Annotated in this window: 98 protein-coding genes (2 of these 98 only partly in view); 66 read left to right on the top strand and 32 right to left on the bottom strand. The window is 44.7% G+C overall.

What is annotated here, in order from left to right:
* Positions 1–1032 carry the 3' portion of an ATP-binding cassette domain-containing protein gene (locus FLAVO9R_RS18865; protein ID WP_159533828.1) on the top strand. Its footprint begins 726 nt before the window's first position, so 1032 of the gene's 1758 nt are visible here — the last part of the coding sequence; the start codon falls outside the window, past its left edge; it ends in the stop codon at positions 1030–1032.
* 108 nt (positions 1033–1140) lie between these two features.
* Here the strand turns inward: FLAVO9R_RS18865 and FLAVO9R_RS18860 are convergent, their stop codons facing one another.
* On the bottom strand, positions 1141–3531 hold the full coding sequence (locus tag FLAVO9R_RS18860) for a TonB-dependent receptor (RefSeq protein ID WP_159533826.1): 2391 nt from the start codon (positions 3529–3531) through the stop codon (positions 1141–1143).
* Positions 3532–4046: 515 nt separating this feature from the next.
* Here FLAVO9R_RS18860 and FLAVO9R_RS18855 point away from each other — a divergent pair.
* Positions 4047–5366, top strand: a complete 1320-nt coding sequence (locus tag FLAVO9R_RS18855) for an alpha/beta hydrolase family protein (protein ID WP_201299317.1) — start codon at positions 4047–4049, stop codon at positions 5364–5366.
* A 149-nt stretch (positions 5367–5515) separates the two neighbouring features.
* On the opposite strand, the gene FLAVO9R_RS18850 is transcribed toward FLAVO9R_RS18855, so the two are convergent.
* From FLAVO9R_RS18850 to FLAVO9R_RS18830, 5 genes are all read right to left on the bottom strand, one after another.
* Entirely contained in the window at positions 5516–8497 is a 2982-nt protein-coding gene (locus tag FLAVO9R_RS18850) for a TonB-dependent receptor (RefSeq protein ID WP_159533824.1), read from the bottom strand.
* Between the two features lie 66 nt (positions 8498–8563).
* Positions 8564–11236: a glycoside hydrolase family 16 protein gene (locus FLAVO9R_RS18845; RefSeq protein WP_159533822.1), complete on the bottom strand. Its 2673-nt coding sequence runs from the start codon at positions 11234–11236 to the stop codon at positions 8564–8566.
* A gap of 510 nt (positions 11237–11746) precedes the next feature.
* Positions 11747–14893 (bottom strand): carboxypeptidase-like regulatory domain-containing protein, encoded by a 3147-nt coding sequence (locus tag FLAVO9R_RS18840; protein WP_159533820.1) that lies wholly within the window; start codon positions 14891–14893, stop codon positions 11747–11749.
* Between the two features lie 104 nt (positions 14894–14997).
* Positions 14998–15774 (bottom strand): fimbrial biogenesis chaperone, encoded by a 777-nt coding sequence (locus FLAVO9R_RS18835; RefSeq protein ID WP_159533818.1) that lies wholly within the window; start codon positions 15772–15774, stop codon positions 14998–15000.
* 63 nt (positions 15775–15837) lie between these two features.
* Positions 15838–16347, bottom strand: coding sequence for a hypothetical protein (locus FLAVO9R_RS18830; protein ID WP_159533816.1), 510 nt, complete (start codon positions 16345–16347; stop codon positions 15838–15840).
* Positions 16348–16813: 466 nt separating this feature from the next.
* Between FLAVO9R_RS18830 and FLAVO9R_RS18825 the strand changes: the two genes are divergently transcribed.
* Positions 16814–17758 (top strand): cation diffusion facilitator family transporter, encoded by a 945-nt coding sequence (locus FLAVO9R_RS18825; protein WP_159533814.1) that lies wholly within the window; start codon positions 16814–16816, stop codon positions 17756–17758.
* Between the two features lie 25 nt (positions 17759–17783).
* Here FLAVO9R_RS18825 and FLAVO9R_RS18820 read toward each other — a convergent pair whose 3' ends face one another.
* The 3 genes from FLAVO9R_RS18820 to FLAVO9R_RS18810 form a co-directional block, all read right to left on the bottom strand.
* Positions 17784–19508: a solute:sodium symporter family transporter gene (locus FLAVO9R_RS18820; protein WP_159533812.1), complete on the bottom strand. Its 1725-nt coding sequence runs from the start codon at positions 19506–19508 to the stop codon at positions 17784–17786.
* A gap of 16 nt (positions 19509–19524) precedes the next feature.
* Positions 19525–21627 (bottom strand): glycoside hydrolase family 31 protein, encoded by a 2103-nt coding sequence (locus FLAVO9R_RS18815; protein ID WP_159533810.1) that lies wholly within the window; start codon positions 21625–21627, stop codon positions 19525–19527.
* A 162-nt stretch (positions 21628–21789) separates the two neighbouring features.
* A complete protein-coding gene (locus FLAVO9R_RS18810) occupies positions 21790–22551 on the bottom strand; it encodes a sulfite exporter TauE/SafE family protein (RefSeq protein ID WP_159533808.1) in 762 nt (253 codons plus the stop codon).
* 101 nt (positions 22552–22652) lie between these two features.
* Here FLAVO9R_RS18810 and FLAVO9R_RS18805 point away from each other — a divergent pair, with 101 nt between their 5' ends.
* The 6 genes from FLAVO9R_RS18805 (at position 22653) to FLAVO9R_RS18780 (ending at position 28478) form a co-directional block, all read left to right on the top strand.
* Positions 22653–23402: a GntR family transcriptional regulator gene (locus FLAVO9R_RS18805; RefSeq protein ID WP_159533806.1), complete on the top strand. Its 750-nt coding sequence runs from the start codon at positions 22653–22655 to the stop codon at positions 23400–23402.
* Between the two features lie 304 nt (positions 23403–23706).
* The gene (locus FLAVO9R_RS18800) at positions 23707–24669 is read left to right on the top strand and encodes an aldo/keto reductase (RefSeq protein ID WP_159533804.1); all 963 of its coding nucleotides are present in this window, start codon (positions 23707–23709) and stop codon (positions 24667–24669) included.
* Positions 24670–24678: 9 nt separating this feature from the next.
* A complete protein-coding gene (locus FLAVO9R_RS18795; protein ID WP_159533803.1) occupies positions 24679–25671 on the top strand; it encodes a TauD/TfdA family dioxygenase in 993 nt (330 codons plus the stop codon).
* Positions 25672–25676: 5 nt separating this feature from the next.
* Positions 25677–26678 (top strand): YeiH family protein, encoded by a 1002-nt coding sequence (locus FLAVO9R_RS18790; protein ID WP_159533801.1) that lies wholly within the window; start codon positions 25677–25679, stop codon positions 26676–26678.
* 63 nt (positions 26679–26741) lie between these two features.
* On the top strand, positions 26742–28121 hold the full coding sequence (locus FLAVO9R_RS18785; RefSeq protein ID WP_159533799.1) for a sulfite oxidase: 1380 nt from the start codon (positions 26742–26744) through the stop codon (positions 28119–28121).
* Between the two features lie 3 nt (positions 28122–28124).
* Positions 28125–28478: a hypothetical protein gene (locus tag FLAVO9R_RS18780; protein WP_159533797.1), complete on the top strand. Its 354-nt coding sequence runs from the start codon at positions 28125–28127 to the stop codon at positions 28476–28478.
* 149 nt (positions 28479–28627) lie between these two features.
* On the opposite strand, the gene FLAVO9R_RS18775 is transcribed toward FLAVO9R_RS18780, so the two are convergent.
* Positions 28628–31201, bottom strand: a complete 2574-nt coding sequence (locus FLAVO9R_RS18775; RefSeq protein WP_159533795.1) for a glycoside hydrolase family 3 protein — start codon at positions 31199–31201, stop codon at positions 28628–28630.
* Between the two features lie 14 nt (positions 31202–31215).
* Positions 31216–32460: a sugar MFS transporter gene (locus FLAVO9R_RS18770; protein WP_159533793.1), complete on the bottom strand. Its 1245-nt coding sequence runs from the start codon at positions 32458–32460 to the stop codon at positions 31216–31218.
* A 338-nt stretch (positions 32461–32798) separates the two neighbouring features.
* Between FLAVO9R_RS18770 and FLAVO9R_RS18765 the strand changes: the two genes are divergently transcribed.
* From FLAVO9R_RS18765 to FLAVO9R_RS18710, 12 genes are all read left to right on the top strand, one after another.
* Positions 32799–34742 carry a TonB-dependent receptor plug domain-containing protein gene (locus tag FLAVO9R_RS18765; protein WP_159533791.1) on the top strand — a complete coding sequence of 648 codons (1944 nt, stop codon included), beginning with the start codon at positions 32799–32801 and terminating at the stop codon, positions 34740–34742.
* Between the two features lie 176 nt (positions 34743–34918).
* Positions 34919–36073, top strand: a complete 1155-nt coding sequence (locus FLAVO9R_RS18760) for an HmuY family protein (protein WP_159533789.1) — start codon at positions 34919–34921, stop codon at positions 36071–36073.
* 3 nt (positions 36074–36076) lie between these two features.
* On the top strand, positions 36077–37183 hold the full coding sequence (locus tag FLAVO9R_RS18755; RefSeq protein ID WP_159533787.1) for a heme/hemin ABC transporter substrate-binding protein: 1107 nt from the start codon (positions 36077–36079) through the stop codon (positions 37181–37183).
* Positions 37184–37281: 98 nt separating this feature from the next.
* Positions 37282–38433, top strand: a complete 1152-nt coding sequence (locus FLAVO9R_RS18750) for a FecCD family ABC transporter permease (protein WP_159534738.1) — start codon at positions 37282–37284, stop codon at positions 38431–38433.
* Positions 38420–39238: an ATP-binding cassette domain-containing protein gene (locus FLAVO9R_RS18745; RefSeq protein ID WP_159533785.1), complete on the top strand. Its 819-nt coding sequence runs from the start codon at positions 38420–38422 to the stop codon at positions 39236–39238. The genes FLAVO9R_RS18750 and FLAVO9R_RS18745 overlap by 14 nt, the downstream gene beginning before the upstream one ends.
* A 21-nt stretch (positions 39239–39259) precedes the next feature.
* Entirely contained in the window at positions 39260–39988 is a 729-nt protein-coding gene (locus tag FLAVO9R_RS18740; RefSeq protein ID WP_159533783.1) for a HugZ family pyridoxamine 5'-phosphate oxidase, read from the top strand.
* Between the two features lie 347 nt (positions 39989–40335).
* Positions 40336–41691 (top strand): GH1 family beta-glucosidase, encoded by a 1356-nt coding sequence (locus FLAVO9R_RS18735; protein WP_159533781.1) that lies wholly within the window; start codon positions 40336–40338, stop codon positions 41689–41691.
* Positions 41692–41743: 52 nt separating this feature from the next.
* A complete protein-coding gene (locus FLAVO9R_RS18730) occupies positions 41744–43090 on the top strand; it encodes a glycoside-pentoside-hexuronide (GPH):cation symporter (RefSeq protein WP_159533779.1) in 1347 nt (448 codons plus the stop codon).
* 56 nt (positions 43091–43146) lie between these two features.
* On the top strand, positions 43147–44148 hold the full coding sequence (locus FLAVO9R_RS18725) for a LacI family DNA-binding transcriptional regulator (RefSeq protein WP_159533777.1): 1002 nt from the start codon (positions 43147–43149) through the stop codon (positions 44146–44148).
* A gap of 79 nt (positions 44149–44227) precedes the next feature.
* On the top strand, positions 44228–45310 hold the full coding sequence (locus FLAVO9R_RS18720; RefSeq protein ID WP_159533775.1) for a methyl-accepting chemotaxis protein: 1083 nt from the start codon (positions 44228–44230) through the stop codon (positions 45308–45310).
* A 59-nt stretch (positions 45311–45369) separates the two neighbouring features.
* Positions 45370–46875: a sensor histidine kinase gene (locus FLAVO9R_RS18715; protein WP_159533773.1), complete on the top strand. Its 1506-nt coding sequence runs from the start codon at positions 45370–45372 to the stop codon at positions 46873–46875.
* A gap of 150 nt (positions 46876–47025) precedes the next feature.
* Positions 47026–48606 (top strand): methyl-accepting chemotaxis protein, encoded by a 1581-nt coding sequence (locus tag FLAVO9R_RS18710; protein WP_159533771.1) that lies wholly within the window; start codon positions 47026–47028, stop codon positions 48604–48606.
* Between the two features lie 88 nt (positions 48607–48694).
* Here FLAVO9R_RS18710 and FLAVO9R_RS18705 read toward each other — a convergent pair whose 3' ends face one another.
* Positions 48695–48982: a YebG family protein gene (locus FLAVO9R_RS18705; RefSeq protein ID WP_129740309.1), complete on the bottom strand. Its 288-nt coding sequence runs from the start codon at positions 48980–48982 to the stop codon at positions 48695–48697.
* A 327-nt stretch (positions 48983–49309) separates the two neighbouring features.
* On the opposite strand from FLAVO9R_RS18705, the gene FLAVO9R_RS18700 reads away from it, so the two are divergent.
* The 6 genes from FLAVO9R_RS18700 (at position 49310) to FLAVO9R_RS18675 (ending at position 56562) form a co-directional block, all read left to right on the top strand.
* Entirely contained in the window at positions 49310–50482 is a 1173-nt protein-coding gene (locus tag FLAVO9R_RS18700) for a GAF domain-containing sensor histidine kinase (protein ID WP_159533769.1), read from the top strand.
* Positions 50483–50821: 339 nt separating this feature from the next.
* Positions 50822–51220 carry a 30S ribosomal protein S6 gene (gene rpsF / locus FLAVO9R_RS18695; protein WP_013786398.1) on the top strand — a complete coding sequence of 133 codons (399 nt, stop codon included), beginning with the start codon at positions 50822–50824 and terminating at the stop codon, positions 51218–51220.
* Positions 51221–51231: 11 nt separating this feature from the next.
* Positions 51232–51459, top strand: a complete 228-nt coding sequence (gene rpsR / locus FLAVO9R_RS18690) for a 30S ribosomal protein S18 (protein WP_013786397.1) — start codon at positions 51232–51234, stop codon at positions 51457–51459.
* A gap of 26 nt (positions 51460–51485) precedes the next feature.
* Positions 51486–51938: a 50S ribosomal protein L9 gene (gene rplI, locus FLAVO9R_RS18685; RefSeq protein WP_159533767.1), complete on the top strand. Its 453-nt coding sequence runs from the start codon at positions 51486–51488 to the stop codon at positions 51936–51938.
* 392 nt (positions 51939–52330) lie between these two features.
* A complete protein-coding gene (locus FLAVO9R_RS18680) occupies positions 52331–55471 on the top strand; it encodes an efflux RND transporter permease subunit (RefSeq protein WP_159533765.1) in 3141 nt (1046 codons plus the stop codon).
* A 14-nt stretch (positions 55472–55485) separates the two neighbouring features.
* On the top strand, positions 55486–56562 hold the full coding sequence (locus FLAVO9R_RS18675; protein WP_159533763.1) for an efflux RND transporter periplasmic adaptor subunit: 1077 nt from the start codon (positions 55486–55488) through the stop codon (positions 56560–56562).
* On the opposite strand, the gene FLAVO9R_RS18670 is transcribed toward FLAVO9R_RS18675, so the two are convergent.
* Positions 56559–57200 (bottom strand): MOSC domain-containing protein, encoded by a 642-nt coding sequence (locus FLAVO9R_RS18670; RefSeq protein WP_159533761.1) that lies wholly within the window; start codon positions 57198–57200, stop codon positions 56559–56561. The genes FLAVO9R_RS18675 and FLAVO9R_RS18670 overlap by 4 nt on opposite strands.
* A 131-nt stretch (positions 57201–57331) precedes the next feature.
* Here FLAVO9R_RS18670 and FLAVO9R_RS18665 point away from each other — a divergent pair, with 131 nt between their 5' ends.
* From FLAVO9R_RS18665 to dnaB, 5 genes are all read left to right on the top strand, one after another.
* Positions 57332–57907 (top strand): RNA polymerase sigma factor, encoded by a 576-nt coding sequence (locus tag FLAVO9R_RS18665; protein ID WP_159533759.1) that lies wholly within the window; start codon positions 57332–57334, stop codon positions 57905–57907.
* Positions 57900–58460, top strand: a complete 561-nt coding sequence (locus tag FLAVO9R_RS18660; RefSeq protein WP_159533757.1) for a hypothetical protein — start codon at positions 57900–57902, stop codon at positions 58458–58460. Before FLAVO9R_RS18665 ends, FLAVO9R_RS18660 begins: the two co-directional genes overlap by 8 nt.
* An 11-nt stretch (positions 58461–58471) precedes the next feature.
* On the top strand, positions 58472–59452 hold the full coding sequence (locus tag FLAVO9R_RS18655) for a DUF4097 family beta strand repeat-containing protein (protein ID WP_232370702.1): 981 nt from the start codon (positions 58472–58474) through the stop codon (positions 59450–59452).
* A 270-nt stretch (positions 59453–59722) separates the two neighbouring features.
* Complete coding sequence (locus FLAVO9R_RS18650; RefSeq protein ID WP_159533753.1) at positions 59723–60193, top strand: hypothetical protein; 471 nt, start codon at positions 59723–59725, stop codon at positions 60191–60193.
* 189 nt (positions 60194–60382) lie between these two features.
* The gene (dnaB, locus tag FLAVO9R_RS18645) at positions 60383–61768 is read left to right on the top strand and encodes a replicative DNA helicase (protein ID WP_013786388.1); all 1386 of its coding nucleotides are present in this window, start codon (positions 60383–60385) and stop codon (positions 61766–61768) included.
* A gap of 134 nt (positions 61769–61902) precedes the next feature.
* Here the strand turns inward: dnaB and FLAVO9R_RS18640 are convergent, their stop codons facing one another.
* From FLAVO9R_RS18640 to rsd, 5 genes are all read right to left on the bottom strand, one after another.
* The gene (locus FLAVO9R_RS18640; protein WP_159533751.1) at positions 61903–63084 is read right to left on the bottom strand and encodes an OmpA family protein; all 1182 of its coding nucleotides are present in this window, start codon (positions 63082–63084) and stop codon (positions 61903–61905) included.
* 90 nt (positions 63085–63174) lie between these two features.
* Positions 63175–63621, bottom strand: coding sequence for a secondary thiamine-phosphate synthase enzyme YjbQ (locus FLAVO9R_RS18635; protein ID WP_159533749.1), 447 nt, complete (start codon positions 63619–63621; stop codon positions 63175–63177).
* Positions 63611–64075, bottom strand: coding sequence for a chemotaxis protein CheX (locus FLAVO9R_RS18630; protein ID WP_159533747.1), 465 nt, complete (start codon positions 64073–64075; stop codon positions 63611–63613). The genes FLAVO9R_RS18635 and FLAVO9R_RS18630 overlap by 11 nt, the downstream gene beginning before the upstream one ends.
* Entirely contained in the window at positions 64065–64538 is a 474-nt protein-coding gene (locus tag FLAVO9R_RS18625; protein ID WP_159533745.1) for a transcriptional repressor, read from the bottom strand. Before FLAVO9R_RS18625 ends, FLAVO9R_RS18630 begins: the two co-directional genes overlap by 11 nt.
* A 74-nt stretch (positions 64539–64612) precedes the next feature.
* The gene (rsd, locus tag FLAVO9R_RS18620; protein ID WP_159533743.1) at positions 64613–65059 is read right to left on the bottom strand and encodes a sigma D regulator; all 447 of its coding nucleotides are present in this window, start codon (positions 65057–65059) and stop codon (positions 64613–64615) included.
* Positions 65060–65229: 170 nt separating this feature from the next.
* Here rsd and nudC point away from each other — a divergent pair, with 170 nt between their 5' ends.
* The 3 genes from nudC to FLAVO9R_RS18605 all read left to right on the top strand — a co-directional run bounded on the left by nudC (position 65230) and on the right by FLAVO9R_RS18605 (position 67985).
* Positions 65230–66063, top strand: a complete 834-nt coding sequence (nudC, locus tag FLAVO9R_RS18615) for an NAD(+) diphosphatase (RefSeq protein WP_159533741.1) — start codon at positions 65230–65232, stop codon at positions 66061–66063.
* A 243-nt stretch (positions 66064–66306) separates the two neighbouring features.
* The gene (hemE, locus tag FLAVO9R_RS18610; RefSeq protein ID WP_013786381.1) at positions 66307–67398 is read left to right on the top strand and encodes a uroporphyrinogen decarboxylase; all 1092 of its coding nucleotides are present in this window, start codon (positions 66307–66309) and stop codon (positions 67396–67398) included.
* A gap of 56 nt (positions 67399–67454) precedes the next feature.
* Entirely contained in the window at positions 67455–67985 is a 531-nt protein-coding gene (locus FLAVO9R_RS18605; RefSeq protein WP_159533739.1) for a hypothetical protein, read from the top strand.
* A 44-nt stretch (positions 67986–68029) separates the two neighbouring features.
* Here the strand turns inward: FLAVO9R_RS18605 and queG are convergent, their stop codons facing one another.
* Entirely contained in the window at positions 68030–69181 is a 1152-nt protein-coding gene (queG, locus tag FLAVO9R_RS18600; RefSeq protein ID WP_159533737.1) for a tRNA epoxyqueuosine(34) reductase QueG, read from the bottom strand.
* A 6-nt stretch (positions 69182–69187) separates the two neighbouring features.
* On the opposite strand from queG, the gene FLAVO9R_RS18595 reads away from it, so the two are divergent.
* From FLAVO9R_RS18595 to FLAVO9R_RS18525, 15 genes are all read left to right on the top strand, one after another.
* Complete coding sequence (locus tag FLAVO9R_RS18595; protein WP_159533735.1) at positions 69188–70687, top strand: NAD(P)H-hydrate dehydratase; 1500 nt, start codon at positions 69188–69190, stop codon at positions 70685–70687.
* Positions 70688–70762: 75 nt separating this feature from the next.
* Positions 70763–71245: a tRNA (adenosine(37)-N6)-threonylcarbamoyltransferase complex ATPase subunit type 1 TsaE gene (gene tsaE, locus FLAVO9R_RS18590; RefSeq protein ID WP_159533733.1), complete on the top strand. Its 483-nt coding sequence runs from the start codon at positions 70763–70765 to the stop codon at positions 71243–71245.
* A 65-nt stretch (positions 71246–71310) separates the two neighbouring features.
* Positions 71311–72690, top strand: a complete 1380-nt coding sequence (locus FLAVO9R_RS18585) for an N-acetylmuramoyl-L-alanine amidase (protein ID WP_159533731.1) — start codon at positions 71311–71313, stop codon at positions 72688–72690.
* Between the two features lie 35 nt (positions 72691–72725).
* Positions 72726–74486 (top strand): DNA mismatch repair endonuclease MutL, encoded by a 1761-nt coding sequence (gene mutL, locus FLAVO9R_RS18580; RefSeq protein WP_159533729.1) that lies wholly within the window; start codon positions 72726–72728, stop codon positions 74484–74486.
* The gene (gene miaA, locus FLAVO9R_RS18575) at positions 74479–75435 is read left to right on the top strand and encodes a tRNA (adenosine(37)-N6)-dimethylallyltransferase MiaA (RefSeq protein ID WP_159533727.1); all 957 of its coding nucleotides are present in this window, start codon (positions 74479–74481) and stop codon (positions 75433–75435) included. Before mutL ends, miaA begins: the two co-directional genes overlap by 8 nt.
* A gap of 77 nt (positions 75436–75512) precedes the next feature.
* Positions 75513–75764: an RNA chaperone Hfq gene (hfq, locus tag FLAVO9R_RS18570; protein ID WP_013786373.1), complete on the top strand. Its 252-nt coding sequence runs from the start codon at positions 75513–75515 to the stop codon at positions 75762–75764.
* Positions 75765–75781: 17 nt separating this feature from the next.
* Entirely contained in the window at positions 75782–77071 is a 1290-nt protein-coding gene (gene hflX / locus FLAVO9R_RS18565; protein WP_057795589.1) for a ribosome rescue GTPase HflX, read from the top strand.
* Between the two features lie 71 nt (positions 77072–77142).
* Positions 77143–78294, top strand: a complete 1152-nt coding sequence (gene hflK, locus FLAVO9R_RS18560) for an FtsH protease activity modulator HflK (protein WP_159533725.1) — start codon at positions 77143–77145, stop codon at positions 78292–78294.
* Positions 78295–78299: 5 nt separating this feature from the next.
* Positions 78300–79181: a protease modulator HflC gene (gene hflC / locus FLAVO9R_RS18555; protein ID WP_013786370.1), complete on the top strand. Its 882-nt coding sequence runs from the start codon at positions 78300–78302 to the stop codon at positions 79179–79181.
* A gap of 287 nt (positions 79182–79468) precedes the next feature.
* On the top strand, positions 79469–81070 hold the full coding sequence (locus FLAVO9R_RS18550; RefSeq protein WP_220099906.1) for an AbgT family transporter: 1602 nt from the start codon (positions 79469–79471) through the stop codon (positions 81068–81070).
* Positions 81071–81227: 157 nt separating this feature from the next.
* A complete protein-coding gene (gene hemH, locus FLAVO9R_RS18545) occupies positions 81228–82307 on the top strand; it encodes a ferrochelatase (RefSeq protein WP_159533723.1) in 1080 nt (359 codons plus the stop codon).
* Positions 82308–82343: 36 nt separating this feature from the next.
* Positions 82344–82757, top strand: coding sequence for a DUF4112 domain-containing protein (locus tag FLAVO9R_RS18540; protein WP_159533721.1), 414 nt, complete (start codon positions 82344–82346; stop codon positions 82755–82757).
* Positions 82758–82852: 95 nt separating this feature from the next.
* Positions 82853–83731, top strand: a complete 879-nt coding sequence (locus FLAVO9R_RS18535; protein ID WP_159533719.1) for a dioxygenase family protein — start codon at positions 82853–82855, stop codon at positions 83729–83731.
* A 179-nt stretch (positions 83732–83910) separates the two neighbouring features.
* On the top strand, positions 83911–85551 hold the full coding sequence (locus FLAVO9R_RS18530) for an acetolactate synthase large subunit (RefSeq protein WP_159533717.1): 1641 nt from the start codon (positions 83911–83913) through the stop codon (positions 85549–85551).
* A gap of 9 nt (positions 85552–85560) precedes the next feature.
* On the top strand, positions 85561–86991 hold the full coding sequence (locus tag FLAVO9R_RS18525; RefSeq protein WP_159533715.1) for an aldehyde dehydrogenase family protein: 1431 nt from the start codon (positions 85561–85563) through the stop codon (positions 86989–86991).
* Between the two features lie 57 nt (positions 86992–87048).
* Here the strand turns inward: FLAVO9R_RS18525 and FLAVO9R_RS18520 are convergent, their stop codons facing one another.
* Positions 87049–87408 carry a DUF2237 family protein gene (locus FLAVO9R_RS18520; RefSeq protein WP_159533713.1) on the bottom strand — a complete coding sequence of 120 codons (360 nt, stop codon included), beginning with the start codon at positions 87406–87408 and terminating at the stop codon, positions 87049–87051.
* 167 nt (positions 87409–87575) lie between these two features.
* Here FLAVO9R_RS18520 and ubiG point away from each other — a divergent pair, with 167 nt between their 5' ends.
* The 5 genes from ubiG (at position 87576) to FLAVO9R_RS18495 (ending at position 92076) form a co-directional block, all read left to right on the top strand.
* Positions 87576–88388, top strand: a complete 813-nt coding sequence (gene ubiG / locus FLAVO9R_RS18515; RefSeq protein ID WP_159533711.1) for a bifunctional 2-polyprenyl-6-hydroxyphenol methylase/3-demethylubiquinol 3-O-methyltransferase UbiG — start codon at positions 87576–87578, stop codon at positions 88386–88388.
* 346 nt (positions 88389–88734) lie between these two features.
* Entirely contained in the window at positions 88735–89676 is a 942-nt protein-coding gene (locus tag FLAVO9R_RS18510; protein ID WP_420838758.1) for an esterase/lipase family protein, read from the top strand.
* On the top strand, positions 89676–90686 hold the full coding sequence (locus FLAVO9R_RS18505; protein WP_159533709.1) for a lipase chaperone family protein: 1011 nt from the start codon (positions 89676–89678) through the stop codon (positions 90684–90686). Before FLAVO9R_RS18510 ends, FLAVO9R_RS18505 begins: the two co-directional genes overlap by 1 nt.
* A 113-nt stretch (positions 90687–90799) precedes the next feature.
* Entirely contained in the window at positions 90800–91417 is a 618-nt protein-coding gene (locus tag FLAVO9R_RS18500; RefSeq protein ID WP_159533707.1) for a glutathione S-transferase family protein, read from the top strand.
* Positions 91417–92076 (top strand): glutathione S-transferase family protein, encoded by a 660-nt coding sequence (locus tag FLAVO9R_RS18495; RefSeq protein ID WP_159533705.1) that lies wholly within the window; start codon positions 91417–91419, stop codon positions 92074–92076. Before FLAVO9R_RS18500 ends, FLAVO9R_RS18495 begins: the two co-directional genes overlap by 1 nt.
* 4 nt (positions 92077–92080) lie before the next feature.
* On the opposite strand, the gene FLAVO9R_RS18490 is transcribed toward FLAVO9R_RS18495, so the two are convergent.
* A complete protein-coding gene (locus FLAVO9R_RS18490; protein WP_159533703.1) occupies positions 92081–93022 on the bottom strand; it encodes a homocysteine S-methyltransferase family protein in 942 nt (313 codons plus the stop codon).
* Positions 93023–93053: 31 nt separating this feature from the next.
* Positions 93054–94277: an ROK family transcriptional regulator gene (locus tag FLAVO9R_RS18485; protein ID WP_232370701.1), complete on the bottom strand. Its 1224-nt coding sequence runs from the start codon at positions 94275–94277 to the stop codon at positions 93054–93056.
* 340 nt (positions 94278–94617) lie between these two features.
* Between FLAVO9R_RS18485 and FLAVO9R_RS18480 the strand changes: the two genes are divergently transcribed.
* Positions 94618–95583, top strand: a complete 966-nt coding sequence (locus FLAVO9R_RS18480) for a carbohydrate kinase family protein (protein ID WP_159533701.1) — start codon at positions 94618–94620, stop codon at positions 95581–95583.
* A 107-nt stretch (positions 95584–95690) separates the two neighbouring features.
* Here FLAVO9R_RS18480 and FLAVO9R_RS18475 read toward each other — a convergent pair whose 3' ends face one another.
* The 3 genes from FLAVO9R_RS18475 to FLAVO9R_RS18465 form a co-directional block, all read right to left on the bottom strand.
* Entirely contained in the window at positions 95691–96485 is a 795-nt protein-coding gene (locus FLAVO9R_RS18475) for a PEP-CTERM sorting domain-containing protein (RefSeq protein WP_159533699.1), read from the bottom strand.
* A gap of 157 nt (positions 96486–96642) precedes the next feature.
* Positions 96643–98256 (bottom strand): cisplatin damage response ATP-dependent DNA ligase, encoded by a 1614-nt coding sequence (locus FLAVO9R_RS18470; protein ID WP_159533697.1) that lies wholly within the window; start codon positions 98254–98256, stop codon positions 96643–96645.
* A 2-nt stretch (positions 98257–98258) separates the two neighbouring features.
* Positions 98259–99341 (bottom strand): ligase-associated DNA damage response exonuclease, encoded by a 1083-nt coding sequence (locus FLAVO9R_RS18465; protein WP_232370700.1) that lies wholly within the window; start codon positions 99339–99341, stop codon positions 98259–98261.
* Positions 99342–99563: 222 nt separating this feature from the next.
* On the opposite strand from FLAVO9R_RS18465, the gene FLAVO9R_RS18460 reads away from it, so the two are divergent.
* Positions 99564–102047, top strand: coding sequence for a ligase-associated DNA damage response DEXH box helicase (locus FLAVO9R_RS18460; RefSeq protein ID WP_159534729.1), 2484 nt, complete (start codon positions 99564–99566; stop codon positions 102045–102047).
* A gap of 173 nt (positions 102048–102220) precedes the next feature.
* Here the strand turns inward: FLAVO9R_RS18460 and FLAVO9R_RS18455 are convergent, their stop codons facing one another.
* Positions 102221–102427 (bottom strand): hypothetical protein, encoded by a 207-nt coding sequence (locus FLAVO9R_RS18455; protein WP_159533695.1) that lies wholly within the window; start codon positions 102425–102427, stop codon positions 102221–102223.
* Positions 102428–102643: 216 nt separating this feature from the next.
* Between FLAVO9R_RS18455 and pdeM the strand changes: the two genes are divergently transcribed.
* Positions 102644–103378 carry a ligase-associated DNA damage response endonuclease PdeM gene (gene pdeM / locus FLAVO9R_RS18450; RefSeq protein WP_159533693.1) on the top strand — a complete coding sequence of 245 codons (735 nt, stop codon included), beginning with the start codon at positions 102644–102646 and terminating at the stop codon, positions 103376–103378.
* A 102-nt stretch (positions 103379–103480) separates the two neighbouring features.
* Here the strand turns inward: pdeM and FLAVO9R_RS18445 are convergent, their stop codons facing one another.
* Positions 103481–104374, bottom strand: a complete 894-nt coding sequence (locus tag FLAVO9R_RS18445; protein WP_159533691.1) for a carbon-nitrogen hydrolase — start codon at positions 104372–104374, stop codon at positions 103481–103483.
* On the bottom strand, positions 104361–105425 hold the full coding sequence (locus FLAVO9R_RS18440) for an agmatine deiminase family protein (RefSeq protein WP_159533689.1): 1065 nt from the start codon (positions 105423–105425) through the stop codon (positions 104361–104363). The genes FLAVO9R_RS18445 and FLAVO9R_RS18440 overlap by 14 nt, the downstream gene beginning before the upstream one ends.
* Positions 105426–105818: 393 nt before the next feature.
* Between FLAVO9R_RS18440 and FLAVO9R_RS18435 the strand changes: the two genes are divergently transcribed.
* The 4 genes from FLAVO9R_RS18435 (at position 105819) to folE (ending at position 108644) form a co-directional block, all read left to right on the top strand.
* A complete protein-coding gene (locus FLAVO9R_RS18435) occupies positions 105819–106481 on the top strand; it encodes a CsgG/HfaB family protein (protein WP_159534727.1) in 663 nt (220 codons plus the stop codon).
* A 28-nt stretch (positions 106482–106509) separates the two neighbouring features.
* Positions 106510–106860 carry a DUF4810 domain-containing protein gene (locus FLAVO9R_RS18430; protein WP_159533687.1) on the top strand — a complete coding sequence of 117 codons (351 nt, stop codon included), beginning with the start codon at positions 106510–106512 and terminating at the stop codon, positions 106858–106860.
* 4 nt (positions 106861–106864) lie between these two features.
* Positions 106865–107542 carry a DUF799 domain-containing protein gene (locus tag FLAVO9R_RS18425; RefSeq protein ID WP_159533685.1) on the top strand — a complete coding sequence of 226 codons (678 nt, stop codon included), beginning with the start codon at positions 106865–106867 and terminating at the stop codon, positions 107540–107542.
* Between the two features lie 418 nt (positions 107543–107960).
* Positions 107961–108644 carry a GTP cyclohydrolase I FolE gene (folE, locus tag FLAVO9R_RS18420; protein ID WP_057795639.1) on the top strand — a complete coding sequence of 228 codons (684 nt, stop codon included), beginning with the start codon at positions 107961–107963 and terminating at the stop codon, positions 108642–108644.
* A 55-nt stretch (positions 108645–108699) separates the two neighbouring features.
* Here folE and FLAVO9R_RS18415 read toward each other — a convergent pair whose 3' ends face one another.
* From FLAVO9R_RS18415 to FLAVO9R_RS18400, 4 genes are all read right to left on the bottom strand, one after another.
* Positions 108700–108909 carry a hypothetical protein gene (locus FLAVO9R_RS18415; RefSeq protein ID WP_159533683.1) on the bottom strand — a complete coding sequence of 70 codons (210 nt, stop codon included), beginning with the start codon at positions 108907–108909 and terminating at the stop codon, positions 108700–108702.
* A 250-nt stretch (positions 108910–109159) separates the two neighbouring features.
* Positions 109160–111109, bottom strand: a complete 1950-nt coding sequence (locus tag FLAVO9R_RS18410; RefSeq protein ID WP_159534725.1) for an alpha-amylase family glycosyl hydrolase — start codon at positions 111107–111109, stop codon at positions 109160–109162.
* 321 nt (positions 111110–111430) lie between these two features.
* The gene (gene gloA2 / locus FLAVO9R_RS18405) at positions 111431–111814 is read right to left on the bottom strand and encodes an SMU1112c/YaeR family gloxylase I-like metalloprotein (RefSeq protein WP_159533681.1); all 384 of its coding nucleotides are present in this window, start codon (positions 111812–111814) and stop codon (positions 111431–111433) included.
* Between the two features lie 50 nt (positions 111815–111864).
* Positions 111865–112815 carry an aldo/keto reductase gene (locus FLAVO9R_RS18400; protein WP_159533679.1) on the bottom strand — a complete coding sequence of 317 codons (951 nt, stop codon included), beginning with the start codon at positions 112813–112815 and terminating at the stop codon, positions 111865–111867.
* A gap of 179 nt (positions 112816–112994) precedes the next feature.
* On the opposite strand from FLAVO9R_RS18400, the gene FLAVO9R_RS18395 reads away from it, so the two are divergent.
* The 4 genes from FLAVO9R_RS18395 to FLAVO9R_RS18380 form a co-directional block, all read left to right on the top strand.
* Positions 112995–113492 carry a lipocalin family protein gene (locus FLAVO9R_RS18395; RefSeq protein ID WP_159534723.1) on the top strand — a complete coding sequence of 166 codons (498 nt, stop codon included), beginning with the start codon at positions 112995–112997 and terminating at the stop codon, positions 113490–113492.
* An 84-nt stretch (positions 113493–113576) separates the two neighbouring features.
* Positions 113577–114134 (top strand): PhnA domain-containing protein, encoded by a 558-nt coding sequence (locus FLAVO9R_RS18390; RefSeq protein ID WP_159533677.1) that lies wholly within the window; start codon positions 113577–113579, stop codon positions 114132–114134.
* Positions 114135–114162: 28 nt separating this feature from the next.
* Entirely contained in the window at positions 114163–115212 is a 1050-nt protein-coding gene (gene pyrC, locus FLAVO9R_RS18385) for a dihydroorotase (RefSeq protein ID WP_159533675.1), read from the top strand.
* Positions 115179–115343 carry the 5' end (the start) of a substrate-binding periplasmic protein gene (locus FLAVO9R_RS18380; RefSeq protein WP_159533673.1) on the top strand. The gene runs 1209 nt beyond the window's last position, so 165 of the gene's 1374 nt are visible here — the first part of the coding sequence; it begins with the start codon at positions 115179–115181; the stop codon falls past the right edge of the window. Before pyrC ends, FLAVO9R_RS18380 begins: the two co-directional genes overlap by 34 nt.

Here is a 115343-nt window from a genome sequence, read left to right as displayed (position 1 = left end):
TCCAGAGCCATGTGGCTTTTTCAAGGTGGCGTATTCAGTTTGGTTGTTCTGGTTGTTGTTAGTGCTAACTCAGCGGCTTATTTCGTTCCGCTCGCATTAATCACGCCTATGGTTCTGTTAGCAGCGCCAGACTGGGCAAACGCCACTTTTAGTAGTGTGGTTAAGTTCGCAAAGTGGCAACATAGCAAAGCAGAGCTACAAGCAATGCACACTCAGTCTTTACCTTTACTAAATGCGCATAAACCTAGGGTATCACTTTCATTAAAAGATTTTATCGCACAAGACAGAAACCTACCTACGGTCAATATGCAGTTTGAGGCTACAGGGCTTAGCGTGCTCAAGGGGTATTCAGGGTGCGGTAAGTCGAGCATTCTACAAGCCATATGTGGGCTAATTCCTTTTGAAGGGCGCCGCTCAATAGACAATGTTGCCACTGTGCAAGGCATGTTAGAAAAATGGATTTACGTTGAACAGCAACCCATTATTTTGGCAGGTACCATTAAACTGAACTTAGATCCTGCTGCCACTGGGATCAGTGAAGAGTCCATGCACGAAGTTTTAGCGCGTGTTGGTTTACAGCACCTTTCTGCGTTAACTGAATGGGTTGGTAAAGGAGGAAGGGCTTTATCAGGCGGTGAAAGTAAACGCTTAGCATTGGCCAGAGCCTTATTAGCAAAACCTGATGTGCTGTTAATCGATGAGCCCTTTGAAGGGCTAGATAGCGAAGCACAGCAGCGAGTCGCTGAGGTCATTAATGAGAGTGCGCTTTCGGGATTAGTTATCGTTGCTACTCATTTTGTTCCGGTGGCCCTGCAGCCTAATGCAGCGTTTACTCTGGATGAAAAAGGTGACCAAAGCAAATCCCATCATTCTCGTCAAAATCACAGTCATCAATACACGTATGGCGATGATGAATTACCTATAACTTCATCGGTCTACTCAACGCTAACGCCTAATGAGCAACAGCAACAAGCGCTAGCAGAACTGCAACGCCATGAACGCAACACGGTACTTGGTTTTAAGCCGCGATAAACTACACGGCGAGGCTTGATACGTATGCGGGCTATTATTTGTTAAGCCAAAAAGCGAACAAAAAAAGGCGCCTTAACGGCGCCTTAAACACACATGTTTAAATTGTCTTTAGAATCTAGCGCGAAGTTGCACGCCAAAGTAACGGTCTGCATCACGCGGGATTTGATAACGGAAGTTATCACCGCTGTAGGTCGTTACATAGCTTTCGTCAGTCAAGTTCTTACCAATAAGGCTGATGCGGTAGTCATCATCTTGGAACGAGAACGCCAAGCTTGCATTCACAATGGCATAGTCTGGTAACACAGCAGGATCGTTTTCCTCTGCAAACGCACCTGGTGCACCAACGAACATTTCGTCAGTGTAAACGTAAGAACCGTTTAAGATAATGTCCATGTTGTCCATCTCCCAAATGTACTCACCGGTTACTGAGTATTTAAGGTCTGGAGAGAAAGGTAAGTCTGCGCCAGAACTGCCAGTACAAGGGTTATCGATATCTGTATCGGTTATTGGGCATAAGAACTCATCCACTTCAGCATCTACTTTCGATAAACCACCGGTTAACGATAGGTTATCTGTTGCTTGCCACATGAAGTCAAACTCGAAACCTTGAGTAGTTACTGAGCCAGCATTGGTTAAGCGGGTAATAGTAACGCCATCTAGCAATTCTGAGTTATTCGCTTGGAAACCGTCGATATCTGTTCTAAAGATAGCGGCATTGAAGATAATGTCACGGCTGGCGTACTTATAACCTAGCTCGTAAGCATCCGAAGTTTCTTCACCAATAGGTAAGGTATCTGAGTCTGACATGTTGTAGAACACGTTAAACGCAGGGCCTTTATAGCCTTGTGAGAAGGTGAAATACGTCATGCTGTTATCAGTTAAGTCATACTGCACACCCAACTTGCCTGATACATTAGTTTCGTCAGTCTTGCCGCTGTAGTCAGTATCGAAGCTCCGTACACCTACACCAGTACGACTGTATTGATCATTACTGCTACGGTTGTGCGAGTAGCTTACTTCGTCATCGGTATAACGAATTCCAAATAGCAGGCGTAAATCGTCATTAATATGGTATTTACCATCAGCAAATAATGCCCAGTTATCAAACTGGGTTTCCATGTATGCCGTTGCGCTTACAATATCGTTTGAATTACAGCTAAGACCTTCATCAGCAATAAACTGGTTAACTTGATCGTCAGTTGGGTCAGCAATACCTAATGTGTCAGTTAAGTAAGCGCTGATAGCCTTAGGGAATTGTAAATCGTTATTTTGACAACTAGCATCACGGGTAAAATTACGCTCAGATTTTTGTGTCCACCAGAACGCGCCCACTTGATAATCGAATGCCTCACCCACAGGCGATGCAATACGGAATTCTTGTGACGTTTGCTTCCAGTTTTGTGCGCCAATATCGTGTAACTGGAACGGTTCGCCAAAAACAGGGAACGGACGTGTGCCCGCTGTTGAGGTGAAGTCACCTTCACGGAATTCAGTATTATCCCAATCACGGTAAGCAGTGATTGAAGTGAATTGGTGATCGCCAAACATGGTATCAACCTGCATAGAGAAACCCGTGGTTTCATCTAACGTACGAGTTTCAAAGTCATGGTCTATAAGGCGCTGTTCTAAATCTAAGTCGCCATCACCAGTACTGTTTGGTAGTGCTTCAGAATCAGGGTGACGGCCACTTGGTGAAAGTTCTAAATCGGCACAGCAGCTATCATCAGATTTCACGTTTTCAAAGATAAACAGAATGTCGGTGTCGTTACCCGCTTCCATATCAAGCATGGCGCGAACGCCTTCTTTGTCGTAGCCGTTAGTCATTTCGTTGTTATAAACGTTCTTGATATAGCCATCAAACTGGGATTTAAGTACGGTTAAGCTACCACGAACATTATCGTTTAATGCACCTGATACACTCGTTTTTAAGCGGTATTCATTGTCTTGAAACAGGCTTATTTCGGCTGTCCCTTCAAACTCATCAGTAGGGCGCTTGGTCGTGATATTTACCACACCCGCCGATGCATTCTTACCGAATAATGTACCCTGTGGGCCACGTAAAACTTCAATGCGCTCAAGGTCATATAAGTCAACAAACGCTTGACCGGCACGGCCTAACACAACGCCGTCTACTACGGTAGAGACACTCGGCTCAGCAGCCACACTAAATGAAATAGTTCCAATACCACGAACGGTAATGGCGGAGTTTCGTGTTGTATTGCCTTTACGGAAGCTGACCGATGGGACTAATGCTTGTAGACCTTCAATGTTGTTAGAAAATGCAGCGTTAATTTGATCTTCGCGTAAAACCGAAACCGCAACAGGCACTTCATTTAGGCTTTCCACTCGTTTTTGTGATGTAACTGTTATTTTTTCCAAGCCCTTTGGCTCGGCAGTTTCTGCTTCTTGCGCGCTGGCTGCAAAGCCAATAGTCATACAAGTACCAATGGCTAATGCCCGAGTAATACTTGAATGTAGTGTGCTAGGTCTTAGTAACATGGTGTTCTCCACGAATTCTCTTTTATGGGTTTTATCCAGTTTTATCTGCCGTGTGTCCGACGGTCTTTTCTTAGGTCTTATTAATTTTATATAAACTAGGTATTGCTCATTTGTCTTATATAAGACAGAAGATAGTCAAAATTTAACCAAAAAGTAAATCAATTGCAATCTTTTTGTTAATTAAGTTTTGGGGGTCTTTGAATTGTTATGCAAGTAAATGATTTTAGATTAACTGTTTGTTTTAATTGTCTTTATTTTGCTTCTTGCTGAGTTTTTCCAACTCATTAATAGTCGCTATATATTTTATTAATACAAGTTTATAACAATAAGGGTGCTGGTTTGTCTTGCATTAGACCGTTAAGTTTAGGGGCTGGTGAGTCGCGAAAGTAGGCAAGTCTAAAATTAACAGGTAATTCGGTTAATGGCTTTTAATGCTATCCCTAAAGTGTCACAGTTATGTGAGCATAATTATTGATTTAACTAGAAATATCGAAATGGATGGAAGGAAGTTAGGTATGGGTGTGAGTAAAAGTATGTTGTTTAAAGGTCTATGGACTATGTTGTGCATAGGCAGCGCTACAAGTGGGTACGCAGAGAATAGAATTGATACCCAACGCTCTGATGCGCCAGCGCTTTCGGCCTACGGCGAGTTTACTGTTGGTGTGCGGAAACTAGAGGTGGTTAACCCTAAGCAGATTGATATTCTTGCTCTTGATGCAACCCAGCCTGAACCCGACACCTTTCCTACTTATGACCGCCCCTTAACCCTAGAGGTTTGGTATCCAGCACAGACAGGCAGTACTGGCGATACCGTTTTGAATGCTTATATTCGCGATGGCAAACAGCAGGTTGAACTTCATGGTAAAGCAGTAAGAGATGCTGCGCCTTTAGAAACGAAAGAAGCTTTTCCACTGGTTTTGGTGTCGCATGGATACCCTGGAAACCGTTTTTTATTGTCACATTTAGCGGAAAATATTGCCTCTAAAGGTTATGTAGTCGTATCGATTGACCACACCGACTCTACCTATCGCACTCAGGCTGCCTTTGCGTCTACGTTAGTAAATCGCTCTGTCGATCAGTTATTCGTGCTATCGCAAATTGAAATCATGTCGAAAGATGAAGGTTCATTTTTATACCAATTAGCCGATGCCAGTCACACAGGTATTATTGGTTACTCTATGGGTGGATACGGCGCAGTAATAAATGCGGGGGCTGGCATTACTGAGCAAGCGGTAAATAGTAAACTGAGTGCGCCCTTTGGTACCTTGGCTCGTCATCAAACCGGTGTTAGGGAAAAGGTTGATTCTCGTGTAAAAACGATTATTGGCTTTGCACCTTGGGGTATGAATTACCGTATGTTTAATTTAGACAGTGTGGCTATTCCTATGATGCTGGTGGCAGGTTCTCAAGATGATGTGTCAGGGTATGAAAACGGCGTGAGAGCCATTTGGGAAGGGGCAAAAAACGTAGACCGCACTTTGTTAACCTACGATAACGCCAATCATAATGCGGGAGCAGTAATGCCAGCCCCTGAAGAGTCTTTCGTATTTGATGAAGCATTAGGTTTCGATGTAAGTTCACATTATATCGACGCGGTATGGGATAACGCACGCATGAACAACATTGCACAGCATTTTGTTACCGCGTGGTTAGGTAAATACCTTAAAAATGAAAGCCGCATGCAAGCTTATTTAGACGTATTACCGGTATCAAATGACGGCGTGTGGGCTATTGATGAAGATGGCAATCCGAAGGCAGAGCATACTTATTGGGAAGGTTTCCCTCATCGCACCGCAAAAGGCTTAAGATTAGAGCAACTGCCTGCATGGCAATAGTACTTTCGAAGTTTTATACGGCGCTTTGAAGTAGCGAATGTGAAAAATTAACTATAAAAAAGCGGCGTAGAGGTTAACTCTACGGCGCTTTGTTTTTCTAGCTAGTGCTTTTAATTATAGCTTCCAAATACTGCTTTAAACCTGCAATGTTAGAATGAGTAACGTGCACCAAAGGTGTAGCGAGGCCCGTATTGACGAGCAAATAAGAACTGCTCTTCAAAACGCCCGTAACCTTGCTCAGTTTCATCGTTGATATTCACACCCTCAAGGAACACGGTGAGGTTTTCATTTACATCGTAGTTCACGCTGGCATCAACCTGCCCGTATGTATCGAACTGTGTCGCTGGATTATCAGCAGACCCTTGATCTTGACCCATACCGACGAGGTAGTCCGAACGCCATGCGTAAGTCACTTTCACAGATAAGCCATCTTTTTCGTAAAACACTTGGAAGTTAGCTGAGTCACTAATACCCGCAAGTGGGTTTTGCTCAGCGCTTAAATCGTAAGGGTCATACTTAACATCGCCGTCAACGAAAGTCGCATTTGCACCTACGCCAAACCCAGTATCACCGAAGGTATGTTGAACGGCTAATTCGACACCCTCAACCGAGCGGGTATCGCTTAGGTTACGAGGTTTGGTTACCCGCCAGGTAATTAAAGGGTCATCAGCGTTAGGGGTTACTACGCCATCAGCATCCGCATAACCGTTATCTACAAAGTATCCGTAGATGGCGCTATCAGTTGCTTGCACGCCTGCTGCTTCTAACGCAGACACAGCTTCGTTCCAGCGTGGGCCTTGGTAAATGTCGTTTAAGCCTTCAAAGGTTTCTTCTTGTGCTGAGTAAGCAATGTAGTTTTTAACAGACTTTTTGAATAAACCGACAGAGGCGTAACTCGCTTCGTCGTAATACCACTCAAAAGAAAGGTCAATATTCGTCGATTCATATGGCAGCAAACTTGTGTTTCCTTCGGAAACCGTTCGAGAACCAATTTTAGGGCTTCCACTGAAAGCTCGGCCGCCTTGTAGTTCACCGATAGGCGCACGAGTAATCGATTTGCCCCAAGAGAAACGAGCAACAACATCGTCGGTGACATCGACTTTGACATCTAGCATAGGCAGTAAGATATCGTACTTACCCGTAAAGTCTTGAAGTTGTAAGTCAGCCTCAAATTGTGTTATCCACTCTGATGCCGCTACCCAGTTAACTTGAGTTGGCACGCGAACTTCTGCGGCACTAGGTACTTCCGTTTCTTCATAGCGCAGGCCAGCGTTTACTTGAACATAGTAATCGCTGACTTCGAATTCCCACTCTGATTGTACATAAATAGAGTCGGTGGTCTCTTCAACATTACTCACTGACGGATCGCCACTGAAATAAGGGTCAATCGAGTAAGCGTTACTTTCACCTACCACGTCAGCGGTAAGGTAAGCTAGCTGACGAGCAACGGCTTCATCAAAGTCAAACGTGTAATAGTACCCAGGATTCATGCTAGCGCCGCCACCAGAGAATGCGTCTAGGAAGCCGCTGGTGTCGTTTCTGACGAACATATCGTCTGGGAATATTTCAGTGTAAGAAGGGCTGAAGCCCGGCCCGCCACGCAAGCCACTCCATGCGGTAAATCCTGTTAAGGTTTGCTCAGTTCGTGCATAACCAAAATCAATTTTTACCAATGGAATATCAAAGGCTGAGTTGAACCAGGTTCCGTCTAACTGAAGCTGCTCGATGTCAGAGCGGCCTGGAGAATAGATGAACTGGCTGAAGTTAGAATCAATTTCACCTGGGTTAATTTCGTTCGTGCCGTTATTCCAGTTAACAAAAACTTGTGGAATTTCGCCTTCTCGGTAGTCATATACTTTAGAGCTAAGCTGATTAGATCCCAAAATAACTTGGCCTGCACTACCTAACCCTTCATCGTAGCCATTGTCTGTTTCATTGTACGAATCATGGTAATCAAGAGTGAAAAACCAGTCGTCATTCATTTCCCAATCTAAATTCACGCCAAACGAACGAGCATCAACCCGCGTTGTATCCCGGCTGGCAGTATATGAGCCATCGTCACCACTGATATCAGCATAAACAGCGGTACCATTGGCATCGAGTTCGTAGGCATTTATGTTAGAGCCAAAGTTATTCCATATGCCCCAGCCAACCGTATTTGTTCCAGTCGTGGCGCGGGTAGCGGTATAATCAACAGTGGCAGTAAAATTATCTACGGGGCGAAATTGAAAGGTAACCTGACCATTTGAACGTTCGCGCTGTACATCATTAATGCTGTAATTCATATCTTTTGGGAAAAATGCAGCGTCAGTGATATTGGTGCGATTATCGATAACGTTAGCAGCATCTAAATCTGGTAAATCTGCGTTTTCTTGCAACACCCAGCCTTGAACACTGGCAGCCTGTTGTTGGAAATCACGCTCTTGATGAGAAAAAGACACCCCAAAACCAAACATATCGTCAGCGAAGGTGTTGCTGTAAACCCCAGCAATTTCTGGTGTTACATCATCGCCTTCAACATTCGAGGTATCGTAAATGCCCTTCGCCGAAAACGAGGCTTGTTGACCAGGGCGAGAAAGAGGCTTCATGGTAATGATATTTACCGTAGCACCTAACCCACCACTTGGGTTTTCAGCACGGGCTGTCTTGTGTAGCTCAAGAGTACTCACCCCTTCAGATGACAAGTTCTCTAAGTTAAATGAACGGGTGAAGCCGGTACCTGGCATTTGACGACCGTTAAGCGTCACCAAGTTAAATTCTGGGCCAAAACCACGAACGGTAATTTGGCTACCTTCACCGTTAGAACGGCTGATAGTCACACCGGTAATGCGCTGTAACGATTCCGCAAGGTTAGTATCCGGAAACTTACCTAACTCTTCTGCCGAAATGGCATCTACAACGCCGCTTGAGCTGCGTTTTACGTCCATTGAACGAATCATACTGCCGCGAATACCGCTAACCTGAATAACTTCAACTTCACTTGGTACGCTATTGTCAGAGGCCGCAGCTTCTGACGTTTGCGTTTCTGGTCTTTCTACTTCTTGCGCAGAAGTAGAAAATGCCAAAGTTGAACCCATCAACAAAGCCATTGATGTGGCGAGCTGGGTCTTTTTAAATGTTGTATTTTTCATAATTGACCTACTAAATCTTTATCAATTTATTGCTGCCGCTTGAGTGTGCAAACGGCAGAAGCTTTGTTATTGCGCTGCAATTTCAGCATTATCTATACGGTATACCGCACCTTCACCGGTGCCCCACGCTGGGAACACCATCACAACATCGATAGCGCTGATGTCTAACCCAGCGTCGTACAAGGTTTGAAGTGGGAAGGTGTAGGTTTGCCATTCGCCAGTAATTGGATCTGCGCCTTCTAGACTCTCTGAAATAGCAAGCTCAACCGCGGTGGAGGTATCGCCTGATTCAATCTTAAATAGCCAAGGTGCTGATGCATCGTTAGGCGCCGAGCTTACCTTCATTTCGAAGCGGACTACGCCTGTTGAAAGCAATGAAGAGGCATCAAAATAAACATCGTCGTCGGCAAGAAAGCCCATTACGGTAGGTGTCGCACCAATGCGGAATTCAGCTACTGTACCGTGGTCGGTATCATCCACTTCTTCTGTGGGTGTCGAACCGCCACAGCAATCCCAAATTGACCATTGGTCAGCCGCTGTATCAGCGAATATAGTTAATTCGGTTGCAGCAGGTGTGTCACCATCTGGGTGGTAAAATTTCACGTTATCTAAGCGATATACCGCGCCTTCACCTGCGCCCCAGGCTGGAAATACCATAATCACATCTATGGCACTTAGGTCTAGGCCTGCCGCTTGTAGGTCAGCAATAGGAAAGGTATTAGTTTGCCACTCACCGGCAGTTGGCGCTTGTCCTTCAACGCTATCAGAGATGGGTAACTCAACCGCAGTGGCACCGTCGCTAGATTCAACTTTAAATAACCAGCCGGCACTCGCATCGTTTGGCATGTTGACAACGCGCATATCAAATTGCAGTAAACCGCCATCGGCTAAGGCAGAAGCATCAAACGGCGTGTCGCCACCGCCTGACGCTGAACGGGTGATAAAGCCCATAACAGTAGGCTCTGCGCCAATACGAAACTCGGCCGTTAAACCATGTTCTTCATTGTCGATTTCTTCTGTAGGGGTTGAGCCACCACAGCAATCCCACATCGGCCAGTCAGGGTTCATTTCATCTTCAAATATCACTAATTCCGGATACGCAGACTCTTGCGAAATTTCAACATTGTTTACACGGTATACCGCACCTTCACCGGCACCCCATGCTGGGAATATCATGATGACATCAATAGCGCTGGTGTCTAAACCGGCATCAGCTAAAGCGCTTAATGGAAATTCATAAGACTCCCATACGCCTTGCTCAGGTGTATCGCCACCGGTATCAGCAGGACCGACATAGCCAGTCATTAAAGGTAGCTCGACGGCGGTAGTACCTTCACCACTTTCAATCTTAAACAACCAAGTAGCAGTCGTGTCGTTAGGGGCAGACATCACCTTCAGGTCGAATTTTACGCTACCGTTTTCTTCCATAGGCGAGGCATCGAAGGGTGATGCTTGACCTGCTGGGTCGGTAATAAATAGCTCGCGGCTAATAAAGCCCATGACAGTAGGTTCTGCACCAATGCTGAATTCATATACCTGACCTTCAGCACTATCTTCTACTAACGCAGGTGTTGAACCTCCGCAGCAATCCCATGCTGGCCAATTAGGGTTGGTGGTACCTTCAAAAATAGTGAGGTTTTCTGCAATGCCTGTTGAAGGTGGAGAAGGAATAGGGGCGGCGCCTTCCACTAGCGCATCGTCTAGTGAGTCGTAGCCTGGACGAACGGTTTCACATCCTGCACCCGTATCTGGGTTTGAGGCACATTCGTAAACCCGAACATAGTCGATCTCAAAGCGCTGGCCATTTTCAAACGCACTGGCATCAATACCCGTTTCGTTTACCGCTTCAGGCCATTCTCCACCTACTGCTAGGTTCAAAATAAGATAGAATTCTTGATCGTATGGCGCGTTATCCCAATGGGTAACTAGTTCTCCAGTACCTTGCTCGAAGTATTCGGTGTACCAACCACGATGTGACAAGCCTGTGGCGTCGCCATTGCTGTTGTAACGTACTTCAGAACGACGCTGAGTGGCATACAAGTAGTCGTCCATATACCAACGAATTTCACCTTCTTGCCATTCTATCGCGTAGGTATGAAAGTCATCTGCTGGGTTAGCGCCATCAGGTAATGAATAGGCTTGGCCTGAGCTGTCGTTGTTTGGCCATTCTTGCCCATAATGCAAGGTGCCGTAGATATGCGCTTCAGGGTTGCCATCTGCATCGGCAGCTTTAAGGTTAACTGCTTCAAAAATATCGATTTCACCGGAACGCGGCCAGCCACCATACACTTCGTCGGTAGGCATCATCCAAAATGCAGGCCAACTGCCTTGACCCGATGGCATTTTAGCGCGCATTTCAATGCGGCCATATTTAAAGTCTGCTTTGTAACGAGTAATTAAGCGGGCTGAGGTATAAGGCTTTTGTGCACCGTCTTCAGCAGGTAATGCAACAATGCTTAATGCGCCATCACTAACGAATGCGTTTTCGTCGCTGTCGGTATAGCACTGTGCCTCGTTATTGCCACCGCCATCGCAGTTAACTTCGTGTGTCCAGTTATTATCGTCAATGGTCGCGTCTTCGAATTCGTCGCTCCACACTAGTTCCCAGCCTGTGGTAGGGGCGCTAGTGTCAACGGCGTCTATGTCGGTAGAAGTGGTTGCTCCACCGCCACAGCCAACCAAAGCTGTGACCGTTAACGCGGCAGCAATCCGAGAAAGTTGAGTTACATTTTTAGTCATTATCTTCAGCCCTAATGCTAAGTAAATGGTTATCTAAAACGCCGCGTTGGCCACGTCGAGTTATGTTTTGTAAGCGCTTCCATTTAAAGTTGTTATTTTTCTTTTTGAAAGCGCTTACATAAGGTTAATGCACGTTAATTGAAAGATCAACAACCCTCTTTGATATTTTTAACATTTGGTTTACTTGATACAAGTAAAAGTACGCAGGTTATGTAATTAACCTTATGTAACTTAAGATTTTTATTTTTCGCAATGCATGGTTATTGCATTTAATACAAAAATTTAACCTTGTATTCTGGTGAATAAAAATAAAATGTTAATTAATTCGCCGGGGCGTTATTAGTGCAAAACTCTCAGGAATGTTGCGCTTGCAAATTAAAATGTAAAGACAGCTATGCCAGCGTGTAAAAGTGTTTATGGTATTTCATGAAACGTTAGGCGTTGAGGTGAGTTCTTATCTTTCTAATAAAATGGGCAATACGTGTAGGGAAGCGGCTTCGACAAAAGCTTCTATTGTTTTGTTAGCAAGCTTTCTCGAGTGACCGAATACGGGCCGCTACGGTATTCGGCATCGTAATAATGGTCATGACAAACTGAAGTAGAAGCAGCGGGAGCGACAAGGCGGTAAAACGAAGGAGACGCATTGTTATTAGGCAATAGCATCAGTTCTGGATGTTGGATAAAAATCGTTGGATTAATTGAGCTAAGTGCTTGATAAGCGGCAAGCTGACAAAGGCGTTCGGCGGAACTCGATTCTAATCGATGAAGTGAGTTTTGAATAAGTTCTTGTACATCCTCTAATATAAATTCTAATCGCCAATGCGCTCCTGTGAATCGTGCTGATGGACTTATGAAAGCGTGACTAAAAGTTGGGTGTTGATTGAGTTTTTGTAATATCATTTTTGCTTCGCTAAATAGGTCAAACCTTCCAACTGTCACATAGGTTAATCCCGCACTATGATTGCGATGAAATTGGATTGACTCAGGTGCGATGGGCAAATGTTTCATCACTTCAAAAATAGAACGAGAATGCCTGAATATACCAATTTGAATTTCATATTTGCCGGTGGTGTCGGGGCTCGAAACCGGCTGAACGGTTGCAGAATGGTTTGCAAGGTTTTCGTTCGGTAATGCCGTTTCTCGCGCAAGCAAAATATCATCTACGAAAACGGAATCACCTTTTGCAGGTGCTGTAAATGAAAGGGCATCTGATTGAATAGTTAAACCTTGCTGAATGAGATAATCATTATCTATTTCAATGTGATAATCACCAGGGGGGATAGCGTTAACATAAAAATAGCCATCGCTCTCCGTTCGCGTTTTAACGACTATTTGTTCGGTATTGTCGATAATCGCTATATCAACATAAGCCGCACCACGGCTAGAAGAATCACCTACTACGTAAATGGTTCCTTCAACATCATTAAAGGTATGTACTGGGAATTGTGCTGTATTAACTCCGCCTGGGTGGGTTAATACTTGAACTTTTCCAGCGGCTGGCAACATATATGGGTCAGGCAGCGAATCAGATTTTAAGATGAGATTTTGTGTTCTAGCCCCAGTATTGAGCCTGACCATTCCATTGGCGTCGGTACTTTTATCACGCCACAGTGAACTTCCGGCAAACATGACTCCTTCTATGGGAGCTTCATTGGTGTCTTGGCGTAAATTTCGATTCTCGTCTAAGTAGGCAAACGCATCTATACGCCCAGCAGTGGCACCCGCTGAACGTTCAAAATTCAAACTTTGCGTATACGGGTTAACATTGGTATTGCCCGTTAAAGAAAGGTTTACTGACCAATCTCCGCCCTCCATTACGCTGGCTGCCAACCCAATATTCAACGACTCAAAACGCCAGTTGTGTTGGTGTCTAATTTCCAAAGCATTGTCAGTATCGCCTCTATAACGTAAGCGAGTTTCGCGATATTGGGAGAGTGTTTGCGGCCATCGCATCGACACATAGAAGTTGTCAGTTGAAAAGCGATCAGAGGGAATAAAGTTCCAAGCACTGGAAAGATTCCATCCATTAACGTCTTTGGCGTAATACAATCGACCAGTGACCGCAGCACTACTGTTGTTAGACACGCTGAACCCTGAAGCAAATGTGCCCCCCAGAAAGTTGTCATTTAAATTTACGTTTAGCGCACTTTGGGGATCATCGAATTCATAGGCTCGGTGGGTCATACTGGTGTTCCAACCAAAACGTCCAAGCCACTCAGTTTTGCCGTTCAAGCGCAACGAGGAAATATACTTAATATCATCATCTTGTGAGTATGCATCACTATAAAAATTGTTGAAGTAGCGAGTAGAAAAGTTCAAATTGAGGCTATTGCTGAACCTGCCGTTCCAGCCTAAAAACATACCGTAACCACCAGTATTCTGATCTGATACCTCAAATTTAAGCGCCGATCCGAAAAGCTGGGTGTTAATACCCGCAGTGACATACGAGGCAATTCCATCTTCCAGCCAAAGGCGTTGAACGCTAGCAGATAAGGTAGCGCTATCGGTAAGACCGTAGCCGAGCCTTGCGACAGTGGCTTTTCCTACCCCTGTTGTAGATACTTGACCATCAAGTAAGCGAAATTGATTGTCGGTAAGCCCAAATAAGAAGTCGAATTTTCCCTGCCTTAGCTGGTTATTACCAACATTGACGGTTTTAGTTCGAACCTCTTGCTGGCCTTCAGGTCCATATAACTTTAACTCAAATAAGTTTGCCCCGTAGAACGTTTCAATATCTTCGAAAAGTACCTTATTCTCCTCGTTACTGAATTGCTCATCGATAAATTGCCCATTTCTGAAGAGCTGTATTCGCCAGCCAGGTAATACGAACTCTTCAATGCTAGTGCTTGAAAAACTGCGCCGTTGCCGCGTGTCGCCATTGTGTACAATCAAGCCGAGTGACTGTCCAGAGCGTGTAACAAGTTCATCCCTTTGCAGCTGTATATCGCCAAATTCATAGGCAAAACTATTTAAGGCGTTGTCAGTGTTTTGGTAGTTTTCGTTTAAGGTTTTGCCAAACCGAAGGTAATGAATACTCGTGTCATCAACTCTGCTTACACGAAGGTTGGCTGAATGATATAAAAAATCGAATCCTGCATTTATATTGGCGGAAAAGCGATTATCGCTGCTCGCGCTATCCTGCTTAGATAAACGGTATGTAACCAGTGGCGAAGTGAAAAGTTGATATTGATCTTCAACAACTTTACTTGCAGGTACTACGCTAGGCGTAAAGTGTAGAGGCGGATTATCAGCGCTTGCGTTTGTAGATGAATTTAAGGGAAGACGGCCAGTGAGGTTGAGTTGAAGCAATGTATAATTAAATTTTTGTTCAATCTGCAATAATGCAGCAATCATGCGTGTATCGATATAAATATCGAATTCATCGGCTGCCCAAAGAAATGCATCAGGCCTTGTATTACTTAGAATGGGCAAGGTTTGATTAAATGTATGGTTGAAGCTGCAGAAATCTTCACTACCCTCTGACTGAATCGACCCCTGAGCCATTGATACTTCCCAATCTAGGGAAAGCGCGTCGGCGAACAGTGATGCGGGAACGAGGTATCGTTCACCTACAGGGTAAACGTCAAAGCCGTCCCAAAGGGGGCGGCCGTTAACGCGTAACACACTGATCAATAACTGGTCTTCGTCTAATGCCACCCGACTCGTGGAAGAAATGGGAGGGCAGGGTTCCGCCCATGAGACGAATACCGTAAGACACAAGAAGATGAAGGATAGTATCCTCATGACACGTTAGCGGGCTGCTATTTTATGACGTGATCAATAGATAGCGCTATATCACCACCGAATTTATCAATTTCAGTAAACCGAATAACAACAGGCCCTTTTTTTACGTTCTGCAGGGGAATTAGCACTTTTCGACGTTCAAGAGGGCGATACACAGCTACGTTGTTCAGTACACCGATTTCTTCGCCTTTAGCATCTTCTATGATGAAGTTTCCAAATAACGAACGGTTGCCCGAACGTTTAAGCCACACTTGTACGTGTGGTTTCCCGTTATAAATAATGGTGGATGGATTCACCATTGAAGCCTCAGCAGTAATGCGTCCATGACGCACTATAATCGGAATGTTGTATGCAAGTTTGCTGGCAAGGTTTACATTCCCGTTCGTACTAGGTGCTATTTCTGTTATTAAGCGAAGGTTAGCGCGGTACTCACCATCTGCAAGTCCAGCTGGCTTTCGCAAAGCGAAGCGTAGTGCTTGACGTTCTCCGGGTAGAATATTGCCGCGTTTTGGAGAGTACCTAATAAAGGATGATGCAGTGAGTGGGTCTTCTGTTACGGCGTAGACTAATCCCTCTTCAGTCATCGCATTAATAGATAGCTCTGCTCGGTAAGACATTTGCGTTGAGCTTGTGTTACGAATCTGGATAGAGTCTGAACGGGATTTTGAGTCAAAATAAATGCGAAATTTAGATAGCGAAACATCTGCATTAGCGACATTGGAAACAAATAGAGCAACAGAGATAATAAGAAAAGTAGAAAGGCGAATAGGTGTTAACAGCCGTATCAGTATCATATTTACTTTTGATTTCGAATATAGAAAAGAATAGGCGAACGCAGTTCGCTCGCCTCAAAACGATTACTGGAACGTAACGTCAACTATGTAGTTTGCAGTATAAGAGTCACCTGGCGTTAACGCCGAATCAACCGTCATATCACCATATACATCGATAGTAAGATCAGTACCTGATGCGTCTGTAGTAACCGCAGTCAAAGTGCCATCTGCGATATTATCGTGTGTTGCCGCAGCGGCGTTGATATCGTAGTTAGCTTCAAAAGTAACATTGGTGCCAGATGCACCTGTCACTGTTACATTCACAGGAACATTTGAAGCTAAGCCTGAAACGGTAATTAGACCAATAGCAATGTTTGCATTAGAAACATCGCAATCGCCTGATACTGTGCCCGCATTATCCATAGTACACACAGAACCTACAGTCGGTTGCATTGCACCGAAGTGAAGCGTAGCCGTCTCTGCAATAGTGGCATCGGACATTGCGTCTACATTCGCCTGAAATGTTTCACTTGCTGCTAATGTTGACGCAGAAATAGTAGAAAGTAGCGCTATTGTCATTATTCTTTTTTTCATTTTATTTCCTCTCATACCTTTAGTCGGGGCTGTCTAACGAATTATTTTACAATTGTTCTAAAATCAGTGAGTTGCTTGGAAGTTATTATTCGAACTCAATTGACAGCGAAAATATATAACCACAGTATTTACGCTTTTAAAAGACGTTAAACCTTATGCTTACTTATTGAATTTAATAACTATTCTAGAGAAGAAAAAAAACAAGTATTCAAGGTGTTGATTACAGTTAAGTTTTTTTTAATTCACTTTTTAAAGTTATACTTTTGTATACAGGCATAATTTTTTAAATTTTCAACTTTTTTTATAAGAAATATTTTTTTATGTAGGCTAGAAGAGCGTTTTTATCATTTTATTGCGCCATTGAACTGATTTTGAACCGCATGTTTTTTTACAAGCATCGTGTTTTCAAGGAAGCGGTTTATAATTTCAGTATGAAGTGGGCATGCTATTTAAGGAGCGACAGATCATGCACCATCATTCTCACGATCATGAACATAGTCACGCAGAAACCGACAGTGGCCGCATAGGTTGGGCATTCTGGTTAAACTTCTGCTTTACCATTATTGAATTTATCGGCGGTTGGCTTACCAATAGTGTCGCTATTATGGCTGATGCGGTTCACGATTTGGGCGATACTCTATCTATTGGCCTTGCGTGGTACTTAAGTAAGCTTGGTCATAAAGCGGCCACCGACAAATATTCTTATGGGTTCAAGCGATTGAGCCTACTGGGCGCCATGATTAATGGACTCATTCTTGTCGCAGGTTCGGTGTGGATATTATCTGAGGCTATCCCTCGCCTAGCAAACCCAGAAATGCCGATGACAGAGGGTATGATTGGCCTAGCGATAATGGGCATTGTCGTAAATGGATTTGCTGCCTATAAACTAAGTGGAGGCCATTCAATGAATGAGAAGGTGCTTAATTGGCACCTTATCGAAGACACTATGGGGTGGGTGGCTGTACTTGTTGTGGCTATCGTTTTACATTTTGTAGAATGGCCTATTCTCGACCCAATCCTATCTATTCTATTTACCCTATTTATCTTATTCAACGTGCTGAGATATGTGGTGCAAACCATGAAGTTGTTTTTGCAGGGGTCGCCAGATGATAACCAAAAGCAGGCTATTTCTGACGTATTGCTAAGCATAGAACATGTTGAAGAATTGCATCATGTTCACTTTTGGTCTCTTGATGGCGAGCAGCATGTGCTAACGGCGCATGTGGTGATTAATTGCAGTATCGATAACCCAAAAATTCTGTCTCTAAAGCAAGAGGTGTCACATCGATTAGCCCCGTTTAATTTGGCACATACCACCATTGAATTTGAATTGCCTGGTGAGCCTTGTCGCGATGACACTGACAATTTGCACGTTCATCCACACCATCATGAACATGTTCATCTTAAATAAAAAAGGCGGCCAAGGCCGCCTGATTTTATGATTGATGCGCTAAGCGCTTTAACCCTAATTCATATCTGGTACGCCACCATTTAAGGCTTATACCGATGGCTACGAAGCATGTGCTCCAAAGACCAATCAATGAAGGGATAAAGGCGTTACTGATACCGCCCACAAAACCCACAGGTGAGAACATCATGTACAAAGTTACAATTAAGCCAACCAGTACGATTGCGCAAGGTATAGCGTAGCGCCACGGTGTCATATCCACTTCCGCTTTAGGCACAAAACGCCATGGTTTTGCCATAGGGTAGAAATGGCCAATTGCCAACATAATACCTAGCTCGATAGCAAACAAAATGGCATAGATATGGATGAAATTAATCTCAACTTGCCATACAAACTTCAGTAACCCGTAAGCAATAACATGAAAAATAATAGCGACTTTTGCCGCAAGAGCGGGCACGTTTTTGGTAAATAAACCGACTAATACGATAGTAATAACCGGAATATTATAAAAGCCTGTGAAGATACGAATAATCTGCCATAACCCTTCTGGTGCCAGCATTAGTAAAGGCGCAGTAACGAAAGACATCACCGCAATCACTAAGCTGGTAATTTTGGCTACGCGGATAAGCTGAGAATCAGTGACGTTATCTTTCTTAAACGGCTTATACACGTCTAGACAAAACAGTGTGGCGGCACTATTTAATAGTGAGTTAAATGAACTAAATACGGCACCTAACAACACGGCTAAGAAAAAACCAGACAAGTATTGTGGTAGTACTTCTTTCACTAAGTGAGGGTAAGCGAGGTCGATGGTTTGAAGATTTTCGTTTTGGTACAAGTGATAAGCAATCACCCCAGGTAACATCATCATAAAGGGTACGAGAACTTTAAAGTAGCCGGAAAACAACACGCCCTTTTGCCCTTCAATTAAGTTCTTAGCACCAAGTGTGCGTTGAATCACATATTGGTTGGTACCCCAGTAAAACAGATTCGCCAATATCATACCGGTAAAAATTGTCCCAAAGGGCACGGGATCATCCGCCCCGCCTATGGCGTTAAGCTTTTCAGTTTCGGTTGTCGCAATAGTGGTTAGGCCGGCCGCGAAGCTGCCATCACCCAATGCAATTAAGCCTAAAATTGGCACCAATAACCCAACAATAAGAAGGCCTACACCGTTAATGGTATCTGACACTGCCACCGCTTTTAAGCCACCAAATATGGCGTACAAGGCACCGATACTGCCTACCATTATAATGGTGACAATAAGACTGGCTTCATAACTTAAATTCAATAACCCAGGCACATCAAACAACCGAAGAACGGCAATAGAGCCTGAATAGAGCACAGAAGGAATAGTAATTAAGGTGTAACCCACCATAAATAACACCACGGTCATTCTTCTTACGTTATCGTCAAAACGGTCACGTAAAAATTCAGGTAGGGTGGAGAAAGCGCCCGCTAAGTATCGGGGCAAGAATATCAGCGCCATAATAATGGTGGATATACCTGCGGTAACCTCCCATGCCATCGCGCTTAAATTGTACCCGAAAGCAGAGCCGTTAAGCCCAATAAGCTGCTCTGCCGACAGGTTGGTCAGGATCATCGAGCCTGCAATGAAGGTGCCGGTTAACCCCCTACCGGCTAAAAAATAGCCGTCTTGTGTATTCACTTCGCCTTTCGTTTTTATGTACGAAATAATGGCGACCACGGCCATAAAGGCCATACAGGTCAGTAAGGTAAGCGTCACATTCATGCTAATACTCCGACGACTACTGCGGCCACATAGTGGTAGCAGACATATCCATTTCGGTATGCTCTACCTCAGGGCCTAGAATCACTTGTTCACCTTTGCGAACAAATACCGCTAGCTCATTTAAACTTAAAATTTGCTCGTAGTACTTGCCGCCTTGGTAGGTGTCTTCGTCTATTGGTGAAGTGCTATCGGCATTAAAACGAACCCAATCACCTTCTGGTAAATAGAACTTCACTTTTCCACCAGGCACAATACAAGGCACCACTAACAAACTTTCACCGCACATGAATTGTTGTTCAAACTGACGGGCAAGTGGGTCGTTAGGGAACGCAAGCGCCATAGAACGCTGTACAGGCAAGCCGGTTTCACTGGCTTGTTGTGTGGCTTTTTCTAAATAGGGCAGTAAGCGATAACGAAGTTTTAACGCACTAAAAACAGCATCAGACGCTGCTTCGCCATATGACCAAGGTTCGCGAGGGCCAATACCATGCAGGCGCATATGGGCAGAGAATACAGATGCCTGTGCCCAACGAACGTATAATTCAGCGTCACGAGTATCTTTATAGAAACCGCCGATGTCGGTGGCAAAGAAGGGACCACCTGACATGCCCCACGATAAGCTACCGCGAATACTAGCGGCTAGTCCATGCCAGTCGGCTTGAGGATCGCCGCCCCACTGGGCAGGAAAACGCTGGCTGCCTGTCCATGCTGAACGACTGAACAAAAATGGTCCGGTTTTACAGTATTTCTCAGCCGCCTCGTAAACACAGCGGTTATACAGCATGCTGTATACGTTATGCAGTCGGTCGCCAGAATCGCCGCTGTAAGAGAGCATGTTGTCATCTTCTAACTGCTCACCAAAGTCGGCTTTAATCATATCAACACCCAATTCGAACAAGGGCTTGTGTGATTCTTTCCAAAATTCGTACGCATCTGGGTGGGTAAAATCTAAAATACCTGAATCGGGTAGTGGGGTAAGTACTTCACCGAAGGGGCTTAAATCCCATTCGTAGCGATAAGCTTCACCTGTGCGTTTGTCTTTAATTAACCAGCCTTTTTCTGCGGCCTTTGCATACAGTGGGTTTTTCACTGAAATCATGGGGTATTCCCATACGCAAATCTTAAAGTCCATTGCTTTTAGTTCATCAACAACCGGCTTAGGATCGGCATAGCGAGTTGGGTCCCATTCAAATGCAAAACGCGTATCGGTATCTTGCCACGCGCGGCCATCTAGGGTAATGACATCGCAAGGCATGTTCTTTTCACGCACTTCGCGGGCCACGGCTAATAGCTCTTCTGAATCTTTGTAGTAGGCCTTAGAAAGAATAACCCCTAGGCTCCACTTTGGTGGAACAGGGGCGAACCCTGTGAGGCTGCTGTAAGTATGAATACTTTGCGCTGGGCTATCACAATGATACAAGAACATATCTAGCAAGGTGTCTTCGACCACGCAAACGTACGCGCGCTGCGACCATGGCGCATAGCCCACACCATGAGTCACAGGCGTTGGCGTGTGAACAAAAAGGTTCCAGCCTTCAGAGCTCCATGCGTAAGGGGTATTTTTATAAGACTTTTCAGTGTTTACGCCAAGTGCATCATGATTATATGAACGAACCAACTGGCCGCGTTTATCTAGCTTGCCCCATTTTTCACCTAAGCCGTATATGGATTCATCGTCGCCAAGTTCTAAGCAAACCATCCAGCCCGCATCGGTTTTCGCGAAAGGCGGTAGGCGATGTTGGCGAACAAAGTGACCGTCGGTAGCCGATTCTTGTACTACCTTATCGTTTCGATAAAGTTTGAAATGAAGCGGAGCAGAAAAAAGCGCTAAACGATATTCACCGGCATTAATGGTGCAGTGCTTATCGTCTCCAGAAAACACGAGTTGCTGAGCATCCGGTGTGGCAACCAGCATGCCATAGTCAAAGCCATCAACTAGGGTCGCATTTTCACCGCACGACTGAATACGTAAGCCGAATTGGCTGATAGAAAATAGTAAACTACCATATTGGGTAGGCACCGCTAGGTGGTGATCGTCTACTAGATAAGGGCTAGCGGTAATATCCGCCGCTTTTATGCTGTTCCAGTCAGGTTCGGTTACCGAAAATGCATTGCTCATATCACTTCACTCTTAATGTCTTATATAAGACATAAGTTAATGAAATGTAACTTGGCTGTCAACGAGCAATTACAGTTTTCAGTGCAAATTATTACAAGTGGGCGTGATATGAGAAGCGGTGAATGGCGTTATTACTATCAGTAGCGGCTTCCCAACCAGTACTTAGCTGAATACGTGGGGCACGTTTTGAAGAATCAAGGTTAGCCCACTAAGCGCTAATGTACTAATGGCCAGTAATCTTACCACGCTAGGCTCAATCCGCGCAGCTAGCAGCCTACCAAGGCGTGTAAATACCAATATCAAGGGGATAGCAAAGAGGGTAGATATAACCGTAGTATGATCGGGCAGTGTACCAAACGGCACCATGGCTAAACGGATAAGCGCGGTAACACTGAAGATTGCAAGCAGGGTGTATCGCACTTCGTGCACAGACCAATTTTGGCGATAACACTGAAATACAACGGGTGGACCAAAAGTAGAAAACAGCCCACCTAATATGCCGCCCAATGCACCAGACACCAAAAATCCCCAGCCTTTGCCTGAGGCGGCAGATTGGCTTCTTTTCACAATAAGTAGCAAACAGCAGGTTAATATTGCCAGCCCAAGCAGAATATTTAACCAAACCGACAATCCAGCGGACAGATATTCAAGCAGAGCATAGCCTACTGCGATAAAAGGTATGCCGCCAATCAACACAAGCGTGAAGGCTTTGCGGTGGATAAGGTGAACATTCTTCAAGACAATACTGGTTGAATTAACTAACCCTAAAACGCTAATTAAAAAAGTGGTCGCCGTAAGGGGAAGTAAATTAAACAAGGTGAAACTAGATACCACCATCAACCCAAAGCCAAACCCGCTTAAGGTTTGCAGTACAGTAGCAAAGCCCAATAGAATGAACATAGGTACTAGGGTTTCAAGTAACATTTTGCATCTACACCTGTAGTTGTATGTGATTTACATCAAAAATGCGCTATAACTCTTGTGTATGATATAACAACAAAAATTAAGCATTAGGTTAGGGTTTCATGTCTTCATCTCAGTTCGACCACAAATTAAGTGGTCCCAGTCTTGCGTTCCAACCGCTCTATCAGCAAGTTGCCGAGTATATCAAGCAGCTCATTGTGGAACGTCGGTGGCAGCCTGGTGAAATGTTGCCAAGCGAGTTTCGACTGGCTGATGAATTTAATGTTAGCCAAGGCACGGTTCGTAAAGCGTTAACCTTGCTTACCGACACTAAAATTGTAACACGCCGTCAAGGTGTAGGTACTTTCGTTTCCGAGCATACTGCACAAGATGCCCTGTTTCGATTTTTCCCGCTGCAAGCTGATGGCAAGGGTGCAGACCTACCTAAAGCCGAGTTGCTTGGCATGGAATTAATATCCCCAGATAAAAGCGTACAAGCCGCGTTAAAGCTATCGGGCAAAGAGCGAGTGACAAAACTTGAACGTCGACGCATTTTAGATAACGAATTTTGTATGTTGGAAACGATTTTCCTACCTGCTAAATATTTTGCCGGCATGCACGAACGCAAAGATATTCCTCATACTTTGTACCATTTCTATCAAACCGATTTTAATCAAACCGTGTTTAAAACCCGAGACGGTATTAAAGCAGTACTCGCGTCAGATAACGATGCCAAGCTTCTACAAATAAAGGCCGGCGAGCCGCTGTTACTGGTAACACGGGTGACAGAATCTATAGACGGCAAACTGATTGAATATCGTGAAAGCAAATGTAGAAGCGATCATTATCATTACCAAGTAGAACTTGATTAAAGCAGGCCGCAGGCCTAGCCACCCCTATACTCGCTTAACGCATGGCAGTGTGAAATCGCTATGCTCTTGTTAACGCTGTTCCCGCCAAAGCTCTACTCTTTAATACTAGCCCTTTAACGCTAGGGCTTGGGTACATCGTTATTCGATAACGTCACTTCGCAATAAGCAAAAAGATAACGTCGAGAGTATCAAAAAGTAAGTGCCTCATTAATTTTGTTAACACTTTGTTGACATGGCATTCCTCCTATAATAACTTATGTCTTATACAAGACTAAAGTCTTTTTTATTAAACAGGATTAAAGATATGAACGCGTTGGAAAAAATCCCTGAAGTCGGGTTTGGCTTCTGGAAAGTCGATACGGCTATCTGTGCTGATACTGCGTACGAAGCGATTAAAGCGGGCTATCGTCACTTAGACTGCGCTTCTGATTATGGCAACGAGAAAGAAGTGGGCGAAGGTATTCAGCGTGCTATTAACGATGGCCTTTGTACCCGTGAAGAGCTTTGGATCACGTCTAAACTGTGGAATACCTTTCACGCGCCAGAGCATGTGCCGCTAGCACTTGAAAAAACATTGAGCGATTTACAACTCGACTATCTCGATTTGTATCTGATTCATTTCCCTATAGCGCAAAAATTTGTGCCGATAGAAACCCGCTATCCACCTGAGTGGTTTTACGATACCACGCAAGACAACCCAACAATGGAGTTGGCGCCTGTTCCACTTTATAAAACATGGGAAGCCATGGAAGGTTTGGTAGATAGCAAGAAAGTAAGTCGTATTGGTGTGTGTAATTACAATACTGGGCTACTTCACGACCTAATGAGCTATGCCCGTATCAAGCCTGCCATGTTGCAAATTGAGTCACACCCTTACCTAACACAAGAACGATTGATTCGTTTAGCGAAAGACTACGACATGAACGTTACTGCGTTCTCGCCACTTGGTGCACTGTCTTATCTTGAGCTAGAAATGGCGGATAAAACGGAGTCGGTACTAGAGCAAGACGTCGTGAAAAAAGCAGCTACGGCTCATGGAAGAACACCTGCACAAGTGGTACTTCGCTGGGGCGTACAACGTGGCAATGCCATTATCCCTAAAACGTCGAAGCCTGAAAGAATGCGTGAGAACTTAGCGTTGTTTGATTTTGAACTTACCGACGAAGAAATGCAGGCTATTTGTGCGCTTAACATGAATCGACGTTTTAACGATCCGGGGCACTTCTGTGAAGCAGCCTTTAATCGTTTCCACCCTATTTACGACTAGGAGAGTACTATGAGCAACGCAATCGAATATGCCAATGTGCGAACCCAACACCGCTATAACGGTCAAGTCTTCCCGCAAATTGTGGTGAATAACGATGGCTGTAAAACCGTTGAAGAAACGGTGATGTTTATTCAACAAAATCAGGCTGAGCTAGAAGCACAACTCGCCATATCGGGGGCGTTGTTGTTTAGAGGGTTTCCTTTAAACTCTGCGGAAACCTTTGATATTTTTTCAGCCGGTTTTGGTTATGCAAACTTCACCTACAAAGAGTCGCTATCTAATGCAGTTCGCATTAATTTCACAGAACGGGTTTTTACTGCAAACGAAGCGCCTAAAGATGTAGAAATTTTCTTACATCACGAAATGGCACAAACGCCAATTTCACCTAGCAAAGTATTCTTTTACTGCCAGTCAGCAGCCGACGAGGGTGGTGCGACACCCTTATGCCGTTCAGATAAATTGTTTGAAGCATTAAAGGCTGAAAACCCAACGCTTGCTAGCGATTTTGCTGAAAAAGGCTTGAAGTACACTACCACCATGCCTGCTGCCGATGATGCTAATTCTGGTCAAGGCCGCAGCTGGAAAAGCACGTTAAGTGTAGAAAGTACAGCAGAAGGCGAAGCCAAACTAAAAGAGCTCGGCTACAGCTGGGAATGGTTGGAAGATAGTAGCTTACGCGCCGTTACTCCTGTGTTACCCGCGGTTATTGATTTAGGCGATGGTTCACATTCATTTTATAACCAATTAATCGCGGCTTACATGGGGTGGAAAGGTGTGCGTGAAAATCCATCTTCAGCCATCACCTTTGGCGATGGCTCTGCTATTCCCAAAGAAGGGTTAGAGCGAATTGCTGAACTATCGCAGCAGTTTACTTTCGACCTTGAATGGCAAGATGGGGATGTTGCCTTGGTTGATAACTATCGTGCTATGCATGGCCGCCGCCCCTTCTCTGGTGAAAGAAAGCGCCAAGTGTTAGTGGCACTTGTGGCCGCTGAGCGTTAATTGTTATGACCGAGTTTGCCGCAAAGTGTAAATCGATTTGGCCTGGTTTTGGTATTGCTACAATAACCGGTATGGCAGCGCTTTTTTTAAGTGAGCATTATGGCGCGCCCGCCATGTTGTTCGCGCTGCTACTGGGTATGGCAATCTCATTTTTGTATCAGGCCGATGGGGTGTGCAAGTGCGGCATTGATTTTACTGCCAGTACGCTATTGCGTGCAGGCGTGGTGTTGCTGGGGTTGCGTATTGCTTTGGGCGACTTAGTCGTTCTTGGCTGGCAAACCGCAGCCATGCTAGCCTTTGCGATTTTCTCAACCATAGTGTTGGGTGTGGTAATGGCAAAAACTGTAGGTATGCAAAAGCGCTTCGGTGCACTCACCGGTGGCTCGGTAGCTATTTGCGGTGCGTCTGCGGCATTAGCGATTTCTACTATTCTGCCTGCTGGGAAAAACCACGAGCGAGATACCTTGCTTACGGTGATTGGCGTAACGGCCATGTCTACTATTGCCATGATTGTTTACCCTATTATCGCTGGGCAATTGGGTATGAACGATACCGAAGCGGGTATTTTTCTAGGTGGCACGATTCACGATGTGGCGCAAGTAGTAGGCGCCGGTTATTCGGTGTCTGAAGACGCGGGCGATATGGCTACGTTAACTAAATTAGTCCGCGTTGCCATGTTGTTACCCGTTGTTATGATCATGATGGTGATAGTAAAACGTGCGCACAGTAGCGTGCAGGATTTAGATGGCGAGATGCCTAAGCTACCCGTGTTCTTAGTGGGATTTGTGGCACTTATGCTATTAAATAGTTTTGTTACCCTACCTGAAGTGGTTATCGATTCAGGTTCACAGATATCACGATTTTTCCTTGTGGTATCAATCACTGCCATTGGTATGAAATCAAACTTAGGTAAGCTGGCTGAAGTGGGCATGTTACCTATAGTACTTATCGTGACGGAAACCCTGTGGATAGCTTTACTTATTTTAGGTTATCTGTTTTTGAACTAGTTCTTGAGTTAGCTTTTTTAAGTTAGTTTTTCGTCAAAAATGCACTCGTAAAGGAGGCAATGCGTGCCTATCTCAAACAAATCTAAGCAGGGTGTGAGCACGCATTCTGAATCATCAGACCAACAGCCTTCAGTAAACAAAACCGGTATACATGCCCTTTACGCCGAAAATCCTATCGCCGCCGACGAACAGGTATTTGGGCGTAAAACCGATGGCCTTACACGCCGTGGTTTTCTATCAGGATTTAAAACCCTCTCATTGTTACTAGGCGCAGAAATTGTTTATGGCCGGTTTATGCCAGCAGGGCTTATTCCCGCTGCATTAGCACAAACAGAAACTCCTTTTAGCATTGAAGGCAAAGATGGGTTAGTGGTGCTAAACGACAGACCGATTAACGCCGAAACACCCGCGCATTTACTTGACGATAAGATTACGCCAGCGTCGAAATTATTTGTGCGAAACAACGGGATTGTACCTGAAATAACGCCTAAAGATTTTGATGAAAATGCGTGGACACTCACTATTGAAGGGGAGTCGGCAGCAACATCACGCACTTTTACGTTAAGTGAGCTTAAAGCCAATTTTAAACACTACACCTGTCAATTAACGCTTGAGTGCGGTGGTAATGGTAGAGCTGAATTTTCGCCTGCGGCCAGCGGAAATCAATGGACTACCGGCGCGGTAGGCTGCCCGTCATGGACGGGAGTACGTTTAAAAGACGTACTTAACGCAGTAGGTATCAAAGATGATGCTGTCTACATTGGTTACTACGGTGAAGACTTACATTTGAGTCGAACGCCGGGCAAAGCAGCGATCTCTCGTGGCGTACCTATTAGCAAAGCGCTAGAAGATGAATCGTTAATTGCTTTTGAAATGAATGGCGAACCGCTACCGCTTATGAACGGCTTCCCTATGCGGTTAATGTTTGGCGGATGGCCTGCTTCCACATCGGGTAAGTGGCTGTCTAAAATTGTTATTAGAGACAGGGTTCACGATGGTGCCAAAATGGGTGGCAATGCATATCGCGTGCCGTGCAAGCCCGTTGCCCCGGGGACTAGCGTACCAGAAGACGAAATGTGCATTATTGAAGCTATGCCGGTGAAATCCTTAATTACCCATCCTAAGTCAGGTGCCGAGCACAGCAAAGGTAAAGCATTGGCAGTGCGTGGGCATGCATGGAGCGGCGAAGCCGAGATAGCCAAGGTTTTTACTTCAATTGATTTTGGACAAACCTGGCAGCAAAGCGCGTTGTCGAAACCCGTTAATCGCCACGCGTGGCAACATTTCAACGCCGATATAAGTTTTAAACAAGCCGGGTATTACGAAATTTGGGCGCGAGCAGAAGATGCCAACGGCCGGTCTCAGCCAATGGTACTGCCTGGTTGGAACCCCAAAGGCTACCTAAACAATGCGTGTCATCGCGTTGCAGTGAAGGTGGTGTAGCCAATGAACAGGCTGACAAGCGCGCTAATGCTATCGGTGTTATGTACAACATCACTAGCAACGCGAGCTAACGAACATAAGCTCAATCCCGCTACAGGACTTATTGACGCCACGGGGCATAACATGGTGGCTGCACATTGTACGGCGTGTCATTCCGCTAAGCTTATTTCGCAAAATCAAATGAGCCGTGAACGCTGGCTTGAGACGATACGCTGGATGCAAAGCACGCAAAAGCTATGGCCCTTAGGTGATGCTGAACCTGTCATTTTAGATTATCTAACTACGTGGTATGGACCTAAAACACAGAGTCGCCGTGCACCCATTCCGGCCCATTTAATGCCGAAAGAATCTGACTAGTTTTATCGCAATTAAAAGCTAAAACACCTAGATGACAAACATAAAAAACGGGAGCCTAGGCTCCCGTTTTTAATATTTATATTGCAAGTGCTAACTTAAGCCAAGATAGGCCAAGATAAGCACTAGCCCGTTAGCCCTGCAATCATGCACTATGGGCACGCAATGTCTGACACTGCCGCATCATCGCTAGATGCATTCGCTTCCAAACGTACATTGGACACCAATAGTGACGCCGAGGTGTGAGCGTTAAGCGCAAATGGTGAGAAAAGCTCAGCAAATGACGCGCCTGCTTCTACGAAACAGCGTGAAGGAATAACAACCGTTTGCCATTCGTTTGAATTCGCCGCGAAGCTATTTAACGGCAAAGACACACCGCAATCATTGCTACTACAACCAATAGAAACACTAAGGTTATCTCGGCCTTCTGCTAATTTCACATCTAGAACAAGCGCAGATTCATCTTCACTGTAATCACGCATATCTTCAGGGAAGGGCGAATAGAAGCCTACAGTCGCTTGGTCTGTAAACGTTAGCGATAGGCTATCTTCTTGCACCATGCGGTCAGTGGTACGCGCGCTTGCGCCTTCAGATTCCACCGTATTGCTTGCTACCGTAGTATCACCCGAGGCGTCTTTAATCATTAGCTGCCAAGGCTTTTGTGTAGAAAGTACGTAAATATCATGAGCAGGTAACGGTGCGTTTGCATCAACGCCAGTCGACTCAGACAGCGGCGCTTCGATAGGATCAGACTCGCCGAATGCTAAACCATAACCGTAAGCAAATTGTGCAGTATTGCCGTCATCTTTATTCACAATTTGGGTCGGCGTTGCTGGCCATGAGAATGACAATTTACCGTGCATAGGATAGTTAATTTCACCGTTTTGCTTGGTGAATAATACATCGGCAACACCTTGGCCTTCAGAGCCAGGTAACCAGGCTACTACAAATGCATCACTGGCGTTAATTTCTGGGTTTACCCACAGTGGACGGCCGGTAATGAAAACAGACACAACAGGAATACCTTGGGCTTGGAAAGATTTCAACAGCGCAAGATCTGACTTGTCGCCACGTTGATATTCAACATTTGAAATATCGCCATTGCCTTCAGCATAAGGATTTTCACCAAATACGATAATCGCCACATCAGGTTTTGCTTTTGAAGCGGTTTCAATCACACCTGCTTCAAACGCTGTTCCTTCAAACAACGTAGCTGTTCCGCCGGCTTCGCTAACCGTTTGCTGAATACCTTCAAAAATAGAAGTTGCGCCTGGGAAGTCGCTGTTCTGATTACCCGTGCCTTGCCACGTTATGGTCCAGCCGCCTGATTGCTTACCTATATTATGGGCAGCATCACCAGCAACAACCACGTTCATATTTGGCGCTAGGGGCAGCAAGTTATCTTGGTTTTTAAGCATCACTAGCGACTTTCGAACCGCTGCACGAGCAATATCGCGATGTGCTTGTGCACCAATAATTTCGCTATTACCCGACAACGCACGGTTAGCCGGAGAGGGTTGCTCAAACAGACCCATGCGCACTTTAACCCGCAATACGCGGCGTACCGCATCGTCTAAACGAGACTGTGGAATAATGCCTGATTTAACCTGTGCAATGGTGTTTTCGTACAAAGGTTTCCAAGCACTGGTAGGCACCATAAAGACATCAAGCCCTGCATTCATAGCTTGTGGGCAGCTTTCGTTAGTACAGCCTTCAATTTGACCGTGACCATTCCAATCACCGACTACAAAACCGTCAAAGCCCATCTTGTCTTTAAGTACATCGGTTAGCAGGTATTTGCTGCCGTGAATTTTCTTGCCATGCCAGCTGTTGAATGAGGCCATTACCGACTGTGAGCCAGCATTTAAGCCTTCAACGTAGCCTTGTGCGTGAATGCGAAATAAGGTTTCTTCGTCGGCAATGTTGTTACCTTGATCGTCGCCACCTTGTGTTCCGCCATCACCAATAAAGTGCTTTACCGTTGAGATAACATGGTTATCGTCAATGCTGCCACTGGCAATATCGCCTTGCATGCCAGATACAATAGCCTTGGCATAAGCGCCTACAATGGCAGGGTCTTCTGAATAGCTTTCATAAGTTCTACCCCAACGATCATCACGGGCTACCGCAACAGTTGGCGCGAATATCCAATCAATGCCAGTTGCACGTACTTCTTTGGCAGTCGCTTCGGCAATTTGAGTGATAATGGCAGGGTCGTTCATCGCACCCAAACCAATATTATGTGGAAACAAGGTAGCGCCAATGACATTGTTGTGACCATGTACTGCATCGGTTCCCCACATAGTAGGAATGGTGCTTCCGTCAATAGAGTCGTCTATTGATGCTTGATACATGGCATCCGCAATGGCAATCCAATCTTGAGGTGTAGCGTGCTTATCATTATTGGGAAATGCACCACCGCCATTTAAGTACGAACCAAACCCGTAGGTACGCATGTCTTCTAGAGTCACATCGCGAATTTCAGGCTGTATAGTTTGCGCCACTTTTTGCTCAAGGGTCATGGTGGCTAAAATAGCGTTTACTTTTTCTTCTACCGCTTCGCTGTTTTCTGTACTAAAGGTAATTTCAGGCCAAAAGTCGGGGACTGATTTTTGTGATGCTTGCTCAATCAGCTCAGTTTTCGGCGTGCTAGCCTCGTCTGTCGCTGGCTGACAACCTGCCATAACCAATGCTGCGGCAATTAATGAATATGAACTTAGTTTCATAGCAAATCCCTTGTTTATTTGTGGCTAGCAGCCAAGTTAACGGTAGCACCACGAAGCCCGTAATAAGCAATATATAAATAGCAAATAACCGGCAATAAGAAAGAAAGTTGTACACCCGCGTTGTCAGCAATAACACCTTGTAGTAGTGGCACAATAGCGCCGCCCACTATGGCTAAACACAACATGCCAGAGGCTTGTGCGGTTTTTTGGCCTAGCCCTTTAAGTGCAAGACTGAAAATGGTGGGGAACATAATAGAGTTGCAAAGACCTACTGCTAAAATTGACCACATGGCGATATTGCCGCTGCTGCATACTGACACAACAATGAGTGTACATGAGGCAAATGAATTAACGGCGAGTAGTTTACCCGCGGCCACTTTTTGCATTACCGCAGCACCAATGAAACGCCCTACCATAGCGCCACCCCAATAATAGGCTATGTACTTAGATGCTTGGCTTTCGCTCATGCCTTTAATGCTTTCTAGTCCAAAGTAGTTGACTAAAAAGCTGCCAATCGCAACTTCAGCACCTACGTATAAAAACAAACCTAGCGCACCCAATGACAGGTGGCGATGTTTTAATAAACCGGTATCTGTCGTGGTAGCGACATCCATTTCACTATGCGTGGGTGAGGGAAGCTTCACTTTAACCATAACCACAGCCATGGCCACTAATACAGCGGCCAATGTTAAATAGGGAAGGACTACCGCATTTGCATCTACTGCTGCGTTTTCCATTCCTTCATGGGCACCAAATAATACGATGCCACCAATAATTGGCGCGACTGTAGTACCCAACGAGTTAAACCCTTGGGTCATGGTGAGTCGACTAGAAGCGGTATCTGGGTTACCCATAATGGTTACCAAGGGGTTTGCAGCCACTTGCAAAATAGTGATACCTGAAGCCAATACAAACAATGCCCCTAAGAACATCCAATACTGAGTGAAAAGCGCAGAAGGAATAAACAAGACACAGCCCACTGCAGCAGTGATTAACCCCACACCAATGCCTTTTTGATACCCAGTCGCACTCACTAACTTTCCGGCTGGAATAGAAATAAGAAAGTAGGCGCCAAAGAAGCACGATTGCACCAGCATAGCTTGTGTATAAGAGAGCGAAAATAAGGCTTTCAAATGGGGTATTAGAATGTCATTAAGTGCGGTAATAAAACCCCACATGAAAAATAACGATGTTAGCGTAGCTAGCGCAAGTTGACTGGTGGTTGTCGACCCGGCCGTGGTTTTTATTGTTTGATTCATAGGTAACGCCCTGAACTCACTTATTAGTAGACGGAATTTCGTGTTCGCATTTGGCTTATTGGTTACTTTGCGTTAACGAATTAGTTCGGTATTTGTTAACACTTTGTTGGTCAGTATAGGGTGCGAAAATGAAAATGCAAGCGCTTACATTGTTTGATTGTATGCGTTTACATTTTTAGTTAAATATTACAAATACCTGCTGTCTTTTCCCACTTTTTTAACAGTTTGACATCGTAACATTTAGATTATTTTCCATTAGCGCTTGCTTTTTTTGTTCAAACAAATAAGATCAAATGCAAATTGTTATCATTTGCATTATCAGGCAAGAGCTGAATTAAATGACTTATTTTTATACGGTTACCTTGTTGTTAACGGGCTCGCTATTGCCATCACTTGCATTAGCTGACGTAGAGGCGCCGGTTGAACACGTAGTCGTTACGGGAACACGTACACCCAAGCTTTTAGGTGCATCACCGGTAAAAATCGATGTGGTAGATAAAGCGGAAATTTCCAGGCTTAGCAAGGGAACGCTAAGGCAAGTGTTAGAAGTTATGCCCGGTGTGGTAGTTCGGCGCAGCCAAAAAGACGGCTATAACGTACAGCTGAATGGGTTTAACGGCGACCATGTCTTGGTGTTAATTAACGGACAGCCAGTTATTTCTCCTACAGGCTCTTCGGTCGATTTAGATCAAATTAGCGTTGCCAACATTCGACAGATTGAAATTGTACGCGGCGCAGCATCGGTTCTTTATGGTAGTTCGGCCATGGGAGGCGTTATTAATATTATTACTGATGTGCCAGAAGGCGCACAGTTATCCGCCGACTATGAACTTTCTCACTACAGTGATGATGGGCTCGACGGCGATACCCTAGGGCATACGGCTAAGGTTAGTGCGGCTAAAGCGATAAAGCACTGGCAGCTAGGATTGACCGCACAGCATATTACGAACCCCGGCTTCGATTATGACCCAGAATCCGTGTCTCAGGATGGTGGTGCGGTGGATAAATCCTTTGCGCAGTTTTCCTTATCAACAGGTATCAGAGACCTTGATTTTAGTTACAAAGGCCAATGGCTGGATGAACAGAAAGACAAACCTCAGTCCTCTATTCCAGGGCAAGTCAGCATTATCAGCTATGTGTCTAGCGTTACCCAGTGGCAGCACGATGTAAAATTTGCTCAACAGCAGAATTGGCATATTAATGGGCGCTATTTGTCTCACGATGAACAAAGCGGAAACACCAACGGCCTGCGCCAAACCGATATTCAATTAGCAGAAATTGAAGCGCAGAAAATTCTATCTTTGGGCGATGTTGAGTGGGTAGGGGGATTGGTAGCCCATGCTGATAACTTAGATCAGCAAAATGTGGCAACGGGAACGGTAGAAGTTGACGACGTTAGCCGAGAAAGTACCGAAGCCTACTTGCAAGCCAATTGGCAGCAAAACGACACCCAAGCATTGCTGGGCCTTCGAGTACAAAATGATTCTGATTTTGGTTGGCATACGGCGGCAAAGCTTAGTGGTAGTCAAAGCTGGAAACTTGATGAAACCACATTCCAAGTGCGTGGCGGTGGTGGTACTAGTTATCGAGTACCTAATTTAAAAGAACGTTACTACGTGTTCGATCACAGTAACTTAGGCTACATGGTTTTGGGCAATGAAGACCTTGTGCCGGAAACTGCGCTAAGTGCCAATGTAGGGGTGAATGCGCGATTAGCATCTAAACAAAGTCGCTGGTGGTATCAGGCCGATATCGATTTTCACTACACAGAAGCAGAAGACTTTATTACCACCGCGGTAGATGTGGAAGCGTCGCAAGAAGCAGGTCTTGATATTTCTATGTACGAAAACCTTGATGAAGCCACGCTTTATGGTGCTGATTTGAGCGTAAGCGCGCAAAACGATAACTGGCAGTGGCAACTTAATTATAGCTACTTGCATGCCGTAGATGGTGATTCTGAGCGTTTGCCTGAACGACCCACTCATCTAGTGAAAGCCTCAGTGACCTATCAATTTGAAAAAAGTGATACCAGCGTTCAACTGTATGGCGTGCATGAAAACGACGTCTCTCCAACTTCTGGTTACACCGTTACCGTGAAAGACAGCTACACCACCTTAAATGCCGTGGTTCAGCACGACTTTTCTCGCCATTGGCAAACCCGTTTGGGGGTTGAAAACCTTACCGATGAACATCGCTCACCAGATTCACTCGCGGTGGGGGCTTTTGATGCTCGGCCTATTTCAGCTCGCCGAGTTTATTTGGGCGTGAGTTACCAATACTAACCCTCTGGAAAGATCCAGTACTTAAAAACAAAAAACTTAAAAATAGAGAACTTAGGAACCAATATCTAAAGACAGAAAAAGCCAGCAATAAGAAACAATAACAGAATTAGATCATAGCGCCGTTTACTCAATTAATCCCAACGGCTAAACACACAATATAGAAAAGGAAAGAACACATGAATAAAAAATACTTAGCATTATTACTTGCTGTGTCTCTGGGGCTTGTGGCCTGTGGTGGCTCTGATAGTAGCGATCCAATCGTTGAAACGCCTGACCAAAGCGGTGAAGACAGTGACGAGGAAGCAGATGACAGCTCGGGTGATGAAGGTGAAAGCAGCAATGAAGTGGCCACAATTTACGGGCCATATAGCACAGGCAGTACATCTGAACCTGTTGCTGTTTATTTTGATTTAGATACACAAACCCAAGTGACCCTGACTGAAGAAGAAGCCGCGAGCGACACCACCTGGGATATAGGCTTTAAACGCACTTCGGTATTTTTAAACACAGCACAAGAGACGCCGGTAAGCGTCTACTTTACTGCCAACAACAGTGATTTCTACGACGAAAATGGCGCAGCTGTGGCAGATTTATTTCTAAATGCGACCGCTGATAGCGAACTTGATGATTATTTAGCGGTGACAACGAGCGACGTGCCAGATGCAGAGGCATTTTCTACTGATGCTGAGTCTGCCGTTATTGGCGATACCTTTTATAATTATGACACCACAACCCATGTAGTAAGCGCGGCTAGCGATATCTACTACGTAGTGTCATCCGATGAAAACTACACCAAATTCCATGTGACTGACATTGTGACTGAAGGGCGCGGTATTGGTGAAATCACATTGGGCGTCATGCATCAAAGTGTACTCGATGGACAAACTACGTTTGCTGAAGAAGTGTCGCTAAGTGTTAATGCAGTAGGCTGTACTGCGCCTATTTACATCGATTTCGATGTGCAGCAAGAGGTGACTGAAACCGATGCATGGGATATCACTATCCCTTGCGCTGATGAAGCGGGTGAATTTACCCTGTCTATTGCCGACGATGCTACTGTACTTCGTACCGATGCTGACACCTATGCCGGAATAGATACCGAAGCCGCTGCATTTTATGGTTTCAGTGCTGAAACCGTTAGTGACTATGCGTTTACGGCTAACAACTGGTACTACTACGACAGCACAAGTCACTTACTGTATTCCCAGTTTGGGGTATACCTTATTCAAGCGGGCGACAGCGTATTTAAATTCCAAATAACTAGCTACTACGATGAAGACGGTACATCAGGCGCATACAGTTTCCGCGCCGATCCTGTTACCGAGGAATAAGTAATGGCGAAAACCAAATTGCCCAGCTTATTCAGCACGAGAAAAATGCTATATGTACTAAGCGTAATGAGTGTATTTTGGTGTTTAACTAGTGGCAGCGTTCATGCTGCCACTACGTTCTCAGCACTCACAGCCTCCTCAGCACCTATGGCTCACAACCATCAGCAACCTGAAACGCCCCGAATTATTGCTGCAGGTGGCAGTGTAACGGAAATCATTTATGCGCTAGGGCGGGGTGATTGGGTGGTGGCGACAGACAGCACAAGTATGTTTCCCGCCGCGGCGACTGAGGTCCCAAAACTAGGCTATTTTCGCCAACTTAGTACCGAAGGTGTATTAGCTCAACAGCCTTCTTTGCTATTGGGGGCAAGTGCTACAGGCCCCGAACCCATGTTAGAGCAGGTGGCAAATGCAGGGGTTGATGTACACGTTTATCATGTCTCGAAAGACCTCGACGGCTTAAACAAGATGATTCTTGATATCGGTCACAGAGTATCGGCGGTGGAAAAAGCCAAGCAGCTTGTTACTGACTTACATCGTCAAGTGGACGCACAGCGAGTGCTATATTCTGAAGCAATAGCGTCTTACGGAAGTACAGATTATTCCAAAACCATTAGTGCACTTTTCGTGGTTGCGAATAATGATAGAGGCATTACTGTGGCAGGGGCCGATACTGTGCCGCAAGCACTGTTTGATACCTTGGGTATGACCAATATTGCAAGCGATCTCAATGGCTACAAGTTAATGGATGCTGAGTCGGTACTCACCCGTAACCCTGATATTGTGTTTGCTGCAGGGCATATGCTGCATGGCGAGAGTGCGCTGAATTCTCTGTGTTCACACCATGCGATTGCCGCAACATTTGCAGGTCAACATTGTTTAGTCAAAGCGATGGATAGCAATATTGGGTTAGGACTGTCCCCCCGTTTTGCTATTGCGCTAAAAACGGTTGCTGAACATGGGTTACGTGCTTTATCTATAAAAGCGCCAAATACCGCAATTCAAGAGCAGGCTATTCAAGAGAGTATTGTTAAAAGACCTATTAAAGAAAGTACGGCCGTAGATAAAAGCACAAAGACAGAAACTCAGGGTATGGGAAGGTTCGAGTGACAGCGTCTACCTCAACCCACGACTCTGCCACTAGCTCACCGCTGGAAAAAGCGTCGCCGACAAAGCCCCGGGTGACAAATAACACGCTGTCAATAAAGATGCAGAAACATAATGCATCAGCAGTCATAGTAAACCTACTTGTAACGAGGGCAAAGCGTAAACAACATGGTCTAGCACTCCTCGGTGCGATGTTGCTGTTAAGCGTTTACGTAGGCGTTGTGAGTGGTAGTTTATCGATTAACGTGGGCGAGCTTTTGTGGCACGAACTTTCTCAGCTAACTGGGCAGTTTTTCTCTCAAGGCGCGTTGATTGAAGAAAGCGGCGCTAATCGACAGGCAACGCCATTAGGCGTTTCAACAACATTTAATAGCACGCACTGGTATGTGCTTACTGAACTGCGACTACCACGGGTTATTATGACCCTATTTATTGGCGCGCTATTGGCAGTGTCAGGTTGTGCTATGCAGGGCTTGGTGAGAAACCCATTGGCGGATCCAGGTTTAATCGGTATTGCCGGCGGCGCGGCAGCGGCAGCAGCAGTCAGCATGGCTATCGTGCCACCACTTGTACCCGCGCTTGCCTCTGTTTGGGTGGCACTTTGGGCGTTTGGCGGGGCGTTATTGTCCGTGTGGACCGTGTTACGTTTTGCTAATAGTGCGCAAGGTGTATCGGTGGCTACGCTAATACTTGCTGGGGTAGCAATAAATGCGTTCACCGGCACCATTATTGGCGCCATTAGCTATGTGGCTAGCGACGATGCACTTCGCCAAATCACCTATTGGACAATGGGCAGTTTAGCAGGCGCTAGCTGGACAATATGCGCGCTGGTGGCGGCGGCCGGCGTTATCGCTATTACAGGCTTAATGGTGTCTCGAAATGCACTTAATTTATTAGCCTTAGGTGAAAACGAGGCGGCTTACATGGGGCTGAATGTAGCGCGTTATAAGCAAATTATACTGTGGTTGGTGGCATTTGCTGTCGCCCTAGCAACCGCTCTGTGCGGCATTATTGGGTTTGTGGGTTTAGTTGTGCCGCACATGTGTCGCACACTGTTTGGCGTTAATCACAATGTACTCATTCCTGCTTGTGCATTAATGGGGGCTCTGTTGTTGACGGTTGCCGATACGTTGTCTCGTACATTATTCACTCCAATGGAAATCCCTATAGGTATTGTCACATCCGCCATAGGAGCACCTTTTTTCTTGTATCTGTTATGGCAACAAAAAGGGGTATTTAATGGCTCGCTGTAACCAAACTGAATCACAGACGCATGAAACGCTACTCACCCTCATTAATGTCGATGTTATCAGGGGAAAACGACAGCTATTGTGCAACCTCAACCTTGTCTTTAATGCGGGTGAATTTATTGCCCTTGGGGGCGAAAACGGCTGCGGGAAATCATCCCTGCTTACTGTGATAGGCGGCTTAGCGCCACTTGAGAAAGGCGCGCTTTTGTTTAACGGTGAGCCCCTAAGTGAAATAGGTTTGCGAAATCTTGCAGACTATCGCGCAGTCATGGCGCAAAGTGCCTCAACTCCTTTTGGCTTTTTGGTCGATGAAATATTGCAGTTAGCGCGTCATCACATTGTTGAGTCACCTGAAAATCGACATCACATTATCGGCAAGATTGCTGAGCAGTTTGACATTACTCACTTGTTGTCACGAAATATTCAAACCTTGTCAGGGGGAGAGCGACAAAGGGTATTTTTAAGCAAAGCAATATTGCAGTTACTGCCAGTAAACCCACAGAGCAGCTTAGTGGGAAAGTTGTTGTTGCTTGATGAGCCTACCTCGGCACTAGACTTACGCCATCAAAAGTTGGTGATGCAGCAATTGGTCAGTCTCAGTAACCAGGGGCTATGCATAGTTTGTGTGAGTCACGATCTCAATTTAATTTCACCCTATTGCAGCAGAATGATTTTACTGGCTGAGCAGGGGTGTATAGCCGATGATAAGCCGGAAAATGCGCTAACGATAGACACATTAGCACGCTGCTATCACACCCAATTAAACGTTATTCGTAACCAAGAGCACGATGTGTTTGTTACGCATTAATTTGAACAGAAGGAGTTTCTTATGAGCATGCGAGATATTGCATTTTCAGCAAAACAATTAAGCCGAACTCACCACAGTGGTGTGCTAGGAACCCATTCCACTTCAATGCCTGGGTATCCTTTTGGCTCGGTTGTTCCCTATTACCTTACCCCTGCCGGTGATGCCATTATCTACATTAGTGATATTGCCCTGCACACTCGTAATATTAAAGCGAATGATAAAGTTAGTTTGACCATATTCGATGCTGGTGAGGATGACTCTCAAGCCAATGGTCGAGTGACTATTATGGGTAACGCAGAACTGGCTAAAAAAGAGGATGTGAAAGCACAATATCTAAGATTGTTTCCACAGGCTAAAGGTTATGAGCAAACCCACGACTTTAATTTTTACGTTATCCGCGCTGAGCGTGTGAGATTTATCGGCGGGTTCGGGAAAATTCATTGGATCGATAAAGCGTACTGGCAGGTTGAAGAGCAAGAGTGGCATAAGTCGCCAGACGGTATGATCACTCACATGAATGAAGACCATCAAGATGCCATGCAGTTAATTTTACAGCATAAAATCGGGGTGAATATTGAGCATCCTATTATGCACAGTGCCTTTCCAGAAGGTATGCATTGTGGCAGCGAAGAAGCGACCTGGTTTATTCCATTTGAAGCCACCTGTGAAACCTCCACCGATGTTCGAAAAGCCCTTGTCAAACTGACTAACGATGCACGCACGGCATTGAACATACCCAAAGCGAGCTAAAAGATTCGCGCTATCGAAACGTCGTGTTCTTTTATCGCCGCATGTGCTAGACAGCCTGCCATTAATGATAACCCAGCGAAGTGCTTCGCTGGATTATCATCTGTGAATGAAATGTAAAATTCTTCCCTGTTACTACTTGTCGCTATATGAAAGCGCTTACATATAATGCTACACTTCGTTTCGTAGGGTGGCACTATACACAAGCTGCCAATAGAGCACCTTACATATAGTGCTAATACAACTTGGCTTCACACAATCTCAACATCGTTAGTGACCGTCGTATTTATTTTTTTAACGACTGCTTTAGACAGGCGCTGATACATTCATTCGAATAAGGTTTTGTACACATGGAAATTTTAGCCCAACCAGGCTCTCCCTTTATGCAATCAGATTTCACCATGGGTGTGGCGACATCGTCATTTCAAATTGAGGGCGATGCAGACAACAGAGAGCCAAGCATTTGGGATACCTTTTGCAATACACCTGGAAAGATTGCCGATGGCAGTCACGGCCTCGTGGCATGTGATCATGTGAACCGTTTGGAAGAAGACTTAAGCATTATTGATTCGTTAAATGTAGACGCTTATCGGTTCTCTATCAGCTGGCCACGAATTATTAGAAAAGATGGTTCGGTCAATCAGCAAGGGCTTGATTTCTACCTTGCTTTGCTAGCAAAGTTAAAGCAAAACAACATTAAGCCATATGTCACTCTGTATCACTGGGATTTGCCTCAGTATTTAGAAGATGACGGAGGCTGGCTAAATAGAAAAACGGCCTATGCGTTTGCTGAATATGTGGATGTGGTGAGTAAAGCTTTTGGTGATAAGGTTTACTCATACGCCACATTAAACGAACCCTTTTGTAGTGCCTATTTAGGTTACGAAGTAGGGGTTCATGCTCCAGGGAAAGTGGGCAAAGAATTTGGAAAAAAAGCGATACATCACTTGTTGTTGGCCCACGGTTTAGGCATGCGCGTTCTACGCAAAAATGCACCCAATATCGAGGCTGGCGTAGTACTTAACTTTACGCCGTTCTACGCAAATTCTAGTGATGAAAAAGATATTCGCGCCACAAAATTAGCACATGATCATCATAACGACTGGTACATTAAACCGTTAATGCATGGTTGTTACCCTGCTCTTATCGATGACATTCCGGCAGCTCACCGGCCAGATATTCTCGATGGCGATATGGATATCATTTCTGAGAAAATAGATTACTTAGGTGTGAATTATTACACTCGCGCTAAAGTCACCGATGATGGCTCTGAAGATCCTTGTCAATTGCCAGCCCCAGAGGAAAGTGAAACTACCGCAATGGGCTGGGAAGTTTACCCGCAAGGGTTAACTGATTTACTGCTACAGTTGCATAATGACTACCAACTACCACCGCTTATTATCACTGAAAATGGCTTGGCCAGTGATGATACGTTATCGATGGATGGTGTCGTGAACGATGAGCAGCGTATTCGATATCTAACCACTCACTTGCAGGCGGTAGCTGATGCAATTGAAGCAGGGGTCAATATAACAGGCTATTTTGTTTGGAGCTTGTTAGATAATTTTGAATGGGCGCTGGGTTACGAGAAACGCTTTGGTATTATTTACGTTGATTACGATACGCAAAAACGAACGTTAAAAGCCAGTGCACTAAGACTACAACAATTGCTAGAAGAAAGACGAAAAGCGTTAAACGCAGCCTGATAGATGCGCAATTGATTAAAAGTATAAAATAATAAAGATAACGGTGAAGCCAATGGTAAGTGCAAAGGAAAAGATTGCCTACGGGTTAGGCGATACGGCAAGTAATTTCATTTTTCAAACCGTCATGCTGTTTTTGACATTTTATTATACCGACGTTGTTGGCATACCGGCTGCAGCGGTAGGGAGTATGTTTTTACTCGTACGAGTATTTGATGCCGTTACCGACCCTTTAATGGGTTCTTTGGCCGACAGAACAAGAACGCGGTGGGGCGCATACCGCCCCTATTTATTATGGTTGGCTTTGCCTTTTGCGCTTTGCAGCGTGCTTGCGTTTACCTCTCCTGAATGGCTTACCGAAGAAGGTAAGCTTTACTATGCATTTATCACCTACGCACTGCTAATGATAATGTATACCGCCATTAATATTCCTTATTCTGCATTAGGCGGCGTGCTAAGTGCCGATGCTTCAGAACGCGTATCTATTCAGTCTTATCGATTTGTATTTGCCATGGGCGGAGGCCTGCTGGTGACATCATTTATGCTGCCATTGGTTGATTACTTAGGTAATGGCAACGAAGCACTTGGGTATCAGCGCGCCATGATAGTGATGAGCATAGTGGGGATGGTACTTTTTCTGCTTTGCTTTGCCGGTACTAAAGAGCGGGTGAAACCTGCCAATGAAACGCCTGCGCCTTACAAAACCCAGTTAGCGGCTATTTGGCAAAATGATCAGTGCCGAGTGCTTTGTATGGTAGCTATCGTGTTACTCACCGGCATGGTAATGCGAAACACGCTAGCGCTCTACTATGTGAAGTACGTGTTGCAGCGGCCAGAGTCGGCCACATTATTTGTTACCGCCGGTATGGTGGGAAGCATTATAGGCTGTGCGTTGGCGAACCCAGTAGCTAAACGATTTTGTAAAATCAAAGTTTACACCTGGCTTCAGTTAGCCAGCGCAGTAGTGTGTATCGTGAATTATTTTGTGCCTTATCAAGAGTGGTTTACGGCCATTTCACTGCATTTCCTTTGGGGCCTTATCTTGCAAATGGCTACGCCGCTACTGTGGGCAAAAATTGCTGATGTGGTGGACTATGGCGAAGATAAAACGGGGCTTCGTATGACTGGGTTAACGTATTCAACTGTGGTCTTTTTCATTAAAGTTGGACTGGCCTTGGGCGGCGCACTTGCGGGGTGGTTACTCGCATCAGTTAACTATCAACCAGACGCCTTTTCACCGGATGTGGCAAAAGGCATAGTGGCGTTATTTTGTATCGGGCCAGCAATCGCTTCGATAGGTGTTGCGATTATTATGCGCTGGTATACATTAGATAACCAAAATATGTTGGCAATTCAGCAGCGACTTGGGTTGACCACAGACGACGCGCATCGCGGGTCGTAATAATAACTACGCAAAGCAAGGATATACACAGCGCACGTATGCACTGTTAATGCTCTATGGTAACGATTAAGCAAGTAAGTGAACTAGCTGGCGTGTCGTCAGCAACAGTATCTCGAGTTATAAACAACACAGATACCGTTAAAGAGAAAACGCGCCAGCAAGTGCTTGATGCGATGGAGAAGCTTGGCTATCGACACAATGTCATAGCGGCTTCCCTTGCCTCAAATAAAACCCATACCGTGGGGTATGTGGTACCTGAACTACATGGCTCATTCTTTGGTGCCATGATGGCGGGCTCTGAAAAAGTGCTTAGACAAGCCAATAAGCATATGTTTGTGGTGACCGGACACAGTGATGAAGCTTTAGAGAAAAAAGAAATTGAAGCCTTGCTGAGTCGCCGTTGCGATGCGCTTATTCTGCATGTTGAGGCGGTCAGCGATGAGTACCTTGTAGACCTTGCCAGCCAAGATGTTCCTATTGTTGTGGTTAACCGCTATATAGAAGCTATTGGTGAAAAATGTATCAGCCTAGACAATGTGCTCGGCGCATATCTAGCCACTAAGCACCTTATCGATTTGGGCCATACTCAAATTGCTTACGCCGCCGGTGCCTTGTTTAAAGCGGATGGTATCAACCGTTTACTTGGGCATAAAAAAGCATTAAAAGAGGCCAGCTTTCATTTCGATGAAGACTCTGTAGCAGAAGGGAATTTCCAAGCTTTCTCTGGTGAGAAGTGTGTGGATGAACTGTTTAGTCGCAACGTAAGTTTTAGTGCAATCGCCTGTGCAAATGATGAAATGGCATCAGGCGCCATTAACTCACTAAGAAAGCATGGTAAACGCGTACCGGAAGATATCTCTGTCATTGGGTTCGATAACGTCGATTTTGCTAGTTACCTTACCCCTAAGTTAACGACTGTGAACTACCCTGTGCGCGAGATTGGTGCTATGGCATCACGCTGGATTTTAAATCAGGCTTATGGCGATAGGAAAATGACAATGGAACATATTTTATCGCCTAAATTGATTATTCGAGGGACCACCAGAAAATTTGAGTAAATTCAACCAACGACGAATGGTGAAGTTACGCTTTTTTCTGTTATGCTAAATTTTCACACAAATAAAATTTGGTCACCCTATGTTCGTTTCTCGAAGCAAATACTTAGAAAAAGAGTCTCAGGCCTCTCAACTTGAAAGCCGCTATCAAGTTGCCCTTGATAAAATATCAGACTTAGAGTCTGAAAATGCAGAACTTCATCGGCAAGTTACCGAGTTAAGCGATGCCTCAAGGCAAATTGATGACGATGTGGTAACACGTTGTTTAGTTACCTCTTTGAACCAAGTGGAAGGTATACGAGAAACCGTTTTAGGGTCTTATCAAAAAATAAACGCCGAAAACCAATCAATATCAGATATTAATGAATTGTTTGAGCAATCTTCCCACGTACTTACTAAAATTGTTAAAGACATGAGCGGTTTGAATACTCAAATGGTGAGTATGAGCGAGCGCATTTCTGGCTTATCAAGCACAGCCGATAACATTAATAAGTTTGTTTCTACCATTACCAGTATATCGGATCAAACCAACCTACTGGCATTGAATGCCGCTATTGAAGCGGCGCGAGCAGGTGATGCTGGTCGCGGTTTCAGTGTAGTTGCCGATGAGGTGCGCGCACTGGCAACTGAAACAAACAAATCAGCCACAGAAGTGTCTGAACTGGTAAACGATATTATTCAATCTACGGCAAAAGCGGTTTCGGGTGTCAACGAATTAAGAGGTAATAACGAAGAGCTAGAAGAGGGAATTAGCACCCTTAATAGCAGCTATGAAACCATGGTTTCTCATTGCGATAGTATGAAAACGACTATCAACGAGGGCTCCTTAAGTACCTTTATACAGACGGTTAAGCTCGATCACGTAGTGTGGAAGTCTGATGTATATGCGGTTTTATTTGGTTTCAGCGATAAAAAACCAAGTGATTTTGCTGATCACGCCAGTTGCCGTTTAGGAAAATGGTACAGCGAAAATCAAGGTGCTGCTATTGGTAAGTCGTCGTCATTTAGAGAATTAGAAACACCTCATGCGGCAGTACATCGTGCGGGTGTGGCTGCTATCAACGCAAAAGCAGAAGGTGATACTTCAACACTAGAATCAAAAGTAGTTGAAATGGAACGCTCTAGCGAGAAAGTAATGTTGTTACTAGATAAGATAGCCAGCTAACCAGTTAACTCATATACCTTGAATGTGTTTAAAGCGGTATAGACTAAAAGGCTTTTATATTGAGCGATGCTTCAATACCCCCTAGCCCTAAGGAAGTTGCTGACTTAAAAGCTCAAGTGAAAACACTTGAGCGACAACTTAAGCGCCAAAAAGTAGCGAGGGAAAACGCTGAGTGGTTTTTAGAAAGCTACTCAAGCGATGCCTATTCGGCAACCCAAGCCCTGCGTAAAGCATTACATGAATCGAAAAAAAGAGAGCGGGAATTAATTTTTCTAAATCGCTCCGCTTCCCACCTTAAATCTTCCGATAGCGGTGCTAGTTTTATCTTTTCAGCCATTGAATCAGCAGTTGAATTCAGTGATGCCTATTGTGGTCTGGCCTTCATTACGAAAGCGGGAAAGGTGATTCAGGGAGGTGACAACAAGGTTTGGCAAATAGAGAACGGTTGGGTTGATGGCAATGATTTTGCCAAGGTTATTTTAAATGAGCTGCCACTCTCTGTAACAGATAATTATAGCCAATGGTGTGTAAATATCGTTGAAAGGCCAGACACTCATGAAGAAGCTTACGTATTACACTTCATGCAGAATTTGGGCAACGGCGAGCAGGCTTGGCTTGCATTGCTGACCAAAAACAGCGAATTAGATGAAGAGATGTTGTATGTGCTTGATGCAAATAAGCACTACTTACAGTTTGGAATAGGCTACAGAAGTTCCAAACACGAAATCAAGCATCATAAAGCCGCCCTCTCATCGATGGAAAAAGACCAACGCTATTTGCAAGAAAAGCTAATAACTGCAGATAAAATGGCCATGCTGGGTCAGTTGGCGGCAGGTATAGCTCATGAGATTAACAATCCTATAGGTTACGTACGCAGTAACACGTCAGTGGCTGGCGATATTTTTAAGGATTATCAAAGTGCTTTATCGGAAATAAAGGTACTTTGTAAAGACGCAGGTGGAGAAATAGAAGCCCGTTATTTGGCGCTTGAAAACACTTACTCATTAAAAGAGAGTGCCGAGGCTATCTCTGAAATGTTTGAAGAGTCTTCAGAGGGTATCGAAAGAATTATCGATATCGTTAAAGCGCTAAGAGGCTTTTCCTATCCCAGCGGTGGAAAGCGTGTCGCCATCAATGTTGCCGAAGCGATAAACTCAGCCTTGCGAATTACTAACAATCTGCATAAGTACAAAAATAAAGTCATATTCACGCCCCCTGAGACCGCTGTAGAAGTCATTGGCAATGCGGGGCAAATACAGCAAGTACTTGTCAATCTGCTCACTAACGCCATTTACGCCACGGATGAAGGCAAATGCATTAAGTTTGATGTTGAATCAGTAGAAGGGGATGCGGTCATTACTTTGCAAGATGAGGGCAAAGGTATGTCAGAGGAAGTCATTGGCAAAATGTTTACGCCATTTTTCACCACTAAACCGCCTGGCGATGGTACTGGTCTTGGCATGTCTATTTCACTCACTATTATTGAAGAACACGGCGGCCAGTTTGAAGTAACTAGTGAAATCGATAAGGGAACCACAATTAAGGTGCGCCTACCGCTCGCGTAACTTTTTAGATTATATCAATATAATTATTATCTTATTCTTTTGCTACTTTAGTATTAATCTTCCCAATAATGTTCTACGCTTTTAGGCAATTACCAAGAAATAGGGTTCTCCTATTTACTTTTAACACCGCTATAGCAATGGATCTTATTAGTGAAGAAAAGCCAGTCTGTCACCCAACGCGAATACAAATTCCCTTCTCATTACCGCCTTATCTCTTCTACTGACAAACGTGGTGTTATACAACATTGCAATGACGAATTTGTGGAGGCAAGCGGGTATAAACGAGAAGACTTGATAGGAAAAAACCACAACATTATTCGTCATCCGGATATGCCCTCTGGTGTGTTTAAAGAAATGTGGCGAACCCTAGAGTCGGGACAAAGCTGGGCTGGGTTGGTCAAAAATAGAAGAGAAAATGGCGACCACTATTGGGTGTCAGCATTCGTCACTCCCGTATACGAGGGGGGGAACGCGGTGGGTTATGAGTCAGTTAGAATTCATGCCGCCGATAAAGAGATAATACGCGCGTCGAGCATATATGGCAGACTATCTGCCGGAAAATCGCCAATTCCCTTTGCTGCAAAGCTTGGTCAAACACTTTCACCCATGTCACCCATGATAGTGGTAAGTTTACTATTGTTGGTAGCGATTGGCTTTACCGCTGGTTTAGTACCCCTAGGTGTTACTTTCATTGCATTACTGACTATGATGTTTTGGCAATCGGCAAAAAGCCGGAGCTACTGGCGGGAATTTCTTTCGTTAAGCCCTGCCAGTTACAGTAATGCACTTGTGGCACAAACATATTATGCCGATGTGGATTATATCGCTCAGGCTAAGTTGGCGTTAGGTTGCGAACTAGCGCGTACTCGCACGGCATTAACCCGTATTAAAGATGCATCTGACGGGTTAGAAGGTATTGCGGTTTCAACTCACAGCCAAGCTGAGTTAACCAGTAAAACGATTATTCAGCAGAATCTTGCCACCCAGCAAATTGCCACAGCAGTAACTCAAATGAGCCAGGCTATTCAAGAAGTGGCTGAACGGGTAGAGAGCAATGCGGTTAGCGCTAGAACTGCCGCGACTAACGTACAAATGGGTAACGACAAAGCTGAAGAAGCGATGCAGGCCATACTGTCATTAAAAGGCGCGGTGGAGTCAATTTCCGATACCGTTACCGAACTTGCTCAGTCCACCAGTGATATTGGCGAAGCCGCTAGCATCATTTCTAGCATCGCTGATCAAACTAACCTGCTAGCACTAAATGCTGCTATAGAAGCTGCTCGTGCTGGTGAGCAAGGGCGCGGCTTTGCTGTTGTTGCCGATGAGGTGCGTACGCTGGCTTCTAAAACTCGCGTGTCCACTGATAAAATTCACAACATTATTCAAGAGCTTGTTGATAGAACGGAACGGGCCGTAAAGGTGTCTTCGGAAGGATTGGTGTCTGCTGAGCACGGCAGTGCAATTGTTGAAGAAACCCGAGGCGCACTACAAGAAATCAATAATGCAGTAAGCGGTATTGCCTCTGCAACCGTTGAAATGTCCTCTGCTGTAGAAGAACAAAGTACCGTGGCCGAGCATATTAATCAGCAGCTCGTAGATGTAGCTGATAGTGCGGAAGAAACGCAGAAGTCATCAGAAGCCTCGCTCAAAGTTGGTCGAGATCTTCGTGACACCGTAAATCAAGTTAACGGGTTAATTGCTCGTTTTAACACGGATAAACGCACAGGATAATCTGTGCTGATTGTTTTTGAGCGTGCTTTTAACCATTTTATATTTACGTTAGCTCCACGTAAAAGCACGCCGAGCTTTTCTGCAACGCCTATCCGTTGGCTTTAAGCTTTACCACGTCGGCACTCTCATCTTCTAGTACACTCTGGGCTGTCGCACCTTTAAAAATTTTGCTCACCTTGTCTTTATTCTTAGACAACATGATAGTGAGTTCTTCAACAAGGCTATCTTCAATGCCTAAGCCCTTTGCTTGAATGTATTCAGCAAGGTTGTCGGCAGCGTCGAGCATTTTATCGTACTGATCTGCTTCTTTTTTATCGGTAGTTACCAATTTTTCTACCCCTTTGTGCGTGACAACATACTGCGTGGTAATGGCCATGTTAGGTCCCCTTAAATGAATAGACCATAAAACTGTACAATATTTAACTGGATAAATAAACAGTATTTAAGGTTTTTTGATATTATTTTTTTTCAACTTAAGTATAGTGACTACATGGGTGAAAAAACCGCTTTAACATCGCCACGCCCAAGGTCAAAAATTTACGTTTTTCTTTTTAATTGCAGTCTTCAATTAGTCTTTATCTAGCAATGTAACATCGAATAACAGTAAATTTATCAAGAGGTGCGTCACTGTTTCTTATTAGAGCGTGAAATCGAGTGCCGAAAATCGGCGTGATAAAGATGACTTAGATACGAAGAGGATGTAATGAATTCTTCAATTGAGCGAGATATTCGCACTATTCAATCGATAGAAGCTGTTCCACATATTATGAAAATGTTATCAGACGCCACAGGTCTTCGCTTTATTTGCGTGGCCAGAGTGACTGAAGATAATTGGACAATGTGTGCTGTTCTCGACGAGGTGAATTTTAATTTAATACCTGGCGATGAACTCGATATCAAAACCACCTTTTGCAATCAGGTAAGAAAATCTACGAAACCAGTAGTGATTGAGCACGCTAAAGAAGATACCGTTTATCGAGAAAGCGAAATACCCATCATGTATGGCTTCGAAAGTTACTTTTCTTACCCCATTTACAACAAAAATGGTGACTTTTTCGGTACGCTTTGTGGTTTAGACCCACTTCCTGCGGTATTAAAAACCGATAAAATTGAAAATCAAATAAAGTCTTTCGCCGAGCTGATTTCAAGGCAGATGGAAGTGGATGAGCGCCTAATCGCGGCTGAAACTAATCTTATCAGCGAGCAAGCTGCCGCTAAATTGCGTGAGCAATATATTGCTATTTTAGGCCACGATTTGAGAACACCATTATCGGCGCTTAAAATGGGTGTAGACTTCCTTGTTGACCATGCCAGCGATGCCACTTCCCAAAAAGTGCTATCTCGAATGGATAACAGCGCTAAACGCATGACGCGACTCATTAGTGACGTGATGGATTTTACGCACGGGCAAATGGGCAAGGGGATTCAATTAAACGTTAAGCCAGTGAGCGATTTAGAAAGCGTTTTAGCTCATACGGTAACTGAACTATCGAGCTTGCATTCAGACCGAGACATACGTGCGAATATCAATATAGACGGCACCTTTTCATGTGACCCGGAGCGTATCAGCCAGTTACTGTCTAACTTGCTGATTAACGCGATCGTACACGGCGATAGAGCGCAGCCTATTAAAGTGATAGCCAATGTAGAACAAGAAACACTTACAGTTAGCGTGTCTAATGGGGGGGCCCCAATAAGCGCTGATGTTATCGATAAGCTATTTCATCCATTTTGGCGAAATGAAAACAACAAAAAAAACGGTGGCTTGGGTTTAGGTTTGTTTATCGCCTCGCAAATTGCTGAAGCACATAAAGGCAGCTTGATGGTGCATTCCGATGAGAATGAAACCGTGTTTTCTTTTAAGGCAGCATTGTAAACTACAAGGTTAAGCATCGGGCTTAGCCTTTTAAACACCTAAACTTTTAAACAATTAGCTCGGTTTTATTGCAGTTATAGTTTTGCTCTCTACCTGAATCAACCATGGCTTTTGATAGCCGCTTCAAAAGGTCGACGAGTCCCGCTACCAACCCCATTATTAAGCGTATTTAGCCCTATATCATCAAAACATGCGCAAACATAAAATTTGCCGGTGATTAATGCTTGTACAAAAGCAGGTATGTGCGTATAATCCGCGCCCTTACAGCCACCCTAACTAGGTTCCTTGTCTCTATACAGTCTGGCTGTACTGTCGAGGCTACAACCGTAAGGAGCAATAATGCGTCATTACGAAATCGTATTTATGGTTCACCCTGATCAGAGTGAACAAGTACCTGGTATGATCGAACGTTATACCACTATTCTTAAGCAAAACGATGGTCAGATTCATCGTTTAGAAGATTGGGGCCGTCGTCAATTGGCATACCCAATTGAAAAGCTGCACAAAGCCCACTATGTATTGATCAATGCTGAAGCGACTGCTGAAGCTGTTGACGAGCTGGAAAATGCTTTCCGCTACAACGACGTTATCTTACGTAACATGGTAATGCGCACTAAAAACGCTGTAACCGAGCCTTCTCCTATGACTAAAGAAGAGCGTCGTGAGCGTCGTGACGATTCTGCACCTCGTACAGAGCGCGCAGAAAGAAGACCTGAATCCACTGAAGATAACGCTTAAGGAGATCACCCATGGCTCGTTTTTTCAGACGTCGTAAATTCTGCCGTTTCACTGCAGATGGTGTGACTGAAATCGATTATAAAGATATCGCTACTCTTAAGAATTATATCACAGAGAGCGGTAAGATTGTCCCTAGCCGTATCACTGGTACAAGCGCAAAATATCAGCGTCAGCTGTCTTCTGCGATTAAGCGCGCACGTTTTCTTGCGTTGCTTCCGTACACTGATTCACACAAGTAATTTGGCGTAATTAAGGGGTAGTTAAGATGAACATCATCCTACTAGATAAAGTCGCCAATCTTGGCGGTCTGGGCGACCAAGTAGCTGTTAAAGCTGGTTACGCTCGTAATTTCCTGTTTCCACAGGGTAAAGCAGTTCCTGCAACTAAAGCGAACGTTGAAAAGTTTGAAGCACGTCGTGCTGAACTTGAAGCGAAAATCGCTGAGCAGCTTGATGCTGCTAATACACGTGCTGAAAAACTAAATGAACTTGCAGAAGTAACTCTTGCGGCGCCAGCTGGCGACGAAGGTAAACTTTTCGGTTCTATCGGTACACGTGACATTGCTGATGCAATCACAGCAGCTGGTGTTGAAGTAGCTAAAGCGGAAGTTAAACTTCCTACTGGCACACTTCGCGACACTGGCGAATATGACATCGACTTACAACTTCATTCTGATGTAACCACTTCTATTAAAGTGATCATCATTGCTGAAGCATAAGCGCTGACGTATACGAAAAAACCGCTCTTATGAGCGGTTTTTTTATATCTGCATGCATCTCAACCACCTCAAGGTTATTCGCATTACATACTTCCTCATAAAAGACTCACTATACTTTCGCGTTTTCTAGATTTTCCCACGTACTCTTCTTATGATCTCATACACAAATATGATGCTCATCAACATCTGTCGTCAATATGTAACAAGTTATTAATTATTTCGTTAAATTAATGATAAATTACGACCGTTGGTCGTCGATAGATTGCTGTTTTTTACAGCATTAAACGAAAATGTCGGTTAACCCATAAATTGTTCTTAATATAGCTTTAAACTTTTCCTGTCACAGTTGCGACCTATAGTAATCCAAACTACAAAAAGCATAGTGCTTCATTATGGACATTACACGTGCAGCAATAAAAAATGCGTCTGGGGTAGGAATTGGCATCGCAATATTAGTCTTTCTTGGGCTATATAGCTTATTCAATTTGCCAGTTCAGCTTTTTCCAGACATTGAAAGACCCAATATCAATATCCAAACTTCCTGGCGGGCAGCGTCTCCTCAAGAAATTGAATCGGAAATAATAGAACCACAAGAAGAGGTGCTTCAGGGAATACCTGGGCTGGTCTCGATGAACGCGTGGTCGAATCAGGGAAATGCGTGGATTAACCTCCAATTTAGTTTGGGTACAGACATGCAAAAAACCCTTATTGAAGTGATAAGCCGCATGAACAGAGTGCCGCCATTACCTAGGGATGCGTTGTCACCCAATATTATGTTGGCAGGCAGCGGGGGGGATGCGCCTGCGCTAACCTACTTTTTTATGCAGCGACTGCCCGGCAACCCTAACGAAATAAATACCTACGTTACCTACTTCTCGGACGTGATAAAACCTCAGCTAGAATCTATACCCGGCGTAGCCCGTGCCCGTATGGAAAGTGGGGTAGGTGGCGAAGAAGAATTCCAAATTGTGTTCGACCCTTTCAAGGCGGCGCAACTCGGTATCGATTTAACCGCTATCACTACCGCATTGGGGCAAGCTAACGATGTTTCTGGTGGGTTTGTGGATGTTGGACGCCGCCGGTATACCCTGCGTTTTGAGGGGCGTTACGAACCGCAAAAAATGGGCGAAATGATTTTAGAATGGCGTGATGGCAGCCCAATCACACTAAGTGATATTGCTGAAATTACTATTACCCGCGCAGATGGAGCTAATTATAGTGTACAAAACGGCAACCCCGCTATTTCTATTCGCGTTGATAGACGAAACGACGCTAATGTTCTCGCTACGCTGGATGCGGTAAAGAAAAAAGTTACCGAGATAAACAAAACTTACCTAGAAGCTGAACAATTGGTAATGGTTCAGTCCTTTGATGCTTCTATATTTATTAAGCGAGCGGTGCAATTGGTTACCAGTAACCTGTTCATCGGGGTTATGCTCGCTATCGGCATCTTGTGGTTGTTTATGCGCCAATTAAAAGCCACGCTCATTGTCGCGCTTGCTATTCCTATCTCTTTACTCAGCACGTTTGTTGTACTTCAAATCACGGGGCGTTCACTGAATATCATTTCTCTTGCTGGGTTAGCGTTTGCGGTAGGAATGGTCTTAGATGCCGCCATTGTGGTGCTAGAGAATATTGTTCGCTTAAATAAAAAGGCCATGTGTCGCCAGGAAAGTGCTTATTTAGCCACAAAGGAAGTATTCGGGGCCTTAATGGCTTCGACAGCCACAACGGTTGCTATTTTTATTCCGGTGATGTTCTTAAATGATGTTGAAGGACAGTTGTTTGCAGACTTAGCCTTAACCATCGCTATTGCCGTATGTATGTCGTTAGTGGTTGCCGTAACGGTTTTACCCGTTGTGGCTAGCCGTTGGCTTATAGAAGATGTACCCGAAGACAAATTATTGCCACTGTGGAAATCCATCACCACTAAAATTATGACCTTATCATCAACAGGTATGCGTCGAATTATTATGATAGTGGCTCTGATGGGCGTTCCCATCACAGGCAGCTACTTGTTAATGCCATCAATGGACTATTTGCCCCCCGTTAAGCGAGATGCGGTAGATGCCTTCTTAATGTTACCCGCAGGTGCGAGTGAAAATTTTGTCGCTGAAGAGGTGATGCCGGTCATTGTCGAGCGATTAAAGCCCTACATGGAGGGTGAAAAATCTCCGGCGCTTAAAAACTACTACATCATCACTTGGCCCAACGGCGGCACTTTAGGGGTAAGGGCTAAAGATCAGTCTCAAGTAAAAGCGTTAGAGGCCATTGTGCGAGATGAGGTACTAAAAGATTTACCTGATACTCAAGCGTTCGCGCAACAAGGTAATTTATTCGGTGGCTTTGGTAACGGTCGCTCGATTGATATTCATTTACAGGGTACAGATCAAGCCATGCTGAGCGTAGCGGCGCAAGCGGGCATTGATAAACTAAGAAGTATTTTCCCCACCGCCAATGCGCGGGCGAATCCACCGTTGGAACAGTCTGAGCCTGAACTGCAATTTTATCCCAACGACAGTCGATTAGTTGAGGTAGGGTTAAATCGCGGGCGTATGGCGGGTTTAGTGCGCGCAATGGGCGATGGAATGTATGTGGGTGAGTATTTTAATGGCACAAAGCGGATGAATATCATTTTCCGCTCAGAACCATGGTCAACCCCTGAAGATTTAAGTGCTACGCCAATAATGACCCCCATGGGGGAAGTGGTGCAATTAGGTGAGCTTGTCGAGATGAAACGAACGGTAGGGCCTAGTCGCATTCAGCGTATTGATGGTAAACGCACACTTACGCTCAATTTTAATCCGCCTGACGGTATGAGTTTAGAAGATGCCATGACGGTGATTAAAGCCGATGTTGAACCGGCTATTATGGCGATGATGCCAACAGATGGGGCAATTCATTATGGCGGCAGTGCCGATAGCTTGAAAGGGGCAATTGCCTCAATGGCAGATAATTTTTTGTTTGCTATGTTATTGCTTCTTCTTTTAATGGCAGGGCTATTCAAATCGCTTAAAGACAGCGTGTTAGTGGTACTGTCTATTCCACTGGCCACCGTGGGCGGCGTGGCGGCCATTAAAATCATGAATAGTTTTACCTTTCAACCGATGGATTTACTTACCATGATTGGTTTCATTATTCTGCTTGGTCTAGTGGTAAATAATGCCATTTTATTGGTGCACCAAACCCGAGTGGGGCAAGCTAATGGGCTCAATCGTGACGATGCCGTGGAGCAGGCAATCCAATTGCGGCTTCGACCTATTTTTATGAGCACACTGACGTCTATTTTCGGCATGCTCCCTCTTTTATTACTCCCTGGCGCTGGCAGTGTTATCTATCGCGGGTTGGCAGCGGTGATAGTCGGAGGGATGTCAATTAGCACGGTGTTCACCTTAGTGTTGCTGCCCACTCTACTTAGACTGACAAGAGCCGACTTTGGCTTCAAAGACAAAGTAAAAGTCCCGATTGATGGTACGCCGAGCGGTATGCCAACAAAAATCGTAAAACTAAGCAAATTTTCAGACTTAAATTAAAGGATGCAACCACTATGAACATTAAAATAGCCCTCGTAGGCATTAGCGTGTGTTGCTTGTCGCTGAACCTTATTGCACAAGAAGCGGAGCAAGTGCCTCCTGCGATGTTGGTTCAAGTTGATGAAGCTAGAGAAGAGGCGATAACCGCATTAACTTGGGTGCCTGGTACCGTAATGAGTCGAACTGATTCAGATGTCGCCTCTGAGGTTGATGGCCGAATCACGTGGATGGCGAATGTAGGAGATAGTGTCGCAGCGGGTGAGGCTTTAGCAAAAATTGATGATACCCGATTGCAAATCACGCTCAGTCAAAATCAATCTAATATTGCAAGGTGGCGCGCTCAGGTTACCTTGTTCGAAAAGCGCTTGGCACGTTACGAAAATTTGGAAGCCAGTAAAAACACGTCGCGAGGAGAATTGGAAACCGTAGTGGCTGATTTAGAAAATGCACGTCAGGAGCTAGAGCAAGCCACACTGGCAAAAAATTTAACTGAATATCACATTCGACAAAGTAGTGTAAAAGCGCCATTTAACGCCTTGGTGGTTGACCGCATACAAACCCCAGGGGAATACACGAGTATTGGTCAAACACTGATTAGGGTGGTAAATCCCAATAATATCGAGGTGCAGGTGAAGGCGCCGCTCTCCGTATTACCCTTTATCGAGAGTGGCATGCAGGTTAATGTGCTAAGTAAAACCCACGGGGTAATGGAGTCGGTGCGGGCTATTGTCCCTGTGGGCAATGAAAATTCTCGCATGATGGAAATGCGTATCGCGCTTAAACCTGGAGACTTTCCAATTGGAAGTGCGGTAAGGGTGGCGGTGCCGAGTAGTGAGGAGCATGGTGGCGTGACTATTCCTAGAGATGCACTCGTTTTAAGAAAATCCGGTACTTACATTTACCAGCTCAATCAAGACAATGAGGCTCAGCAAGTTAAAGTAGAAACCGGTATAGGTATGGGGAGTAGAATTGAAGTATTTGGTGAAGTAGACCCCACTCAATTAGTTGTCATTCGCGGGGCCGAGCGTTTAAAACAAGGACAAAAAGTGCGTCACGAGTGGGAGGGGGATAGCCTGACAGCGCGCAACTAGCCTTTTCGGCTTATGCGTGCGCATTTATCCCGCCATTCATCATCAATAATGGGTAAGTTAGCCAAGTTGGTCGCTAATTCGACATCGGTTTTTGTGTGCGCACAGCGCATGAGTGTTTGCACATTAACGGTGTCGTCCTCTCTGTTAACCAAGGTTACTGAGTCTCCGACGTTAATTGCACCGGTTTCAAGCACGCGGTAATACCAACCTGTTATCCCTCGCTCGCCTACAAATCTGTCTAGGTTTTGAATATTGAAACGCTGGGATATTTTACTGCATGGTGCTCGCGGTGCACTCACTTGCAGCACAACCTCACCAAACTTCCATACGTCGCCGATATAAACCGTGGCATCGTCCATACCATCCACACTGATATTTTCCCCAATACTACCGGGTTCAAACACACCCTCTGGGAAATGTTTGCGCAGCGTGAAGTAATGAAGGGGGCTAAATTGATGCAAAACCTTTTCAGGCCCACCATGAAGTTTCTTGTTTGATTGTTGATCTTCATCGGTACAATCAAGATGAACGGTTAGCTGTGAAACCGCGCTTTTTACAATACTACTCGGGGCACCACGAGGGCCAAGTGGTTGGGGCTGACCTGCGAATAAAGCATCAACTTTCAAGGGTGAGGACATACAAACTCCAAAAATAAGTTATTGCTAATTTAAACCTTTATCACATAGGGTACGACTAACCTTTTAAGAATAACAAGAAGGTAAGCCAAAAATGTTGAAAAAATCGGTTTACGAAAAAAAATGAGATTGTCATGGAGCGCACTTTAGCAAAGGTTACCAACTTGACTAACGATGATGAAAGCCAGCACGAAGCCGCGGTTCTCCTCGCGGCTAAGCAGGGTGATAAAGTGGCCTACAAAACCTTGTATCATAACCATGTCGGGCGAGTGTACGCGCTGTGCTTCCGTTTAACAGGCGACCGTGGTCTCGCCGAAGACGCCACACAAGAAGTATTTATTCAGTTATGGTCAAAGTTAGACAGATTTGACGGACAAAGCCAGTTTTCAACTTGGTTACATAGTGTATCAGCCAATGTGACCGTGTCGTATTTGCGCAAACAGCGCAATTGGGTGCAGCGTATGTTTAATATTGAAACCAGTCCAGCGATGGAGATGCCAGCAGAGGCAGACAGTAGCCAAGTCGATTTAGAAGCATTAGTGGTTAGATTGCCACAAAGAGCACGAATGGTCTTCGTACTGCACGCTATTGAAGGCTATAGGCATGAAGAAATTGCACAAATGTTAGACATGGCAGTAGGCACCAGCAAAGCGCAGTTTCACCGCGCTAAACAACTGCTAAAAACCTGGATGGGGTGTGAAGATGAATAAGTTTGATAAAGCCTTAGAGGCTGAGATTCAACGCCTACCTAAAACTCGTGAGCCTGAAAGAGATTTATGGCGCGGTATTGAATTGTCACTACACAGCCAAGTAAGCGGCAAAGCCGATGAAAATGGGCTAAATAACGAGCCCTCAGGCCAAGACAAGCGCGGCACAATTGCTCGCTTATCTACCAAACCTTGGTTGGCGATGGCAGCGAGTGCGATGCTAGTCAGTGTTATATGGTTTTTCTCGCCAGCTTTTACCACGGATGAAACAAGTGGTGAACAACCTAAGCTCGCAGGCTATGCGTTAGTTGATGCACTAAGTGAGCAGCAAGATGATCAGATGACATCCTTGCTAGCAAGTTACGACAGTGCGCCAGAATTAAGTGAAAACTGGCAGGCGCAATTAAAAGAATTAGACGATGCTGCTGGCGTGATAAAAGCAGCATTAAAAGATGATCCAAATAATCGAGCACTATTAAAGATGTTAAAACACGTATATCAACAGCAAATCACATTAATTGAGCGAGTGCACGCGCCCAAATGGCAACAAATTTAAGGAGTTTTATTATGACTATCATTCGCAAAACCTTAGCTAGTGTACTTTTTCATGGTGTACTTTTAAGTAGCACAATGTTGGCGTTTACTGCGCATGCGGGCGAGAAAATAGACCGCGTACTTGATGCCCCAAATAACGTTAAAATTGATATAGAGCACGTCAACGGTGACGCTGAAATTAGAGGTTGGGATAAACCTCAAGTACACGTTACCGGTGAACTGGGTGAAAACACCGATGAGTTTATATTCGAACAACGTGGCAATGTTATCGTTATTCATGTTGAAGTGGAGCGTAGCGGCAAGCACTGGTGGAAAAACAAAGATGAAGGCGATGACCTGATTATTTTTGTGCCCAAATCCAGCGACGTTAACTACACCGCGATTAATGCTGATGTGCAAATAAACGACATTATCCAAAGTGTTAATGTTGAAGTGGTAAACGGAGATGTAGACCTAACCGACATTGGAAATCGGGTTAAAGTAGAGTCGGTAAACGGTGACATTGTGTTAAATAATGTTAAAGGAAAACTGGATATTGAAACGGTAAATGGCGATGTAGAAGCCGTTCATTCAGGTAAGGAAGGTGTGTCTTTCGTTGCCGTTAATGGTGACCTAAGATTAAGTACATCCAGTCCTGACGTAGCTGTGGAAACGGTTAATGGTGGCATAGATTTAACCCTAGAGAAGATAGACTCTCTTAGTGTGACCACCGTGAATGGTACCACGAATGCGCGCCTGCATTTAAATGAAAACGGGCGACTGAAAGCCAGTTCAGTAGGCGGAGAGTTACGTTTTAATCTTCAACCTAAAGTATCTGCACAATTTGATATTGAGACCCATGCAGGTGGCAAGATTATTAATAACGTTAGTAGCGATGCGGTTAAAAAACCAAAATACGGCCCCAGCAGCTGGCTGCGATTTATCAATAATGGTGGTTCTGCGAGTGTTGATATCTCAACGGTAAATGGGCGTATTACCATAGATACTCAGTAGCAACAGCAGCCGAGGGAAGCAAAGCATTGGCGTTTTTGCTTGAAATAAGCACTAACGCCCCCATATATAAATTAAGTTAAGGCAGATTAGTACCAGATTGCGACAGGGTGCTAATCCATATTGCGCATAATTAATACGCAATTGATCTGCCTGCCGCAGTTTTGTGTCTATTTACCCCACGCTAGTGAACGTAACGAATCTCCCCACGTCAAAATAGCAACGTCGATATCCGCAAATAGCGCTAAATTATCAATAATTAGGGAAAGAGCTTTGAATATTCTTAGCCATTTAAAACGCTTTTGGCGCTTTCACGGTCTGATAGCCGGTGCAATAAGCATTAGCGTATTAACATTAGGGTGCGCAGTACAAGATCCTGTTTTCTTTGAAGGCACATGGGTGGTAACCCAAGTTTACCAGCCAGGTATCTCAGCACACAGCGCTACAGAAGCTAACGACGTGTTAGGTAGTTCGTTGGTTTACCATTCAGATGGTGCACATTTAAATCAGCAGGCATGTGAATTACCCGAGTATACCGAGAAGAAAATTGATTCTGACGAAATAGCCGCTAGTTTTAAAATAGAGGGAAATGCGTTAGGTTTCGACGAAGGGAAAATCTCGCAGGTCGAGCTTTCTTGTGCAAATGGCCCGCAGGCGTTAGGCTCAGTGCTGCTGTTTCAAGAGCATAATGTTGCTTATACCGTTTTTGACGGCACCTTTTTTCGCATTGAAAAAACGCTCTAAGATAACCATCTTGGGGTGAAGTTGTTGGAAGAGCCCTTACAAGACAAGCGCTTCACAAACGTTAGGATTTCGCTAGTCGTTAATAATTTTTGTTAACCTTCATTTATGATCCCTTCCTCCATTGTTCAACGTTGCGCAAAAGCGCATAATAGTGAGCCGTGCTTCAAGTAAACAGAGTAGGTAGTGTAAGTGGTATCCCCTCCAAAAGGCGATAATAATGTAGAGAAGTTGAAAGTTCCCCCTCATAGTATTGAGGCAGAACAGTCTGTTCTTGGCAGTATGCTTATTGATCCAGAAAGTTGGGACAAAGTAGCGGAGCTTGTTACCGATACCGATTTTTACAACCGCTCGCATCAAACCATATATAGCGCCATAACTCGTTTATTAAACAGAAGCGCACCGGTCGACCTCATCACGGTTTCTGAAGAGCTTGAAAAGCACGATGAACTTGAAAATGCAGGTGGCTTTGCTTATCTCGGAGAGCTCGCAAAAAATACGCCAAGTTCTGCGAATGTGGTGTCATATGCGCAAATTATCAGTGAACGTGCAATTACACGTGAGCTTATCGGTGTAGCCCATGAAATCGCAGAAGTTGGATATAACCCCGAGGGTCGTGACAGCGCTGATATTCTCGACTTAGCGGAAAGCAAAGTATTTGAAATAGCAGAGCGTCGCACCGGCGAAAATGAAGGCCCCCGTGATGTAGAAGCGGTTTTAGGTAAGACCATTGACCGTCTTGAAGTCTTGGTTAAAACCAACAAAGAAGTAACCGGTGTTACTACAGGTTTCACGGACTTAGATAAAAAGACCAGTGGTTTACAGCCCTCAGACCTTATTATTGTTGCGGCGCGTCCCTCAATGGGTAAAACCACCTTTGCGATGAACTTGGTTGAAAATGCCATGATGTCCGAGGAAAAGCCGGTTTTAGTGTTTAGTTTAGAGATGCCCTCTGAACAAATCATGATGCGTATGCTGGCGTCACTTAGTCGAGTGGATCAAACCAAAATTCGTACCGCTCAGTTAGATGACGAAGATTGGGCGCGTATCTCTAACACCATGGCGATGCTCAAAGACAAAGACAGATTATTTGTTGATGATTCATCTGGCCTTACGCCCATGGATGTGAGAAGCCGTGCGCGTAAACTCGCTCGCGAACGTGGTGGTATAAGCTTGATCATGATTGATTACCTTCAACTTATGCGTGTGCCCTCACTAAGTGACAACAGAACCTTGGAAATTGCTGAAATTTCTCGCTCACTCAAAGCATTAGCAAAAGAATTAGAAGTGCCAGTAGTTGCCCTATCGCAGCTTAACCGAAGTCTAGAGCAACGAGCAGATAAACGCCCAGTAAACTCAGACTTGCGTGAATCTGGCTCTATCGAGCAGGATGCCGACCTTATTATGTTTATCTATCGTGATGAGGTTTATCATGAGAACAGTGAAGAGAAAGGCGTAGCAGAGATTATTATAGGTAAACAGCGTAATGGTCCTATCGGAACCAGTCGCCTTACGTTCCAAGGCCAGTTCTCTCGTTTTGACAATTATGCCGGCCCAGCAATGCCTGACGAATATTAACCAAGTATAAACGTTTGCTGTCGATGAATGGCAACAAGGTTAATTGTTGAAAAGAAAAGAAAAGAAAAGAAAAGAAAAGAAAAAAGCAATAAAAAAGGCGCCATTAGGCGCCTTTTTTTGTGTCTGAAAGAAGCTTACTTCTCTTCAGGAACCTTAACAGTATCTTTAACAGTCACAGAGATGCGACGGTTAACACGATGTGCTTCGGCATTTTTAGCTGTATCTAGTAAACGAGTCTCACCGTAACCAACAGTTTCTAAACGGCTAGCATCGATATCGTACATGTCTACCATTACTTCTTTGAAAGATGCAGCACGGTCTTCAGAAAGATCCATGTTGTATGCTTCAGAACCTGGTGCAGAAGTGTGACCTTCAATTACTGCAGTAGTGTTAGTGTACTGCTTCATGAATTCAGCGAATTCAGAGATTTCTGGGTCACGAGGTGCTTTAACAACAGAACTTTCATTGTCGAAAAGAACGCGTAGTGTAATTTCTACCGTTTCTTCGTCAAATACTGTACAACCTTTAGCGTCAACTTTAACGCCAGCAGCTGTGTCTGGGCACATGTCTTTCGCATCTACAACGCCGTCGTTGTCAGCATCTTTAAGTGCACAACCTTTAGCATCAACAGTAGTACCTGCTGGCGTGTTAGGGCACTGATCTACACTGTTAAGTACGCCATCGTTGTCGTTATCCACGCTACAACCCGTTGCGTCAACACGAACACCAGCTGGTGTCATAGGGCACTGATCACGGCTGTCGATTACACCATCGTTGTCTGCGTCTTTTGGCGCAGAAGGTGTAGATTTACCGAAAGGAATAGCTAAACCAAGTTTCACACTGTAGTCGTTATAGTCTTCACCAAAGTCATGGTAAGTAGCAATCTCTGTAACAATCTTAACAGACTCAGAGATATCCCAGTGTTTACCAATACCGATGTTACCTAGTGTGGTTGACTCGCCGACTGATTGGCGTTTAACACCACCGAATAAGTACCATGCATCGTTAGGCATGAAATAAAGTGCATCTACACCTACCATTTCGCCATCATCGCTAGAACCACCAACGTAGTCTAGTTCTAGAGCCGTAAATTCAACACGTGCTGCCCAGCTTTGAGTGAAACGGAAACCGTATTCGAATGATACGCCTTGACCGTCATCTAGCACTTCAGTAGTAGGACGTTCAACGTCAGTGTTGTAATACAGACCAGAAATACCAAACCAGTTTTTGTACTCTGGCTCAGAAGAATCTTGTGCAAAGGCAGTTGATGAAAGTACGGCAAGCGAAAGCGCCGCTAATTTAAAGTGTTTTTTCATAGTCACATCCTGTTAAACGTTGAGTGATTATCGATTTATGATAATTCTAGCTTGTGCTTAGTTGTTCTAAGCAATTAATATGCCGCTTTGTTATATAGGCGATGTCGCTAGCCCTTGTAATGTGGCAATAATCGTTCGTTGGCCGCCAATATCTCGGTGCTCGCCTAGCATGATGCCCTGCCAAGTACCAAGTTGTAGCCTCCCTTTTTCCACCGGTATTGAAACCTGACACCCCAATAAACTTGATTTCAAGTGAGCTGGCATATCATCACTACCTTCGTAAGTATGCCGGAAAAAGGGCAAGTTTTCTTTTACACTATAGTTAAAGAAGGCCTCCATATCCGACCTAACAGTCGGATCTGCATTTTCATTTATTGTTAAGCTAGCACTGGTGTGTTTCAGCCATAAATGAAGAAGGCCTACCTCCATACTTTCCAGCATGGGCAAAGCGTTAATTATATACTCTGTTATTAAATGAAAGCCACGAGGAAATTCAGGTAATGTAATTTTTTCAGAGTACCAGGAATTATTTGTCAAAGCAGATCTCTAAGTGCGCCAATCCTTCATCGCACATAAATGGAAGGATGATTTTCGCGCCGCTGACCTGATGGCTAATGGTGTGCTGCTTACCAGACACAACAATTGGTGTCGCCATTCCAAATTCAAAACCGCGATCTGCAAGGTCGCGTTTTGCATTTCCGCATATCATGTTGGTGACTTCACCAACCATATCCCCAACCTCTGCATCGAGTTTTTCAGGGCGTTCTCCAACCATGCGCTCCATAATTGTTAGCGCTAACGACTCTTCGAAGGTAATAGACATAGAGCCACGTACGTTAGGGCCCACCATACCAATTAATCCAGATACATCACCTTTAGCTACTTCACCTTGCTTACGCTTAGGTTTACCTGGAGTAAGCTTGGTTTGCGCCATGGTTTCTAACACATTGAGTAAACCCGAGATAAACGGATTAACGAACTCAGCATTCATGGGAGTGCTCCTTTGCAACGGTATTTTCCGTTTGTTGACAATCAGCACAAAGACCATGCGCCTCTATTGTTTGTTTAGATACTTTGAAGCCATTGGCCTCTGCCTGACTATCTAATGTTTCTTTCAAACCTTCAGACTGTATCTCTGCAACGTCACCACAACTGTCGCAAATAAGAAACTGTACAGGATGGTTACAACCAAAATGATAACAGGCGACAAATGCATTGGTCGACTCAAGACGGTGAATAAAACCGAAATCGAGTAAAAAATCAAGCGCTCGGTATACGGTGGCAGGTTTTGCACCGGACTCTGTCTCTTTTAGCGCATCTAATAATTCATAGGCCCCCATTGGACCATGCTTAGCGACTAATATTTCGTACACTTTCTCTCTAAGAGGGGTAAATCTAGCGCCTCTTTGCTCGCAGTATGCGCGAGCTTTGTGGATAAGCGTGGCTTTATTCATTTATTGTTACCGTGGCTATTTTACTAATTATATTGATAATGACGTCATTAATGACAGATGTTCGCCTACTTTACTTACTCTACATTGGCGTACATGTGTGCGATTAATTGATCCTCTAAAGCAAAGCGCTCTTCAAGAGTTTCACCAATATTCGCAAGCTCACTGTCAAAAACAGCAGCTTGTTCAATAGTAAGTGCCTCTGCGAATTTATCATTAAACTGTAGGGCTGAGTCGGTGGTTTGCGTAAGTTTTGGGTAAAGACGCTGTTTTAACGCTTTTCCTTCTACCTCATCGTCAACCAACATATCAAAGACCTCGAAGTGCCCAGCGGAAAGGTAATCCATTAGGTTTTCACAAAAATTAGCAATGTCATTTGCCTCAGGCAATGACTCGCCTTGCTGGTCTAAACCGGCTAAGTGACAATAGGACACAAGCAGTGACTGTCTGGCTAACAGCCAATTATCGACAGTGTCACTTTTACCGCCCCATTTTACTTTTACCTTCTCTAACTGCTGTAACATTTCATGATCCTTTCAATCAGCGCTTGTTCTAATTCAGCGCCTGTTATTTACCAGCATTTTAACCTAGTATAACACTCAGCCTATACGACACAAATTGAACCCACTGAGTTGTCGTAATTAAATATATGTTACCTTACCTTGTATATCTTTAATGGGTGGATGACAGTTTTATGATGATAAAGCGTAGTGACAGTGAAATCGAGACTGAAATCGGGCAGTGGATCATTTTTACCAAAGGTCGGATAGTCATTCGTAAGGGCGAAATAAACGTTCCTTTAGCGCATATCAATGAGTTTACCTTTCTCGAAAATTATCGCGAAGAGGTTCATCAACTCCCTCCATTGCACGAATCTGCTCAGAGAAACGAACCTGTCTTTGTTGTAGATCTTGGCGCTGAAACGATAGAAGATGAACAATGGGAGTCGGTTTCGTTACGGCAATTATTGTTCGAGCAACAAGATATTGGTTTTTCAGTCATAGGTCGCGCTTGGCAATATGTCCATTTTTTAAGAACTCATCAGTTCTGTGGGCAATGTGGTTCGCACACCGAAAGAGTAAATTGGGAAATGGCAGTACATTGCCATCGGTGCCATCACAGAAGTTATCCTCGCGTATCGCCATGCATTATTGTTTCAATTCACAACAATGAAAAGCTGCTACTGGCAAAAGGCGTCAGGCATAAAGAAGCGAATATGTATTCTACCCTTGCTGGATTTGTAGAAAGTGGCGAAAGCTTAGAAGAAGCCGTCCATCGGGAAGTATTCGAAGAAGTAGGGGTAAAAGTAAAGAACCTACGTTACATCGATAGCCAGCCTTGGCCATTTCCACACTCAATAATGGTTGGATTTATTGCTGAGTATGAAAGTGGTGAAATTCGGTGTCAAGAAAACGAAATTGATGATGCACAGTGGTTTAGCGTTGATGCATTGCCAACTATTCCACCGCCATTCTCGATTGCAGGCCAGCTCATCGCTAAAACACTGTCGCAATTAGAAGACAAATAAAAAACCCTGCCGAAGCAGGGTTTCAATGAGTTTAGCACGGTCCCTTTGCGGGCTTCTTTCTCGTTGCTGTATATATTAGTAGCAAACACTTACTATTAGTGCAAGCCCCTTTTTCAAGTATTGTTCGTCGCAATATTAGGCATAAGTGTCGCAAGTTGCCAAATTACGACAGCTTTTTAGCACAAAAGGAAATGAATACTGGTATAATTTCGCCGTTTTATTTTTCTAATTTCAGGTGAACATATGTCGCAAAAAGCTACCAGTGCTGCTAAACCCGCTTTAAAGAATGATCGTTACCTACGGGCGTTATCAAAGCAACCTGTCGATGTCACGCCTGTATGGATGATGCGACAAGCTGGTCGCTATTTACCTGAATACAAAGCAACTCGTGCTGTTGCTGGCGACTTTATGTCTTTATGCAAAAATGCCGAGCTTGCCTGTGAGGTTACCTTACAGCCTCTTCGTCGTTTTCCCTTAGATGCTGCTATTTTATTTTCAGACATCCTAACGATTCCAGATGCGATGGGCTTAGAGCTCTATTTTGAAACGGGGGAAGGTCCGCGATTCAAAAAACCGATCACCTGCAAAGCTGACGTAGATAAAATTGGTTTGCCAGACCCAGAAGGCGAACTGCAGTATGTAATGAATGCAGTGCGCACCATCCGCCGTGAACTGAATGGCGACGTGCCTTTAATTGGTTTCTCTGGCAGCCCATGGACACTTGCTACCTATATGGTAGAAGGTGGCTCTAGTAAAGCCTTCACTAAAATCAAAAAAATGGCGTTTGCTGAACCGGCGATATTGCATGCTTTATTAGAGAAACTGGCCGATTCCGTAACGGAATACCTGAATGCCCAAATAGCAGCAGGTGCACAATCAGTCATGATTTTCGATACATGGGGCGGTGTGTTGTCACCACGAGACTATAAAGACTTTTCATTGCAATATATGGCGCGTATTGTTGATGGACTTACCCGTGAAGCCGATGGCAGAAAAGTACCGGTTACTTTGTTTACCAAGAACGGTGGCATGTGGTTAGAGTCTATTGCTGCTACTGGTTGCGATGCAGTCGGCCTTGATTGGACTATTGATATTGCAGAAGCTCGTGCGCGCATTGGCGACAAAGTAGCGTTACAAGGCAATATGGACCCTTCCATGCTTTATGCCTCACCAGAAAGAATTCGTGAAGAAGTGGGCACTATCTTATCGGGCTATGGCGAAGGTTCTGGCCATGTATTCAATCTAGGCCACGGTATTCACTTAGATGTACCACCAGAAAATGCAGGTGTGTTTGTGAATTCAGTTCACGAACTCAGTGCGCCTTATCATAAGTAGTTATATGTGTAGCTATATCAGTAGCTACGATTCGCCAACAAGCTGGTAAGGAAATCATGAAACCCTGGGTTGTTATTGTACTCATCCTCTTTATTGCCGTGACAGGTTATCAGTTCGGCTTTTACCACGGAAAGTTGGCAAGTTCCAACGTGGAGAAAGAGCGCTTGAATACTGTGCTGGAGCGTTCGCGTACCACTGCAAGTAGCAATCTCAGGGTGATTAAAGCCACCCCTCAAATGTCTGGCGAATCAAACATTCAGACCCCAGAAAACAGTCACAATTTTGCTATGAATGAAGGCCTATCAGACTTTCAGGTTCAAAACGAAATAACGGAATTTTTAGCGTTTCACCCGAGTGGGCAAAAACTGACCCTGAATACGTTTCAATGCACGCAATCCGAATGTGAGTTTACTGGGGAATATTTAGGCAGTCATGCGGGCTTCGAGCAAATGCTTATCGACTTGAAAGCCCAGTCGTGGTGGCAATTTGGTGAAATGCTTGAAGTAAGTAATATTGAAGAGGGAAACACCCAAGTTGGTGTTAAGTTTTCATCTAGGTCCGTGCTCATCAGCGATGCAACTACCTAGTAGATTTTAATATAACCTGCTTTATTTAACCAGTACCTTCGTGCTTAAGCGTCTCTTGGTAACCCTTTCTCTACTGCTCTGGTTAATCTTTTTTGTTGTCTATTGGCCTTCTCTTCGAACGCTACGCCTGCTTTCTTATTCTCTTGTTGTGCTAACGCCCACAAAATGTGCCGATCCACTTTATCGCTTACCTTTCCAAGGTTTGTCTGAAGGGCGTTAACAGTTTGTGCACTATAATTGGCGTTGCCCAGTGCAACGGCAATATTACGTTGCCATTTTTCAAACCCAATTCGGCGAATGGGGGAACCTTCGGTATTGGTCAAAAAGGTTGCTTCATCCCATGAAAAAAGCGTGGTTAGGCTTTGCCCATGCAATACCTTTCTTGGGTGAAAGTCTTCTTCTTCAGTAATATTGGCATAACGATTCCACGGGCAAATTAGCTGACAATCGTCACAACCATAAATTCGATTTCCCATTAAGGGGCGAAGGTCCTCGGGAATATCCTTGTCTGATTCAATAGTAAGATAGGAAATACAACGTCGAGCATCCACTTTATAAGGAGCGACAATGGCATTAGTAGGGCAGATTGTTAAACATGCTGTACATGTACCACAGCCTTCTTCTACTGGTGAATCAACGGGTAAAGGTAAGTTGATAAAAAGCTCACCTAAAAAGAACCAAGACCCCGCTTCTTTGTTAATGGTTAAGCTGTGCTTCCCTGTCCAGCCTATGCCGGCCTTCTCAGCAATTGCGTGCTCTAAAACAGGCGCTGAATCTACAAACGGCCGGTATTCCGTGTTGCTCAGCGCGGTGGTAATTTTATCACCTAGTTGCTTTAGGCGTTTTCGCAGCACCTTATGATAATCACGGCCGAGTGCATATCGACTGATATATCCTGTGTCTGATTGGCTTAAATGTTTTGCAAATGAAGCATCTGGAGGGAGATAGTTCATTCGCACACTAATAACCCGCAGTGTGCCCGGCACAAGTTCATCGGGGCGAGCCCGTTTCATGCCATGGTTAGCCATAAAGGCCATGTCACCGTGATAGCCGTTCTCTAACCATTCGGTTAAATAGGCTTCATGCTGATGTAAATCAATGTCGCTAATGCCAACTTGCTGAAAGCCTAGCGCGCGGCCCCAAGCCTTGATATCTTGGGTCAATTGAATTAGGTCGATAGAATTAATAGTGGACATGTACTTATGCTAGATACTCAACTCACCTCAAGTTTATCATACAAACTGTTTCGGGCCGATCAGGTCAGAGAAAATGAAGCCGAAGCGGCTGCTCAGTCTGGCTGTGATATGTTCACGTTAATGCAACGCGCCGGTGGTGCGGTATTTGAACAATGCCAAAGCTTATTCGCAAATTCTGACGTGTATTTAGTCTTACTAGGTCAAGGTAACAATGCTGGCGACGGTTACATTACCGCACTAAAGGCGAAAAAAGCGGGTAAAAAAGTACATGTATGCGCCATTGAGCCTGATCGTGTTTTGGAAGGCGATGCGGGCAAAGCACAGCAGCAATGGATAGATGCTGGCGGAAATATAAAACCTTTCGATGATTCCTTGATTGAAAAAGCAGACGTGGTAATCGATGCGCTATTAGGTACAGGAATTAACAGCTACATTCGCAATGAGTTCGCCGACGTTATCGATGCCATCAATGAATCATCAACTCCTGTGGTAAGTATCGACGTACCATCAGGATTAGACGCGAACACAGGTCAAAGTTTAGGGCGCTGTGTGCAAGCTGATGTCACTGTCACCTTTGTGGGAATAAAGCCTGGTTTGGTCACAGGGGCTGGTAAACAGTCTTGCGGAAAGCTGGTGTACGCTGATTTAGGCATAGGTAAAGCTTTTCAAACTTTAGCGAAAGCCAGTGCAACCTTATTGAATATTGAGCATTTCAAGGGCATGGGGCCTCGCGATGTTCACAGCCATAAAGGTACCTATGGCAGGTTGCTGTGTGTGGGCGGAAATCGCGGAACGGCGGGTGCTATTAGGCTGGCTGGAGAGGCAGCCCTTAGAAGTGGTGCCGGTATGGTACGAGTTTATACCCATGAGGCCTCTACTATCCAAGTAAGCGCAGGTCGCCCTGAATTGATGGTGACATCAAGCCATTTAGATGATGCCCTAGCGTGGGCGTCATGCGTAGTGATAGGTCCTGGGCTTGGTCAAGATGAATGGTCACAAAGTGTATTCGCTGCTGTACTCAAACACTGTCAAAGTGAGAATAAACCTATTGTCATCGATGCTGACGCGCTAAACCTTTTATGCAAACAGTCAACCGCATTCACACTAGAACACTGCGTGCTGACCCCTCACGCGGGAGAGGCAGGTCGACTGCTGGGTGTGTCGGTTGAAGATGTAGAAAGCGACCGTTTTAATTACGCCAGACAATGTTCACAGCGCTACCATGCGGTATGTGTTTTAAAAGGGGCTGGTACGCTTATCGACAACGAAAAGAAAACATGGGTTTGCCGCCATGGTAACCCTGGCATGGCAACGGCGGGCAGCGGTGATGTACTAAGCGGCATATTAGGGGCGCTTATGGCACAAGGCCTTAGTGTTGATATTGCCGCTAAGTACGGCGTGGTGCTCCATGCTAAAGCGGGCGATGATATTGCCCAGCTTTATGGACAACGTGGTATGATAGCCAGTGATCTATTTGATGCAGTACGTGCATTAATTAATCAGTAAATCTGTTGGCATAGGCTGGTTTGGGCTTAATGCCGATATCAGCCTTTTAGTTTGATTATGTGGAACGTTAAAAAGATGTCTTACCCACACTCTTCATTTTTTGCTGCAACGCCTGAAGATACGTCAGCAATGGCAAAGGATCTGGCGAATGCTGTAGCGGCTCAACAGCCAATAGATGCCATTATATTTTTAAACGGTGACTTGGGCGCAGGAAAGACCACCTTCAGCCGGTATTTCATTCAAGCACTAGGGCATGACGGAAATGTAAAAAGTCCGACGTATACCTTGGTGGAACCTTACGAATTAGAAAATGTCTCAATATATCATTTCGACCTGTATCGTTTATCCGACCCAGAAGAGCTTGAGTTCATGGGGATTCGAGATTATTTCGGCACAGGAAACATTGCCCTTATAGAATGGTCAGAAAATGGCGCTGAATACTTGGCATCGCCAGATATAGTGATTAGTATAAATATTGTGCCAACTGGTCGTCAGTTCAGTGTTGAAGCGACAAGCGTGAAAGGCGCAAAGATATTGCAAGGTTGTAAAACGCTATAAATAGTGAGCTGTGATAAACAATAACGACTATAAGCTTGTGGCAACAAGCAAAATAAAGGCGAAGCATGGTACGTAAAATTCTATCGGTTATGTGCATTTGGGTTGTAGTGCAAACTGTCCATGCAGCCCAAAATCAAATTGATGGGCTAAGAATTTGGCCATCGCTAGACAACACGCGAATTGTTCTCGATATGTCGTCTGCGCCTGAATTCACCTACTTCCCCCTTAAAAACCCACATCGCTTAGTTATCGATTTATCGAATACGAGTGATAGCAAGGTGTTATCGCTTCAATCTGAGTCTGGCGATTTAGTGCGCAAGGTACGCTATTCAACACCGAAAAATAAACATTCTGCGCGGGTAGTAATTGAGTTAAACCGTGCGGCCTCGCCGTCTTTGTTTGCCATGACGCCCACTAAACCCTACGGGCATAGGCTAGTCATTGATTTGAAAGACAGTGGTGCGCCAGCTGCGAGTTTAAGCAGTTCAAATACTTCCGCATCTAGCAAGTCACCGTCAAATAGCTCAACCTCCTCTGTCGTAATGGATGGCTCGAGTAGCCATCGAAATCGGGATATTATTGTGGCCATCGATGCGGGCCATGGCGGTGAGGACCCTGGTTCCATAGGGCCTGCCGGAACGTATGAAAAGCACATTACGCTAAGCATCGCCAAAAAACTTGAAGCCATGATTAATGGGGAGCGTGGTATGCGGGCCATAATGACTCGCAGTGGTGATTACTACGTATCGCCGAACAAACGTCCTGAGCTGGCTCGCAAGAAAAAAGCCGATTTATTGATATCTATTCACGCCGACGCATTTAGCCAACCACAACCCAAAGGTGGGTCTGTGTGGGTATTATCGATGCGCCGCGCTGATACAGAACTAGGTCGCTGGCTAGAAAAATCAGAGCGTCACTCTGAATTACTGGGTGGTGCCGCAGAAGTGATCAGCGACAAATCGAGTGAGCGTTATTTAGCGGAAACTATTCTTGGGCTGTCGATGGACCACAGTATGGCAACCAGCCATGATTTGGGCAACAAAGTGATTGAGGAAATGAAGCAGGTGACTTCTCTGCACAAGCGTTCACCTCAAGCGGCCAGCTTTGCTGTGCTTACAGCGCCAGATATTCCATCAATTTTGGTTGAAGTAGGGTTCATTTCTAACCCGCAAGAAGAGAAAAACCTTAACTGGGGTAAACATAGGGAAAAACTGGCGAAAGCCATGTTTACCGCAGCAAAACGCTATTTCAAACAAGTCCCCCCAGATGGTACATTATGGGCACTGGAACGTGCTGATAGTCGAACCCATACGGTAAGAAGTGGAGAGTCGCTTTCGCTTCTTGCTCAGCGCTACAATGTGAATGTTAGCCGCTTAAAAGCTGCCAATAATTTAAATAGTGATGTGGTGAGAATAGGGCAAATACTAACTATTCCAAGAACCTAGCATCACGTTAATCAATTTCTACCTACGAGTGTCTTTTGTCTATACAATTATTATCGCCACAATTGGCCAACCAGATTGCCGCAGGGGAAGTGGTTGAACGCCCTGCGTCAGTGGTTAAAGAGTTACTAGAAAATAGCCTAGATGCAGGCGCCGATAGAATTGAAATAGATATTGAGAAAGGTGGCCATAAACGCATTCGTCTTAAAGATAACGGCGGAGGCATTGCCAAAGATGAGTTGCAGCTTGCGCTTAGCCGTCACGCTACCAGTAAAATTTCAACATTAGATGATTTAGAGCGCATCTTATCATTAGGCTTTCGGGGCGAGGCCCTTGCTAGTATAAGTTCAGTTAGCCGTTTAACGTTAACCTCAAAAACCGAATCACAAAGCGAAGCGTGGCAAGCCTACTGTGAAGGCCGGGAAATGGCGGTTAATGTTCAGCCAGCCGCACACCCAAAAGGGACCACCATTGATGTGGCTGACCTTTTTTACAATACGCCGGCTAGGCGCAAGTTTCTGCGCGCCGAAAAAACGGAGTTTCAACATATTGAAGATGTGGTGAAGCGCATTGCCCTTAGTTATCCCCATGCTAGTTTTATTCTGAAACACAACGGTAAGACGACTAAGCGCTATATTGCCGATAAACACGGCTCACTTGCCCCTCGTATTGCCGCTGTAGTAGGGCAAAAGTTTATTGATAACACAGTGCATATCAATGTGGAATACGAAGGAATTACCATGAATGCGTGGCTAGGCAGCGAAGTAATGCTGCGTAGCAGTAACGATTGCCAGTTTAGCTTCGTAAACGGGCGCGGTATGCGAGATAAGTTAATTATGCACGCTATTAGGCAAGCTTACGAAAGTGTGTGGGGTGTACTAGAGCAGCCTTCATTTGTTGTTTATCTAACACTGGATCCAAAAGACGTGGATGTGAACGTACACCCGGCAAAGCATGAAGTTCGCTTTCAGCAAGGGCGCTTGGTACATGATTTTATTTGTAAGACAGTGTGTGATGCATTGCACTCAATTACTAATGAGCGTGAAACTCACCATCATGGTGAAGCTGAAAGCTGTGATGAACCTGTGAGATTTAATCCACCGCAACAAAGTCATGACTATATACGTCCTTTAAGTCATTCTCCGGCCTCGTCATCGCAATCAGGGGGGAGGGCCTCAGGTGGCAACGCTTTATCGGGGCATAGGCAATCGAAAGCACCAACTGCAGCTTATCAATCTAACTTTAATCGATTAATGACGCCAAATAGCGACACGCCAGCATCAAACGGTCGTGAGCAAAGTCAGCATCTTACACTAAACTCATATTGTAGAATTTACGTACATAATGAAAATGTTTACCTGCTGGACGTAAAATCTTTCGCGAACGTGTATTTACAAAATGTATTTGAAACAGCTGAACATTCACAACCTTTGTTAATGCCAGTGGCGCTTGAAGTTGCCCACGTTGAGCCTGAAAAAATTGCGGCACTTAACGCTCTTAACTTTGAAATTAATCAAGTGGCGGGTAAATACCGATTGCAGCAAGTCCCCGCGGGTACTAGGCACTTCCCATGGATACGTTGGTTTGAAAGGCTGTTAGAGAGCGACGTTGTAAATGATGATAAACGCTATCAATTAGTTTCAACTGACGACCAAGATTTAGATGAAATGTTGTGCGAACAATTATGGCACTGGTTGGATGAGAGAAACGACGTGAAACAATGGGAATATATAGAGCGATTTGGTAAAGTGCGCTCCCTAGAGAGCCTGCTTTCATCATGGGGAAATAACCATGGTTGATGGCATAAAATCTGCATCGAACCAGTATCAGTCTCAATTACCTGTTATTTCCATTATGGGGCCAACAGCGTCAGGCAAGACGGGTTTGTCACTGGCGCTAGCTGAAACAATGGACTGTGAAATTATCAGTGTTGATTCAGCATTGGTCTACACTGAAATGGATATAGGAACGGCGAAACCCACGGCTGCCGAGAAATCGTTAGTTCCCCACCACCTTATTGATATTATTGACCCCGCACAAAGTTACTCTGTCTCACAGTTTTGTAACGATGCGATTAGGCTTATAGAAGAAATTCATGGTCGAAATAGGGTACCAATATTGGCGGGGGGAACAATGATGTACTTTAATGCCTTGATAAATGGAATTTCGCCACTACCTAAGTCAGATGAAAAGATTCGCAGTGAAATCGCCAGTGAAGCAGAAGCTTCTGGTTGGCAAAAATTGCACGACGAGCTTTGCCGAGTGGATCCTATTAGTGGTGACAGAATTCACCCTAACGACCCTCAAAGATTGACCAGAGCATTAGAAGTATTTCGTGGAACGGGCAAAACGCTAACAGACTGGCAAAACGAGAAAGGCAGTCCTTGCCCCTACGATATTAGCCAATTTGCTATTGCTCCAAAAGATAGAAGCGTCTTACATGAGCGGATTGCCCAGCGATTCGACATGATGCTAGGCGATGGATTTGAACAAGAGGTTAAGCGACTGTTTGAACGGGGCGATCTTCATGAAGACCTCCCGTCAATTCGTTCGGTTGGCTATAGGCAAATGTGGCAATATTTAGAGGGCCAATTGTCCTATGAGCAAATGCGCGAAAGGGGCATCATTGCAACTAGGCAACTCGCTAAGCGTCAGCTTACGTGGCTTAGAGGGTGGGAAAACCTCACTTGGCTAGACACATTTTGTAAAGATAATTTGACTAAAATTACAGCGAAAGTCACACTCTAATAAGTTGAGTGTGGTATACATTAGACGTGCAGTGGCCGTGAGTAAGGGCCACGAATAATAAAAACTAAGGATATCAAATGGCTAAAGGGCAATCTTTACAAGACCCATTCTTAAATGCATTACGCAAGGAGCGTATTCCAGTATCTATTTATCTGGTAAACGGCATTAAATTACAGGGACAAGTTGAATCATTTGATCAGTTCGTGATTCTACTTAAAAATACAGTAAGCCAAATGGTGTATAAGCACGCTATTTCCACCGTTGTTCCCGCTCGTGCTATTACTATGCCGAGTGCTACAGGAGAATCTGAAAATACTAAAGCTGAATAAATTAAAAGGTAACGCGCTTGTTTGACCGTTATGAAGCCGGTGAACAGGCTGTACTAGTTCATGTTAATTTTACTGATGAAAACAGCAAAGAAGATTTAGCTGAGCTCGAATTGCTTGTGTCTTCTGCGGGTGTAAACGCGGTAGAAGTTATTACAACTTCGCGAAGTGCACCCCAAGCTAAATTCTTTGTGGGTTCGGGTAAAGCGGAAGAAATTGCAGCAGCAGTTAAAGCGCACGACGCTAATGTCGTAATCTTTAACCATAGTTTGTCGCCCTCTCAAGAGCGGAACTTAGAAGCGGTCTGCCAATGTAGAGTGCTAGATAGAACGGGGCTGATCCTCGATATATTTGCGCAAAGAGCAAGAACACATGAAGGTAAGCTTCAAGTTGAACTCGCTCAGCTGCGTCACATCTCTACCCGTCTTATTCGAGGTTGGACTCACTTAGAGCGTCAAAAAGGGGGTATAGGTTTGCGTGGGCCGGGTGAAACCCAGCTTGAAACTGACCGCCGATTACTCCGTGGGCGCATAAAAGCCATTCTTCGTCGTTTAGAAAAAGTACAAAAACAGCGCGAACAAGGACGTAGGTCTAGAAAGCGTGCTGAAATTCCCACAGTATCCTTAGTGGGCTATACCAATGCTGGTAAGTCTACCCTTTTCAATACTATTACCGATGCGCACGTGTATGCGGCAGACCAATTGTTTGCTACGTTAGACCCTACGCTTAGAAAAATAGATTTGAAAGACGTAGGCCCTGCCATTTTAGCCGATACGGTAGGCTTTATTAGGCATCTTCCACATGACCTCGTGGCGGCATTTAAAGCCACGCTTCAAGAAACCCAAGAAGCTGATCTCTTGCTTCATGTGGTGGATATTGCAGACGCGAAATATCGCGAAACCATTGATGAAGTGAACGCGGTATTGGAAGAAATAGACGCCAGCGAGATTCAACAATTACTAATATGTAATAAGATTGATAAACTAGATGACATAAACCCTCGTATTGAAAGAAACGAGGAAGGTGTTCCAACCCGAGTTTGGCTATCAGCACAAACCGGTGAAGGCACCGAATTGCTGGGGCAAGCGTTAACAGAATGCCTGAGCAAAAGTATGGTTAACTACACGCTTAAAATACCCCCAGCACAAAGTAGTCTGCGTGGTGTACTATTTGAATTGAATTGTATATCTAGCGAGGAATACGATAATCAAGGTGATTGGGTGGTAGATGTTCGAATGCCAATGGCAGATTGGAACAGGCTTGAAAAGCGTTTAGAAAACGGAATATCAGAGTATGTTGTGCGACATTAACCGCTGCTAAATTTTAGCACGGCAATGCATGCGAATTTCAAAAATAAAACTGTAATCTATGGAGTATCAGCATGGCTTGGAATGAGCCGGGTGGCAATAATAACGACCCGTGGAAAAATCGCGGCGGACGTGATCAAGGTCCACCCGATTTAGATGATGTATTCAAGAACTTATTCGGTAAGTTCGGAAAGTCTGGCGGCGGTAGCGGTGGCTCGGGTAAGAGCTTGGGCGGTATCGGTGCTGGTATTTTAATTGGCTTGGTAGTGATCATTTGGGCTGTAAGCGGTTTTTACACCATTCGTGAAGCTGAGCGAGGCGTAGTATTACGTTTCGGTGAGTACGCTAAGCAAGTTGAACCTGGATTACGTTGGGCACCAACGTTTATCGACAGAGTTATTCCTGTGGATGTGCAATCTATTCGCGACCAATCATCGTCAGGCTCTATGCTAACGGAAGACGAGAACGTGGTTAGCGTACAGATGGAAATGCAATTTCGCGTTGTAGATCCGTACCGCTGGACGTTTGCTGTCGAAAGCCCGGAAACGAGCTTAAGCCAGTCTTTAGACAGTGCGATTCGCTACGTAGTAGGCCATTCAACAATGGATGATGTGCTTACTGACGGTCGTGAAGTGGCTCGCCAACGTGTTTGGGAAGAGCTTCAAGCTATTATTGAACCTTACAACATGGGGGTGTCGATTATCGACATGAACTTCCGTGATGCACGCCCACCTGAGCAAGTGAAAGATGCATTTGATGATGCAATTTCAGCACAGGAAGATGAACAGCGTTTCATTCGAGAAGCCGAAGCCTACGCACGAGAGATTGAACCTCGCGCTCGTGGTCAAGTTAATCGTATGAACGAAGAAGCGCAGGCATATAAAGAGCGTGTAACGCTTGAAGCGCAGGGTGAAGTTGCTCGCTTTGAAGAGTTGCTACCTCAATACGAGAGAGCACCTGTAGTAACACGTGAACGTATCTACATCGAAACAATGGAAGAGGTACTAAGCAATACCAGCAAAATCCTTGTGGATAGTAAAGGTGGGAACAACATGATGTATCTTCCTTTAGATAAAATCATGGAACGCCAGCAAGGCAGTTCAACACCGCGTTCACGCAGCACCTTAGAAGGCTTACAAATGCCAGTGGCTGACGAAGGTCAAAACAGCCGTAATTCATCATCCACCTCTGGTGTGCGTGGTGACAGCTACAGAGAGGGGAGATAATCATGATGAAGAATTTAGCTATTGCAGTATTAGTACTTCTAGTGGTTCTTGCTTCGGGCTCTTTGTTCGTAGTAACTGAGGGCGAACGTGCCATTGTTATTCAATTTGGTAAAGTTCAACGAGATGATGCTACAGGTGATACAAAAGTATTTGAACCTGGTCTTCATTTCAAATTGCCATTCATTGACTCTGTTCGTCACTTAGACGCACGTGTACAAACGTTGGATGACACACCTGACCGTTTCGTTACCAGTGAAAAGAAAGACTTAATTGTTGATTCATACGTGAAATGGCGCATTGACGACTTTGCCCGTTATTACCTATCAACAGGTGGTAATAAGTTGCAAGCTGAAGCGCTATTGAAGCAAAAAGTGAATAACGGATTACGTTCTGAATTTGGTACTCGTACTATTGCACAGATTGTATCTGGTGAGCGCTCAGCATTAATGAACCAAGCAATGGAGCAGGCTTCAACGTCTTCTGATGAGCTTGGTATCGAAATTGTTGATGTACGTGTTAAGCAAATCAACCTACCTACGGAAGTGAGTAACTCAATCTTCCAACGTATGCGTGCTGAGCGTGCTGCAGTAGCAAGAGAACACCGTTCAGAAGGTCAAGAGCAAGCTGAAGTTATCCGCGCTGATATAGACGCAAAGGTAACGGTAATGCTTGCTGATGCTGAACGTAATGCTCGTCAGCTTAAAGGTGAAGGTGATGCCTTAGCAGCAGAAATTTATGCAGATGTTTATTCTAAAAATGCTGATTTTTACAGCTTCTTAAGAAGTATGGATGCATACAAAGCCAGCTTCAATAATAAGCAAGATGTGATGGTGATCGCGCCTGATAGCGACTTTTTCCGCTACATGAACGCATCTAAAGGTAATTAATACCTAACATCGTTTTTCTGTTAAAAAGCCAGTCTTTAGACTGGCTTTTTTGTGCCTGCTGTAAAGTGCATAATTAATTGAAATTTATAGGTTTTACTGAGTTTTTTCGGCGATTTACAAAGGTTTTAAATTGTTCAATTTACCCACCTACTGCCAAAATTGCTCAAAATACGTTAAAATAAGCGCGAATTTATTATTATAAAACGCAGCATTATTGAACTTCATGGCAGATATCACTGCTGCTTAGTGAGTAATGACTGGGTAATAAAAACGACAGAGGGAATGTTTTGATTCCGGAAAATACAAAAGATAAATCTGCCCAAAATCGGGGCGGACAGGGTGGTTTATTCTCCCGATTCCTCGCCACTGTGGAATTTCTTGGAAATTTGCTACCACACCCCGTGACTTTATTCGCGATGTTAGCCTGCTTTATCGTGGTGTTAAGCGGTATTCTTGGCTATTTCGATTTAGCGGTAGTTGACCCTCGTCCTGAAGGAGCAAAAGGTCGCGAAGCTGATGGCATGATAGAAGTCATCTCATTAATGAGCGCGGAAGGCTTGCAGCGTATTGTTACTGGTTTGGTGACTAACTTTACCGGCTTTGCTCCTCTTGGCACTGTGTTGGTTGCATTGCTTGGTGTGTCGGTTGCTGAGCATTCAGGCTTGTTGTCAGCCACCATGCGTTCATTAGTGATGAATGCTTCAAAGCGCACGGTTACTTTTGCTGTCGTGTTTGCAGGTATTATTTCAAATACCGCCTCAGAGCTTGGCTATGTGGTGTTAATACCGCTTGCCGCTATGATATTTCATTCGTTAGGTCGCCACCCTCTCGCGGGTCTTGCCGCCGCCTTCGCCGGTGTATCCGCAGGTTACAGTGCTAACTTGTTGCTTGGCACGGTAGATCCCTTGCTCTCAGGTATTACCGAAGCCGCTGCTCACATGATTGATCCTGATTATGTCGTAGGCCCAGAAGTTAACTGGTATTTCATGTTTATCAGTACCTTTGTGGTGGCCACTATGGGTGCTTTGGTTACTGAGAAAGTCGTAGAGCCTCGACTCGGTAAGTTCGACGAATCAGAAGCTTCTGTAGATTTAAGTAAGCAATCAATGGATGCGCCTTCTGATATTGAGAAGAAAGGGCTTCGTTGGGCAGGCATCGCCTTTGTAGCGGTATGCGGTATTTTGGCGCTCACTATTGTGCCTGAAAACGGTATTTTGCGTCACCCTGAAACCGGCGCGGTAGCGGGTTCTCCTTTCTTAAAAGGCATAGTTGCCTTTATCTTTGTTTCTTTTGCCGTGCCTGGCTTTGTTTATGGCCGTGTTACAGGCTCGATGAAAAATGATCGTGATGTAATTGATGCCATGGCAAAAAGCATGGGCGCAATGGGGTTGTATATTACCCTGGTCTTCTTTGCTGCGCAGTTTGTGGCTTTCTTTAAATGGACTAACTTGGGCACAGTGTTAGCCGTTAAAGGCGCAGCGCTTCTTCAAGCGGCTGGCCTAGATGGCCCGTCAGTGTTTATTTTATTCATCTTAATGTGTGGTGTGGTTAACTTATCGTTAGGTAGCGCCTCGGCGCAATGGGCAGTAACTGCCCCTATTTTTGTGCCTATGCTGATGTTGATTGGCTATTCACCAGAGGTTATTCAGGCGGCGTATCGTATCGGAGATTCAGTAACGAATGTTATTGCGCCAATGATGAGTTACTTCGGGCTTATTTTAGCCATGGCAGCACGGTATAAGAAGGACCTAGGTATGGGCACCTTGATTGCGATGATGCTGCCTTATTCCATGGTATTTATCGTGGGTTGGACCATACTGTTTTATCTGTGGGTCTTTGTATTAGGTATGCCTGTTGGGCCAGGTGCAGCCACCTACTATCAGCCTTAACTGGTTGAAAATATTAAGACTAAAAAGGTGGCAAAGGCCACCTTTTTTAATCGCTAAATTTAATTGCGCCAATCGTGCTAAATTTGTGGTCTATTCACCCAAAATTGCCGTAAATTCAGTATACTAGTTATATTGTTTTTTCAGTGCGGAATAGTTGATGAAGTTCAAAAGCAATCAGGGTTTTACTCACAGTCAATCAGACAAAATAGGCGTGTTGGTTACCAATTTAGGTACACCTGAAAGCCCCACTGCGGCCGCCTTGCGCCCTTACTTAAAAGAGTTTCTTTCAGACCCACGGGTAGTAGAGATCCCTCGTGCGCTTTGGTGGTTCATTTTAAACCTCATTATATTAAATACTCGCCCTAAGCGTTCAGCTGAAGCTTATAAAACCGTTTGGACGGAAGAAGGTTCACCGTTACTGACTATTACGAAAGCCCAAGCAACGGCAATAGAGGCGCGTTGCAAAGCAGAATATGGCGACGATGTCGTGGTTGATTTTGCTATGCGCTACGGCAACCCTGCTATTAGCGACACCATTGAACGCATGTTGTCGCAAGGTGTAAGAAAGTTAGTGGTATTGCCTTTGTACCCTCAATATAGCGCCTCTACTACGGCGTCTACCTTTGATGCTATTGCGAAAGACTTTACTAAGCGCCGCTGGTTACCAGAACTACGTTTTGTGAATCATTACAACGACAGGCCTGATTATATTAAAGCGTTGGCAAATAAAGTGCGCGCATATTGGGAAGAACATGGAAGAGCTGACAAGCTTATTCTTTCTTATCATGGTATTCCAAAGCGTTACTTGTTGAACGGCGACCCCTATCACTGTGAATGTCATAAGACATCACGCTTGTTAGCAGAAGAACTCGGGCTAACTCATGACGAGTACATGACTACCTTCCAGTCTCGTTTTGGTAAAGCAGAGTGGTTAAAACCCTATACTGACGAAACGATGAAGTCTTTGCCAGGCAATGGGGTGAAATCAATTCAAGTGATGTGCCCAGGTTTTTCTGCAGACTGCTTAGAAACTATTGAAGAGATAGGTGAAGAAAATCGCGAATACTTCATGGAAGCGGGTGGTGAAAAATACGAGTATATTCCTGCGCTGAACAGTGACGAAGAACATATCGATATGCTGTTTGATTTAGTTAAAGAGAATTTACATGGTTGGACTGTGAATAAAGATACTGCACTACGAGCTGGCTTAGCTCGCGCCTTAGGTGCCGATAAATAGCCAGTATTTGTTATTACGTTAATAAGGTAGCTAAACATGGATAGTAAAGCCCCAAAGGCACTGTTAAAAGCACAAAAGTTAGCAAATTTACTTGATACCGCTGTTAAGTTACCGATTATTCCTATTCGGATAGGCCTAGACTCTATCGTTGGCCTTATTCCAGGTGCGGGTGATGCACTAATGCTGCTCGTTTCTTTACGCATTGTGTGGCTGGGGAAATCATTGGGAATGCCCAGTGCATTGGTTGCGCAAATGGTAAAGAATTCCGCTATCGATTTTGGCTTAGGCTTTGTTCCCTTCATTGGCGATATCGTTGACGTATTTTATAAAGCAAACCAAAAGAACGTACGCTTAATGGAAAAGTGGTGGATAAGCGAAAATAAAGCCGATGTAGATAGTGCAACCCAAAAGAAGCTGGCGAAGTGGAGCGCCGCGCTAGATAAAGAATAACTTTTCGACTGTAAAGGTAGAGTAAAGAATAAAACTTTATCTGAGATTTTGAATCAAGATTATGCAATCGATGGTTCAACATTCTCAGGTGGGTTATGACAAAAATAGACAATGTCTTGCTGGTAAATCGGCGAACAATAATAAAGGCGGTAGCAGGTGTTTCTGCCATTCCCTTAGTATTTTCGTTTATGGGATGTGGCGGTTCAAGTTCTGATTCGTCTTCAAATCTCAATACGGGTACCTCCGACGATACGTCTGATGATGTATCGGACGATATCGCTGATACGACAGATGGTTGGGCTTCTGGCGGAACGTCCTCAATGACCGACGACTTTCCTGATGATTCGCTTTTTGACGACACTTCCGCCTGCTCGATTACTCTTACTCAGGCGCTAACAGAAGGTCCATGTTATTTTCAAAGTGAATACTTAGACGATATTTCAGATGAGCAAACTGGCCTGCCAATGATGCTTTGTTTACAACTGGTAGACGAAAGCTGTGCCCCGTTATCAGGATATGAAATTGAAGTATGGCATTGCGATGTAGATGGGATTTATTCTGGCGATACCAGCAGTAGTGCAGATAGCAGCAATTTTAATACCTCATTTTGCACAGGAAACGATAGCGACGCTTTACAGTCACAGTGGTTTAGAGGTATCGCCGTTACCGATGCGAGCGGGCGTATTAATCTTAAAAGTTGCTTCCCTGGTTGGTATAGCAGTCGCGCTATTCATATTCACTTTAGAATAAAGCAAAATAATAGCGATGAACTTATCTCTCAATTTGGTTTCTCAGATACGTTTGTGCAAGACATTTGCGTCAATCACACTGATTACGAACATCGAGGCGCGCCTGATACCTTGCTTGGAAGCGACACTGTGTTTAGCAGTGATTCCGACAGTTATTTATTCAATACCGCACAAAACAGCGATGGCTCTCTGCTGGCCTATAAACGAATTATGCTGAGCGCTTAGCATTATTGAATAGGCTTCATGGCATTAACTGGCTATGAAGCCTAGATCAGCGTTTAAATTAAGTAATTATCCTAGATTCATAAATACCACACTAATCGTTATCTATACTCATTGCGTAGCAACCTTTACTAATACGTGTTTGCCACGTAAAAATTAACGGAAAATGGAGTGTAGGATTAATGAAAGCGTCTGACCTTTTCGTAAAAGCGTTGGAAGCTGAAGGTGTAGAGTACATCTTTGGTATTCCTGGCGAAGAAAACCTCGACTTGCTTGAGTCGTTAAGAACCTCCTCAATTAAACTCGTACTCACCCGCCATGAACAAGGCGCGGGCTTTATGGCCGCCACTTACGGTAGATTAACCGGTAAAGTGGGTGTGTGCTTATCTACTTTAGGGCCCGGTGCCACAAACCTCGTTACTCCAGCCGCGTATGCACAGCTTGGCGCTATGCCCATGTTAATGATCACGGGGCAAAAGCCAATTAAAACCAGTAAACAAGGCCGATTTCAGGTTATCGATATTGTCGACATGATGCGCCCCATTACTAAATTTACTACGCAAGTGGTCAGCGGTGACCGTATTCCCTCGGTAGTACGCGAAGCATTTCGGTTAGCATCGGAAGAGCGCCCTGGTGCTGTCCATATAGAGCTTCCGGAAGATGTTGCTGATGAGCACACCTCAGTACCATTGTTAACGCCTAGTACATCAAGACGCCCCATCGCCGAATACAAAGCAATTTCATCAGCCATTTCAATGATTGAAGAAGCTACCTCTCCGTTGTTGTTAATTGGAGCGGGGGCAAATAGGAAATTAACCGCAAAAATGCTGCGCGAGTTTGTCGATAAAACGTGTATACCGTTCGTGACTACGCAAATGGGTAAAGGGGTGCTAAATGAAAGTGACCCTAGATTCGCTGGAAATACGGCATTATCTGATCATGACTTTGTGCACAGAGCGATAGAGAGAGCCGACCTTATCATTAATGTTGGCCATGACGTGGTGGAAAAGCCGCCATTCTTTATGCATGACAATGGCAAGAAAGTGATTCATATGAACTTCGAGTCAGCCGCCGTGGACCCTGTGTATTTTCCACAGCTTGAGGTAGTGGGGGATATTGCCAATAGCATTTGGCAAATTAAAGAAGGAATTACACCGCAAAGTGACTGGAAGCTCGACTTTTACAAAGACGTGCACGATGCCTATGAAAGACACAGAGCGGAAGCAGAAAACGATAATCGATTCCCCATTCTGCCGGAACGCTTTGTGCGTGACATCAGGAAGGTCATGCCAGATGATGGCATAGTGACCCTAGACAACGGTGTGTACAAAATCTGGTTTGCTCGCAATTACCCCGCGTACCACCCCAATACCTTGTTGCTAGATAATGCGTTAGCATCAATGGGCGCTGGTTTACCGTCGGCAATAGCAGCAAAGCTGGTGAAGCCTGATGTGCCTGTTATGAGCGTATGCGGCGATGGCGGCTTCATGATGAACAGCCAAGAAATAGAAACCGCGGTTCGTCTTAAGCTTGACCTAGTTGTGATCATCCTGCGTGACGATGCGTACGGAATGATTAAGTGGAAACAAGCTAATATGCAGTTTGATGAATTTGGTTTGGATTACGGCAATCCGGATTTTGTGAAGTATGCAAAAAGTTACGGTGCTCATGGTTGGCGTGTAGACAGCACAGAATTGCTCATTCCTATGGTGGAGAGTTGTTTAAGGACACCAGGTGTTCACGTTATTGATTGCCCCGTAGACTACAGCATGAACGATAAAACACTGAACCAGACGATTGCCGAGTTAAGCGCGAAATTATAAGGAGTGATCATGTTAAAAGGCAGCTATCCCTATTACCTTGCAAGCGAACCTTGTTTTGCAAATACCGATTTAGACGTAACCAATAAATACACAGGCGAAGTGGCCACAAAAGTGGCATTAGCCGATGCACAAGTCATTGATAAGGCCATTGAGGCTGCCGAAAAAGCACAGCCTGCAATGACGGCATTGGCGCCCTACGAGCGCCAAGCGATATTAGAACATTGCGTTAAGCGATTCACTGAACGTGCGGATGAACTAGGTAAAGCTCTGTGTATTGAAGCAGGTAAGCCGATTAAGGATGCTAAAGGCGAGGTCAGTCGGCTAATTGATACTTTTAAAATAGCCGCTGAGGAATCGGTGAGAATTAACGGGGAAGTGGTTAATTTAGAAATCTCTGCCCGCGCCAAAGGCTACCAAGGTATGACGAAGAAAGTGCCTATTGGCCCTTGTTCGTTTATCTCTCCGTTTAACTTTCCGCTGAACCTAGCCGCGCACAAAGTGGCGCCGGCTATTGCTGCTGGGTGTACGTTTGTGCTTAAGCCCGCTTCTCGCACCCCCATTGGTGCATTGATTATTGGCGAAGTGTTAGCCGAGTGCGAGTTGATGCCCAAAGGGGCATTTTCAATTCTTCCTTGTAGCCGCGATGGTGCCGATTTATTTACGACCGATGAGCGATTGAAGCTACTTAGTTTTACGGGTTCACCTGATGTAGGTTGGGCGCTAAAAGCGAAAGCAGGCAAGAAGCCTGTGGTGTTGGAACTTGGTGGTAACGCCGCTTGTATAGTAGATGAAGATGCTGACATAAGTGATGCTATCGACCGAATTATCATTGGGGCCTATTACCAGTCTGGTCAAAGCTGTATTTCTGTGCAGCGCTTATTGGTGCATTCTTCAATCTACGATGAATTTAAGTCTCGCTATGTAGAACGGGTTGAAGGCTTAGTGTCTGGCGATCCTAGCGATGAAGATACTTTCATTGGCCCCATGATTTCAGAAGGTGAGGCCAAGCGTTTGGAAGGTTGGGTTAATGACGCGAAAGAAGCTGGCGCAAGTTTGCTATGCGGCGGTGAAAGAGACGGTGCCATGCTGCAAGCGACAGTCATGGAGAACGTGCCAAAAGGCTGTGATGCCAACGCTGAAGAAGCGTTTGGTCCGTTATCTATTTTGCAGCCGTTCGACGATTACGACAGTGCCTTAGAGGAAGTGAATAACAGTCGATATGGGCTACAAGCGGGTATTTTTACTCGTGATATCTATAAAGCCCATAAAGCTTGGAACGTGCTTGAAGTGGGTGGAGTAGTAATAGGTGATGTTCCCAGCTGGCGTGTAGATAATATGCCTTATGGCGGTGTAAAAGATTCAGGTCTTGGCCGCGAAGGTATTCGCTATGCCATAGAAGACATGACAGAAACACGCCTAATGGTTATTCGAACGCCCTAGGCTTTAATAGGCAACATAGTTAATAAGCGGGCGCTTCTGATGGGAGCCCCCGCTTTTTTACTCCGCTGCAAAGGCTTCAAGGGTGGTTAGAGGAATAATATCAAGCGCACGCTCGTGGGTTGCTTCTAATCTAACTTTGGGCGCAACCCCCGCTTCATAAGCCTGTAACCATCTGGCGGCGCACAAGCACCATCTATCGCCGGGAAGTAAGCCTGCAAAGTCCATACTGGGCCAAGGCGTGATCAAGTCATTGCCTTGGCGGAGGGAAAATTGTAAAAATTCATTGGTAACTACCGCACACACACTGTGGTTACCCACATCTGCATCGGGCACATAGCAAAAGCCTTCTCTGGTGTAACCTGTGTTACCGCAACACAGTTGTAGTGGTCGTCCATAGACATTTTTAGCATTAGCCAAAACGAATACCTCTTTTTGCGCGTATAAGCATTGATTGTATACCTATTTCTAGTAAAACTCAGGCACCTGCAAGGCGGTGCTTGCACAATGCCCCAAGTGTTCTAGTTACGGGAACCTAGCGTAGATAGATTTGAATGACTTCCTATTTTGTAAACTGGTGTTAGTGCATGTTAGATAAAAGCCAAAAATCAGCGCCCATTAATTTTTCTCAGCAGGAAATTGACCGCTTTGATGCGCTAGCAGAAAGCTGGTGGGATCCCAATGGAAATTACAAAACCGCGTTAGATTTTAATCGTGCACGGCTATCTGTGATTGAGTCTCAAATAACCAGTCACTTTTTACAAAGTGGGCAAGCGCAGGGCTTTTCTCAAAATGCGTCTACAGCAAATTCCCAAACGAATTCCATTGATAAAACAAAGCCTTTCACAGGGCTTTCAATCGTAGATATTGGATGTGGTGGTGGGCTCATCAGTGAACCGCTTGCATTAAAGGGGGCGGATGTCACAGGCATAGATGCAAGCGCCATGAGTATTGAAGTGGCGAAACGGCACGCGAAGCGAAGCAATGTGAAGGTTAACTACATACATGGGCTTTCGTCCGACTTAGTAAGTCAAGATCGCCAATTTGATATAGTAGTTAATGCGGAAGTTGTTGAACATGTGCCTGACCAAGCGCAATTAGTACAAGAGTGTGCAAGCCTAGTGAAGCCAGGCGGATTATTGGTGCTTGCCACGTTAAATAGAACCATTAAAAGTTTTATTATTGCGATTGTAGGCGCTGAATATGTCATGCGATATTTACCCATTGGTACTCACGACTGGCAAAAATTTGTTAAACCCACTGAACTCAACCAATGGGTAGGTAAAGAGTTTACGCTTAGTCATGAGACCGGCATGGCATTAAATCCACTCACCAATGTATGGAAACTTACGCCTAGCCTCAGTGTAAATTATCTCCAAGTTTACCTTCGTACGTTATAAACCCAATAGTAGGTACATTGCCCTCTCGTCGTAGGCCTATTTAAATGCGACCTATTATAAATGTGGCCGCTACTTACTATTTACTTTCGTCAGCTATTCACTCTCGCTATTTTCTTTATTCGCGCATTAAATAGTATGAGGGCGCATACCCTTTCAGAGGACTAGCCCTCTGAATATAAAGTGTTTTACATTTATGCTCCTCGATAACCAAGCTCGCCACTAAAACCTTAAACCAAATCAGCTGAGCATGACTCTCTCATTTTCCTTGTTATTTACATTAATTTAACATAGAAATAACACAGGTCTGGCCTCAGACCACTAATGTTTATAATTCAAGGAACATGCAATGAAACTAAGAACGAAAATAACAACGCTCATGCTGTTTTTGCTTGTCGCAGTATTGCCATCTCAATCTTGGGCAGGCAACTATGCTAAAACACAATACCCTATTGTACTGGTTCACGGTCTCTTCGGCTTTGATGACATCTTGTTTGTAGATTACTTTTACAAGGTGCCTCAAAAACTATCTCGAAACGGCGCAGTAGTTTATATCGCAGAAGTGTCTCCTTCTAATTCAACCGAAGTGAGGGGAGAGCAGTTGCTCAACTATATTGACGATGTACTTGCACTTTCTGGCGCCCAGAAAGTTAACCTAATTGGCCATAGCCATGGGGGCCCAACAGCAAGGTATGCCGCGAGCGTAGCACCAAGTAAAGTGGCGTCAGTGACATCGGTAGCTGGTGTGAACTGGGGAAGCGCTGTGGCAGATGTATTAAAAAGTGGTCTTACGGAAGGGTCTGTACAAGAAGGTACGGTGGGGTTGATCACCGACGCTTTTGCTAATCTTATCGAACTTGCATCGGGTTCAGATCCTCGAGATAAACCCACAGATTCTGTGGCGGCACTAACCTCGCTATCCACCTCTGGTTCAGTGGCCTTCAACGCTCGTTACCCCGAAGGCATGCCCTCGGCCTACTGCCGCAATGACGGCAAACAGGTAGGCGAGAATGGTGTTTACTATTATTCTTGGAGTGGTGGTAGAACTTACACAAATGCGCTGGACGTGGTTGACCCTTTTCTTGCCATCACTGGATTAGCATTTGGTGAAACCAATGATGGGTTAGTGTCTTCGTGCAGTTCTCATTTAGGTAAAGTGCTTAAAGATAACTACAAGATGAACCACCTTGATGAAGTTAACCAAAGCTTTGGCATCACCCATTGGTTTGAAACGAATCCAGTGGATGTATTTGTTGACCAAGCCAACCGTTTGAAAAACCAAGGCTTATAATGAGCAGGTGGGTATTAATGGGAGGGGGCGTTGCCCTCTTTTTCGTACTCGTAGTTATTATTTCAATAAGCGAGAGTCAGAATGTTGGTGATGGGGAGATACGTGAAAATCGCCAACTTTCAACGTCAGCATTACCCAATAAAGAAGCGACAGAAACTGAAATTAAAAAAGCGCTTCAGCCAGTCAAGAAACTCAATGACCACGGCTCAAAATTGCCAGTATTCACCTTATATTTTGGTGTAAAAGACAATTTCGATCGCTTTATTTTTGCTAATAAAGGTGCTTCAGATAGCGAGGTTACTGAACGGTTTGCTGTAAATGCTAATAATATGTATGAGATTAGGTCGGCCATATACGCCGCTGATGTATTCACCCGATATGTTGAATATAAAGTGGCATTGGCAACTACCGATGCCGAAATCGAAAAGGTGCTCACTGTATCAAAAGAGAGCACCGTCACCGATGTTACTTATGCTGGTATTTCGTTAAGTGACGTTGAACAAAAGCTAGCAACGAGAGACAAGCTGCGACTTAGTTACTTTTCTCAACAAGAGTATGAGTACTTGTTTTCTGCCGATACGGCCATTGACGCAAGGGCTCTTGCCCGTCTTGCTATTGCTAACGATCGGGGCCTCTCGAGGGAGCAAAAACGCAATGAAATCTTTGGTCAATTAAACGCATTAGATAAGCAAGCAAAAGCGGCATTTCAACCTACCTTAAACATGGAGAAAATTAATCAACTTAAGCAAAAACTTGTAGATTCAGAGTCTCGTTACCACGCCATTGCAGCTGAATTTGGCCATCAGACAGCCGAGCGGTTTTCGGCATTATGGGAGGCGCAAGCACTATGGCAACAACGCGTAGATGCCTACCGCAAATATCAGCAACTCATAAGCGCTAGCGGAATGAAAGAGGATGCACGGCAAGATGCCTTGTCAACGTACAGGCACACTCACTTCTCGAAGACCGAACAAAAGCGGCTGCGAGTGTTAATCGACGCAAATCCGTGAACAGGTATAACCATTCAAACTTTTAATAGTTGTACCCTAATGGAATATGATTTGAACCCATGCGCAAGCAGTACTAGTCTGGTTGTTTACATCCTAACAATACGATATTGCCCATGAAAATTTACGAGACCAAAACAGCGCCTAATCCTCGCCGTGTTCGCATGTTCCTTGCCGAAAAAGGGATAGATAAGTCACAAATAGAGTATGTACAAGTAGATATTCAAAAGGGTGAAAATTTAAGCGCAGAAATGCGCGCTAAAAATCCACTAGGTAAAATTCCTATTTTAGAGTTGGATGACGGTACTTGTATTGCAGAAACCGACGCTATTTGTACTTACTTTGAAGCCATTCATCCTGAGCCTTCATTATTAGGCGCTACCCCTATTGAAAAAGCCACTATTTCGATGTGGCAACGGCAAGTTGAAATGGCGCTAATGTTACAAGTAGGCATGTGCTTTCAACACACCACAGGTTATTTTAAAGACAGAATGGTGCCGGTACCGGAATACGGTAAAGAAGCCGGTATCAATGCCTCGAAGTACTTTAATATTCTCGAACGCCGACTCGAACTACACGAGTTCATAGCGGGAGATACTTTTTCCATTGCGGATATTACTGCGCTATGTGCCATCGATTTTGCACGGGTGATCAATATTCGAATTAAAGATGAACAAACTAATCTACAACGTTGGTACGACAACGTTAGCAGCAGAGCGAGTGCAAAAGCCTAATGATAGATTTATACACCGCAGCCACACCCAATGGTTGGAAAGCGTCAGTAGCACTAGAAGAAATGGAACTCGATTATACTGTGCACGCCGTAAATTTAATGAAAGGCGAGCAAAAAAACGCTGAGTTCCTCGCCATGAACCCGAATGGCAGAATCCCCGTTATTGTGGATAAAAGCGAAGGCGACCATGTGGTTTTTGAATCTGGCGCTATCATGCTTTACCTAGCTGAAAAGACGGGTAAATTTTTACCCACAGATGCCAAAGGCCGAAGCCAAGTAATGCAATGGGTTATGTTTCAAATGGGGGGGGTTGGGCCAATGATGGGGCAGGCGAATGTGTTCCATCGCTATTTAGAAGAAAAAATCCCCATTGCTATCGACCGATATCAAAATGAAGTACGCCGATTGTTTACGGTGCTAGATGGTCGATTGAAAGACAACGAATATTTAGCCGGTGATTACAGCATTGCCGATATGGCGAACTGGTGCTGGGTGCGAACCTATGAATGGTCGGGCGTGAGCATTGAAGGGCTAGATAATTTAACTCGCTGGAAAAACAGTATCGAGGCACGCCCTGCGGCGCGCCGTGGCGTTGAAGTTCCCAATAAAATCGATAAAGAAGCGTTAATAAAAGGCGCTAAAAAAGTGGTAACCCGATAGCACGTTACTCTAATGTGTTAACGAATCCCTGCGCCAGTACTTTTATGTGCGCAGGGCCTATGCCGCAACATCCGCCCACAATCGAAGCGCCAGCGTTCACCCACGTTTGTGCGTACGCTAAATATTTTTCAGGGGTGACATCCTCACGCAACGTAGACAGCATTTCATTAGCATCGTGCTTTCTAACATGCTCTGAAAAACTATTGGCATAAACACCAATGGGAATATCGGCATTGTGCGAGTGCGTAAACGTAATGGCTGCTTCCATCTCTTCAGGCTGCGAGCAGTTAAACAACACGGCATCCAAGTTTTCTAGTGTGGGCAGTATTGCATTCAGTGGCTCACTAGAACGTAAGGTAACAGGGTTTGAAAAGTCATGACGATTACTGAGTGAGTAAGAAAGCCAAATTGGTTTAGATGAGTGTTTTTTTATTAAAGAGGTTACGGCGATGGCTTCTTCTACCGAAGATACGGTTTCTACAAGCCAAAAGTCGATGTAGGGTGTTTGTGCTTCAATCAACGGCAGCAAAATAGCAGCGAGTTTCTCGGCACAGAATAGCTCAGGTTTGTAAGAGCCAAAAGCCGGAGGAATACAGCCAGCAACAGACACATCACGCTTCTTAGCCATATTGCTGGCAATAGTAGCCGCGCGCTCTGCGAGCGAAAATGCTTGCTCATCAAACTGTTTTTGCCCTATATGAAAAGGCACTAACGCGTAAGTGTTGGTGGTAATAATTTTTGCACCCGCATCCACGAAGTTCTGATGTACTTGGGCTACTAAATCGGGCGCTTCGATTAATGAAAGAGCCGACCATTCAGGTTGCCTAAAGGGGGCTCCAACTTTTTCTAATTCTCGGCCTAATCCACCATCAAGAATTATAACGTTTGACGATGTCCCTACCGATGAGGCTTTTGTAGCCTTGCCTGTGAGTGAAGTTGTAACCACGTTACCCCTGCTTTTGTTTAACATATATACACTAATAGTAGTTCGCGATTAGCGACAAGTTTGCGCTGCCGATAGACTGCGCTTTGCTCCCTACGTTACCTGCACTAATACTACCTTGAGTAACGCCTCGAAGATCAGCATCTTTTAACGTGCTTTGCACGCAGGTAACCAATTCTTGTTTTATATTCTGTGGCATGGCTCCATCGATAATAATGCCATCTAGGTCGAGCATGCTAAATGCGCAATGTGTGGCAAAGGCAATACCCTTGGCTGCCTGTTCCATCCACACTTGAACGATGTGCATAAATTCTGGATTAGTTTTTAATCCAGACCAATGTTCCGGAGCCTCATATAATTTATTGCCATTTAGTCCCGCGTCATTCAGTTGTTTTTCTAGCAAGTATAGCGATGACTGGGTTATTAGTTGTTGCTGTTGGATTTGGGCGTTGGATAAAAAAGGTAAAGAACCAATTGCGCCTGCATTCCCCGATTTTCCAGTAAATAGCTGATTGTTAATGACCAAGCCGCCGCCAAGAAAAGTGCCAACAAATACATAGAGGAAGTGGTTAAATCGATGCGGGTTACCGAAAGCCATTTCTGCACTACACGCCGCCGTTGCATCGTTACTCACATAGATGGGTAACTCTAGAAGCTCAAAGAGCGCAGCCTGAATATCAAGACGCTTCCATGCTTCTAATGCGTCAGCAGGAGCCCCGGCTTCTTCTGCCCAACTCCAGATTTCAAACGGCATGGCAATGCCTAGTCCGCGGATACGGGTTCGTTGCTCGTTACTGAGCTGTTGCGTTATTACCGACACACCGCGCTGGGTAAATGACAATAAGTGATCGACGGTGGGGTAGTCGACTTTTTCGTGAAGCGACGATCTTACATTGCCAGCCAAGTCTAGCAAGGTCATGTCAAAACTGCGGCGACCAATTTTTAGACCCAATCCAAACGCACCCTCTGCATTCAATCCAAAAGGCACTTTAGGTTGCCCAACACCACCGCGAACCGGCGGCAATCTCTTAACGAGGTCGTCAGATTCTAGTTTCTTAATAATGACCGTTGCCGACTGCGCAGATAAACCTGTGCGTTGCGCGATGTCGGCTTTTGGAATGGCGCCATCTTGACGAATAAGGGTGAGTATATCCCGTTCATTTTGAGTACGGTTGTCTAGTGGGGCAGTTGCACAGTAGTGCATGTCTCTTTCTAATGCGCTTTCTGATGAACCCGTGTGCTCGTGGGATTTTGTCATTTACAGTGTACCTGAATCATTATGGAGTGAATGTTATAACAAACAGCATCAATAAGTCATGGATAGATACTAATTCAATATCTTCAACATAATTCACCGAGGCGAGTTTTTCTCTACCAATCAAGCCGATAGATTACGCATTCATCACTATGGATGTCAAAGTGATAAAATAATAAATCAACAAGGTTGATTTATCTGTGGTGCTAGTTAATACTATGCCCCAATTAATTAACTATAATTTAACGTGCCCGTCGGAATATCCTTCGGCTACGCTTATTATCCATGACTACAGCGGCATGAAGACTAATGTCATCGCTGTTAGCTTCAGCCAGAGGTGTTTATGAAAATTTTATGTTTAGGCGAAGTACTTATCGATATGTTAAGTGCGGGTGCGGCGGACCAAAGCGAAATGCCAGCAATGAATTCATTTCAGCCATATGCTGGTGGTGCGCCCGCAAATGTAGCGGTTGCTGTTGCTAAGCTTGGCGGCCAAGGCGCTATGGTGTCTAAAGTAGGGGACGATACCTTTGGCCGTTTTCTTCAAGATATGCTTAGCTATCACAATGTAAACACTGATTATGTTTGGAGTACGAAAGACGCCAATACGGCACTGGCCTTTGTTAATCTAGATAAAGACGGTGAACGTTCTTTCGACTTCTATGTTGATAATGCCGCACATAAGCACATTGGCGAAGATGACTTAGCCACGGTTGCCTGTGACGATACTAGCGTGCTGCATTTTTGTTCTGGCTCAATTTCAGGCCCAGAATTGCTACCTGGCACCGACTATATTCTAAATAAAGCCAAGCAAGAAAATATGCTTGTCTGTTTAGATATAAACTATCGCTCAGCGTTTTGGGACGACACAGCTAATGCCCCAGGCCGAATTGACGACGTGGCTAAGAAAGTGAGTATCTTGAAAGCAAGCCGCGAAGAGTTGTCAGAGCTTTACGGTGAAGAAAATGCCCAGACTCACGTACAACAATGGCTAGATAGCGGCGTTAAAGTGGTATTAGTGACTGATGGCGGAGAACCTATTCAGTACATAACAAAAGATTTCAGCGGTACCTTGGCTTCGCCAAAAATGGACGTAAAAGATACGACTGCCGCGGGCGACTCATTCATTGGTGGCTTTTTGTATTTCTTATCTACTAAAGTGGCTAACAGTGCAGAATTCGATAAGTGGGCAAGCAGCTTCGAAAACGTAAGCGAAGCCACCGAGTTTGCTATTCGTTGTGGTGCATACACAGTAACGCAATACGGCGCGTTTAGTGCACTGCCTACCATGGAACATATTGCGAAATAGGGAATGTATTGGCGCACAAAGTGTTGATATGAATATAGAGATATTATTAAAAAAGCAAGGCGAGTATGCCTTGCTTTTTTATTGCCGGAAATACATAGCGATACAATTTAAGCGAAGAGGGTAGGGCTTCTCACCTCTATACCGTTTCGTCTAGATTTAGTTTTGATGGAAAGAGCCATACAAATCGAAAGTAGCAAAATGACTAATGAACTTGGCTCGGGAACGAAATAGTTATCTACGCCACTGTCTGCAACTAAAGCTAGAGATGCGACCCCCGAATTAATTTGCGCCCATTCTAAGAAGTCATCGAAGTGATCTGTGCGAGGTAAAGATAGATTTCGACCCATTATACTGTTGTTTCTGATGAGCTCTTCTGGGTTTAGTGCGCCGCCGCTGTATTCATCGAATAAACCTATCATATGGCCGAACTCATGAGCAGCTATTACCCCTTGACGATTATACGAATAACCTGATGGGCTACCCGTATACCAATGAGTCAAGTTCACATTTCCATCACCTTCAGTGACATAAACAGTATGGTCAGCGCCCGCATTCGTGCTTAACCAATCCACATTAAATACAGTGTCGTAAAAATAAGTACCGTCAGATAAATCAAAGGCATTACTCCAAATGGATTCAATGCCTTCTTCCCATATGTCCCGCAGTGCGCTACCGGGGTCATCATCAGTGAGAAAAACGTCAACATCAATAAGTAAATCCTGATCAACAAAGCCAATATCGTAACTTGCCGTCCACGTAAAATTACCCCAAGGGTTTTGAGATAAAATACTATAGCTGACAGTCTCAGTTGCGATATTAGTAATTAGGCCAGCGTTACTCGCTGTGGAAAAAAGGAAAAGGAAACCAATAAGGCAATGTTTGAACGATCGCGAATACAGCATTATTTTTTGTCCTTGGCGAAGCATTAATTTAGGCTCGCGCACATGTAAAATGTATAACAATTTCTTTTCTAACAGTAAGTTAGATGAAATAGAAAAAGCTAATATACATTAAGTGTAAGCCAAAACTAGCGTTTGTAAAAAAAATGTTTCATTCAGCTCATGATTCAATAAGCGCTTTCACGTTGATAAGTGAGTCAGCCTCGTTGGCAGGCTTATCCCAACGGATACGGTGTATGCGAGGAAATCGTAATGCCACCCCTGATTTATGCCGTTTGGACGGGTGAACCGCATCGAAAGCAACTTCTAGGACCAGCTCTTTTTTTACTTCTCGAACAGGGCCAAAACGGCCTATCGCGTTTCTTCTTACCCAGTTATCTAGCTTCTTAAGCTCTTCATCGGTAAAGCCTGAGTAGGCTTTACCGATAGGCAGTAATTGCTCATCTTGCCATGCGCCAAAGGTGTAATCGGAATAAAAGCTAGAGCGCTTACCGTGCCCTCGCTGGGCATACATCACCACGGCATCGACCACCAGAGGATCTCGCTTCCACTTATACCATTGTCCTTTTGGTCTGCCGGGTACATAGTGGCTACTTGAACGTTTTATCATCAACCCTTCTACAGCACGGTTTTCACACACCTTTTTGTGTAGCGTTCGAAGCCCTTTAGGTGAATCGGCATATAAACGCACTGACAGATGCAAGCGAGAGGGCGTATCTTTGTCTTGAGTACCATTGTGATAAAACCAATCTTCGAGTGCTTGACGTCGCGCGCTAAGGGGGGAGTCGGTTAAATGCTTCCCCTCTAACACCAATGCATCGTAAACAATAAGCCCCGCGGGGTTTGTTTTCATTAACGCGGCAGTGGGCTTCTTCTTATTTAACCTTTGTTGTAGGGCGTTGAAGGTATCTACTTCTTGGTTATGCATCACCAACAGTTCGCCGTCTAGCACCATGTTGCCACTAACACTGTCGAGAAGGTCGGGAAATGCGTGACTGATGTCATCACCAGTGCGGGAAAACAGGGCCTTTTCAGGCTTTTCTTTTGTGGTGTTGCAAACGAGTTGCACCCGAATACCGTCAAACTTATGTTCTATTTGCCATGCTTCGGGGTCGAAATTGTCAATATCGCTTTGTTCAATGGGATGAGACAGCATGACTGGGTGGAAGGTAACCGCGTTACTGATATCAGGTTTAGCCCCGTTACCTTCTAGCCATTCGAGAAGGTCGGTATAAGGCGGTGCGACGCCATGCCATAACTTTTCTATTTCAATGATATCTAGGTTGCCGTAGTCAGCCAAAATCTGTTTGATAGAGCGAGCGGATACACCAATTCGTAGCCCCCGTGTACCAAGTTTTAAGAGTGCCCAGCGCTGAGATGGGGTCATTATAGTGAGGTAATTCGCCAACGTTGCTGCGACTTTTTGTTTACTTATACTCGCAAACGTATCTACCACTTCAGACAAGCTAGGCAGTGCTTCATCAGGTGCATTTTCAGGCGCTAGTTCGGGCCACAAGTGGGCTACGGTTTCACTAACTTCGCCCACATAATCGTAGCTCATTGCAAATAGCTCTGGGTCTACCCGCTCGGTGATCAGCTTTTTAACTGTATTTCGTTTGAAGAAATCAAACTTAAGCGTACCTGCCATAGCGGCGATTGCCCAGCCCCTATCGGGGTCAGGCGTAGTAGCAAGGTATTGCAGAATAAGCTGTGCTTTGGCTTTAGTGCCTGAGGTGTAGTAAAGCTGTTCTAATAATTCGCTAAACGCCTGCATTACTATTCCTCCTGCGCCGCTTCATCGTAACCTACCAGCGATAGCGCTCGTGCTTTAAACCCCATTTTCTGTGCCTGATATATTAAGGCATCTTCACGACCGTGGGTCACCCATACCTCACTAGGGTTGACTTCGGTAAGGGTTTGCAATAACTCTGGCCAATCACAATGATCTGAAATAATAAGTGGCAACTCAGCGTTGCGCTGCTTAGCTCTGGCGCGAATTTGCATCCAGCCAGACGCCAACACAGCACGAACGTGGGGTAAGCTTCTCGACCACCTATCGGCCAAGGCTGAAGGGGGCGCCAACACGATTTCGCCCGCTAATAACGCCTTATCCTCTACCTCGCTAACCGGAATAATACGACCAAGGGCGATACCTTCTCGTTCATATAAGTCACATAACTTTAGTAGCGCACCGTGAAGATAAATAGGTTTGGCATAGCCGGCTTCACGAAGCGCTAAAATAACCCGCTGGCATTTTCCTAGCGCATAAGTGCCAACTAGATGGCAGCGTGTTGGAAACACCTCAAGGGAGTGCAACAGCTTTTGCATTTCTTGTTCAATTGGCGGGTGGGCAAATACCGGTAAACCAAAAGTAGCTTCGGTAATGAGTACATCGCAAGGTACTACCTCAAACGGCGGGCATGTAGGATCGTGCCTACGTTTGTAATCGCCAGATATCACCAGCCGATAACCCGCATACTCAATGAGCAATTGTGACGACCCTAAAATATGGCCAGCAGGGTAAAAGGTGACCTTTATCTTGCGTTGGCCTTCTTTACTTGGGTCACTGTGACTTTCAGTAGTGGCTACTTCATCAAATTCTACGCTTTCACGATAGGGCACGGCTATCTGTTCTTCAGCCATATCATCACCGTACCGAGTGGTCATAATAGCCATGGTTTGCGGGTGGGCGAATACTCGTTTGTGACCGGCTCTAGCATGATCAGCATGACCATGTGTAACAAGTGCGGTTTCAACGGGCTGCATTGGGTCGATATAAAAATTGCCCGGCACAAAATACAAACCTGCGTCGTCTGTCTTCATCCACTTTGAAGGGTGTATTGTATTTTCAGCCGTCATATAAAACCTGCATGCTCTTCGTTAGCGTTTCATATGACTACGGTGGTTTTACGTAATTGGTTGAGCGTAGTGGAAAATTAAACTCTTCTGCCGAATGAACGTATACGTACTATTGCTTACCATCGAAACAGCAGAGTAACGAAAAAATTATGGCGCAGGAGAAGTTCGGGCGATGGCATAAAGTTGTGCGCAATTTTTATATCAGAAGACATGTCTGTAAATATGCCTAAGACCAAAGCATCACCTAAGAAAGCAATTGAAACCGGTAGTGGTATTTTGCCCCCGGCGTTTAGCCAATGGTTCAACAATAAAGGCTGGGCGCTTCGAGATTACCAAAAGCAGATGCTTGCGCAAGATAGTTACAATACGACATTATTGATTGCCCCAACCGGAGCTGGTAAAACTTTATCGGGCTTTCTACCTAGCTTAGTCGAGTTAGCTCAATCGCCACAGCAAGGGCTTCACACCTTATACATTTCACCGCTTAAAGCACTAACCCAAGATATTCATCGCAACTTATTGCAACCTATTGAAGAAATGGAATTGCCGATAACGGCAGAAACCCGAACAGGCGATACACCTTCGCATAAAAGACAGCGCCAACGAAAAAAACCGCCAAATTTGCTGCTCACTACCCCTGAATCGCTCATGTTAATGCTGAGCTATGCTGATGCTGACAAACTATTTGGAAAATTAAAGCGAGTCATTATTGATGAAACCCATAGCCTAGTAGCAAACAAGCGAGGAGACTTTTTGTCATTAGCACTAGCACGGCTTTCAGTATTGTCACCCGACATGAAGCGGGTAGGGTTGTCGGCCACGGTCGCTTACCCAGAAACGCTAGGTGCATGGCTTGCTGGCACAGAAGGCACCGCTAATATCATCAGCGTGAAAGCGGGTGAAAAACCAAAAGTAGACATGCTGCAATCTGAAAACCGTATGCCCTTCGGTGGCTTTATGGCGCGCTATGCCATTACCGATATATATAAGGCCATTGAAGACGCAAAAACCACTTTGGTGTTCGTAAATACGCGGGCCCAATCCGAACTGATTTTTCAAATGCTGTGGGAACATAACACCGCTGCCTTACCCATAGCCTTATACCATGGCAGTTTAAGTAAAGAGCAGCGGCGTAAAACAGAAGCCATGATGTCTAGCGGATTGTTAAGGGCAGTAGTGTGCACCTCGGCGCTAGAGCTAGGCATTGATTGGGGCGATGTAGACAAGGTAATACAAGTTGGAGCCCCAAAAGGGGTAAGCCGAATGCTACAGCGAATAGGGCGAGCAAATCATAGATTAGACGAACCCAGCGAAGCTTTGCTGGTGCCCGCTAATCGCTTTGAAGCCCTTGAATGCCAAGCCGCTATTGATGCAATTAACAAAGGCGAGCTAGATGGCGATGCGCCGCAATCGGGGGCATTGGATATTATCCCCCAGTTTATTGTGAACTGCCTATGCAGCAATGCTGACACGCCAGATACGCTTTACGAGCAAATACTTATGGCGTCGCCTTATCAAGGGCTCAACAAACAAGATTTTGAGAAGTTATGGCAGTTCGCATTGGATGGCGGTAGTGCGCTTAATGCCTACGAGCGATATCAGCGCCTAATGCAAAACGATGATGGTACGTTTTCACCGGCCAACAGGCGGGTAATACAAAGGCATCGGCAGAACATAGGCACTATTGTTGAAGCGGGTAGGCTAAAAGTGAAGCGTATTCGCCGTGGTAATCAAGGCAAAATTATTGGTGAAGTGGAAGAGTACTTTGCCCAGCAACTTACCCCAGGCGACACCTTTTACTTTGCTGGCGAAGTGCTTAAATACGAAGCCATTCGCGATATGCAGCTGCACGCTCGCCCTGCGAAGGCAAAAGAGCCTAAAATTCCTAGCTATTCTGGTGGTCAAATGCCACTGTCGACGTACCTGGCTGATGGGGTTAGAGCAATATTAGCGAATCCCAAGAGTTGGCGTAAATTGCCCGCGCAAGTACGAGAATGGTTGAATTTACAACAACAGTTCTCACAGCTTCCTGAGCCTGAAAAAGTATTGGTGGAGCAGTTTCCTTTTCGTAACGTGAACCATACGTTGTACTACACCTTTGAAGGACGAAAAGCGAACCAAACCTTGGGCATGCTGGTTACCCGTAGAATGGAAAAAATGGGAATAAAGCCATTGAGTTTCAGCGTGACCGACTATGGTTTGTCGATAAGTGCGGTTAAACAGATTACCGATAAGCAACTGCAGCAACTGTTTCAGCCAGATATCTTAGGCGATGAGCTAGAAGATTGGATGCTACAAGCGCCGATGTTAAAGCGTTCTTTCAGGCAGGTGGCGGTAGTAAGTGGCTTAACCGAACAGCGTTATCATGCTAGTCAGAAAACCATGAAACAGGTAACGTTTTCTACTGATTTAATTTACGACACGCTGCGTGAGCACGACCCCGATCATATCCTTTTAGCGGTAGCGCGGGCTGATGCTGAACGGGAGTTGCTAGATTTACAGCGCTTAGCAAATTTACTTATTCGCTTTGTTGATAGAACCACGTTAGTAAACTTAGAAAAAGTATCGCCCATGGCGATCCCTATTGTGCTGAACATGCGAAGTGAACAAATTAAAGGGGCGGGTGCTCAGGCGATACTCGAGCAAGCCGATTTATATGCAGAAGCAGAAAATATGCTAGATGAAGTACGGGCATTGTTGTCCTAAAAGCTAAGAGCAAAAAGCAAAAAGCAAAAAGCAAAAAGCTAAAAGCGGTGGCGTGGGGTTGGAACTGGAACTCGCCGTGAATACATCCATGTAGGCTCTGATGCAGCATCCATGCTGCATAAGGTTCCATACCCAACCCCACGCCACCGCAAGAGGCGCAATAGTGCGAAAGATTAATGGTGGGGGAATGCAGTGAGAAACTCGCCGTGAATACATCCATGTAGGCTCTGATTCAGCATCCATGCTGCATAAGGTTCCATACCCAACCCCACGCCACCGCAAGAGGCGCAATAGTGCGAAAGATTAATGGTGGGGGGATGCAGTGAGAAACTCGCCGTAAATACACCCATGTAGGCTCGGATGCCGCATCTATGCTGCATAAGGTTCTATACCCAACCCCACGCCACCGCTATAGGTTAGTTCCTAAGTAGGTGTGTGTAGTAAGTAATACGCCGTGAATCCATTTATGTAGTCTCTGATGCCGCATCTATGCTACATAAGATTCGATACCCAACCCTACGCCACCGTTATAGGCGAGTGCGTTTGGGAGTTTGGAGGTGGTGGGAGGTGTTAAATATTATGAAAGAGGTTAGTAAGTGGCAATAAGTGAGCAGTGGCTGTCGGCACAGGTGGCGTTGCGTAGTATTAGTATTGTGAAATTTGCAGAGCTCCTTTGGTTGCTAGATGCCAGAGGTGTGGCGTATTTGCCGTCGCTTGATTGGCTGGTGGTATCAGATTTACACCTTGAAAAAGGCAGTTACTTGCGTAGTTATGGTAATCCGCTGCCAAGTGTCGATTCAGTTGCTACGCTTAAACGCCTGCAGCACATTATTCGCGATTATAATCCTGCTCGGGTGATTAATTTAGGTGACAGTTTCCACGATAAACACAGTATGTCTCGGATGACCGCTGAAGACAGAAGCCTCTTATGTGAGATTATAAATAGCGTTCCTTGCTGGGATTGGGTGGAAGGTAATCATGACCCTGATTTACCCGAAGGAATTCCCGGTAATCCATGTCATGAAATAGTGCAAAATAATGTGGTGTTTCGCCATGAACCAGAAATGCACGGAACCGATCTAAGTACGAAGGGCAAGGTTCAAATCAAGCAGCAAGTCATTGGTCATTACCACCCTAAAATACGTAAAACCATTTCCCGCCGTAGATTTTCCGGTAAGTGTTTCGTGGTTACTGAAAACTTATTTATCATGCCAGCGTTCGGGCAATTTACGGGGGGCTTAGATGTGGATGAAGAGGTCATGTTATCGCTAGCATCCAAAAAATCCCGCGCTTGCTATATGTTGTATGACGGTACGATTTTTAAAGCTTAATCGGCAAATTTTCATAATGCTGAGCGCCATAAAAAAACGGGCAACTAAGTGCCCGTTTTAATTCGTGGTAAAGCCTTGTAAAAGAATATAAGGCCGTTAGTGCTAATCGCGCCAGCGTTTGGTTAAGTCTTCGTATGCATCAATGCGACGGTCACGGAAATAAGGCCAAATACGTTTTACTTTTTCAGTGCGGGTTAAATCTAGCTCTACCGAAAGGGTAGTTTCACCTTCGGCTTCTGCTTTCGCTAGAATTTCACCTTGCGGGCCCGTAATAAAGCTTTGCCCCCAAAACTGAATGCCTGGGTCGCCATCAACAGGTGATGCTTCAAAGCCTGTGCGGTTTGCTACGATGACCGGCACCGAGTTTGCTACCGCATGTGAGCGCTGAATGGTTTCCCATGCGCCATGCTGGCGGCTACGCTCTTCTTCAGTATCCGTGCTATCCCAGCCAATTGCCGTTGGGTAAAACAATAAATCAGCGCCAGCCATTGCCATCAAGCGTGCGGCTTCTGGATACCATTGATCCCAACACACTAATACGCCCAATTTACCCACGCTGGTTTCAATTGGCGTAAAGCCCATGTCGCCCGGTGTGAAGTAAAACTTCTCGTAAAAGCCTGGGTCGTCAGGAATATGCATTTTGCGATATTTACCGGCAATCTCTTTGCTTCTATCAAATACCACAGCGGTATTGTGATAAAGACCAGAACCGCGCTTTTCAAATAAAGAGGTTACTAACACAATATTGTGTTTTTCAGCCAGGTCACCAAAGAAATCTGTTGCAGCACCTGGAATAGGTTCGGCTAAATCAAAGGCGTCGGTATCTTCCTGCTGGCAAAAATAAAGGGTGCTATGAAGTTCTTGCAGCAAAATACACTCACAGCCTTCAGCGGCGAGTTTCGCGACTTGCTCAGCACTTTTGTTCCAGTTAGTTGCTTTGTCGTTATCAGCAACAGACTGTTGTACCAAGCCTATCTTTAGCTTAGTTCGTTGCATGTACAGACACTCCTTTTGAGAAGGTGGAAATAACAGATTCTTTCAACGTATTTGTGGGTACCTGCATGGAAATACAATGTAAACTGCCAAATTGCTTCACCAACACCGAGCAATCTATAGGCTCGATAATATGGTCGGGGTAAGCCTGCTGCATTTGGCTAATCGCCGCTTCATCTTCAGGTTGCCCGTAAATAGGTAAGAGCACCGCACGATTACAGATCAAAAAGTTGGCATACGATGCAGGTAAACGCTCGCCCTCGTCGTTAACAATATTGGGTAGTGGTAATCGATATTGTTCGTGCTCAGGCATTGCACTGGCGCACTCATCACAAAGCGCACTTAACCCTGCATAATGACTGTCGGTTTTGCGATTATCAGCCGCTTGAATAACTAGGCCTTTATTTGGCGTGAAACGCACAAGGGTATCTATATGCCCGTCAGTATCGTCACCTTCAAGGTGACCATGTTCTAACACGGTAAACGTTTTGCAGCCTAGCATGTCGTTAAAGGTTTCAGCGTAATCATTGATAGTCATATCACCGTTGCGCTTAGGGTTTAATAAACACTGAGAGGTGCTAAGCAAGTGGCCTAGGTCGTCAATTTCTAACGCGCCACCTTCAGCCACTACTGGGCTACTTCGAAGGGGCAATTTACACAATGAAGCAAGGTAGCGTTGGTTAGCCATATTGTCTTCACTGGCATCAAACTTTTCACCCCAACCATTAAAGCGAAACTCTACTGGCGCCCCAAAACCTTCTGTATCGCGACAGGTTAAAAAACCGTAGTCACGCACCCAAGTGTCGTTATAAGACGCAGGCACAATCAGCACACGTGCGTGATCGCCTAAACGCGATTGCACATTATCAACATCGTCAGGGGCGCACAGCAATATCACACCCGCATGATAACGGTTGACCGCCGCAATCACGTTCAAGTAGGTCTCACGGGCTTCTTCTAGCCATGGCGCCCAGTCGGTTTCTGCATGCGGCCACGCCAGCATTACAGCATCAACGGTTTCCCATTCAGGAACCAGTTTACGACTACCTTGCATGTTTATTCTCGATAGAAATAAATAATGCGTGGATTATAACTATCCTACTCACGCCAACCAATAGCAAACTTGATGAAATTCTTTGGCTGTCACGATTACAACAGCGACTTGTTCTTTCGACACATTTTGTGACAATTCTTCTGCTGCTCCTATCAAGCTAAGCTTTCTGATGTTTATGAGGTGAGCTTCCTAGTATTTCTAGCCTGTATTTCGATGATCAGGTTTGCAACATCAATTCATGCATTATTCGACATTTTATTTTAATTGGCACCTATATCAGAGGCTGGTATAACGGGGCAACAACGTATTTAATGTGCTTAGCTTGCAGGAAATATAAATTTCACCAAGGTGAATTTGATAATAAAAGGATGTGATATGCAATTTCAAAAATTAATGAGTATTAAGGTTCTTACCTTAGCTGTTGTCGCTATTGCCGTAGTCTCTGGTTGCGCTAGTACCTCTTCAAAAGTGGTTGAAACCCCAAAAGTGGAAAGCTTCAACTCTCAGTATACGGGCACCAAAAGTAAGCTGGTTGTGGGGCAATTTGTAAATCGTTCTAACTTTCAAAATGGCATCTTTTCAAATGGTCAGGACCGGTTAGGCAACCAAGCAAAAACTACCTTGATGGGGCATTTGCAGCAAACAAATCGCTTTAGTGTTCTCGATCGCGACAATATGGATTTGCTTGCCACTGAAGCATCTCGCTCAGGTACTACGCAATCGATAGCTGGCGCACGATTTGTAGTAACAGGTGATGTTACCGAATTTGGACGCAAAGCCATCGGTGATAAGCAATTATTTGGTCTTCTAGGTAAAGGGAAATCTCAAATTGCTTATGCAAAAGTCACTCTAAATGTAGTAGATGTAACAACATCTGAAGTAGTTTACTCCGTAGCAGGAGCTGGCGAATATAGTTTGTCTGAACGTGAAGTTATTGGGTTTGGGAGTACCGCTAGCTACGACGCAACGCTTAATGGAAAAGTGCTTGATTTAGCCATTCGCGAAGTAGTGAACAATTTAGTTGATGGCTTAGAGTCTGGTGCTTGGGCAATTTAAAACAATAAAAGGTCGTGAGTAAAAAATAATGAAAAAAATGATACTAATAACCTTACTTGCCCTAGGTATAGTTGGTTGTAAAACCACTGAGCCGCTTTATTACTATGGCGAATACAATAGTGCCGTGTATAGCTACTTTAAATCTGAAGATGTATCGCTGGAGGCGCAGATTACTGTGCTTCAACAAGCAATAGAGCAAGCGGCCGCACAAGATAAAGCCATTGCTCCTGGTATTCATGCACACTTAGGAATGTTGTATTTCGAAAGCGGGAATGGGGATAGAGGGACACTGCATTTTGAACAAGAAAAGGCGTTGTTTCCGGAGTCTGCGCAATATATCGACTTTTTATTAAACGCATCTAACGCCAAAGGAGTCTAGTAAAATGAATGTATTTAAATTAGCTGCTTCATTTATGGCGATAAGTTTATTAACAGCCTGTGTTAGTGCTCCACCAGCATATGATTACACTGCATTTAAAAATGCTGCGCCTGCGTCAGTTGTGGTATTACCTCCAATTAACAATACGCCTGAAGTTATCGCACCTTACAGCGTGATGTCTCAACTTGCTCGACCCATTGCAGAGTCTGGCTTTTATGTCTTTCCAGTAGCGTTAGTAGACCAGACGTTTAAAAACAATGGGCTTACGGTAGCAGAAGATATTCATGCTGTTCCGACAACGAAATTACATGAAATATTTGGCGCTGATACAGCGCTTTACGTCACGATCACAGATTATGGCACAAGCTACGTAGTTATCTCGAGCGAAACGAGAGTCACAGTATCTGCGTCGTTAATGGATTTAAAAGGCAATACTGTGCTTTGGGAAGGAATGGCAACGTCTTCATCAGCTGAGACCCAGAACGCCAACTCAGGTGGCCTTGTGGGTATGTTAGTTCAAGCTGCCGTTAGTCAGATTTTCGAAACAGTAACTGATAGAGGTTTTGATATTGCAGCATTAACGTCTAACCGTTTGCTGTCGGCAGAAAGTCACAACGGTTTATTGTACGGTCCTCGCTCACCGAAGTATGGCCAACCTACCCCAAGTGAAAGTGCTAATTAATATTGCTTGAATTTTGGTCTGTTTTTCATGGCGCTTTGTTTTCATAAACGAAGCGCTATTTGAGTGAGTGACACTGTGCCACTATTCCTAGTGGCTATTACTAGTCGTTTGTTTTTTGATCTTATTCCCCTTAAAGAGCGTTTTATCTGAATAACTATAAAACACGCCCTTAATAGCATTTTCAGATGAGGCTAATCTCAGCATTTGCTCGATCAATAGCCGCTAGAATGCTAAAATATGGCCATTAGATGTCGCCAAACCTTTGCCAAAGCGTAGTTATATGCCTTGGCCGTAATCATGCTATTCAGTAGTCTTGCGTTGGCTTTCAGGCGGTATTGTCATTTGCATCTTGGTATCAAGTTAGCCTTAATCGTGTTGATTACGTTTAAGGGTAAAGAAGTATTTACGGATAGGGTTAATGTTAGCAAAAGAAGCGGTAATTGTGCGTGACGCACTAGAGCCATCAATTTCTGAATCGGCACAACGTGTCAGAGCAGCGCTTGAAGAAAAAGGGCTTGAAACGCCTATGGTGGCGAACGGTTTGTCCGACGAGCAAAAACGTCAGAAGATTGAAATCGCAATGCGTGACGTGATGAATACGCTTGGGCTCGATCTTACCGATGACAGTTTGCACGACACGCCAACCCGAATTGCTAAGATGTACGTGAACGAAGTTTTTGGCGGTTTGGATTATCGTAATTTTCCCAAAATAACCCAAATCGAAAATAAGATGCGTCTTGATCAGCCTGTTCAAGTGTCAGATATTAGTTTAACAAGCACATGCGAACACCACTTTGTGACTATTGATGGTCTCGCTACCGTTTCTTATATCCCCAAAGATACTATTATCGGGTTATCGAAATTAAACCGCTTAGTAAGTTTTTTTGCACAGCGCCCTCAAGTGCAAGAGCGATTAACGCAGCAAGTACTTGTTGCCATCCAGACCTTAGCATCCACCGATGACGTAGCAGTAAGCATTAATGCTACGCATTATTGTGTGAAAGCCAGAGGGATACGCGATACTAATTCGTACACTAAGACGTCTGCGTTAGGTGGAAAATTTTTGTCTGATGTGGAATTGCGAAGAGCATTTTTTAGTTAACCTTCTTTTAGAAACACGAACGACAGTCACTAAAAACCGCTCTTAGAGCGGTTTTTTATTTTGAATGAAACTCTGTTTCTAGTTCGCTGATAATAAGGTTGATACGACCTTCTACACCATTTGCTGCGATAAGGCTTAAGTTCTTTTTGCAACACCCACAAGTTTCAACTTGCTCTTGATACATATCGCGAATGGTGTGCTCAGAAAAGTCGTTGAAAGCGCCGCAGTATGGGCACATGTATTCTAGGGTTGTTTCGGGCTTCATATATTGTCCTTTTAAGCTTCATCCATATCCATATGGTGACTGCATATTTTAAGCTTCAGTGTTGAATGACTGCGTCTATTCGTACAGTAATACGATGCTATTTAGCAAATCGATTACTCTTACTAAATTATAGTCGTAAATTGATAGGTTGCCTGAGGAATACGCTAGAATCTCGCTAAGTTGCGGCAGAGTAAAAGAAAATACATTGTCCATTACTGGCCGCCGAAAAGAATAGGGGCTGAAAGTACCGTTATTGCTTTAGCCAATACTGTTGAAAGGGGGCGAGGGAGATTGTTGATTCGTTGCCGTTCAGTACGTTGCCGGTAAGTAAGTCGGTGGCGGGCTTGTGCCCAAGCGCACCGAGTAAGCCACCGGTTATTTGCTGTGATTGTTCGCTAAAATTACAAATAGCCAATAGCTTTTCACCCGAATCGTTTTCTCTTATATAAGCGAAGCAATGTTGATTGTCATTGTCCACAATGGTAGTACGTGATGCACCGAAGATAGGGTTACTACGTCTTATCGCTAACATGTTTTGCAGGCCTCGAAATACCAGCAAGCTGGCATCTTGTTCTGCCGTTAGCTGACTGCTTGGCTCAGAAAGCGCAAGTTCAGTATCTTGTTGAGTTATAGCAATCCTATTAACCCATCTGTCATCGTGGCGCTTTGATGGGTCGTTCAAATAATCATAGTCGTTTAACTTAGCGAGCTCGTCACTTGAATACAGCAAGGGAATACCGCCGATACTAAAGGTAATGCCGTACATAAGAAGCATGCGCTTAATAGCATCTTCAATGCCTTGTTGGTCATTGGTGTCAAGTGCCCCTTCTAAGCCGCAAAGTGAGGCTAGAGAGCCACATACACGGCAATCGCCGTTAGATGGATTTTCAGCAAATGGTACACCATTAGCAAAGCTACCTTCGAACCTACCCGTAAAAAATTGATTTAAAAAGAAACGGTGGTCATGCGGGTTCACGCCAAGCTCGTTGGCAATATTATCGTCAAACGTCCACCCAATATCATCATGGCAACGCACATAGTTAACCCAAGTGCATTCATCGCTAATCGAAAAGCTTTTTTGCATTGAGCGCGTCAACAGGCGTGTTTTACGGGTAGCCAAACTGTTCCACAACAATGCCATTAATAACGGGTTATAGGAAAGTTGGCACTCGTTTTTACCAATGTATTTAACCACTTCATCGGGGTGCACAATGGCCTCAGACTTAAACACCACCGCTGGCGCAACAATTTGCAAGCAGGTGTTAAAGGCTTGAATGAGCAGATGGGCTTTTTCTTGATTCTCACAGTCAGTTCCCATTTCTTTCCAAATGAATGCAAGGGCATCTAGTCGCAGTGCTGCACAACCAATATTCGCAAGAAATAGCATTTCTCCGGTAATGGCATTAAACACCTCGGGGTTACTGTAATTTAAATCCCATTGAAAACTATTAAATGTGGTCCATACCCACTTTTGCATGTGTTCATTAAAAGTGAAGCTTCCACGCCTAACCTGAGGAAATATTTCTCGAAGCGTGTGCTCGAACTGATCTGGCAACGTGCGGTCGTTGAACAAGTAGTAGTAATGTTGGAACTGTTTGTTTCCCGCTAATGCTTCTTTCGCCCAATGATGCTCGTCTGACGTATGATTAAACACAAAATCGAGGACGAGATTTATTCCCTCTTTTTGTAGTGTGGCCGCTAGCGACTCAAGATCTTCCATAGTCCCTAAGCAAGGGTTCACTTTACGATAATCAGATACAGCATAACCGCCATCGCTGTCTCCTTTAGGTGAATCGTAAAGCGGCATTAAGTGTAGATAGGTTATCCCGAGCGCTTTGTAATAAGGAATACGCGTGTGTAAATCTTTGATGGTTGGGCCAGCAAGGTCTACGTAAAGCGCCATACCTACTTGGTTTTCATCTTTGTACCAGTTAGGAGATTGAAGTCGAAGGTTATCTATTTTTTTCAGCGCAGGTTTGCGGTTTTTAACACCGTCACGCAGCACATTGATAAGCTGTTGAAGATGAAAGTAACAGTCGAACTGGTGGCCGTAAATAGTGATGTATTTATCGAATAAGTCGCCAAAATGCGTTTTAACTCGGCGAGTAAATAAGGCGGCATCTTTTTTAGTTAGCATAGATAAATCAGTGCTTGCCATAATACGATTTAGGCAAACATTACTATCAGCGGCATAGTTCATAGCTTGTTCCATTTTATTACCTTAAAACTACCTTACAAAAAGCGTGGCAAAGTAAACTCAGTTTAATTTGCGTTTTCGACAATTCTAGCGAAAATTGTCACGACGAACTTAATCGATTAAGTTGTATTGTAGTTTAGGTTTGCAAATGAATCTACTTATCTGTTTAGTACCATACCCTTCATTGTTTGATGTACTGCGAAAACCTTTAAATATTAGCGGCATAAAGTCTTAAAAAAAGCAGGCTAAGCCTGCTTTTTTTTATCTAATAGTGCAGAGGTACATTTCGTACCAAGCCGGTTACACAGAAACACTTACATAAAACTACATTTCATAGAGTTCAAGCGGTAAACCGTCGGGGTCAGCGAAAAAGGTAAACCGTTTCCCGGTGTATTCATCTGCGCGAATGGGCTCACATTCCACCTTATTTGTGGCTAAATGCGCAATGACCTCATCAATGTCGTCTACCCTGAACGCCAAGTGACGCAACCCCTGAGCCTCCGGCCTTGAGGGCCTCGCTGGCGCACCAGGAAACGAAAATAGTTCAAGTTGACCGCCATCGGGTAATGCTAAATCGCACTTGTATGATTTTCTCGCTTCGCGATAATTTTCAGCAATAACGCTAAGGCCAAGAATGTCGGTATAAAAGCGTTTAGACGCAGGGTAGTCGCTACAAATTAGCGCGACGTGGTGAATTCCTTTTAACATAAGTAAACTCCGTTAAAGCATGACCCGAGGGTGCTGCACACAATCATACCCTATGGCATCTCTTGTCCACGAGAGGTTTCAAGCAATAAGTACCAATGTTCGCGAGTCAGTTTAACATTCATTGCTTTATGACAAGCTTTTATACGCTCAATATTGGTTGTACCGAGCACCGGTTGAATATTGGTAGGATGGCGCATTAACCAAGCTAATACGATGGCTTCTGGGCTAGTCTCGTATTCGGCGGCCAGAGAGTTGACTAATGCAGCCGTAGCGGCATCAGTATCGTTGTGGGTACTGGCGCCCGTATACTTGCCTTGTGCCAAGCTTCCCCATGCCTGAAGTTGCACTTTGTTCATCATGCAATACTCAAGTGTACCTGGTGCATAACCAGAGTTACGGTTTGCCGGGCTATTAGTGGTAACACCATCTTCTAGCCAGTCTCGAAACGCTAAGCTCATCTCCAATTGGTTCGCCACAATTGGGCTTGAAAGCGCCGATTGAAGGTACGCCATTTGATGCCCATGCATGTTTGAAACGCCAACGTGCTTTATCTTACCTTGTTGTTGCAAGGAAGAAAGCGTGGTAGCAACTTCGTCCAATTCCATTAACGGATCGGGGCGATGAAGCAGCAAAATATCAAGTTGCTCAATGTTCAAACGCTGCAAGATACCTTCTACCGAAGATTCAATCCATTTTGCTGAGAAATCGTAGCGCTTTGGTCCTAAATCATCTTCGAACCGTATCGCACACTTAGATTGCAGAATCATACGTTCTTTCAGCGACGGGTTTTCTTTTAAAACCTTGCCAAACACTGTTTCAGCTTTGCCAAAAGTATAGATATCTGCATGATCGAACACATTTATATCAAGAGCCAATGCTTGTTCTATTACCTGGTGTGCTTGTAACACATGTTCTTTTGTTGCTGCTTCGTTGTTCCAGCCACCACCAAGGCCCATGCAGCCATAGACGAGTCTGCTTGCGTTTGGGAAATAGTTTTGCATCTTATACTCCAAATAAATGTGCAACTGCGTTGGCAGTCACAATAACGTGCTATTTTGCTAAAGTAAGCCATATATAGATGAAGCTAGGGGATTAGTCGATGTTTAACACATTGAATACGTATGAAGGTATTTTTCGCCGATTGTTTAGCCAGCATAGTAAAAAATGGTTTAGTGTAACCATGTTATTTACGTTGGTTGGATGTACATCAATACCAGATGGCATCAAGCCGGTGGAAGGATTTGAGTTAGACCGCTATTTAGGTCAGTGGTACGAAGTAGCGCGCTACGATCACAGTTTTGAAGAGGGGCTATCCAATGTGACGGCCACCTACGCTATGCGCGGCGATGGTGGCGTAAAGGTTATCAACCGAGGTTATTCTCAAGAAGAAGCAAAGTGGGATGAGGCTGAAGGGAAAGCTTATTTTGTATCAACGGCCGATACTGCGCATTTGAAAGTATCATTTTTTGGTCCTTTCTATGCCAGTTATGTTGTGATGGCATTAGACAAAGAAGACTATCAATATGCCATGATAACAGGGCCTGATAGAGACTATTTGTGGATATTAGCGAGAGAAAAGACCTTACCTCAAGAAACTATCGACGCCCTTTTAGCCCAAGCTACGCAGAACGGCTTCGATACTAGCAAATTGATTTGGGTCTCTCACGACACGCCTTGATAGTGAGAAGCAGACGTTTTTGCCAGCCCCTATTTAGTCGAATTGTGGTATACTTTGCGGCAAAATATTGTAGGGACATTTGCTGTGCTTCAAGAAGCTGTTTTCAATCGAGCGGATAACGCTTGCGAGTTGTGTAAGAACACCGAAAATTTAGACGTTTACATGGTACCCGAGTCACCAGATGAAACTGCTGGCTGCGCGATACTTACTTGCCAAACCTGCCGAGATCAACTTAACAGTGAAGCCGACATAGACGCCAACCACTGGCGTTGTCTTAATGACGCCATGTGGTCACCCACACCCGCAGTTCAAGTGGTTGCTTACCGTATGCTTAATAAAATAAGCGGTGAAAGCTGGGCACAAGATTTGTTAGACATGGCCTACTTAGAAGACGATGTTAAACAGTGGGCTGAAGCGGGACTTATTGAGCAAGAAGCGACGCTTGATTGTAACGGTGCTGCACTGCAAGCTGGTGATAATGTGCACCTTGTTAAAGATCTTACCGTGAAGGGAGCTGGCTTTACGGCGAAGCGCGGTACACCAGTAAGAGGCATTAGCCTAAGCGATAATCCTTTGCATATTGAAGGTAAAGTGAATGGTACCCGCATTGTTATTATCGCGGCTTATACAAAAAAATCTTAATTGGTCTTAAAGAAGAGAGCTTTCGGTTATGCAAACGCTAACGATTAGAACCCCCGATGATTGGCACTTACATTTTCGTGACAACGAAATGTTAGCAGAAACTGTCCCAGCTACAGCCCGTTGTTTCCAGCGTGCCATTGTTATGCCCAACTTAGTTCCACCTGTGGTGAATGCAAGTATGGCGGTTGATTACAAACAGCGGATAGAAGCGGCTCGCCCAGCCGGCAGCAACTTTGAACCTCTAATGACTCTCTTTTTGACGAACACCACATCAGTACAAGATATTGCTGATGCGAAGTCCGCTGGCGTAACGGCGTGTAAGCTATACCCAGCTGGCGCAACGACCAATTCAGATGCTGCAGTAAAAGGTATCGAGGCGTTATACCCTGTTTTTGAAGCCATGGAGGCTCACGGGTTACTACTGCTTATCCATGGTGAAGTTACCGAATCGCATATTGATATCTTCGACCGTGAAAAAGTGTTCATCGATACGCACTTGTCACCTATCGTGGCGGCTTTTCCGAACTTAAAAGTAGTGTTTGAGCATATTACTACCGCAGACGCAGCAGCTTTTGTGGTAGATGCTAGCGCCAACGTAGGAGCGACAATCACTCCGCAGCATTTATTGTTAAATCGCAATGACTTACTGGTTGGTGGGGTTCGACCACACAACTATTGCTTGCCAGTGTTAAAGCGAAATACACATCAAAAAGCACTGCAAGATGTGGTCGCCAGCGGTAACAGCAAATTCTTCTTAGGTACTGATTCAGCACCTCATGCAAAGCATAAAAAAGAGAACGCGTGTGGTTGTGCAGGTTGCTACAGCGCATGGTCTGCCATCGAACTTTATGCCGAAGTGTTCGAGCAGTTGGGCGCATTAGATAAGTTAGAAGGGTTCGCCAGTAACTACGGTGCCGATTTCTACGGATTACCAAGAAACAACACAACAATGACGTTAGTAAAAGAAGCGTGGACAGTACCTGAAGAGGTCACGTTGGCTGATGGTACCGATATGGTGCCTTTCTATGCAGGGCAGACGCTTCAATGGAAACTAAAAGATACTTTCCAAACACGTTAGCCAGACTAACCAAATGCCTTGTACTGCTTGTGCTAGTGATAAATTCGGTAGCGCATCCAGCAGTTCGGGCAGAAAACGCAGTAATACAGGTGTCTTCTGTTGAAGACGCCAGTACGCATTTTGAATGGCTA

The organism is Alteromonas sp. 38 (genome assembly GCF_902506055.1).
Classification (GTDB): domain Bacteria; phylum Pseudomonadota; class Gammaproteobacteria; order Enterobacterales; family Alteromonadaceae; genus Alteromonas; species Alteromonas lipotrueae.
Note: the sequence above shows the minus strand (reverse complement) of the source record. Positions and strands in the feature narration are given on the sequence as shown.

Excerpts from the sequence above, each read along its gene's own strand:
- FLAVO9R_RS18850 (WP_159533824.1), bottom strand. The coding sequence starts at position 8,497 with ATGAAAAATACAACATTTAAAAAGACCCAGCTCGCCACATCAATGGCT.
- FLAVO9R_RS18700 (WP_159533769.1), top strand. The coding sequence starts at position 49,310 with ATGAATTCTTCAATTGAGCGAGATATTCGCACTATTCAATCGATAGAA.
- hemH (WP_159533723.1), top strand. The coding sequence starts at position 81,228 with ATGAAGTTCAAAAGCAATCAGGGTTTTACTCACAGTCAATCAGACAAA.
- gloA2 (WP_159533681.1), bottom strand. The coding sequence starts at position 111,814 with ATGTTAAAAGGAATTCACCACGTCGCGCTAATTTGTAGCGACTACCCT.
- FLAVO9R_RS18805 (WP_159533806.1), top strand. The coding sequence starts at position 22,653 with ATGTCTTCATCTCAGTTCGACCACAAATTAAGTGGTCCCAGTCTTGCG.
- hemE (WP_013786381.1), top strand. The coding sequence starts at position 66,307 with ATGTCGCAAAAAGCTACCAGTGCTGCTAAACCCGCTTTAAAGAATGAT.
- FLAVO9R_RS18660 (WP_159533757.1), top strand. The coding sequence starts at position 57,900 with ATGAATAAGTTTGATAAAGCCTTAGAGGCTGAGATTCAACGCCTACCT.
- FLAVO9R_RS18440 (WP_159533689.1), bottom strand. The coding sequence starts at position 105,425 with ATGCAAGGTAGTCGTAAACTGGTTCCTGAATGGGAAACCGTTGATGCT.
- FLAVO9R_RS18735 (WP_159533781.1), top strand. The coding sequence starts at position 40,336 with ATGGAAATTTTAGCCCAACCAGGCTCTCCCTTTATGCAATCAGATTTC.
- rplI (WP_159533767.1), top strand. The coding sequence starts at position 51,486 with ATGAACATCATCCTACTAGATAAAGTCGCCAATCTTGGCGGTCTGGGC.
- FLAVO9R_RS18825 (WP_159533814.1), top strand. The coding sequence starts at position 16,814 with ATGCACCATCATTCTCACGATCATGAACATAGTCACGCAGAAACCGAC.
- FLAVO9R_RS18415 (WP_159533683.1), bottom strand. The coding sequence starts at position 108,909 with ATGAAGCCCGAAACAACCCTAGAATACATGTGCCCATACTGCGGCGCT.
- FLAVO9R_RS18585 (WP_159533731.1), top strand. The coding sequence starts at position 71,311 with ATGGTACGTAAAATTCTATCGGTTATGTGCATTTGGGTTGTAGTGCAA.
- FLAVO9R_RS18675 (WP_159533763.1), top strand. The coding sequence starts at position 55,486 with ATGAACATTAAAATAGCCCTCGTAGGCATTAGCGTGTGTTGCTTGTCG.
- FLAVO9R_RS18595 (WP_159533735.1), top strand. The coding sequence starts at position 69,188 with ATGCTAGATACTCAACTCACCTCAAGTTTATCATACAAACTGTTTCGG.
- FLAVO9R_RS18760 (WP_159533789.1), top strand. The coding sequence starts at position 34,919 with ATGAATAAAAAATACTTAGCATTATTACTTGCTGTGTCTCTGGGGCTT.
- FLAVO9R_RS18775 (WP_159533795.1), bottom strand. The coding sequence starts at position 31,201 with ATGAAACTAAGTTCATATTCATTAATTGCCGCAGCATTGGTTATGGCA.
- FLAVO9R_RS18425 (WP_159533685.1), top strand. The coding sequence starts at position 106,865 with ATGAATGTATTTAAATTAGCTGCTTCATTTATGGCGATAAGTTTATTA.
- FLAVO9R_RS18625 (WP_159533745.1), bottom strand. The coding sequence starts at position 64,538 with ATGAATAAAGCCACGCTTATCCACAAAGCTCGCGCATACTGCGAGCAA.
- FLAVO9R_RS18495 (WP_159533705.1), top strand. The coding sequence starts at position 91,417 with ATGATAGATTTATACACCGCAGCCACACCCAATGGTTGGAAAGCGTCA.
- FLAVO9R_RS18475 (WP_159533699.1), bottom strand. The coding sequence starts at position 96,485 with ATGCTGTATTCGCGATCGTTCAAACATTGCCTTATTGGTTTCCTTTTC.
- FLAVO9R_RS18750 (WP_159534738.1), top strand. The coding sequence starts at position 37,282 with ATGCAGAAACATAATGCATCAGCAGTCATAGTAAACCTACTTGTAACG.
- FLAVO9R_RS18830 (WP_159533816.1), bottom strand. The coding sequence starts at position 16,347 with ATGAAAAAAAGAATAATGACAATAGCGCTACTTTCTACTATTTCTGCG.
- miaA (WP_159533727.1), top strand. The coding sequence starts at position 74,479 with ATGGTTGATGGCATAAAATCTGCATCGAACCAGTATCAGTCTCAATTA.
- FLAVO9R_RS18790 (WP_159533801.1), top strand. The coding sequence starts at position 25,677 with ATGACCGAGTTTGCCGCAAAGTGTAAATCGATTTGGCCTGGTTTTGGT.
- FLAVO9R_RS18445 (WP_159533691.1), bottom strand. The coding sequence starts at position 104,374 with ATGCAACGAACTAAGCTAAAGATAGGCTTGGTACAACAGTCTGTTGCT.
- FLAVO9R_RS18745 (WP_159533785.1), top strand. The coding sequence starts at position 38,420 with ATGGCTCGCTGTAACCAAACTGAATCACAGACGCATGAAACGCTACTC.
- FLAVO9R_RS18835 (WP_159533818.1), bottom strand. The coding sequence starts at position 15,774 with ATGATACTGATACGGCTGTTAACACCTATTCGCCTTTCTACTTTTCTT.
- FLAVO9R_RS18705 (WP_129740309.1), bottom strand. The coding sequence starts at position 48,982 with ATGGCCATTACCACGCAGTATGTTGTCACGCACAAAGGGGTAGAAAAA.
- FLAVO9R_RS18505 (WP_159533709.1), top strand. The coding sequence starts at position 89,676 with ATGAGCAGGTGGGTATTAATGGGAGGGGGCGTTGCCCTCTTTTTCGTA.
- FLAVO9R_RS18810 (WP_159533808.1), bottom strand. The coding sequence starts at position 22,551 with ATGTTACTTGAAACCCTAGTACCTATGTTCATTCTATTGGGCTTTGCT.
- ubiG (WP_159533711.1), top strand. The coding sequence starts at position 87,576 with ATGTTAGATAAAAGCCAAAAATCAGCGCCCATTAATTTTTCTCAGCAG.
- FLAVO9R_RS18485 (WP_232370701.1), bottom strand. The coding sequence starts at position 94,277 with ATGACAAAATCCCACGAGCACACGGGTTCATCAGAAAGCGCATTAGAA.
- rsd (WP_159533743.1), bottom strand. The coding sequence starts at position 65,059 with ATGTTACAGCAGTTAGAGAAGGTAAAAGTAAAATGGGGCGGTAAAAGT.
- FLAVO9R_RS18605 (WP_159533739.1), top strand. The coding sequence starts at position 67,455 with ATGAAACCCTGGGTTGTTATTGTACTCATCCTCTTTATTGCCGTGACA.
- FLAVO9R_RS18630 (WP_159533747.1), bottom strand. The coding sequence starts at position 64,075 with ATGAATGCTGAGTTCGTTAATCCGTTTATCTCGGGTTTACTCAATGTG.
- FLAVO9R_RS18480 (WP_159533701.1), top strand. The coding sequence starts at position 94,618 with ATGAAAATTTTATGTTTAGGCGAAGTACTTATCGATATGTTAAGTGCG.
- FLAVO9R_RS18460 (WP_159534729.1), top strand. The coding sequence starts at position 99,564 with ATGCCTAAGACCAAAGCATCACCTAAGAAAGCAATTGAAACCGGTAGT.
- folE (WP_057795639.1), top strand. The coding sequence starts at position 107,961 with ATGTTAGCAAAAGAAGCGGTAATTGTGCGTGACGCACTAGAGCCATCA.
- FLAVO9R_RS18730 (WP_159533779.1), top strand. The coding sequence starts at position 41,744 with ATGGTAAGTGCAAAGGAAAAGATTGCCTACGGGTTAGGCGATACGGCA.
- FLAVO9R_RS18510 (WP_420838758.1), top strand. The coding sequence starts at position 88,735 with ATGAAACTAAGAACGAAAATAACAACGCTCATGCTGTTTTTGCTTGTC.
- rpsF (WP_013786398.1), top strand. The coding sequence starts at position 50,822 with ATGCGTCATTACGAAATCGTATTTATGGTTCACCCTGATCAGAGTGAA.
- FLAVO9R_RS18530 (WP_159533717.1), top strand. The coding sequence starts at position 83,911 with ATGAAAGCGTCTGACCTTTTCGTAAAAGCGTTGGAAGCTGAAGGTGTA.
- rpsR (WP_013786397.1), top strand. The coding sequence starts at position 51,232 with ATGGCTCGTTTTTTCAGACGTCGTAAATTCTGCCGTTTCACTGCAGAT.
- FLAVO9R_RS18855 (WP_201299317.1), top strand. The coding sequence starts at position 4,047 with ATGGGTGTGAGTAAAAGTATGTTGTTTAAAGGTCTATGGACTATGTTG.
- FLAVO9R_RS18540 (WP_159533721.1), top strand. The coding sequence starts at position 82,344 with ATGGATAGTAAAGCCCCAAAGGCACTGTTAAAAGCACAAAAGTTAGCA.
- FLAVO9R_RS18435 (WP_159534727.1), top strand. The coding sequence starts at position 105,819 with ATGAGTATTAAGGTTCTTACCTTAGCTGTTGTCGCTATTGCCGTAGTC.
- FLAVO9R_RS18795 (WP_159533803.1), top strand. The coding sequence starts at position 24,679 with ATGAGCAACGCAATCGAATATGCCAATGTGCGAACCCAACACCGCTAT.
- FLAVO9R_RS18740 (WP_159533783.1), top strand. The coding sequence starts at position 39,260 with ATGAGCATGCGAGATATTGCATTTTCAGCAAAACAATTAAGCCGAACT.
- FLAVO9R_RS18640 (WP_159533751.1), bottom strand. The coding sequence starts at position 63,084 with ATGAAAAAACACTTTAAATTAGCGGCGCTTTCGCTTGCCGTACTTTCA.
- FLAVO9R_RS18395 (WP_159534723.1), top strand. The coding sequence starts at position 112,995 with ATGTTATTTACGTTGGTTGGATGTACATCAATACCAGATGGCATCAAG.
- FLAVO9R_RS18860 (WP_159533826.1), bottom strand. The coding sequence starts at position 3,531 with ATGTTACTAAGACCTAGCACACTACATTCAAGTATTACTCGGGCATTA.
- FLAVO9R_RS18780 (WP_159533797.1), top strand. The coding sequence starts at position 28,125 with ATGAACAGGCTGACAAGCGCGCTAATGCTATCGGTGTTATGTACAACA.
- tsaE (WP_159533733.1), top strand. The coding sequence starts at position 70,763 with ATGTCTTACCCACACTCTTCATTTTTTGCTGCAACGCCTGAAGATACG.
- FLAVO9R_RS18765 (WP_159533791.1), top strand. The coding sequence starts at position 32,799 with ATGACTTATTTTTATACGGTTACCTTGTTGTTAACGGGCTCGCTATTG.
- FLAVO9R_RS18410 (WP_159534725.1), bottom strand. The coding sequence starts at position 111,109 with ATGAACTATGCCGCTGATAGTAATGTTTGCCTAAATCGTATTATGGCA.
- FLAVO9R_RS18525 (WP_159533715.1), top strand. The coding sequence starts at position 85,561 with ATGTTAAAAGGCAGCTATCCCTATTACCTTGCAAGCGAACCTTGTTTT.
- hflK (WP_159533725.1), top strand. The coding sequence starts at position 77,143 with ATGGCTTGGAATGAGCCGGGTGGCAATAATAACGACCCGTGGAAAAAT.
- FLAVO9R_RS18430 (WP_159533687.1), top strand. The coding sequence starts at position 106,510 with ATGAAAAAAATGATACTAATAACCTTACTTGCCCTAGGTATAGTTGGT.
- FLAVO9R_RS18725 (WP_159533777.1), top strand. The coding sequence starts at position 43,147 with ATGGTAACGATTAAGCAAGTAAGTGAACTAGCTGGCGTGTCGTCAGCA.
- FLAVO9R_RS18800 (WP_159533804.1), top strand. The coding sequence starts at position 23,707 with ATGAACGCGTTGGAAAAAATCCCTGAAGTCGGGTTTGGCTTCTGGAAA.
- FLAVO9R_RS18500 (WP_159533707.1), top strand. The coding sequence starts at position 90,800 with ATGAAAATTTACGAGACCAAAACAGCGCCTAATCCTCGCCGTGTTCGC.
- FLAVO9R_RS18665 (WP_159533759.1), top strand. The coding sequence starts at position 57,332 with ATGGAGCGCACTTTAGCAAAGGTTACCAACTTGACTAACGATGATGAA.
- FLAVO9R_RS18720 (WP_159533775.1), top strand. The coding sequence starts at position 44,228 with ATGTTCGTTTCTCGAAGCAAATACTTAGAAAAAGAGTCTCAGGCCTCT.
- FLAVO9R_RS18755 (WP_159533787.1), top strand. The coding sequence starts at position 36,077 with ATGGCGAAAACCAAATTGCCCAGCTTATTCAGCACGAGAAAAATGCTA.
- FLAVO9R_RS18770 (WP_159533793.1), bottom strand. The coding sequence starts at position 32,460 with ATGAATCAAACAATAAAAACCACGGCCGGGTCGACAACCACCAGTCAA.
- nudC (WP_159533741.1), top strand. The coding sequence starts at position 65,230 with ATGATGATAAAGCGTAGTGACAGTGAAATCGAGACTGAAATCGGGCAG.
- FLAVO9R_RS18535 (WP_159533719.1), top strand. The coding sequence starts at position 82,853 with ATGACAAAAATAGACAATGTCTTGCTGGTAAATCGGCGAACAATAATA.
- pyrC (WP_159533675.1), top strand. The coding sequence starts at position 114,163 with ATGCAAACGCTAACGATTAGAACCCCCGATGATTGGCACTTACATTTT.
- FLAVO9R_RS18655 (WP_232370702.1), top strand. The coding sequence starts at position 58,472 with ATGACTATCATTCGCAAAACCTTAGCTAGTGTACTTTTTCATGGTGTA.
- FLAVO9R_RS18400 (WP_159533679.1), bottom strand. The coding sequence starts at position 112,815 with ATGCAAAACTATTTCCCAAACGCAAGCAGACTCGTCTATGGCTGCATG.
- FLAVO9R_RS18470 (WP_159533697.1), bottom strand. The coding sequence starts at position 98,256 with ATGCAGGCGTTTAGCGAATTATTAGAACAGCTTTACTACACCTCAGGC.
- queG (WP_159533737.1), bottom strand. The coding sequence starts at position 69,181 with ATGTCCACTATTAATTCTATCGACCTAATTCAATTGACCCAAGATATC.
- FLAVO9R_RS18455 (WP_159533695.1), bottom strand. The coding sequence starts at position 102,427 with ATGCAGCATAGATGCGGCATCCGAGCCTACATGGGTGTATTTACGGCG.
- FLAVO9R_RS18815 (WP_159533810.1), bottom strand. The coding sequence starts at position 21,627 with ATGAGCAATGCATTTTCGGTAACCGAACCTGACTGGAACAGCATAAAA.
- FLAVO9R_RS18670 (WP_159533761.1), bottom strand. The coding sequence starts at position 57,200 with ATGTCCTCACCCTTGAAAGTTGATGCTTTATTCGCAGGTCAGCCCCAA.
- FLAVO9R_RS18845 (WP_159533822.1), bottom strand. The coding sequence starts at position 11,236 with ATGACTAAAAATGTAACTCAACTTTCTCGGATTGCTGCCGCGTTAACG.
- FLAVO9R_RS18680 (WP_159533765.1), top strand. The coding sequence starts at position 52,331 with ATGGACATTACACGTGCAGCAATAAAAAATGCGTCTGGGGTAGGAATT.
- FLAVO9R_RS18465 (WP_232370700.1), bottom strand. The coding sequence starts at position 99,341 with ATGACGGCTGAAAATACAATACACCCTTCAAAGTGGATGAAGACAGAC.
- FLAVO9R_RS18820 (WP_159533812.1), bottom strand. The coding sequence starts at position 19,508 with ATGAATGTGACGCTTACCTTACTGACCTGTATGGCCTTTATGGCCGTG.
- hfq (WP_013786373.1), top strand. The coding sequence starts at position 75,513 with ATGGCTAAAGGGCAATCTTTACAAGACCCATTCTTAAATGCATTACGC.
- hflC (WP_013786370.1), top strand. The coding sequence starts at position 78,300 with ATGAAGAATTTAGCTATTGCAGTATTAGTACTTCTAGTGGTTCTTGCT.